Origin of the sequence: Amycolatopsis sp. NPDC051102 (genome assembly GCF_040682815.1) — a bacterium.
In the GTDB taxonomy this organism is placed as follows: domain Bacteria; phylum Actinomycetota; class Actinomycetes; order Mycobacteriales; family Pseudonocardiaceae; genus Amycolatopsis.
In genome coordinates, this window is record NZ_JBFBBT010000002.1 from 739,455 (window position 1) to 821,547 (window position 82,093).

General features: G+C 71.4%; 80 protein-coding genes and 1 pseudogene (1 of these 81 running past the window's edge). 48 read left to right on the plus strand and 33 right to left on the minus strand.

The genetic code is table 11. The annotated features are described in order from the left end of the window. Together AB0M93_RS09385 and AB0M93_RS09390 are read right to left on the minus strand one after the other, a co-directional pair. Window positions 1–137, minus strand: partial view of a hypothetical protein gene (locus AB0M93_RS09385; protein WP_364270155.1) — the 5' end (the start) only. The gene continues 1,201 nt to the left of window position 1, outside the view; 137 of the gene's 1,338 nt are visible here — the first part of the coding sequence; it begins with the start codon at window positions 135–137; its stop codon lies beyond the left edge, outside the window. After that, window positions 127–2,388 carry a tetratricopeptide repeat protein gene (locus AB0M93_RS09390; RefSeq protein ID WP_364270156.1) on the minus strand — a complete coding sequence of 754 codons (2,262 nt, stop codon included), beginning with the start codon at window positions 2,386–2,388 and terminating at the stop codon, window positions 127–129. The genes AB0M93_RS09385 and AB0M93_RS09390 overlap by 11 nt, the downstream gene beginning before the upstream one ends. A gap of 224 nt (window positions 2,389–2,612) precedes the next feature. Here AB0M93_RS09390 and AB0M93_RS09395 point away from each other — a divergent pair, with 224 nt between their 5' ends. Then, entirely contained in the window at window positions 2,613–3,383 is a 771-nt protein-coding gene (locus AB0M93_RS09395; RefSeq protein WP_364270158.1) for a hypothetical protein, read from the plus strand. 42 nt (window positions 3,384–3,425) lie between these two features. Here AB0M93_RS09395 and AB0M93_RS09400 read toward each other — a convergent pair whose 3' ends face one another. Beyond that, window positions 3,426–4,034 carry a TetR/AcrR family transcriptional regulator gene (locus tag AB0M93_RS09400; RefSeq protein WP_364270160.1) on the minus strand — a complete coding sequence of 203 codons (609 nt, stop codon included), beginning with the start codon at window positions 4,032–4,034 and terminating at the stop codon, window positions 3,426–3,428. Between the two features lie 52 nt (window positions 4,035–4,086). Between AB0M93_RS09400 and AB0M93_RS09405 the strand changes: the two genes are divergently transcribed. From AB0M93_RS09405 to hypB, 19 genes are all read left to right on the plus strand, one after another. Next, entirely contained in the window at window positions 4,087–5,313 is a 1,227-nt protein-coding gene (locus AB0M93_RS09405) for an amidohydrolase family protein (RefSeq protein WP_364270162.1), read from the plus strand. Continuing rightward, window positions 5,310–6,164, plus strand: a complete 855-nt coding sequence (locus AB0M93_RS09410) for an alpha/beta hydrolase-fold protein (RefSeq protein WP_364270164.1) — start codon at window positions 5,310–5,312, stop codon at window positions 6,162–6,164. The genes AB0M93_RS09405 and AB0M93_RS09410 overlap by 4 nt, the downstream gene beginning before the upstream one ends. Beyond that, on the plus strand, window positions 6,154–7,452 hold the full coding sequence (locus AB0M93_RS09415; protein WP_364270165.1) for an FAD-dependent oxidoreductase: 1,299 nt from the start codon (window positions 6,154–6,156) through the stop codon (window positions 7,450–7,452). The genes AB0M93_RS09410 and AB0M93_RS09415 overlap by 11 nt, the downstream gene beginning before the upstream one ends. 175 nt (window positions 7,453–7,627) lie before the next feature. Continuing rightward, on the plus strand, window positions 7,628–9,592 hold the full coding sequence (locus AB0M93_RS09420) for a hypothetical protein (RefSeq protein WP_364270167.1): 1,965 nt from the start codon (window positions 7,628–7,630) through the stop codon (window positions 9,590–9,592). Between the two features lie 223 nt (window positions 9,593–9,815). Continuing rightward, a complete protein-coding gene (locus tag AB0M93_RS09425) occupies window positions 9,816–10,436 on the plus strand; it encodes an SIS domain-containing protein (RefSeq protein WP_364270169.1) in 621 nt (206 codons plus the stop codon). Continuing rightward, complete coding sequence (locus tag AB0M93_RS09430; RefSeq protein ID WP_364270171.1) at window positions 10,433–10,681, plus strand: HypC/HybG/HupF family hydrogenase formation chaperone; 249 nt, start codon at window positions 10,433–10,435, stop codon at window positions 10,679–10,681. Before AB0M93_RS09425 ends, AB0M93_RS09430 begins: the two co-directional genes overlap by 4 nt. A gap of 6 nt (window positions 10,682–10,687) precedes the next feature. After that, entirely contained in the window at window positions 10,688–11,377 is a 690-nt protein-coding gene (locus tag AB0M93_RS09435) for an SIS domain-containing protein (RefSeq protein WP_364270173.1), read from the plus strand. Beyond that, window positions 11,374–12,423 carry a hydrogenase expression protein HypE gene (locus AB0M93_RS09440; protein ID WP_364270175.1) on the plus strand — a complete coding sequence of 350 codons (1,050 nt, stop codon included), beginning with the start codon at window positions 11,374–11,376 and terminating at the stop codon, window positions 12,421–12,423. Before AB0M93_RS09435 ends, AB0M93_RS09440 begins: the two co-directional genes overlap by 4 nt. Before the next feature lie 13 nt (window positions 12,424–12,436). After that, complete coding sequence (locus tag AB0M93_RS09445) at window positions 12,437–14,233, plus strand: nickel-dependent hydrogenase large subunit (protein ID WP_364270177.1); 1,797 nt, start codon at window positions 12,437–12,439, stop codon at window positions 14,231–14,233. Continuing rightward, entirely contained in the window at window positions 14,233–14,751 is a 519-nt protein-coding gene (locus AB0M93_RS09450) for a NifU family protein (protein ID WP_364270178.1), read from the plus strand. The genes AB0M93_RS09445 and AB0M93_RS09450 overlap by 1 nt, the downstream gene beginning before the upstream one ends. Then, the gene (locus AB0M93_RS09455; protein ID WP_364270180.1) at window positions 14,748–15,365 is read left to right on the plus strand and encodes a DUF5947 family protein; all 618 of its coding nucleotides are present in this window, start codon (window positions 14,748–14,750) and stop codon (window positions 15,363–15,365) included. The genes AB0M93_RS09450 and AB0M93_RS09455 overlap by 4 nt, the downstream gene beginning before the upstream one ends. Further along, a complete protein-coding gene (locus AB0M93_RS09460) occupies window positions 15,358–15,987 on the plus strand; it encodes a DUF6084 family protein (RefSeq protein WP_364270182.1) in 630 nt (209 codons plus the stop codon). Before AB0M93_RS09455 ends, AB0M93_RS09460 begins: the two co-directional genes overlap by 8 nt. Next, on the plus strand, window positions 15,984–17,126 hold the full coding sequence (locus AB0M93_RS09465; RefSeq protein WP_364270184.1) for a hypothetical protein: 1,143 nt from the start codon (window positions 15,984–15,986) through the stop codon (window positions 17,124–17,126). Before AB0M93_RS09460 ends, AB0M93_RS09465 begins: the two co-directional genes overlap by 4 nt. Then, window positions 17,123–17,617, plus strand: coding sequence for a hydrogenase maturation protease (locus tag AB0M93_RS09470; RefSeq protein ID WP_364270186.1), 495 nt, complete (start codon window positions 17,123–17,125; stop codon window positions 17,615–17,617). The genes AB0M93_RS09465 and AB0M93_RS09470 overlap by 4 nt, the downstream gene beginning before the upstream one ends. A gap of 3 nt (window positions 17,618–17,620) precedes the next feature. After that, window positions 17,621–17,893, plus strand: a complete 273-nt coding sequence (locus tag AB0M93_RS09475) for a HypC/HybG/HupF family hydrogenase formation chaperone (RefSeq protein ID WP_364270188.1) — start codon at window positions 17,621–17,623, stop codon at window positions 17,891–17,893. Window positions 17,894–17,901: 8 nt separating this feature from the next. Further along, window positions 17,902–19,029 (plus strand): hydrogenase formation protein HypD, encoded by a 1,128-nt coding sequence (gene hypD, locus AB0M93_RS09480; protein ID WP_364270189.1) that lies wholly within the window; start codon window positions 17,902–17,904, stop codon window positions 19,027–19,029. Then, window positions 19,026–20,102 (plus strand): hydrogenase expression/formation protein HypE, encoded by a 1,077-nt coding sequence (hypE, locus tag AB0M93_RS09485; RefSeq protein WP_364270191.1) that lies wholly within the window; start codon window positions 19,026–19,028, stop codon window positions 20,100–20,102. The genes hypD and hypE overlap by 4 nt, the downstream gene beginning before the upstream one ends. 1 nt (window position 20,103) lies before the next feature. Continuing rightward, the gene (locus AB0M93_RS09490; RefSeq protein ID WP_364270193.1) at window positions 20,104–20,439 is read left to right on the plus strand and encodes a hydrogenase maturation nickel metallochaperone HypA; all 336 of its coding nucleotides are present in this window, start codon (window positions 20,104–20,106) and stop codon (window positions 20,437–20,439) included. Next, window positions 20,432–21,127 carry a hydrogenase nickel incorporation protein HypB gene (gene hypB / locus AB0M93_RS09495; protein WP_364270195.1) on the plus strand — a complete coding sequence of 232 codons (696 nt, stop codon included), beginning with the start codon at window positions 20,432–20,434 and terminating at the stop codon, window positions 21,125–21,127. The genes AB0M93_RS09490 and hypB overlap by 8 nt, the downstream gene beginning before the upstream one ends. Here the strand turns inward: hypB and hypF are convergent. The 4 genes from hypF to AB0M93_RS09515 are packed head-to-tail and all read right to left on the minus strand — an operon-like array spanning window position 21,084 to window position 25,383. Beyond that, on the minus strand, window positions 21,084–23,240 hold the full coding sequence (hypF, locus tag AB0M93_RS09500; protein WP_364270197.1) for a carbamoyltransferase HypF: 2,157 nt from the start codon (window positions 23,238–23,240) through the stop codon (window positions 21,084–21,086). The two genes, hypB and hypF, sit on opposite strands and share 44 nt — an antisense overlap. Window positions 23,241–23,282: 42 nt before the next feature. Next, window positions 23,283–23,888: a DUF5947 family protein gene (locus tag AB0M93_RS09505; RefSeq protein ID WP_364270199.1), complete on the minus strand. Its 606-nt coding sequence runs from the start codon at window positions 23,886–23,888 to the stop codon at window positions 23,283–23,285. After that, window positions 23,885–24,367 (minus strand): NifU family protein, encoded by a 483-nt coding sequence (locus AB0M93_RS09510; protein ID WP_364270201.1) that lies wholly within the window; start codon window positions 24,365–24,367, stop codon window positions 23,885–23,887. Before AB0M93_RS09510 ends, AB0M93_RS09505 begins: the two co-directional genes overlap by 4 nt. Further along, complete coding sequence (locus tag AB0M93_RS09515; RefSeq protein WP_364270203.1) at window positions 24,364–25,383, minus strand: hydrogenase expression protein HypE; 1,020 nt, start codon at window positions 25,381–25,383, stop codon at window positions 24,364–24,366. Before AB0M93_RS09515 ends, AB0M93_RS09510 begins: the two co-directional genes overlap by 4 nt. A 192-nt stretch (window positions 25,384–25,575) precedes the next feature. Here AB0M93_RS09515 and AB0M93_RS09520 point away from each other — a divergent pair, with 192 nt between their 5' ends. Next, on the plus strand, window positions 25,576–26,097 hold the full coding sequence (locus AB0M93_RS09520) for a helix-turn-helix transcriptional regulator (RefSeq protein ID WP_364270205.1): 522 nt from the start codon (window positions 25,576–25,578) through the stop codon (window positions 26,095–26,097). A gap of 26 nt (window positions 26,098–26,123) precedes the next feature. Here the strand turns inward: AB0M93_RS09520 and AB0M93_RS09525 are convergent, their stop codons facing one another. Both AB0M93_RS09525 and AB0M93_RS09530 read right to left on the minus strand, forming a co-directional pair. Beyond that, window positions 26,124–27,047 (minus strand): MEDS domain-containing protein, encoded by a 924-nt coding sequence (locus tag AB0M93_RS09525; protein WP_364270207.1) that lies wholly within the window; start codon window positions 27,045–27,047, stop codon window positions 26,124–26,126. Window positions 27,048–27,512: 465 nt separating this feature from the next. Beyond that, on the minus strand, window positions 27,513–28,559 hold the full coding sequence (locus AB0M93_RS09530) for a ferritin-like protein (RefSeq protein WP_364270209.1): 1,047 nt from the start codon (window positions 28,557–28,559) through the stop codon (window positions 27,513–27,515). A 153-nt stretch (window positions 28,560–28,712) separates the two neighbouring features. Here AB0M93_RS09530 and AB0M93_RS09535 point away from each other — a divergent pair, with 153 nt between their 5' ends. The 3 genes from AB0M93_RS09535 to AB0M93_RS09545 all read left to right on the plus strand — a co-directional run bounded on the left by AB0M93_RS09535 (window position 28,713) and on the right by AB0M93_RS09545 (window position 30,798). Beyond that, a complete protein-coding gene (locus AB0M93_RS09535; RefSeq protein ID WP_364270211.1) occupies window positions 28,713–29,471 on the plus strand; it encodes an SDR family oxidoreductase in 759 nt (252 codons plus the stop codon). A 66-nt stretch (window positions 29,472–29,537) separates the two neighbouring features. Beyond that, window positions 29,538–30,464 carry an RNA polymerase sigma-70 factor gene (locus AB0M93_RS09540; protein ID WP_364270213.1) on the plus strand — a complete coding sequence of 309 codons (927 nt, stop codon included), beginning with the start codon at window positions 29,538–29,540 and terminating at the stop codon, window positions 30,462–30,464. After that, entirely contained in the window at window positions 30,448–30,798 is a 351-nt protein-coding gene (locus AB0M93_RS09545; RefSeq protein ID WP_364270215.1) for a hypothetical protein, read from the plus strand. The genes AB0M93_RS09540 and AB0M93_RS09545 overlap by 17 nt, the downstream gene beginning before the upstream one ends. A gap of 33 nt (window positions 30,799–30,831) precedes the next feature. On the opposite strand, the gene AB0M93_RS09550 is transcribed toward AB0M93_RS09545, so the two are convergent. Together AB0M93_RS09550 and AB0M93_RS09555 are read right to left on the minus strand one after the other, a co-directional pair. Further along, the gene (locus AB0M93_RS09550) at window positions 30,832–31,566 is read right to left on the minus strand and encodes an SDR family oxidoreductase (RefSeq protein WP_364270217.1); all 735 of its coding nucleotides are present in this window, start codon (window positions 31,564–31,566) and stop codon (window positions 30,832–30,834) included. Further along, complete coding sequence (locus AB0M93_RS09555) at window positions 31,563–31,931, minus strand: cupin domain-containing protein (protein WP_364270219.1); 369 nt, start codon at window positions 31,929–31,931, stop codon at window positions 31,563–31,565. Before AB0M93_RS09555 ends, AB0M93_RS09550 begins: the two co-directional genes overlap by 4 nt. Before the next feature lie 159 nt (window positions 31,932–32,090). Between AB0M93_RS09555 and AB0M93_RS09560 the strand changes: the two genes are divergently transcribed. Continuing rightward, window positions 32,091–33,392: a peroxidase family protein gene (locus AB0M93_RS09560; protein WP_364270221.1), complete on the plus strand. Its 1,302-nt coding sequence runs from the start codon at window positions 32,091–32,093 to the stop codon at window positions 33,390–33,392. A gap of 71 nt (window positions 33,393–33,463) precedes the next feature. Further along, window positions 33,464–34,030, plus strand: a complete 567-nt coding sequence (locus AB0M93_RS09565; protein ID WP_364270223.1) for a dihydrofolate reductase family protein — start codon at window positions 33,464–33,466, stop codon at window positions 34,028–34,030. Window positions 34,031–34,045: 15 nt separating this feature from the next. Here AB0M93_RS09565 and AB0M93_RS09570 read toward each other — a convergent pair whose 3' ends face one another. From AB0M93_RS09570 to AB0M93_RS09595, 6 genes are all read right to left on the minus strand, one after another. Continuing rightward, the gene (locus AB0M93_RS09570) at window positions 34,046–35,068 is read right to left on the minus strand and encodes an RNA polymerase subunit sigma-70 (protein ID WP_364270225.1); all 1,023 of its coding nucleotides are present in this window, start codon (window positions 35,066–35,068) and stop codon (window positions 34,046–34,048) included. 5 nt (window positions 35,069–35,073) lie between these two features. Continuing rightward, window positions 35,074–35,787 carry a DUF2306 domain-containing protein gene (locus tag AB0M93_RS09575; RefSeq protein WP_364270227.1) on the minus strand — a complete coding sequence of 238 codons (714 nt, stop codon included), beginning with the start codon at window positions 35,785–35,787 and terminating at the stop codon, window positions 35,074–35,076. Window positions 35,788–35,879: 92 nt separating this feature from the next. Beyond that, window positions 35,880–36,560 carry a response regulator transcription factor gene (locus AB0M93_RS09580; RefSeq protein WP_364270229.1) on the minus strand — a complete coding sequence of 227 codons (681 nt, stop codon included), beginning with the start codon at window positions 36,558–36,560 and terminating at the stop codon, window positions 35,880–35,882. Next, window positions 36,557–37,690, minus strand: a complete 1,134-nt coding sequence (locus tag AB0M93_RS09585; protein ID WP_364270231.1) for a histidine kinase — start codon at window positions 37,688–37,690, stop codon at window positions 36,557–36,559. Before AB0M93_RS09585 ends, AB0M93_RS09580 begins: the two co-directional genes overlap by 4 nt. Before the next feature lie 118 nt (window positions 37,691–37,808). Next, complete coding sequence (locus AB0M93_RS09590; protein WP_364270233.1) at window positions 37,809–38,792, minus strand: DUF4034 domain-containing protein; 984 nt, start codon at window positions 38,790–38,792, stop codon at window positions 37,809–37,811. A gap of 90 nt (window positions 38,793–38,882) precedes the next feature. Continuing rightward, entirely contained in the window at window positions 38,883–39,494 is a 612-nt protein-coding gene (locus AB0M93_RS09595) for a TetR/AcrR family transcriptional regulator (RefSeq protein WP_364270235.1), read from the minus strand. Window positions 39,495–39,600: 106 nt separating this feature from the next. On the opposite strand from AB0M93_RS09595, the gene AB0M93_RS09600 reads away from it, so the two are divergent. Further along, window positions 39,601–40,599, plus strand: coding sequence for a zinc-binding dehydrogenase (locus AB0M93_RS09600; RefSeq protein WP_364270237.1), 999 nt, complete (start codon window positions 39,601–39,603; stop codon window positions 40,597–40,599). Window positions 40,600–40,640: 41 nt separating this feature from the next. Next, the gene (locus tag AB0M93_RS09605) at window positions 40,641–40,976 is read left to right on the plus strand and encodes an EthD family reductase (protein ID WP_364270239.1); all 336 of its coding nucleotides are present in this window, start codon (window positions 40,641–40,643) and stop codon (window positions 40,974–40,976) included. A 46-nt stretch (window positions 40,977–41,022) separates the two neighbouring features. Here the strand turns inward: AB0M93_RS09605 and AB0M93_RS09610 are convergent, their stop codons facing one another. Then, window positions 41,023–41,391 (minus strand): hypothetical protein, encoded by a 369-nt coding sequence (locus AB0M93_RS09610; protein WP_364270241.1) that lies wholly within the window; start codon window positions 41,389–41,391, stop codon window positions 41,023–41,025. Window positions 41,392–42,026: 635 nt separating this feature from the next. On the opposite strand from AB0M93_RS09610, the gene AB0M93_RS09615 reads away from it, so the two are divergent. Then, window positions 42,027–42,326 carry a hypothetical protein gene (locus AB0M93_RS09615; RefSeq protein ID WP_364270242.1) on the plus strand — a complete coding sequence of 100 codons (300 nt, stop codon included), beginning with the start codon at window positions 42,027–42,029 and terminating at the stop codon, window positions 42,324–42,326. A 16-nt stretch (window positions 42,327–42,342) separates the two neighbouring features. On the opposite strand, the gene AB0M93_RS09620 is transcribed toward AB0M93_RS09615, so the two are convergent. The 3 genes from AB0M93_RS09620 to AB0M93_RS09630 all read right to left on the minus strand — a co-directional run bounded on the left by AB0M93_RS09620 (window position 42,343) and on the right by AB0M93_RS09630 (window position 46,911). After that, window positions 42,343–43,977 carry a tannase/feruloyl esterase family alpha/beta hydrolase gene (locus AB0M93_RS09620; protein ID WP_364270244.1) on the minus strand — a complete coding sequence of 545 codons (1,635 nt, stop codon included), beginning with the start codon at window positions 43,975–43,977 and terminating at the stop codon, window positions 42,343–42,345. A 52-nt stretch (window positions 43,978–44,029) separates the two neighbouring features. Continuing rightward, window positions 44,030–45,904, minus strand: coding sequence for a GAF domain-containing protein (locus tag AB0M93_RS09625; RefSeq protein ID WP_364270246.1), 1,875 nt, complete (start codon window positions 45,902–45,904; stop codon window positions 44,030–44,032). A 62-nt stretch (window positions 45,905–45,966) separates the two neighbouring features. After that, the gene (locus tag AB0M93_RS09630) at window positions 45,967–46,911 is read right to left on the minus strand and encodes a 3-hydroxyacyl-CoA dehydrogenase family protein (RefSeq protein ID WP_364270248.1); all 945 of its coding nucleotides are present in this window, start codon (window positions 46,909–46,911) and stop codon (window positions 45,967–45,969) included. 313 nt (window positions 46,912–47,224) lie between these two features. Between AB0M93_RS09630 and AB0M93_RS09635 the strand changes: the two genes are divergently transcribed. From AB0M93_RS09635 to AB0M93_RS09645, 3 genes are all read left to right on the plus strand, one after another. Beyond that, window positions 47,225–48,235 (plus strand): hypothetical protein, encoded by a 1,011-nt coding sequence (locus tag AB0M93_RS09635; protein ID WP_364270250.1) that lies wholly within the window; start codon window positions 47,225–47,227, stop codon window positions 48,233–48,235. A 77-nt stretch (window positions 48,236–48,312) separates the two neighbouring features. Continuing rightward, a complete protein-coding gene (locus AB0M93_RS09640; protein ID WP_364270252.1) occupies window positions 48,313–49,077 on the plus strand; it encodes a CoA transferase subunit A in 765 nt (254 codons plus the stop codon). Further along, window positions 49,077–49,721: a 3-oxoacid CoA-transferase subunit B gene (locus AB0M93_RS09645; RefSeq protein ID WP_364270255.1), complete on the plus strand. Its 645-nt coding sequence runs from the start codon at window positions 49,077–49,079 to the stop codon at window positions 49,719–49,721. The genes AB0M93_RS09640 and AB0M93_RS09645 overlap by 1 nt, the downstream gene beginning before the upstream one ends. A 53-nt stretch (window positions 49,722–49,774) precedes the next feature. Here AB0M93_RS09645 and AB0M93_RS09650 read toward each other — a convergent pair whose 3' ends face one another. From AB0M93_RS09650 to AB0M93_RS09670, 5 genes are all read right to left on the minus strand, one after another. Next, window positions 49,775–51,670, minus strand: coding sequence for a glycosyltransferase family 39 protein (locus AB0M93_RS09650; RefSeq protein WP_364270257.1), 1,896 nt, complete (start codon window positions 51,668–51,670; stop codon window positions 49,775–49,777). Window positions 51,671–51,780: 110 nt separating this feature from the next. After that, window positions 51,781–53,622 carry a cellulase family glycosylhydrolase gene (locus AB0M93_RS09655; protein ID WP_364270260.1) on the minus strand — a complete coding sequence of 614 codons (1,842 nt, stop codon included), beginning with the start codon at window positions 53,620–53,622 and terminating at the stop codon, window positions 51,781–51,783. Window positions 53,623–53,969: 347 nt separating this feature from the next. Then, window positions 53,970–54,131 (minus strand): hypothetical protein, encoded by a 162-nt coding sequence (locus AB0M93_RS09660; protein WP_364270263.1) that lies wholly within the window; start codon window positions 54,129–54,131, stop codon window positions 53,970–53,972. Between the two features lie 98 nt (window positions 54,132–54,229). Beyond that, on the minus strand, window positions 54,230–54,640 hold the full coding sequence (locus tag AB0M93_RS09665; protein ID WP_364270266.1) for a hypothetical protein: 411 nt from the start codon (window positions 54,638–54,640) through the stop codon (window positions 54,230–54,232). A gap of 316 nt (window positions 54,641–54,956) precedes the next feature. Further along, window positions 54,957–58,115: a tetratricopeptide repeat protein gene (locus AB0M93_RS09670; protein WP_364270269.1), complete on the minus strand. Its 3,159-nt coding sequence runs from the start codon at window positions 58,113–58,115 to the stop codon at window positions 54,957–54,959. Window positions 58,116–58,544: 429 nt separating this feature from the next. Here AB0M93_RS09670 and AB0M93_RS09675 point away from each other — a divergent pair, with 429 nt between their 5' ends. Then, window positions 58,545–58,727, plus strand: coding sequence for a hypothetical protein (locus AB0M93_RS09675; protein ID WP_364270272.1), 183 nt, complete (start codon window positions 58,545–58,547; stop codon window positions 58,725–58,727). Window positions 58,728–58,948: 221 nt separating this feature from the next. Further along, the gene (locus AB0M93_RS09680) at window positions 58,949–60,064 is read left to right on the plus strand and encodes a ThiF family adenylyltransferase (RefSeq protein ID WP_364270274.1); all 1,116 of its coding nucleotides are present in this window, start codon (window positions 58,949–58,951) and stop codon (window positions 60,062–60,064) included. A gap of 18 nt (window positions 60,065–60,082) precedes the next feature. Here the strand turns inward: AB0M93_RS09680 and AB0M93_RS09685 are convergent, their stop codons facing one another. Next, complete coding sequence (locus AB0M93_RS09685) at window positions 60,083–62,248, minus strand: tetratricopeptide repeat protein (RefSeq protein ID WP_364270277.1); 2,166 nt, start codon at window positions 62,246–62,248, stop codon at window positions 60,083–60,085. An 87-nt stretch (window positions 62,249–62,335) separates the two neighbouring features. Between AB0M93_RS09685 and AB0M93_RS09690 the strand changes: the two genes are divergently transcribed. Continuing rightward, window positions 62,336–63,076, plus strand: a complete 741-nt coding sequence (locus AB0M93_RS09690; protein ID WP_364270279.1) for a PP2C family serine/threonine-protein phosphatase — start codon at window positions 62,336–62,338, stop codon at window positions 63,074–63,076. A gap of 72 nt (window positions 63,077–63,148) precedes the next feature. Here AB0M93_RS09690 and AB0M93_RS09695 read toward each other — a convergent pair whose 3' ends face one another. Further along, window positions 63,149–64,201 carry a S1 family peptidase gene (locus AB0M93_RS09695; protein WP_364270282.1) on the minus strand — a complete coding sequence of 351 codons (1,053 nt, stop codon included), beginning with the start codon at window positions 64,199–64,201 and terminating at the stop codon, window positions 63,149–63,151. A gap of 457 nt (window positions 64,202–64,658) precedes the next feature. Next, window positions 64,659–66,950, minus strand: coding sequence for a LuxR C-terminal-related transcriptional regulator (locus AB0M93_RS09700; protein WP_364270284.1), 2,292 nt, complete (start codon window positions 66,948–66,950; stop codon window positions 64,659–64,661). A gap of 206 nt (window positions 66,951–67,156) precedes the next feature. On the opposite strand from AB0M93_RS09700, the gene AB0M93_RS09705 reads away from it, so the two are divergent. The 3 genes and pseudogenes from AB0M93_RS09705 to AB0M93_RS09715 all read left to right on the plus strand — a co-directional run bounded on the left by AB0M93_RS09705 (window position 67,157) and on the right by AB0M93_RS09715 (window position 68,565). Continuing rightward, window positions 67,157–68,221, plus strand: a complete 1,065-nt coding sequence (locus AB0M93_RS09705) for a helix-turn-helix domain-containing protein (protein WP_364270287.1) — start codon at window positions 67,157–67,159, stop codon at window positions 68,219–68,221. 15 nt (window positions 68,222–68,236) lie between these two features. Beyond that, window positions 68,237–68,356 (plus strand): annotated as a pseudogene (locus AB0M93_RS09710) (oxidoreductase); the annotation flags it as partial. A 5-nt stretch (window positions 68,357–68,361) separates the two neighbouring features. Further along, window positions 68,362–68,565: a hypothetical protein gene (locus AB0M93_RS09715; protein WP_364270290.1), complete on the plus strand. Its 204-nt coding sequence runs from the start codon at window positions 68,362–68,364 to the stop codon at window positions 68,563–68,565. Here the strand turns inward: AB0M93_RS09715 and AB0M93_RS09720 are convergent. Then, entirely contained in the window at window positions 68,531–69,148 is a 618-nt protein-coding gene (locus tag AB0M93_RS09720; protein ID WP_364270293.1) for a hypothetical protein, read from the minus strand. The two genes, AB0M93_RS09715 and AB0M93_RS09720, sit on opposite strands and share 35 nt — an antisense overlap. An 85-nt stretch (window positions 69,149–69,233) precedes the next feature. Between AB0M93_RS09720 and AB0M93_RS09725 the strand changes: the two genes are divergently transcribed. The 7 genes from AB0M93_RS09725 to AB0M93_RS09755 all read left to right on the plus strand — a co-directional run bounded on the left by AB0M93_RS09725 (window position 69,234) and on the right by AB0M93_RS09755 (window position 77,698). Next, window positions 69,234–71,159, plus strand: coding sequence for a thiamine pyrophosphate-binding protein (locus tag AB0M93_RS09725; protein ID WP_364270296.1), 1,926 nt, complete (start codon window positions 69,234–69,236; stop codon window positions 71,157–71,159). 17 nt (window positions 71,160–71,176) lie between these two features. Beyond that, a complete protein-coding gene (locus AB0M93_RS09730; RefSeq protein WP_364270299.1) occupies window positions 71,177–71,881 on the plus strand; it encodes a flavodoxin family protein in 705 nt (234 codons plus the stop codon). 3 nt (window positions 71,882–71,884) lie between these two features. Beyond that, on the plus strand, window positions 71,885–73,075 hold the full coding sequence (locus AB0M93_RS09735) for a cation:proton antiporter (RefSeq protein ID WP_364270302.1): 1,191 nt from the start codon (window positions 71,885–71,887) through the stop codon (window positions 73,073–73,075). Window positions 73,076–73,116: 41 nt separating this feature from the next. Continuing rightward, window positions 73,117–73,752 (plus strand): RNA polymerase sigma factor, encoded by a 636-nt coding sequence (locus AB0M93_RS09740; protein ID WP_364270305.1) that lies wholly within the window; start codon window positions 73,117–73,119, stop codon window positions 73,750–73,752. Next, complete coding sequence (locus tag AB0M93_RS09745; RefSeq protein ID WP_364270308.1) at window positions 73,749–73,979, plus strand: zf-HC2 domain-containing protein; 231 nt, start codon at window positions 73,749–73,751, stop codon at window positions 73,977–73,979. Before AB0M93_RS09740 ends, AB0M93_RS09745 begins: the two co-directional genes overlap by 4 nt. A gap of 59 nt (window positions 73,980–74,038) precedes the next feature. Next, complete coding sequence (locus AB0M93_RS09750) at window positions 74,039–74,755, plus strand: VOC family protein (RefSeq protein ID WP_364270310.1); 717 nt, start codon at window positions 74,039–74,041, stop codon at window positions 74,753–74,755. Between the two features lie 123 nt (window positions 74,756–74,878). Then, entirely contained in the window at window positions 74,879–77,698 is a 2,820-nt protein-coding gene (locus AB0M93_RS09755; RefSeq protein WP_364270313.1) for a BTAD domain-containing putative transcriptional regulator, read from the plus strand. A gap of 97 nt (window positions 77,699–77,795) precedes the next feature. Here AB0M93_RS09755 and AB0M93_RS09760 read toward each other — a convergent pair whose 3' ends face one another. Continuing rightward, a complete protein-coding gene (locus AB0M93_RS09760; RefSeq protein WP_364270316.1) occupies window positions 77,796–78,344 on the minus strand; it encodes an RICIN domain-containing protein in 549 nt (182 codons plus the stop codon). A 174-nt stretch (window positions 78,345–78,518) separates the two neighbouring features. Beyond that, entirely contained in the window at window positions 78,519–79,277 is a 759-nt protein-coding gene (locus AB0M93_RS09765; RefSeq protein ID WP_364270319.1) for an SDR family NAD(P)-dependent oxidoreductase, read from the minus strand. Between the two features lie 99 nt (window positions 79,278–79,376). Between AB0M93_RS09765 and AB0M93_RS09770 the strand changes: the two genes are divergently transcribed. Further along, window positions 79,377–80,237 (plus strand): helix-turn-helix transcriptional regulator, encoded by an 861-nt coding sequence (locus AB0M93_RS09770; protein WP_364270322.1) that lies wholly within the window; start codon window positions 79,377–79,379, stop codon window positions 80,235–80,237. Between the two features lie 18 nt (window positions 80,238–80,255). Here AB0M93_RS09770 and AB0M93_RS09775 read toward each other — a convergent pair whose 3' ends face one another. Next, on the minus strand, window positions 80,256–80,636 hold the full coding sequence (locus AB0M93_RS09775) for an STAS domain-containing protein (protein ID WP_364270325.1): 381 nt from the start codon (window positions 80,634–80,636) through the stop codon (window positions 80,256–80,258). Between the two features lie 100 nt (window positions 80,637–80,736). Here AB0M93_RS09775 and AB0M93_RS09780 point away from each other — a divergent pair, with 100 nt between their 5' ends. Both AB0M93_RS09780 and AB0M93_RS09785 read left to right on the plus strand, forming a co-directional pair. Continuing rightward, window positions 80,737–81,531, plus strand: coding sequence for a MerR family transcriptional regulator (locus AB0M93_RS09780; protein WP_364270328.1), 795 nt, complete (start codon window positions 80,737–80,739; stop codon window positions 81,529–81,531). 76 nt (window positions 81,532–81,607) lie between these two features. Then, window positions 81,608–81,967, plus strand: a complete 360-nt coding sequence (locus AB0M93_RS09785) for a hypothetical protein (RefSeq protein WP_364270330.1) — start codon at window positions 81,608–81,610, stop codon at window positions 81,965–81,967. Window positions 81,968–82,093 lie beyond the last annotated feature (126 nt).

The following is an 82,093-nucleotide window of genomic DNA, read 5'->3' on the forward strand; positions in this document are numbered from 1 at the left end:
CGCAGCTCCATCGCGGCGTCTTGACCCGAATCGCTTGCGCCCAGGTAATCCGTGCTCCACCGGATGACGCCCTCGTAGTCACCCCGGCGGAAACTGGACAACGCCGTCGCGAAATCGCCGGCCACCTCAGCTTTCATCGTCTTCTGCCCCTTGTCCCGATTTTTCTCCGGACTGCCGGTTGTCCGCGATCAGGGCCGCTTCGGCTTCCAGCCACTCCGCCGGGACCAGGTCGGCGTTGCCACGGGAACTGGTTGCGGCGGCCAGGAGGCCGCTTGCCGCTGCCGCCCGGTCACCGGCGACCATGGCTCGCGCGGCGTCGGCAAGCCGGTTCATGGCGGCCAGCTCACGTGCGCCCGCCCGGCCGAGCGCCTGCCCCGCGTCGCTCGCCGCAGCCGCAGCCGCGGCGTGGTCACGGCGCCGCCAGGCGAGCCACCCGAGGTTGTACAGGCACATCCCGGCGATGCGCGGTATCTGCTGCTCGAGCCCGCACTCATGACCGCGCAGCAGATTCTCTTCCGCCTCACCGTATTGACCCAGAGCCAGGTGGGCGATACCCATCACGTTGTATGCGTAACCGAGTGCCTCGGTGATCCCGGCTTTCTCGTAGTGGTCCAAGGCCAGTCCGGATGCGTCGATGGCCCGCTGCCAGTTCTGGGCCACGACGGCGGCAAGTGCGTCAGCGTCGTGTGCCTGTGCCCGTCCACCGTCGTCATCGGCCTTGTCGGCGTGCACTCGCATCCGCTCGGCGACTCGCTGTGCCTCGGACACGTTCCGTCGATAGCTGTGCGTCAGGCTCAGGCTCAGCAGCGTCCGGCTCAGCAGCTCGAACTCCCCGATCTCTTCGGCGAGCCGCTCGGAGCGGGTGAGTGGCGCTACGGCGAGGTCCAGCTCCCCCAGTTGCCGGTACACATCGCCCAGGGCATAGGTCGCCCGCTGCCGCAGACGGATGTCGTCGACCTGTTCGGACAACTCGACCGCGGCGCTCAGGATGTCGGAGGCTTCCTCCAGCGAGCCGCTCAGCATGAGGCTCAAGCCGTATCCGACCAGGTGGCCCAGCTTGATATCGCCGGTCAGCCGGTCCAGGAGCTGTTCATGCATGGCGACGACCGCGCCGGCCGCTCCCCGCCAGATCAGGAACTCGTCAACTTCCGCGAGCACCTGTGCAGCCACCTCGTGATCGCCTGCCCGCACCCGGTGCGCGAACTCGCGGCGCTGGGGAAGCACATCGTCGGCGGTCCGCCACCCGTCACGAGCCGATTTGGTCGACGCGTACCAGTCGGCCACGTGGCGGTCGAGCTGCCTCCTGCCGAGCAGCCCGTCGGGACTGAGTTCCGAGAAGACGAGGTCCGCGTCCAGCGGGTGCAAGCGGAAGCAGTGATTGACGCGATCCACGGTCACCATCCGCCCACGCGCCGCCAGCCTGGCCAAGGCGGCGGCCACATCCAGATCGGGGGCGATGGGCCGCAACACCGAAGCGACCGCCTCCACCGGGGTCGGCCGCCCGAAAACGGCAAGCACGTCCAGGACGAGCCGCGTCTCGTCGTCCAGCCGGCGTACGCCCTCTTGAGCGAGGTTCTTCACCATGTCACCCCGGGTGGCATAGGTGTCGAGCAGCCTTTGCAGCGTCGGCAAGGTCAGGTAGTCCTCGACCAGCGCCCCGAAGGCCAGTTCGATGGCGCGCGGCACGCCGTGCAGCCGGCTGACGGCTGTTGCCAGCTCGGCGTCGGACATTCTTTCCAGCCCGGCCTCCCCGTCGCGATCGAGTTCGCGGAGGAGGGCGACGCCGTCACCCGGCGGCAGTCCGTCATCGAGGTAGATCCGGGTCTCGTACCGGCGCACGGCCGGGGGCAGCGCGATCGGCACCTGCGTGGTGACCAGAACCTGGACCAGGTGGCGAGTCCGGAACAGGGCCTCGAAGAAATCGCGCAGGTCTCCGTCCAGCGGTTCGCCGACATCCGTCAGCCGGTCCTCGAGGTTGTCGAGCACGAGCAGGCACCGGTGCCCGGTGAACGCGTCGAGCAACTCGGCCACCTTGTCGACCACCGCACGGGAGCCGGTCCACGCGGACAGCAGGTTCTCCTCGGCTTCGCCGCCGAGCAGCCGCGCGCAGTCCAGAAAGATGCGTTCCAGCGACAGGCCGCTGGTTCGGCTGCTGATGTTCGCGATCATCCAGGGAGCGCGATCGTCTTCGATTCGCGCGACGATCCGTGCGGCCAGCGCACTCTTGCCGATACCGCGCCGCCCGACGATCGTCACCAACCTCGTCCGTCCGTCAGTGAGTGCACGCAACACTTTCTCCTGCTGGAGCGTCCTGTCCTTGAACGTCTCCAAACCGTAGGCGACCGGTGTCCCGACGACTCGCACCGGACGCTTGACATCTGCACTCAAGGGTCGCTCCTTTGCCAGTCCCCGTAACACCGGCCAGGTGGACGGCTACTAAAGAACGTCGAGTCTTCCAGTTCCGGAGCCGGGTTGCAGCCACCAACCCGGCAATTGCGCGTAGGAGCCTGCCGATGTCACGGAGAGTTGTCGCAGCTGCCCTCGCTACCGCGCTCGGGCTGGTCCTCGTGATTTGGGGGTGGTTGATTCAAGGCTGGGAGTACGTGCCGGGGTTGCTGCTGCAGGTGGGCACCACGCTGGGGCTGGCAGCCCCGCTGATCGTGCTGACTCGCATGATCGAAGAGCGGGTGCGCCGCACGGAGAAGCGCGTGGCCGACGTCAGCGCGCAAGTGCGGGAAACGCAGGACCGCCTCGACAACATCGGCGAAGTCACCCGGGAAGGCCTCCTGAACCGACAACATCGGCGTTTGGCGCTGCTGCGTGAGGCTTCGCGGACCCCCACCGCCGAACGACTGGAAGTGCTGCTCCGCGAACTCACCGCGATCAACTCGATCGATGCCGGCGGAGTTCGGGTGCGGCTCCCCGGCACGACGCGTTGGCTGCGCTTCACGACGACTGGGAGCGACGGTGGCGTGCGCGTCGTCCGGGAACAGCGCGACGGCAAGCCGGTGGTCACGGTCGATTGGCCGGACGGTGGAGCGATCGGCGTGGTGGCCAGAGGATTGGAGTGCCCTGACGCCCAGTTCGAAGCTGCCTGCCGGGTATTGGTGGACACCCTGGCTGCCGCGTTGTCCGCGGAGGTCGGCGAGACCGAGCTGAAGCTGGGACGGGTGATCGAGGTGCCCAACGAGCAGTGGGTCATCTCCAGTGACGGGCTGCGCTGCACTCAGCGGTACGTGCACATTTCGGTCGATCAACTGCTGGACTCGCACCAGGATTGGCGCAGCCATATGTTGACCAAACCGTGGGTGAATCACGAAATGTTCAAAGACGCCTACCGGACCGCCTCGGAACTCCTGGCTGCACGGCGTCGTTCGGACTAGTTCTCCGGCACTCTCGCGATCATTTTGCCTCCGCGAGGCCCATTACCGGTCGGATGAACGTCCCTGTCGTGTCCTCGAACCGGATCGGTCTCCGCCCATGCGCAGGATCAAGGCGACCGCGTCTTCAGAGTGAGCTCCCGGCGTCAGAACCTTCTGCAGGAGCAGGCCACGTATCGCGGCGACGGTGACAGTGGCCGAGTTCAGCGCTTCCTCGGTGCCGAGCCCTTCGCGTTCGGCGAGCGAGGCCAGCATCCTGGTCAGGTCGTCGAGTGAGTCGATGAACTCGCGGAAGTCCTCCGGGTTGTACGCGGCGAGTCCTACGACGTGGAAGAAGCCGCGGACGCGCGACAGCTGATCCGGGCTCGTGTAGGCGCGCCAGATCGCCACGACCAGGTCGTCGAAGGTGCCGTGGCGGGCAGCCTCCAGCAGTGCCTCGTTGTCGCGGGTTCGCTGCGCCTTGAGCATGGCCGCCAAGACGCCCGGGAGTGACCCGAAGTGGTACCGCAGAAGGGCGTGGCTGGTCTCGGCCCTGGCCGCGACCTCGCGCAGCGACACCTCCGGCGCGGGAAGGGCGCCCTCGAAGGCGTCGAGGAGCCGGGCCAGGAGTCGCTCGCGGGCGTCGCCGTTGCGTTCGCTGCTTGACAGGACCACCGCCGCAGTTTATCCATTGGAAAAGAGATGCGCCAGCCGGAGGGGACGACTCGTGGGACGGTTTCAAGTGGCCGGTGCGACGGTCGTCGACGGATCGGGTCATGACCCGGTCGAGGTCGACGTCGACATCGAAGACGGGCTGATCACCCAGGTGGGCGCCTCCGGTACCCGCGGCGAACGCCTCGACGCCGCCGGTCTGACGATGACGCCCGGCCTGATCGACGCGCACGTCCACTTGGGCTTGTCGAGCCCGATCCAGCCGCAGTTCTCGTTCCGGATCTCCGCCGCCGAGCTCGCGGCGGACATCTTCGCCACGGCCGGCGCGACCCTCGACGCCGGCTTCACCACCGTCCGGGACACCGGCGGGGTCGACGGCGGCCTCGTCACCGCGATCGCGAAGGGCAAGGTGCGGGGGCCGCGGGTGCTGTCGTGCGGACCGGTCCAGTGCCAGATCGGCGGGCACGGCTACTACGGCGCCGACTGGGAGCCCACCGAGCTGTGGAGCAGTCACCACCTGCCCGGCCTGTGCGCCCTGTCCATGATGTCCGGCAACGCCGACGAGCTGCGGCACAACGTGCGCGAGGCCTTCCGCCGTGGGGCCTCCTTCCTGAAGCTCTGCGTGACCGGCGGGGTGGTGGGCGCGCACGACCGGCTGACCGACACCCAGTTCACCGTCGAGGAGATCGCCGTCGCGGTCCAGGAAGCCGCGGCGCGGGGCACCTACGTGACGGTGCACGCCCACAACAACGAGGGCATCCGGAACGCGGTCGAAGCAGGAGCGCGCTGCGTCGAGCACGGCACCGGCCTCGACGAATCCACGGCCGCCCTGATGGCCGCGCACGGGGTGGCCCTCGTGCCGACGTTCGCCGTCGTCGAGCAGCTGCTGCACGACACCGCCGGAGCGGGCCTCGACCCATCGACCCGCGACCGGGTGCTGGGGGTTCGTGAGCGGATGACCGAGGCGCTCGCGGCCGCCAAGGAGGCCGGAGTGCGGATCGGGCTGGGTTCCGATCTCATCGGCCCGGCTCAGGGCCGCCGCGGCGAGGAGCTCCGGCTGCGCGCGAAGCTCGAAACACCCATGGAAGCCCTCGTGGCGGCCACCAAGACCAACGCCGAGATCCTCGGCCTGTCCGGCCGGGTCGGGGTCATCGCCCCCGGCGCGCAGGCCGATCTCGTGTTGTGGAACGGCAACCCGGTCGAAGACCCCGAGCTGTTCGCTGATCCCGCCAATGCCGTCCTCGTTCTCCAGGCCGGCCGAATCGTGAAGGACCTCCGATGAGCACCATGTGGCAGGGCTGCCTCGCCGACACCGACTACTTCGAGCTGCGGTCCGGCAGCGGTCACGACTACGGCGTCTGGGTCACCACACCACCGGGCTACGACCCCGCCACCGCGCAGGCGCCTGCCGTGTACGTGCTCGACGGCAACTGGGCCGTGGGCATGACGGCTCCGCTCATCGTCACCCAGAAAGACCCCATGCAGCAGATCCGGCCCTACATCCAGGTCAGCGTCGGCTACGCCGGCGAGGACGCCCAGCACTGGGCACGGCTGCGCAACCGGGACCTCGTGCCGCCCGGCGAGCCCATCGCCCCGGAGTTCGTCGACGCCGTGGAGGCCGGAATCCGGACGGGCGCGATGACCCGGGAGGAAGCCGACGCCTACCTCGCCGAATTGAAGGAAACCCACGCCGACGCGTTCCTGGGCTTCCTCACCGGGGAACTGCACCCGCGGATCGAACGCGACTACGGCACCGCCGCGAGCGGCCACGGCCTCTTCGGCTACTCCTACGGCGGGCTCTTCAGCCTCTACGCCTGGCTCACCGGCAGCACACTCTTCGAGAGCATCGGAGCGGGCAGCCCCGGTGTGGTCGGTGAAGACAGCCAGATCTTCGCCATGCTCGAAGAACGGGGCGACAGCCTGCCTGCCGCCCAGCTCCACCTGACCCTCAACGACCGAGAGCTCCTCGGGGACCTGCCCGTCTACCAGAACCTCACGAAGAACGCGGCCACCGTCCTGCACCGCCTGACCGCCCGCGGCGGAGCGGTCACCAGCGCGGTCCTGCGCGAAACACACGTGACCGGTCTGCAGGCCTCGTTCCTCAGCTACCTCAGGACCTGCCGTGCCCGGTGAGCGCCCGAACGCCGATGCCGTCGTGATCGGGGCGGGGGTGATCGGATCGTCGATCGCCCTCGAGCTCGCGCGGGCGGGGCACCGGGTGCTCGTGCTCGATCGGGCCGCCGGAGCCGGCCAGGGGTCGACCTCGGCCTCGAGTGCGGTCGTCCGGTTCAACTTCTCCACCACCGCCGGAGTGGCGACGGCGTGGGAAGCGCACTTCGGCTGGCTCGACTGGGCCGGCCACCTCGGCCACGACGTCGGCGACCTCGCGGTGTTCCGGCGCAGTGGCCTGGTCATGCTGGACGTCGAGGCGGCGCCGCGCGAGTCATGGCTTCCGTTGTTCGACGAAATCGGTGTTCCCTACGAGGAATGGGACAGCGCGACCTTGGCCGAGCGCGTGCCGGGTATCGACACCGGCCGCTATTGGCCGCCGAAGCGGCTCGACGACGAGGAATTCTGGGCGGACGCGGAACACTCGCTCGGCGGCGTGTACACCCCGGACGCCGGTTACGTCTCGGACCCGGGCCTCGCCGCCGTGAACCTCGCCGCCGCGGCCTCGGCGTGCGGCGCGGAGTTCCGCTTCCGCAGCACCGTGACCGCGGTGGAAGAGTCCGGCGGGCGCGTGACGTCGGTGCGGCTGTCGGACGGCACCCGGATTCCCTGCGCCATCGTGGTCAACGCGGCCGGACCGTGGTCGGGCGCGCTGAATCGCCTGGCCGGCGTAGGTTCCGATTTCACGGTCGGGATACGCCCGATGCGGCAGGAAGTGGCGCACGTGCCGGTCCGGGAGGGGTACGGCGGGCCGGTGGTGGCGGACATGGATCTGGGCACCTACTTCCGCGCAGAAGCAGGAGGGGGCCTGCTCGTCGGCGGAACGGAACCGGAGTGCGATCCGCTGCAGTGGACCGACGACCCGGACGCCGTCGACATCCACCCGACGGCCGCGGTCTTCGAGGCCCAGGTGACGCGGGCCGCGCGGCGGTTGCCCGATCTGCCGGTCCCCAACCGGGCGCGCGGTGTGGTGGGCGTTTACGACGTCGCCGACGATTGGACGCCGATCTACGACCGCACCGAACTCGACGGTTTTTACGTGGCGATCGGAACGAGCGGCAACCAGTTCAAGAACGCGCCGGTCGTGGGGCAGCTGATGACGGAGCTGATCAACAAGGTGGAGAACGGCGCCGACCACGACGCGGTGCCCGTCCGGTTCCGGGCCCCGCACACCGGCCTGGAAATCGACCTGGGTGCGTTCTCCCGCAAGCGCACCCGGAACACCGCGAATTCGGGCACGGTGCTGGGCTGAAGCCGGACGAGAAGTTGCCGGCTCGGAGACGCGCACCGGAGTCTTTGATCATCAACGCCGGAACATGATCACGGACAGACCTCGAGCTTTGCATTTCTGGATGAGTTGTAGCAGGTTTGGTGATCGAAGCGACTGAACAGGATGAGATCGGGAACGCGGCAGGAGGAGTGGGTCGGTGCGAGAAGCTGTCGAGCTCGTGGCGGCCTGGGCTGCCCAGCGCGACCACGCCGTTCCCGGTCTCGCCGCGCGGGTCGGCGAACTGGTCGTGGAGGTTATCGGGGACGACTCCGCGGTCCGGCAACTGCTGTCCGAAGCAGCAGCGGGAGTGGTGACCGAGCGGACGCTCGTGCGAGCGGCTCTCGCGGTGGAGGACGAGATAGAGCGCAACTTGGTGTTCGCCCGCGACCTAAGCACCGCCCTGGGTTCAGCGGACGGTGTCAACACCATGCTGGTGTCCCCGGTTCACCCGAGCTACGCGGCCGTGAAGGTTGTCGGAGCGGTCAAGGATGCCGTCATCTCAGACGATGTCGACGTCGTGGGGCGCCTGTTCTTCGGTCGCGACGACGCCGAACACGACATGGCGGACGGATTGCTCCGGAACGGCTTCGTGCCGACCGCGGTCTACGCGGAAGTCACCGCGGGCCGGAAGAACCTGATCATCGGCCGCAAGGGAACTGGCAAGAGCGCGATCTGCATGCGACTGGCCATGAGCAACGGAGAACCGAACGGAACCTATTTGATCACGCCGGACGACGCCGCAGGCGAGGCCTTCCGGCGCTTCGCATTGGAAGGACTTACCGGCCCCGCTGCCAAGGCTCTGCTCTGGCGGTACGTGGTCGCGGTCCACGCTGCTCGTTTCCTCGTCCGGCACGCAAGCAGTGCGGCGACCCGACGGCGGCGCCCCTCGTCGGTCGGAGTGCTGGAACGGTTCCTGCGGGACAACAATGAACTCGCCGACCAGAGTTTCTATCACCGGGTCACCAGCGCCGGCCGAGGGCTTGTGTCGTCGTTCTCCCTGGAAGCCTTCGGCGTCAGGGTGGCTGTCGACGCGAAGAACGCGCCGGCCGGCGCGCATGCTTCACGGCAATTGGAGGTCGTCGAATCGGGTGTACGCCAGGCATTCGACGATCTTGAGTGGACAAAGAAGCACGGCACGCTTCTGGTTTTGGTGGATCAGCTGGAACAAGTCTGGTCGGGCGAGCCGGAGAGCGCGGCGCTGGTCGTAGGGCTGTTACTGGCAGGGAAGCACGTGGCGCTCACTTACGGGAAGTCGCTGCGCTGTGTCTCTTTTGTGCGTTCGGATATCTACGACACGCTCGACTTCGGCGACGCGGACAAGTTCCACAGTGACGAAATCCGGATCAGCTGGACCACCCACCAGCTCCGCGAACTCGCGATCGCGAGGGCCGGCGCCGCTCTCGGGAGGAAGCTGGCGCCGGACGAACTGTGGGGTGAGATCTTTCCCGAAGAGGTCCTTGGCCAGCCGACCGCGGACTACCTTTTCGAGCGCACCCTTCCGCGCCCTCGCGACGCGATCCAGTTCCTCAACCAGTGTCGCGATATGGCTTTCGGCAACGGCCACAATCGAATCACCGAGGCAGACGTCGTCGACGCGACGCTCGTCTTCTCCCGATGGAAAGTGCTCGACCTGGCGAAGGAGTACGGGATCCGATTCCCGTTCCTGAGCTCCCTGTTGTCCATCTTCCGAGACTCCGGGCACGAGCTTTCTCGCACCGACATCGCACGGCTCTTCCAGCCGTTCTTGAGAGACTTGAAAAGACGCAACGGGCAGTATTTGCAACTTCTCGATTCCGACGTGATTATCGAACTGTTGTTTTCGGTCGGCTTCCTGGGAGTCCACCGGGGATCAGGCTTCGTCTACGCCGGAACGACGGAGACATCGATACAACCGCATGAGTATTTGTTCTGCATCCATCCTTGCTTTCGCCCAGCACTCAATGCGGTGCAACCATCAGTGGGGCCCCTGACCAATGTGATCACCGGCCTCACTATCGGCACGGCCATCCAGCTGGGTCACATTCACGGCGATATCACAACGGACAACGTGGTGGCCGGAGGCGACATCAACCTGCAACCACGCCGGGGAACATCCCCGCATGCCAAGCCAGCCGGTGAATGAATCTCCGATCCGCCGGTGCCTGCACGACCAGGGCACGTTCAGCCCACGGACAGCCTTCGCGCGGGTCCGGCCATGAGGCCGAACAGGCGCTCGCCCGGCCGGAGCACGGCCGGGACGACCGAGTGCAGCATTTCCGACCTATCGTTCTATTGTGTGATTCAGCTCACAGCTCTAGCCTGAGGTGGGCTCCACCACCGAGCAGCAGCCCGGAGGAAGTACCGCGATGCCGTGGTCACCGAATCACCCGGACTCCGTCGACGCCCTCTTCGAGCGCCGGAAGGCGCCGGTGCTCGCCCTGGCCGAGGACGCCGGGACGGTCGCCGCGGCGTGTCACGGCATGGCGCGCCGGTTCCAGCTCGGGGGCAAGCTCGTGGTGTTCGGGAACGGCGGGCCCAGCACCGATGCCCAGCACGTGGCGGTCGAGTTCGTCCACCCGGTGATCGTCGGCAAGCATGCGCTGCCCGCGCTTTCGCTGACCGCCGACGTCGCGACCGTCACCGGCGTCGCCAACCGCGTCGGCCTCGAAGACGTCTTCGCCCACCAGCTGCGGATCATCGGGGAACCGGCCGACATCGCTCTGGGCATTTCGGCCGACGGCGAGTGCGCCAACGTCCGCCGGGCGCTCGAGACGGCCCGCGACCTCGGGATGCTCACCGTCGCGCTCACCGGTCGTAACGGTGGCGCGATCGCCGCGACTACGGGGCTGGACCACGTCTTCGTCGCCCGCTCGGCCGACCCGCGGATCGTCAAGGAGGTGCACGTGACCACCTACCACGTGTTGTGGGAGCTGGTGCACGTCTTCTTCGAACACCCCGGTGCGCTGACTTCGGAGGTGGCGTCGTGAGCGCCGGTGACGCCGACAGAGCAGCCGGCCCCGTCTGCCACGACGGGGTGTGCATCACCTGCTCCGACACCGCGGTCGAAGTGACCGTCGTCGAACTCCTGGACCTCGGGTTCGCCGTCGTGGACACCGGCTCGGGCCGGGAAGAAGTGAGCGTCGCGCTGGTCTCGGCCGGCGTCGGCGACCGGGTCCTGGTGCACGCCGGGGAAGCCATCGCCCGCTTGGAGAACCCCCAGCCGAGGAGTTGACTCGCGATGACACGGGAACAGTCCCCCGTGGGCGCGGACGGTCTCGAAGCGCTGTACCCGTTCCTGTACTCGGGGAAAAGCGACCTCGACGCCGTCCTCCGCCAGGTCGATCAGTCCACTGTGGACAAAGTGCACGAGATCGTCGCGCTGCGGGCCGACGTGCTCGCGGCCGACCGCGACCGCCTGTTCGCGTGTGCGCAGGACCTCGCGCGCGCGTTCGCCGCCGGCGGCCGGCTGCTCGCCTTCGGCAACGGCGGCAGCTCGACCGACGCGCAGGACCTGGCCAGCCTGTTCCTGAGCCCGGCCGGCGACGCGCGGCCGTTGCCCGCCTTCGGGCTGACGAACGACATCGCCGTGGTGACCGCCCTGTCCAACGACATCGGGTTCGACGTCGTGTTCGCCCGGCAGATCGGCGCGTTCGGGCGGCCCGGCGACATCGCGGTGGGCCTGTCCACCAGCGGGAACTCCGCGAACCTGGTGCGCGCCTTCGACGAAGCCGCCCGGCGCGGCCTGGTGACCGTCGGCATCGCCGGCTACGACGGCGGGAAGATGGCCGAGCTGGACAGCATCGACCACCTCTTCGTCGTCCCGTCACCGTCCGTGCACCGCATCCAGGAAGCCCAGACGACCCTTTACCACGCGCTGTGGGAGCTGACCCTCGGCGCACTCGACGAACTCGGGGTTGATCAGCCGTGACACAGACCGAGACCGAAGTACAGCCCATCCACATCCTCTGGATCAACGCCGGTCTGTCCTGCGACGGCGATTCCGTCGCGCTGACGGCCGCCACGCAACCGAGCATCGAGGAAATCGTCCTCGGCGCTTTGCCCGGCCTGCCCAAGATCGCGGTCCACTGGCCGCTGATCGACTTCGAATGCGGCCCCGACAAGGGGGCCGACACGTTCATCGAGTGGTTCTACAAAGCCGACCGCGGTGAGCTGGAACCGTTCGTGCTGGTCATCGAAGGCTCGATCCCGAACGAGGCGATCAAGGAAGAGGGCTACTGGTGCGGGTTCGGGAACAACCCCGAGACCGGCCAGCCGATGACGACCAGCGAGTGGCTGGACCGCCTGACGCCCAAGGCGCTGGCCGTCCTGGCCGTCGGCACCTGCGCCACCTACGGCGGCATCCACGCGATGGAGGGCAACCCGACCGGCGCGATGGGCGTGCCCGACTACCTGGGCTGGGACTGGAAGTCCGGCGCCGGCATCCCGATCGTCTGCGTGCCCGGCTGCCCGACCCACCCGGACAACCTGTCCGAGACCATCACCTACCTGCTCTACCAGGCCGCCGGACAGGCGCCGATGATCCCGCTCGACGACCACCTGCGGCCGCAGTGGCTCTTCGGCGCGACCGTGCACGAAGGCTGCGACCGCGGCGGCTACTACGAGCAGGGCCAGTTCGCCGACGCCTACGACTCCCCCAAGTGCCTGGTCAAGCTGGGCTGCTGGGGCCCGGTCGTCAAGTGCAACGTGCCCAAGCGCGGCTGGATCAACGGCGTCGGCGGCTGCCCGAACGTCGGCGGCATCTGCATCGGCTGCACCATGCCGGGCTTCCCGGACAAGTTCATGCCGTTCATGGACGAGCCGCCGGGCGCGCAGGTGTCGTCGTTCGCCAGCGGAGCCTACGGGTCGGTGATCCGGCGGCTGCGGAAGATCACCGAGCGCAAGCTCGACAAGGAGCCCAAGTGGCGGCACACGGGCAAGAAGCTCAAGACCGGCTACCAGTCTTCGTGGCGCTGAAAGGGGTCGGGACATGACGGAGACGCAGACCGACAAGGGCATCAGCACCAAGGGCCGGACCGACCTCGTCGAAATGGCGTGGGACCCGATCACCCGGATCGTCGGCAGCCTCGGTATCTACACGAAGATCGACTGGGCCGCCAAGCGGGTCGTCGAGTGCCACAGCACGTCGTCGGTGTTCCGCGGCTACAGCATCTTCATGAAGGGCAAGGACCCGCGCGACGCGCACTTCATCACCAGCCGGATCTGCGGGATCTGCGGCGACAACCACGCGACCTGCTCGGTGTACGCGCAGAACATGGCCTACGGCGTCCGCCCGCCGCACCTCGGCGAGTGGATCCTCAACCTCGGCGAGGCCGCCGAGTACATGTTCGATCACAACATCTTCCAGGAGAACCTGGTCGGGGTCGACTACTGCGAGAAGATGGTCGCCGAGACCAACCCCGGTGTCCTGGAGCAGGCCAACCGCACCGAGGCACCGCACGCGCGTGACCACGGGTACAAGACCATCGGCGACATCATGCGCTCGCTGAACCCGCTGGAGGGCGAGTTCTACCGCGAGGCCCTGCAGGTCAGCCGCAGCACGCGGGAGATGTTCTGCCTCATGGAAGGCAGGCACGTCCATCCGTCCACTTTGTACCCGGGCGGCGTCGGCACGGTCGCCACCGTGCAGCTGTTCACCGACTACCTGACCCGGCTGATGCGCTACGTCGAGTTCATGAAGCGCTGCCTGCCGATGCACGACGACCTGTTCGACTTCTTCTACGAAGCCCTGCCCGGCTACGAAGAGGTCGGCCGGCGGCGGGTCCTGCTCGGTTGCTGGGGCAGCCTGAACAACCCGGAGTACTGCGACTTCAGCTACGAGAACATGGAGTCCTGGGGCCGCAAGATGTTCGTGACCCCCGGCGTGGTCGTCGACGGCAAGCTGGTCACGACCAGCCTGCTCGACATCAACCTCGGCATCCGGATCCTGCTCGGCAGCTCGTTCTACGAAGACTGGGCCGACCAGCCGATGTTCGTCACCCAGGACCCGCTGGGCAACCCGGTCGACCAGCGCCACCCGTGGAACCAGCACACCATCCCGCGCCCGGCCAAGCGCGACTTCGACGGCAAGTACTCGTGGACGATGTCGCCGCGCTGGTTCGACGGCACCGACCACCTGGCCCTCGACACCGGCGGCGGCCCGATCGCGCGCCTGTGGGTGACCGCGCTCGCCGGGCTGGTCGACACGCCCTACGTCAAGTCGACCGGGCACAGCGTCACGATCACCCTGCCGCGCACGGCGACCAAGCCCGAAGCGAACTTCGAGTGGAAGATCCCGCAGTGGAGCAACGCCCTCGAGCGCAACCGCGCCCGGACGTACTTCCAGGCGTACGCGGCCGCGATGGCGCTGCACTTCGGCGAGCAGGCCCTCGGTGAGGTCCGCCAGGGCCGCACCAAGACGTGGGAGCCGTTCAAGGTCCCGGACGAAGGCGTCAGCTGCGGCTTCACCGAGGCCGTCCGCGGTGTGCTGTCGCACCACATGGTGATCAAGGGCGGCAAGATCGCGAACTACCACCCGTACCCGCCGACGCCGTGGAACGGCAGCGTGCGCGACAGCTTCGGCACGCCGGGGCCGTACGAGGACGCCGTGCAGAACACGCCGATCTTCGAGGAGAACACGCAGGAGAACTTCAAGGGCATCGACATCATGCGCGCGGTCCGCAGCTTCGACCCGTGCCTGCCCTGCGGCGTCCACATGTACACCGGCAAGGGCAAGGTCATCGAGCGGCTGCACACCCCGCACGCGTTCGGCGGGGAGCTCGGCTGATGACCGACGTCGACCGGGTCGGCGAGCGCATCGAGCAGCTGCTGGGCGAGTTCGACGGTGCCGACGCCGAGCTCGCCGAGGACCTCGTCCACACGCTGATCGAGTTCTACGGCGCCGGCCTGGCCCGGATCGTGGAGCTCGTCGAGCGGCCCTTGCTCGACCGCCTCGCCGAGGACGAGCTCGTCCGCGGCCTGCTCGTGCTGCACGACCTGCACCCCAGGTCGACGCACGAGCGGGTCACCGAGGCGCTCGACAAGGTCCGGCCGTACCTGGGCTCGCACGCCGGCGACGTCGAGTTCGTCGGGATCGACGACGGCGTCCTGCGGCTGCGGCTGCAGGGCACCTGCGACGGCTGCCCGTCTTCGACGGTCACCGCGAAGTACGCCATCGAGCGCGTGGTCCGGGAGGCGGCGCCGGAGATCTCCGACGTCGTCGTCGAAGGGGTCGTGCCGGAGGAGATCGGTCCGGGTGGCCGGACGCTGCTGCCGCTGGTGCCCTGCCCCGTGGAGGTTCCGTGACCGGCGGCCTGCGCAGGTTCCGCACCCCCGCCCCGCGCGCCGCGCCGGGCGAGAAGTGCGAGATGTGCGCGGAACCGATCGGCGCGGAGCACGGGCACGTCATCGACCTCGAATCCCGGACGATCCTGTGCACCTGCCGGGGCTGCTACCTGCTCTTCACCCACCGCGGGGCGGGCGGGAAGCGGCACCGGGCGGTGCCGGACCGGTTCCGGCACGCTCCCCGGTTCGGGCCGGGGACGGCGCTGTGGGAGTCGGCCGGGATCCCGGTGAAGACGGCGTTCCTGTTCCGCAATTCGGCGCAGGACCGCCCGGTCGCGTTCTACCCGAGCCCGGCGGGGGCGACCGAGTCGCTGCTGCCGCTGGGCACGTGGGACGAGCTGCTGGCGGGCACGCCGGCGTTCGCCGACATCGCCGACGACGTCGAGGCCCTGCTGCTGAACCAGCTCGACCTGGGTTTCGAGTGCTTCCTGGTGCCGATCGACGTCTGCTACGAGCTGGTCGGGCTCGTCCGGACGACGTGGCGGGGCTTCGACGGCGGCACCGAGGCGCACGAGGCGATCGACGGGTTCTTCGCGCGCCTGCGGGCGCGCAGCGAGGTCGTGGCCGATGACTGAGCTGACCTTCGACTGCATCGACGTCCGGCCGCTGAAGTACGCCGCGTCGCCGACGCTGGCGTTCAAGCTGCGGATCTCCGAGCTGACCGGGCAGCCCGTGCACGCGATGGTGCTGCGCGTCCAGATCCGCATCGAGCCGCAGCGCCGCCGGTACAGCGACGACGAGTCGGAGCTGCTCACCCACCTCTTCGGCGAGCGGTCCCGGTGGGGCGAAACGCTGAAGCCGTTCCAGTTCACGTCCGTGTCGGTGACCGTGCCCGGGTTCGCCGGCGCCACCGAGGTCGACGCCGAAGTGCCGTGCACCTACGACCTGGAGGTCGCGGCCGGCAAGTACTTCCACGCGCTGGCCGACGGCGTCGTGCCGATGGTGCTGCTGTTCAGCGGGACGGTGTTCGGCAAGGGCGGGCCGGGGTTCTGGGTCGAGCAGGTGCCGTGGCACACGCAGGCCGAGTGCCGGATGCCGGTGGCCGTCTGGGACGAGCTGATGGACCGGTACTTCCCGAACGCCGGCTGGATCAAGCTGCCGCACGAAACGCTCGACGCCCTGCTCAAGTACAAGGCGGAGCACGCCATCCCGACCTGGGAAGCCGCGATCGAGCAGCTGCTGGCCGGTGGGCCGTGAACGTCATGGACCAGGCCCGCGCGGTCGGGGACGCCGTGCTCTACGAGGGCTACCTCCTCTACCCGTACCGGGCGTCGGCGGGCAAGAACCGCGTGCGCTGGCAGTGGGGCGTGCTCGTGCCGCCGTCGTACGCGTCGGCCGAGATCGGCGAGCACGCGTCGGCGCGCGTCGAGTGTGTCATCGAACCCCTCGAACGCACGATCCTGCACGTCAAGCTGCGATTCCTGCAGGCTCGGCCGCGGCTCGTCGACGACACCACGTGGGACGAAGGCGTCGAGCACGAGATCGACTTCGAGCTGCCCCTTTCCGCACTGCCGGCCGAGCGGCCGTTCGACGTGCGCGACGAACTGTCCGGCGTCCTCGTCGCCAGGGCCGACCCGCTCGACGGGCCGTTCGGCGGCACCCGGCTGCGCGTCGAGGTGCACAACACGACGTCGTGGCCCTCCGACGGCGTCCGCGAGCACGCCCTGCGGCACGCGTTGCTGGCCGCCCACCTCGTGCTCAGCGTCGACACCGGGCACTTCCTGTCGATGCTGGACCCGCCGGAGTGGGCGAAACCGGCGGTCGAAGCCTGCCGGCAGGAGCGGCTGTGGCCGGTGCTGATCGGCGACACCGCCCGCAGCACGGTGGTGCTCGCGTCGCCGATCATCCTCTACGACGATCCGGCGATCGCGCCGGAAAGCCCGGGTGACCTGTTCGACGGCACCGAGATCGACGAGATCCTCACGCTGCGCACGATGACGCTGACCGACGAGGAGAAGCGAGAGGCCCGGGCCACCGACCCGCGGGCGGCGGCCATCGTCGACCGCGTCGACACGATGCCGCCCGAGCTGCTGGAGCGGCTGCACGGCGCGGTCCGGTCCCTGCGGCCGGTCGAGCCTTCGGTGGTGGTCGCCGGCGTCCGCGTCACGGCGGGGTCGAAGGTGCGGCTGCGGCCGGACCTGCGCGGTGCGGACGCCCAGGACATGTTCCTGGCCGGCAAGACCGCCACCGTGCGGGTCGTGCTGTCCGATGTGGACGGGGTCGAGTACCTCGCGGTCACCCTCGACGACGACCCGGGCGCCGACCTGCAGCACTCGCACGGCCGCTACCGGTACTTCTCCCCCGACGAGATCGAGCCCCTGGAGGTCGCGGAATGAGGCCACGAGTCCTGGTCGCCGGCGTCGGCAACATCTTCCTGGGTGACGACGGTTTCGGCGTCGAAGTCGTCAAGGAGCTGGCGGGCACCGACCTGCCGGACTGGGTGCAGATCGCCGACTACGGCATCGCCGGCATGCACCTGGCCTACGACCTGCTGGGCGGCTACGACACGACGATCCTGCTGGATGCGACACCGCACGGACGGCCACCCGGCACGCTCTCGCTCATCGAGGCCGACACCGAGGACCTGGCAACGGCGTCGATCGACGCGCACGGCATGCAGCCCGAAGCGGTGTTCCGGCTGCTGCGGCTGCTCGGCGGGGACGCGGGCCGGGTGCTGATCGTCGGCTGTGAACCGGGGTGTGTCGACGAAGGGATCGGACTGTCCCCCGAAGTGGCCGCGGCCGTTCCGGCCGCGGTCCGCGCCGTCACCGAACTCGTGTGGGGCACCCGCCCCGAGCTGCCGGTCCAGGAGAAGACGGAGGTCTGAGCCATGTGCCTCGGCATACCGGGCGAGATCATCGAGATCAGCGAGGAGCGGCCGGACCTCGCGAAGGTCTCGGTCAGCGGGGTCAAGCGGCAGATCAACATCGGCCTGCTCGAAGACGATCCGCCGAAGCCGGGCGACTGGATCCTCATCCACGTCGGCTTCGCACTGTCCAAAATAGACGAAGCGGAGGCGGCGGCCGCGCTGGAGTTCCTCGAAAGCATCGGGAAGGCGTACGAGGACGAAATGGCCGCGCTGCTGCAATCCCAGATCGAATAGGAGTCGCCATGCGTTTCGTCGACGAGTTCCGCGACGCCGAGAAGGCGCGGGCGCTGTCCGCGAAGATCACGTCGCTGTGCGAGCCGGGCCGCCACTACAAGTTCATGGAGGTCTGCGGCGGGCACACGCACACCATCTACAAGCACGGCCTCGAGGACTACCTGCCCGAGAACATCACGCTGGTGCACGGACCGGGCTGTCCGGTGTGCGTGATCCCGATGGGCCGCATCGACGACGCCATCCACATCGCCCGGCAGCCCGGCGTGCTCATGACGTCCTTCGGCGACATGATGCGCGTGCCCGGGTCCGGCGGGAACTTCTTCGACTCCAACGCCGAGGGCACCAACATCCGGATGGTGTACTCGCCGCTGGACTCGCTGAAGATCGCGCGGCAGAACCCGGACCTGCGCGTGGTGTTCATGGCCATCGGGTTCGAGACGACCACGCCGTCGACCGCGATGACGCTGCTGCGCGCGGCCGCCGAGGGCATCGGGAACTTCTCGGTGTTCGGCAACCACGTCACGATCATCCCGGCGATCAAGGCCATCCTCGACTCCCCCGACCTGCGGCTCGACGGCTTCATCGGGCCGGGGCACGTCTCCACGGTGATCGGCTGCCGTCCGTACGAGTTCATCGCGCGCGACTACGGCAAGCCCGTGGTCGTCGCCGGGTTCGAGCCCTTGGACATCCTGCAGTCGATCTACATGTTGATGGTCCAGCTGTCGGAAAACCGGTCGGAGGTCGAGAACCAGTACTCCCGGGTGGTCCCCTGGAACGGCAACCTCAGGGCGTTGCAGGTGATCAACGAGGTGATGCAGCTGCGGCCGTACTTCGAGTGGCGCGGCCTCGGGTTCATCACGCACTCGGCGATGGCGATCCGCGAGAAGTACGCGCAGTTCGACGCCGAACGGATCTTCGAGATCCCCGGCCTGCGCGTCGCCGACCCGAAGGCGTGCCAGTGCGGTGAAGTGCTCAAGGGCGTGCTGAAGCCGTGGGAGTGCAAGGTGTTCGGCACCGCGTGCACCCCGGAGACGCCGATCGGGACGTGCATGGTCTCCCCCGAAGGCGCCTGCGCGGCGTACTACAACTTCGGCCGGTTCAGCCGCCAGCGCGTCCGGGAGGCGAGCCGCGCATGACGACCACCGAACGCGAGCAGCAGGTCCTCGACCGCATCGAGCGGGCCCGGCGCCGGCGCGCGAAGGTGCGGGAAGAGCGCATCACGCTGTCCCACGGCGCGGGCGGCAAGTCGACGCACACGCTCATCGAGGCCGTGTTCCTCGACGCGTTCCGCAACCCGCTGCTCGAGCCGCTGGAGGACGCGGCGTCGCTGACCATCGGCGACGCCCGGCTGGCCCTGACGACCGACTCCTACGTCGTCTCGCCGCTGTTCTTCCCTGGTGGGAACATCGGCGACCTGGCGGTCAACGGCACGGTCAACGACCTCGCCGTCTCCGGCGCTCGGCCGCTGTACCTGACCGCCGGGTTCATCCTCGAGGAGGGCTTTCCCGTCGAGGACCTGCTGAAGATCGTCGACTCGATGAAGACGGCCGTCGAAGCGGCCGGTGTGCAGATCGTCACCGGCGACACGAAGGTCGTCCAGCGCGGCAAGGCCGACGGCGTCTACATCAACACCGCCGGGGTCGGGGTGCTCACGCGCACCGGGCTCGGCGTCGCCACCGTGAAGCCCGGAGACGCCGTCCTCGTCTCCGGGCCGATCGGCGACCACGGCGTCACGATCATGCTGGCCCGCGGCGAGCTCGACATCGACGCCGACCTGGCGTCCGACACCGCGCCGGTGCACGAGCTGGTGGCCGGGCTGCTGGCCGCGGTGCCCGGCGTGCGCGCGATGCGGGACGCGACCCGCGGCGGCGTCGCGACGATCCTCAACGAAATCGCGAAGGCCGCGGAGGTCGCCGTGGTCGTCGACGAGAAGGCCGTCCCGGTCCGGGAGGAGGTCCGCGGCGCGTCGGAACTGCTCGGCATCGACCCGCTGTACGTCGCCTGCGAAGGCCGGATCGTGGTCGTCGTCGACGGCTCGCAAACCGAAGACGCGCTGGCCGCGTTGCGCGCGCACCCGCTCGGGGCGGACGCCGCCGTGATCGGGCGGATCGCCGGCGACCCGCCCGGGATCGTGCTGCTGAACACCGCGTTCGGCGGCACCCGGATCGTGGACCTGCTGGTCGGGGACCCCCTGCCGAGGATCTGCTGAAATGCACGAAATGGCGATCACGCAGTCGGTCGTCGACGCGATCGTCGCCAAGCTGGGCGACGCGACGGTGACGAGCGTGCGGCTGGAGATCGGGCGGCTGTCCGGCGTGGTGCCGGACAGCGTCCGGTTCTGCTTCGACGTCCTCTGCACGGGGACGTCGCTCGAAGGCGCCCGGCTGGACATCGCCGAACCGTCCGGGCGGGCGCGCTGCCGCGACTGCGGCGACGAGTTCGCCCTCGACGATTTCCTCCTGCTGTGTCCCTGCGGCAGCGCCGACGTCGCGGTGCTCGCCGGGCGCGAACTGCGCATCACCTCGGTGGAGGTCAGCCATGTGTGACACCTGCGGCTGCTCGGATTCGGCCGTCCGGATCACCGACCACGCCCACACGGTGGTCATGGAGCAGGACATCCTGGCCAAGAACGACGAACTCGCGTCGCACAACCGCGCGCACCTATGTGACTCGGGTGTCTTCGCGATCAACCTGATGAGCTCGCCCGGCGCCGGCAAGACGACACTGCTGGAGCGGACCATCCGGGACCTCGGCGTGCCCTGTGCGGTGATCGAGGGCGACCAGGAGACGCTGCTGGACGCCGAGCGGATCAAGGCCACCGGCGCGCCGGTGGTGCAGATCAACACCGGCGCCGGCTGTCACCTGGACGCGTCGATGCTGCATCGGGCGCTGCATTCGCTGTCGCCCGCGCACGGCTCGACGCTGTTCATCGAGAACGTCGGCAACCTGGTCTGCCCGGCGTTGTTCGACCTCGGCGAGGCGGCGCGGGTCGTGGTCCTGTCGGTGACCGAGGGGCCGGGGAAGCCGCTGAAGTACCCGCACATGTTCGCCGCGACGGATCTCGTTCTGCTGAACAAGGTCGACCTGCTGCCCTACGTCGACTTCGACGTCGAGGAGTTCGAGCGGGACGTCCGGCGCGTGAACTCGTCGGCGACGCTGCTCCAGGTCAGCGCGACCCGCGGTGACGGCCTCACCGAGTGGTACGGCTGGCTACGGCGACCTGACCGAAGCTGATCCCGCCGTCGTTGGTGGGCACGTTCCGGTGGGTGAGCACGCGGAAGCCGCGCTGCTCCAGGCCTTCCACGGTCCGGTCGAGCAGCAGGACGTTCTGGAAGACGCCACCGGAGAGGGCAACCGTCGTGCTGTGGTCGCGGAAGCGGTCGCAGGTCCGCACGATCGCGTCGGCGACGCCGTTGTGGAACCGCGCGGCTTTCCGCGCCCTCGTGCCGGAGTCGTCCAGGAGAGCGGCGATGAGGTCCTCGCCGTGGACGACGTCGTCGATGCGGGCCCGGTAGGCGGACTTCTCGGCGGGATCGGCCAGCTGTTCCAGCTCGATGGCCGCCTGGCCTTCGTAGGTGATGCTGTCGCGGACGCCGAGCAGCGCGGCCGCGGCGTCGAAGAGCCGTCCGGCACTGGACGTCAGGGGTGAGTTGAGGCCGCTGCGCTTGAGCCGCACGACGTCTTCCCGCGCGGGCCGGCCGAGTTCGTCCACATAGGACGCGGCCATCCGCCACGGCTGCCGGATGGCCATGACTCCCCCGGGCATGGCGACCGGCCGGAGGTGGCTCAGCCGCCGATAACTCGCGAGGTCGGCGAGGAGGAACTCACCGCCCCAGACGGTGCCGTCGGGGCCGAAGCCGGTGCCGTCGAAGGCGACGCCGAGGACCGGGCCGTCCTCGCCGTTGTCGGCCAGGCACGCGGCGATGTGGGCGTGGTGGTGCTGGACGCCGAGCAGCTCGACGTCCAGCTCCTGGGCGTATTTCGTGGACAGGTACTCGGGGTGCAGGTCGTGCGCGACGAGCACCGGGTCGACGGCGAAGAGGTGCTTGAAGTGCTCGATCCCCTCGGTGAACGCCGTCAGCGTCTCGTAGTTTTCGAGGTCGCCGATGTGGTGCGAGACGAAGGCGTGGCGGCCCTTGGCGAGGCAGAACGTGTTCTTGAGTTCGGCGCCGCAGCCCAGGAGGTGCTTCCGCGCCGGGTGTTTCAGGGTGACGGGCTCGGGCGCGTAGCCTCGCGAACGCCGTTGGAGCTGGGGTTTCTTCCCGACGATGCGCACCACGGAGTCGTCGGTGCGGACGTGGATCGGCCGGTCGTGGGTCAGGAACGCGTCGGCGATGTGTGCCAGGCGGCCGAGGTCTTCGTCGCGGTACACGATGGGCTCGTCGGAGACGTTCGCGCTGGTCAGCACGATCGGGCCGGTCCGCGCCAGCAGCAGGTGGTGCAGCGGGGTGTAGGGCAGCATGAGCCCGATCCGCCGGTTCCCGGGTGCGACGGCGGCCGCGAGGTCCGCCTTCTTCGGCAGCAGCACGATGGGCCGTCGCCGGCCGCTGAGCGCCTCTTCGGCCGCCGCGTCGACGTCGGCCAGTTCCCGGGCCTGCGCCAGGTCGGCGACCATGACGGCGAACGGCTTGTCCTCGCGGTGCTTGCGCTGCCGGAGCCGTCGCGCGGCTTCCTCGTGCCGGGCGCCGACGGCGAGGTGGTAGCCACCCAGCCCCTTCACGGCCACGATCGCGCCGTCGCGCAGGGCTTCGGCGGTCGCCGCGATCGGCTCCCCGCCACCGGGCTCGAACCGCAACGTGGGCCCGCAGGCCGGGCAGCAGACGGGCTGGGCGTGGAACCGCCGGTCGGCCGGGTCCTCGTACTCCTGCTTGCACTCGGCGCACATCGCGAAGGCGGCCATGGTGGTGAGCGGCCGGTCGTAGGGCACGCCCCGGACGATGGTGAACCGCGGGCCGCAGTTCGTGCAGTTGACGAAGGGGTACCGGAACCGCCGGTCCGCGGGATCGGCGAGTTCGCGGAGGCAGTCGTCACAGGTGGCCGAATCGGCGGAGATCAACGTGTCTGCACCGCCGGCCCGAGGGCTTTCGACGATCCGGAACCCGGCCCCGCCCACGGCGGGGATCTCCCGCACCTGCACGTCGTCGACCCGGGCCAAGGGCGGCGCTTCGGCCTCGAGCGCGCCGACGAAGCGGTCGACCCCCGACGGCGCCCCTTCGACCTCGGCGAAGACACCGTGCACGTCGTTCCCGACGAACCCCCTGAGCCCGAGCCGCACCGCGAGCTGGTGGACGAAGGGCCGGAACCCCACGCCCTGAACCACCCCGACGACCCGGACCGCGACCCGCACGCGCTCAGTCTGCGCCGGAGTCACCCCATCCGGCTAGGACGGCTACCACAGGGGCTGTGCCCGCTGTTCGATCTCCGCGAACAGCTCGCCGACGCGTTCGTGCAGCTCGGGACCGCCGTCGCCGCCGGTCCAGTACCGGCGGACCGCGCCGGCCAGCCGGTAGCAGACGTCGACGGGCACGAGGAAGCAGTCCGTGCCGCACGCACGCCCGCGGAACACGATCGCTTCGACGTCCGGCTCGGCCGTGGCCAGCAGCGGGTGCGCCGCGGCGAGTTCCGCCCAGAGGCCGGGCGGAAGGGTCGTCTCGACCATCCCGGCCGGTCCGGGCTGGAACGCGGTGACACGGGTGCCGCAGTGCACGAAGAACGCGAAACGCGCGGGGATCCCGAGCTCGCGCCAGTCGAGGCGGGCGATCGGGCGCCGGGGGTCCCACAGGTAGCGCTCCGGCACCGCGCGGTACCGCGTTTTCCCGGCCGGGCACAGCAGGAAGCACGCGCGGCACGCGCACAGCAGGCCGCGGCGGCCGGTGTCGACCAGGTGGCCGTGCCGTGCGGCCACCGGCGTCCCGCAGAGCTCGCACCGCTCCTGCCGCGCGAAACGCCGGTCCCGGGCGGCCGCGGGAGGCCTGGATCCGGTGTCGACACTCACGACGCTCTCCCTTCCGGTCCCATCCCGATCCGGTACAGCACCGGGGCGGCGACGATCTCGACGCCGGTGAGCTCCGGAGCGGCGTCCCGGACCGCGTTTTCAACCGTCGCGCGGGCCGCGGACGAGCAGCCCCGGCTCGCGCCGAGGCTCAGCCGGACCACGCCGTCTTCGGTGCCCAGATACCCGACCACGCCCACCTGCGGGCGGATCCGGTCCAGGGCCCGCCGGACTCGCGCCGGCGTGTCGAGGGGGTGCAGGTCGTGCAACGCCAGCAGGTCCCCGACGACGTCGTCGGCGGCGATCGCCCCGACCGACGCCGGGGCGTGCTCGCGCAGCGTGCCGACGATCCGGGTCAGGCCTTCGCCGTAGAGGTCCGTCAGCTGCCGGACGATCTCTTCGGCGGGCCGGCGGCCCGGACCGGCGAGCAGGGCGCCCAGAACTGTCCCGAGACGTTCGGCGGGGCCGGCGGGCACGCTCACCGGTCCGCCGCCGTGCGGATCTCCCGCAGGATGCGGATCGCGGAGCCGGACACGCTGCTCGTGGCCGTCGGGCCGCCGGCGGCGGCCGGGTCCTCCATGAACGGCATGAACTTGTCCGGGAACCCCGGCATGGTGCAGCCGATGCAGATGCCCCCGACGTTCGGGCACCCGCCGACGCCGTTGATCCAGCCCCGCTTGGGCACGTTGCACTTGACCACCTGGCCCCAGCACCCCAGCTTGACCAGGCACTGGGGCGAACCGTGCTGGTCGGCGAACTCGTCCTGCTCGTAGTACCCGGCCCGGTCGCACCCTTCGTGGACGGTGTTGGAGAACAGCCACTTCGGCCGCAGTGCCTCGTCGACGTCGATCTGCGGTGCCCGCCCGGCCACCTGGAACAGCAGGTGCAGGATGGTCTCCGAGAGGTTGTCCGGCTGGACCGGGCACCCCGGCACGCACACGATGGGCAGCCCGGCCCACGACCGCCAGTCCCGGCCGAGGTACTCGGGCACGCCCATGGCGCCGGTGGGGTTGCCGGCCATGGCGTGCACGCCGCCGTAGCTCGCGCAGGTGCCGACGGCCAGGATCGCCATCGCCTTGGGGGCCAGCCGGTCGAGCCACTCGCTCGCCGTCACGGGCTGACCGGTCGCGGGGTCGGTGCCGAACCCGCTCCAGTAGCCCTCGGCCTTGTTCGTCTCGTCCGCGATCGAACCCTCGACGATCAGGATGAACGGCTCGAGCTCGCCGCGGTCCGCGCGGTGCCACCATTCGATGAAGCTGCCGGAACCCCCGTCGGGCCCGCTGTGGAAATCGAGGAACGGCCAGTGCATGGCGACCTCGGGCAGCCCGGGGAGACCGCCGAGAATGATCTCTTCGATACTCGGCTGGGTGGCCGCGGTCAGCGCGACCGATTCACCGTCACAGCTGAGCCCGCCATTCATCCACAGAATATGGACAGTCGGTGAGTTGTTCTCGGATTCGTCCGCCGGGCCATTACCGGTCTGCGGAGCCCTGGCCATCGACGGCACCCTTCCCCGCGGCCGAGGGCCGCGCGCGACGCCCACCGTAGACCCGTCCGGCGACAGCGGCAAGACTGCCGTGCCGGCGTTCCGGACACAGCTGCTCGCGAACGGCGGACAATACCGGCCGCGTCCGGAGGGGCAGCCGGAAATCGCGTCGCCGACTACACTGGACGTTCGGCGGAAGGGACAATGATCGTGGTGGAATCGGCGGGCCGGTCGGCCGGCAAATCGATCGAGGTCGTGCCGGTCGAAATCATCACGAAGATCTTTCCCGCCCGCCCGTCCGCCGTTCCGGGAATCCGGGGATTCGTCCAGGAGTGCCTCGCGGGTGCACCGCTCGCCGAGGCCGAAGAACGCGAGGTGGGCAACACGATCCTCCGGGCGCTGCTGGCCGCGGCCGGCCCGTCCGGCGTGCTCGAGGTCTCCTGCCGCAAATATCCCCAGCGCGTCGAGTTCGACGTGCTCCCGTCCCGGAGCGAAGCGCGGCTCCCGGTGCCCGCGCGGCCGGCCGGAGCGGACGCGCCCGCCGCCAGCTTCGCCGAGTGGCTGGCCGAAGCACTGCGCAGCCGCGGGATCACGAAGGAGGCCGCCGCCGAAGAGCTGGGGGTCTCCCCGAAGACGATGAACCGCTGGCTCGGCGGGCAGACCGAGCCCCGGCTGCGCGATCTGCGCCGCGTCGAAGACCGCTTCGGCGACGTGCGGCTGCACTGACGGACAGATGTGTCCCCGGCCGGGGTTCAGCCGGCGGCCCGATCCCGCATGGCCAGTTCGATGGTGCAGCCGGCCGCGTCGGAGCTGACGTCGAGCCACTCGCAGATCCGGTCGGTCATCCACAACGTGGTGCCGGGGCGGGCGGCCGCCCGGGGCCCGTAGAACGCCGGGCCGTCGACGGGCCGTTCGCTGTGCAGCGTGCACACCACCCGGCCCGCCGCCGGGCGCACCCACACGGCCGCCCGGTCGATGCCGTGCTCGATCAGGTAGGTGACGGCCTCGCCGACGGCGATGCCCAGCAGCGTCGCGGTGTCCTCGGACCGCAGCAGGGCGCTCGCCCGCTCCAGCACGTGACGGCGCACGGCGACGAGGTCGCCCTCGAAGCGGAAGGGGTCCTCGGCGGCGCGCGACGGCGTGGCCGCGGCGGGTCCGCCCGCCTCCTCGGGCGCCCTGAACTGCGCGGACGGCCGGATTTCGCCGTTCACGACGTACTCGGGGTGCGCGCGGCGCGCCACCTCGACCACACCGGGACCGGTCGTCCTGGTGTCGTAGGGGCAGATCATCCAGATCCGGGTCCCGGTCAGCGCCACGTTGAACGCCGCCTCCGCCCGCTGCCAGGCGGCTTCGTCGCCGGACCCGCCGGCCCGGGCGGGTTCGGCGAGGACGCGGACCGTGCCGGTCGGCGCGGTGGACCGGTGGCGGTCCCAGTAGCGGTGCAGCGCGTCGGCCAGCCGGGCCGGCCGCCGGCCGAAGTAGTCCGACTCCGCGAAGGCGATCCGCCCGGCGTCCGCGCCCATCACCGTGTGCAGCAGGCCGCGGTTGGCCGCGGTGGTGGTGACCAGCACCGGCTCACTCCTGCGCAAGCCGTCTTCCGCGAACGGAACGGCCATCGCGAGGAACTCGGCGTCGCTGCCGTAGAGGCAGCCCTGGTGCCGGAAACCTGACTTCACCGCGCTTTCCTGTGCCGCGGCAACTGCCGGGGTGTTCGTGCACACCGAGCCTCCTGAGGGTTTCTTCACCGATTGTCCAGGCGATCACGTTCCCCCCGGAACGCTTGCAGACCGCTGGGAGCGTACTCGCACCAGCTCGGTTCAGCTATCACGAGACGAATCGATTACACCCGTTCAGAGTATTTGGCTCCACCAGGCTCGACGGCAGACACAACCGTCATCGCGAAGCCTTCCGGCCCGGTCGGCCAGGCCAGCGAAAGCCCTGGTGCGCAGGGGATCCAGCGCACAGATGTGTCCCGCACACGAGGGTGTCGGACAGTACTGTCCGACACCCTCCAGGAATGATCTCACGCCCATTTGTTCGAACCAATTCTCCTTCCTTTCGAACCGGCCGCCGTCCCTGTCCGAAATTCGCATGGAACAATTCCGCCGGTCTCCGCGACGAGTTCCCCGGCGGCCCGCGCTTCAGTTCCGGTGCTCGGGTGGCACGTACTCGAAGGTCGGGCCCGCGGTCGTCGTCCCGTCGCCGGTGGGCAGCTTCATCAGGGCCAGGCCCTGCTTGCGCAGGCCGAACATCGTGCCGACCGCGTCCGTCATCCCGGCCGGGTTGCCGGTGAAGGCTTCTTCCAGCTGGTAGAGGAGCAGGCTGTAGGTCTGGTTGAACTCCTCCTGCGCGACGCGGACGGGGCTGCCCTCGGGGTAATCGGCGGTCCGCGGGTTGTGCCGCATCGGCAGCACCCCGTCGAGGTCGACCGCGATTTCCTCGCCGGTCGGGCCGGACTGCGGGGTGTCGCCGGTCCGGTAGCGGCGGCCCACCTTCAGCTCGTGGAACCGGTAGTAGTGCGCGACCTCTTCCCGGTCGGGGTGGAAGACGTCGTGGTCGCCGTCCCACACGTCCGTGCGAGCGGCCCCTTCGCCCTGCTCGACGATCTCCGCCAACGCGGCCGACGCGGACTTCAGGTCGTGGACCGGCAGCACTCCGCCACCGCCGCCGCGCAGGTGGAACTCGCCGATCTGGCGGGCCGGGTCACCGGTGAAGACCCGCTCCTCCCCCAGCTTGTCGCACAGGGTGCGCAACCCCTGCTCGATGGCGGCGTAGAACTGCCCGATCGTGCGGTACTCGTCGCTCTGCGGCGGCGCGTCCGCCGACGCGGGCTGCTCGATGCGCAGGAACAGCTCCAGCGCTTCGGGGCCGAACGGCGCCAGGTGGACGTGCACGGACCGGTCGCCGTGGGGCAGCGGGTGCGGGTACGGCGGCAGCAGCTCCGGCGTGTCGAGCTTCGGCGAGCCGCCGACCGCGTTGAGCAGGTTCGCGGCCAGGGCCAGGTGGATCATCTCCTCGGCGAGGACCGTGCCCACGACCTGGGTGGCTTCGGGGTTGCGGGCCGGGTCCAGCGAGTACAGCGCGCACAGGTACGGGGGAATCGTCGCGTGCTCCAGTTCGATCGCCCACTGCAGGTGGCGGCGCAGATCGTCGATCGTGTCGATGGCGTGGGTGCCACGGGTGTCCATGCGGTGCTCCGGTTCGTCAGGTCGGTGTCACCGGCCAGGACAAGACGCGATCGCGGTTTGTGACAGCCGGGCTGTCACAAACCGGGCGCCTGTCCGGTCCTGGTTGCGGACGACGTTCCCGGAGCGGCCGGGACGCAGGACGGAAGGCACCCCATGAAGATCGTCGTGATCGGCGGCAGCGGGCTCATCGGCTCGAAGCTCGTCCGGAAGCTGGCCGCGCACGGCCACGAAGCGGTCCCCGCGTCCCCCGAGTCGGGTGTGAACACGCTGACCGGCGAAGGGCTCGCCGAGGTGCTGGCCGGCGCTCAGGTGCTGGTCGACGTTTCGAACTCCCCCTCGTTCGCCGATGACGCCGTGCTGGACTTCTTCCGCACCTCCACCGGGAACCTCCTCACGGCCGGGGAGCAGGCCGGGGTCGGGCACCACGTGGCGTTGTCGGTCGTCGGCACCGAACGGCTCGCCGAAAGCGGCTACTTCCGCGCGAAGATCGCGCAGGAGAAGCTCATCAAGGAGTCCGGACGCCCGTACTCGATCGTGCACGCCACGCAGTTCTTCGAGTTCGTGGGCAGCATCGCCCAGTCGGCGACCGAGGGGAACACCGTGCGACTGGCGGACGCCCGCATCCAGCCCATGGCGGCCGAGGACGTGGCCGCCGCGGTCGGCCGGGTCGCCGCCGGCACCCCGCTGAACGGCACCGTCGAGGTGGCCGGTCCGGAGCAGTTCGGGCTCGACGAGCTGATCCGCACCGGGCTGGCCTTCCGCGGCGATCGCCGCGAAGTCGTCACCGACTCGGAAGCGCGCTACTTCGGCGCCCTGCTGGACAAGGACATGCTCCTGCCCGGCCCCGGCGCGCACCTGGCCGGCACCCGGTTCGCCGACTGGCTCCCGCTCAACCCGCCGCCGGCGAAGTGACCAAGCTCGTCGATGAGCGCCCGGAGGCGATCTAGAGTGGCGCGCGAGACGACGACGGGACGTGCGGTGGCGGATTCCGGGGCGAGTGCCCAGCTCGGCGGGGCGGACGAGCTCGAGGCGGCCACGGCCGTGTTCACGCAGCTGCGGCCGCGCCTGTTCGGGATCGCCTACCGCATGCTCAGCAGCGTCGCCGAGGCCGAAGACCTGGTGCAGGAGGTCTGGCTGCGCTGGCAGGCCTACGACCGGTCCACCGTGGCCAACCCGGAGGCGTTCCTGGCCACGACCACCACGCGGCTCGCCATCAACGTCCTGCAGTCGGCGCGGAACCGCCGGGAGACCTACGTCGGGCCGTGGCTGCCCGAACCGGTCGACACCAGCGCGGACCCGTACCTGGGGGCCGAGCGGGGGGAAGCGCTGGAATTCGCGGCCCTGCTGCTGATGGAGAAGCTCACGCCGGGCGAACGCGCGGCCTACGTGCTGCGGGAAGCCTTCGACTACTCCTACGCCCAGATCGCCGACATCCTGTCGTCGACCGAATCCGCGGTGCGCCAGCTGGTCAGCCGGGCCCGCAAGCACATCGCCGGCGAACGGCGTGCCCCGGTGCCCGCGGCCGAGCAGCGGGAACTGCTGACCGCGTTCCTCGCCGCCGCCCGTTCGGGGGACATGGCTTCGCTCGAAAGGCTGTTCACGCCGGAGGTGACCAGCCTGTCCGACGGCAACGGCCGCAAGGGCGTCGCGCGCACGCCGGTCGTGGGCGCGGGGCGGGTGGCGAAGTTCCTGCTGGCGATCTCCCGCTGGTTCTGGGACGACATCGACGTGCGGTGGGTCCAGGTCAACGGGCAGACCTCCGCGGTGCTGCGGCAGAACGGTTCGGTGTACGGCCTGCTCACCGTCAGCGCCACCGCCGAAGGCATCGATCAGGTGCTGTGGCTGGTCAATCCCGCGAAGAACACCGCCGTGTCCGGCTGGACCGAGCATGTTCGACCGGCATGACCAGATCATCCGCAGGCTGGCCGAGGCGTGCCGCCGGACGGACGTCACCGCACTGGCCGCCGTCCTGCACGCCGATGCCGTCGCCACGTGTGACGGCGGCGGATTCGGCCCCGTGCACGGTGCGGAGGACGTCATCCGGCTGGTGATGACGTCGCTGGGTGGGCCACCAGGTGGCGAGCTGACCGTCGAGTCCGTCAACGGCCGCGCCGGGCTCGCGCTGCGCCGGGCTTCCCGCGCTGTCGCGGTCGTCGCCGCCCGGACGGCCGGATCCAGGGTCGCCGAGCTCTGGATCGTGCTCGACCCGGCCAAGCTGACCGGCTGGCACCGCGGTTGACCGGGCCCGCACCGCGGTGCGGGCCCGGTCCCCTCATCGCGCCAGCCACTCCCGGTAGGTGGTCTTCGCGATGACGGCCCCGTCTCCGGCGATGAGGGCGTCGCCGGAGACGGCCGCGAACAGGCCGGCCTGCTCGTCGGTGACGACCGGGCGCCGGTCACCCTGGGCGGCCAGGGTGATCCGGCCCAGCTCGTCGAGGGTGAACACCTCCGGCCCGGCGACGTCCCGGGTGCCCCGCAGCGGAGCGCCCATGCTGACGTCGGCGACCGCCTGGGCGACGTCATCCGCGGCGATGGGCTGGATGCGCGTCGCGGGCAGGCGGACGCTGTGCTCGTCGGAGGTCCAGGACATCGTCGCGGCCATGAACTCGAAGAACTGCGTGGCGCGCACGATCGAGTAGGGCACGGGCCCGGCCTTGAGGATGTCCTCCTGCAGCACCTTGGCGCGGTAGTAGACCAGGTCCGGCACCAGGTCGGCGCCCACGATCGAGAGGATGACGGCGTGGCCGGCCCCGGCCGCGGCGGCCGCCGCCAGCAGGTTGTCCATGGTCGTCCGGAAGAACGCGGGCGAGGCCTCGTCGAACGTCGGCGAGTTCGTCAGGTTGACGACGACCTCGGCCCCGGCCAGCGCCTCGGGCAGGCCGTGCCCGCTGAGCAGGTCCAGCCCGGTGGACGGCGAGTGCGGGACGGCTTCGTGCCCGTTCCGGTTCAGGATCTTGACCACGCGGGAGCCGATGAGCCCGGTCCCGCCGATGACGGCGATCTTCACTTCCTCGACCATCCCTTCGCGCGGAGTTCGTCCTCGGTCACGAGGTCGACCATCGGCTTGCCCGGTTCGCAGAGCATGGTCACGGTGAACCGCACCGGGACGTCGTCACGGTGGTTGCCGTCCTGGTAGTGGATGACATCGCCACCCGGCTCCCAGAACGCTTCCCCGGCGCGGACCACCCGCGGCGGCTCGCCTTCCAGCTCGAACACCATCTCGCCCTCGAGCACGTAGCCGAAGGCCGGTCCGGGATGGCGGTGCGGCGGGGTGCCGGGATCGCCCGGCGGGTACTCGATGACGATCGTCATCGCATGCGCCCCCTCCGGCACGAAGGGCGGTTTCGCCTCCTGCAGCACGGTCAATGCCATGAAAAGACCTCCTTGACGAACGGGTACACCGGCTAGGACCGGACAGCGGCGCGTTTTGTGACACCCCGGATTTCGCGCCCGGACTGTCACACGCCGCCGGGCTGTCCTGTCTGGACTGGCGCCGGGGTCGAACGAGACCCGGCGGACAGGAGGTATGCCGTGACGACCGTGGTGACAGCCCTCGCGGAGCCGGAAGCCGGGCCGAGCCGGTACGGGCGCATGTTCCCCGGCCTCGCCCCGCTGGTCACCGATCCGCGGCGACTGGCGCGCGCGGGCGGCCACGGCGGGATCTGCGACGCGGGCGCAACGCCCGGGCCGGGCGACGACGCGGCCGGGGCCGCCGGGTGGCCGTTCTTCGGCCAGCTGATCGCGCACGACATCACCGCCGACCGCTCGCCCATCACCGGTGACCGGCACCCGGGAGCGCTCCGCAACGCCCGCGCACCGCGGCTCGACCTGGAGATGCTCTACTCCGACGGCCCCATCGGTTCGCCGTTCCTGTACGACTCCGCGGACCCGGCGAAGTTCCTGCTCGGCCGTCCCGATGGTGGCGACGTGCCCCGCAACCAGCAGGGCGTGGCCCTGATCGGCGACCCCCGCAACGACTCGCACCTGTTCGCGCTGACCCTGCACACCGCGCTGCTACGGGCACACAACCACGTCGTGGACCGGCTGCGGGACGACGACGTGACCGAGGTGTTCGACCGGGCGCGGCAGACCCTCACCTGGCACTACCAGTGGATCGTGGTGCACGACTTCCTGCCCCGGCTCGTCGGCCCGCTCCTGGTCGAAGAGGTGCTCACGACGGGCGGCCGGTGGTTCGCGCCGCCACCGGGACAGGCCTGGATCCCGCTGGAGTTCTCCCACGCGGCCTTCCGGTACGGCCACAGCCAGATCCGCCACAGCTACCGGCTCACCCGCGGCGGCCCCGGCCTCCCGCTCTTCCCCGACCTCGCCGGCTTCCGGCCGGTGCCCGCCGGCCGCCGCCTCGACCTCGCGCTGCTGTTCGACCTCCCCGGCCACCCACCGGCGCAACGGGCCAAACGCATCGACGGCCGTCTTCCGGCCAGCCTCATCGCGCTGCCCGAGCAGCTCACCGGAACCGTCGACGTCGCCGCCCACCGCTCGCTCGCGGTCCGCGACCTCCTCCGCGGCGAGCTCACCGCACTGCCCAGCGGCGAATCCGTCGCCCGCCACCTCGGCGTGCCGCCGCTGCCCGCGGACGAGCACACCTGGCCACACGGAACTCCACTGTGGAGCTACATCCTCGGCGAAGCCGGGCACCGGGGCGGCGGTGACCGCCTCGGCCCGGTCGGCGGCCGCATCGTGGCGGAGGTCCTCATCGGACTGCTGCGCGCCGACCCGGCGAGCTACCTGAACCGCGAACCGGACTGGCGTCCGACCCTGCCGGCCGCGGGACCGGCCTTCGGCCTGGCCGACCTGCTCACACCGGCCCGTTGACCGCCCACCGATCAGCTTTCCGCGCCGCACCCGTCTGTATGGGGGAAATCGACGCACGGAAGGCTGGCACGATGCGGAAACTGATCTTCGGCATGAACATGACCCTGGACGGCTACATCGCCGCGGCCGGGGACGACATCGGCTGGAGCGGGCCGCCGAGCGACGAGCTGTTCCAGTGGTGGCTCGGCCACGAACGGGCGAGCGAACTGACGCTGTACGGGCGCAAGCTGTGGGAGACGATGAGCGCCTACTGGCCGACCGGCGACCAGCAGCCCGGCGCCACCCCGGCGGAGGCCGAGTTCGCGCGGAACTGGCGGGACACGCCGAAGGTGGTCTTCTCCTCGACGATCGGCGAGGCCGGCTGGAACACCCGCCTGGTCACCGGCGACGCGGTCGCCGAGATCACCCGGCTCAAGGCCGGGGACGGCGGGCCGATGACCATCGGCGGCCCCACGCTCGCCGGGGCGGCCATGCGGGCCGGGCTGATCGACGAGTACGCCGTGGCCACCCACCCCGTCCTGGTGGGTGGCGGCACGCCTTTCTTCACGGCGCTGGACGGCTGGGTGAACCTGAACCTGATCGAGTCGCGCAAGTTCCCCGGCGGCGTGGTGCTGAACCGCTACGAGACCAGGCGGTGAGGACGCCCCCGGCGCTCAGCCGGCCGGGGCGTCCAGGGCCGGCGGCAGGCCCAGCCAGGGTTTGCCGCCGGCGTCGAATCCCGTGAGCTCGGCGATCTTCCCGTCGACGACGCGCAGTACCGCGACGGCGAACAGCCGGTACTCCGGGTCGCCGGGGGCGCGGAGGTACAGCGCGGCGGCCGGCATGCGGTTGACCGTCGTGGTGACACCGCGCCAGTCGTCGTGGCCCTGCTGGAAGAGCCCGCCGGAGACCCAGCCCTCGACCGCGTCCTTGGCCGTCGTGGTCGTGGTGCCCCGCTCGGGCAGCATCGCGAAGCGCAGGTCGTCGCGCAGCAGGGAGCTCAGCCCGTCGAGGTCGTTGCGCTCGTGGGCGTCGATGTACGACTTCACGACGTCGCGCTCGCCGGCCGACAGCTCGTGGGTGGCGGGGCTGCGCCAGTCGAGGCGGCGGCCGGGAAGCTGACGGCGCACCGTCACGCGTGCCCGCTGCAGGGCGTTGGTCACCGACGCGACGGTCAGCTCGAGGGCTTCGGCGGCCTTCGACGCCGGCCAGCCGAGGACGTCCCGCAGGATGAACACCGCCCGCTGCCGCGGCGGCAGGTGCTGGACGGCGACGATGAACGCCAGCTCGACCGTCTCGCGCGCGACCACCGATTCCTGCGGGTCCTCGGGGAGCATCCGGTCGGGGTAGGGCTGCAGGTACAGCACCTCCGACACCGCGTCCGGCAGCTCGGCCGGCAGCGGTGTGCGGTCGTTGCGCTTCCCGAGGAAGTCGAGGCAGGCGTTCGTCGCGATCCGGTACAGCCAGGTCCGCAGCGCGGCGTGGCCCCTGAACGACTCCCGCTTGTCCCACGCCCGCAGGAACGTCTCCTGCGTCAGGTCCAGGGCGTCCTCGTAGTTCGCGAGCATCCGGTAGCAGTGCAGCTGCAGGTCACGCCGGTGCCGCTCGGTGAGGAGCGCGAACCGCGCCGGGTCGGCCGAGCGGACCGCCGCGAGGAACGTGGCTTCGTCGGCGCCCAGGGGTCTGGCGTCGGTCATGGTCGTCAATCCTTCCACCGGTGCACGGGAGCTACCAGAACTGACGACGGGACGCCGGATTTCTGATCGGTGCGGACCGGCGGCCGCCGGCGCAGGGCCCACTCGGCCACGACGAGGTTGATCACCCAGCCCGCCGCCATCAGCATCGCCCGGGTGACCTCGCCGGGCACGCCGACCAGCAGGGTCCACGGGAGGTGCGTCAGCACCTGGGTCCCCGCACCCAGCCCGATCGCGTACCCGCGGGTCATCCAGACGCGGTGCCGTCGGACGTCGCGCCGGCGGATCGCCAGCGTGGCCAGGACGATCGACACGGCCATCGCCGTGCCGAAGACCAGCCGGAACACCGTGAGGAGGTCGCCGTCGCCCGGCGGGCGGTCGTACCCCAGCGTCATCCACAGACCGGACAGCGCCGCCACGAGCCCGCACGGCACCAGCAGCCGCCCGGCGACCCGGTGCCAGCGCCGCCGGCGCAACCCCGGCACGAACTGGAACGCCCCCAGGACGCAGAAGATGCTCGCGCCGAAGATGTGCAGCACGACGGGCAGCGGCATGGCGAAGAACCGCGCGTTGTCCGCGGTGGCCCGCGCGCCGCTCGTCAGCTCGGCCACGCGGGCGGAACCGGCGGCCACCGGGACGGCACTGAGCAGAAGCAGTCCCGCCGGGACGAGCCACTGCGGTCTTCTGGTGGGCAGCAAGGGAAAACCCCTCTCGGAAGTCATGCACGAACGACTTCGCCCAGCATGACGGCCGGCGGCCCGCGGCTCATCGGTACAAGGGCCGGACCTCGACCGGCCCTAAGTACGGTCCGGCTCTAGTACTTTCGGCGTGGCGCTTGCGCCGCGTTGCGGACCCGGCGGGTTTCGTGGGCCCAGATGGCGATCTCGACGCGGTTGCGGGCGCCGAGCTTCGCCATCAGGCTCGCGATGTGGGTCTTGACCGTGCTCAGCGTGATGTAGAGCTCCTCGGTGATTTCGCGGTTGGTCCGCCCGCGCGCCACGCTGAGCAGGACCTGTTCTTCGCGGTCGGTGAGGGGTTCGACGGGCTGGCTCGGCGCGCCGGAGCCGGTGCCCGCGAAGGCGTCGAGCAGCCGCGCGGTGACGCTGGGCGCGATCAGGGCGTCGCCGGTCGCGGCGGCGTGGACGGCCTGGGCGAGCAGCTGCGCGCCCGCGTTCTTGAGCAGGAACCCGCGCGCGCCCGCCCGCAACGCCGCGTAGACGTACTCGTCGAGGTCGAACGTGGTGATGACGACGACGGCCAGGGGGTCCTCGACGCCGGGGCCGGCCAGGCGGCGGGTGGCCTCGATGCCGTCGGTGCCGGGCATGCGGATGTCGAACAGGCAGACGTCGGGGCGCAGGCGCAGCGCCAGCTCGACGGCGGCTTCCCCGTCGGCCGCCTCGCCGACGACCTCGATCCCCGGCTGGGCGTTGAGCAGCATCGTCAGGCCGGTGCGGACGATTTCCTGGTCGTCGGCGACGAGCACGCGGATGCTCATGCCGCCGCCCCGCGCCGGGGCAGGACGGCGGTGACGGTCCAGCCCCGCCCCGGGCCGGGGCCCGCTTCGCAGGTCCCGCCGAGCAGGCCGGCCCGCTCGATCATCCCGGCGATCCCGTAGCCCGGGGACGTCGCCGGGCGCCCGAGGCCGGGCTCCCCGTCATCGCTCACGCGCAGCCGCACCGACGTGTCGTCGGTGGTGACCCGGACCTCGATCCGGGTCACGTGCCGGGCGTGGCGCCGGGCGTTCGTGACCGATTCCTGGGCGAGACGGTAGATCGCGCTCCCGATCGACGGCGGGAGGTCGTCGAGGTCACCGGCGACCGCCACGTCGACGGACGGGCGCGCCCCGCTCGCGAGCTTCGCCAGATCGGCGATCCGCGGGGCCGGGGCGAGGTCCGCCGGCTCGTCGCGGCGCAGGACGCGGACCATGGTGCGCATCTCGTCGAGGGCGCGCGCCGCTTCGGCTTCGATCAGCTGCAGCGCGTCGGCGGCGGCTTTCGGCTGCGACGGCATCATCGCGAGGCCGGCCTGCGCGCGGATCGCCATCGCCGAGACGTGGTGGGCGACCGTGTCGTGCAGGTCACGGGCCAGCCGTTCCCGCTCGAGCAGTTTCGCCTGGTCCAGCTCCCGCAGCCGGGCCCGGGCCCGGTAGCGGAACGCCGCGGCCAGCGTGACGGCCGCGAACAGCACGACGATCCCGCCCGCCGCGTCGGCGAGGCTCTTCTGCCCGAGGGCGACCGACAGGGCGGTCTCCGGCAGCACGAGCCCCAGCCCGAGCACGATCTCGCGCCCCGACCCCCACCGCGCGAGCGCGTACGGCAGGAGCAGCAGCCCGGCCGTCGCATACGCCGACGGGGCGGCACCACCGGTCAGCAGCATGACCGCGGAGGTCGCGGCGAAGGAGCCAAGGAACACCGGGAACGGCCTGGTCCGGCGCCACAACAAGGCCGGCAGCAGGACGGCGACGACGATCACGGACAGGACCCGCCACGGCATGCCGGGGCGGACCAGGCCCTCGAGCAGCACGGCGAGCTCGAGCACACCGAGCAGCGCCCAGTCACGCCACACCCGCGACGGCGGATCGGGCGGGCGCGGTTCGTCCCACAGGGAGCGGAGCACAGCGTTCACCCGCTGATCGTACGAAAGGACCGGCCGGCCCAGATCGCCCGAAAGTACGACCGGCGGAGCGCGGTCGTGCCGAAGCCGCACAGCACCCGGCTCCGCACCTTCCGCCATCGAAGGGCCTTCACGCCTCGCGGTCGGCTTTCCGGCAGGTGAGCGCGCGCAGGGCCGCGAACTGCTTCACCGGGTCCGCGGCACGCCGGACATCGGTGGTGAAGTGCCAGACGTACCCGTCGGCGTGACCGCCGAGCTTCCGGAATTGCGCGAGAGCCTCGTCGTGGCGGCCGTTGTGGTGCAGCACGCAAACGGCGTAACTGCGGTCTTCCCTGGTCGCGGGGTGCTGGGCTCCTTCGCCGTCCAGCCAGGGCAAAGCCGCGTCGAGGGCCTCCTGGACGTAGCGGCTGCGCCAGATCGGGTTGCCCTCCATCGCCATCTCGAAGGCCGCCCGCAACGGCAGCGGCGTCAGTGACGGCGCGAGAGCCGCGGCACCGGCCGCGAAGTCGAGCAGCCGCTCTTCGGTGCCGTGCCACTTCGGGCACCAGTAGCGCAGGGCGCGGTCGTGCCCGGGCCGGTGGGCGGGCGCGCGGACGAGCAGACCCGACCAGATCCCGTCGAAGGGCTGGTACCGGATCCCGAGCCCCATGGCGACGGTGACCAGGGTCGCCCACGGCGTCGGATCCCCTTCGGCGAGTTCGGCTGCCTTCCGGGCGGTCTCCTGGGCGTGTTCCAGCAACTGGAAGAACGGCCCGAACTGCGTGCGGCTGGTGTACCGGGCGGGTGCGGCGCCCCGCCGCTGCCAAGCCAGGGCGACGAAGGTCTGCGCCTGCACGACGGTGGCGTCGGGGTCGCCGTCCCGCTCGGCGAGCCAATCGCGCAGCCACTGGCGTTCGGTGGTGGCGACGGTGGCGAGGGCGTCGACGACGGCCGTGCGCCGGTCCCCGTCACCGCGGCGGGCCGCGACCAGGCCGGCGGCCGGGCGCCAATCACCGGAGAGGGCGGCGGAGACGGCCGCGGCCAGCTCGGAGTCGGCGTAGTCCGGATCGGCCGTCAGGTCGGCGTCGGGGATCATGCCCCGGGCGGCCGGCCCGGGGCCGGGCAGCAGACGCATGACGAGCCCCTCTCGCTGGCGGACGGCTGATTCTCCCGGAACGCTTCGTGCCGCCGGTGGGCGGGATCGCCCGCGCAGCCGAGGCCGGGGTCACCCCGCGGAGGTGAGGGTGTCCCAGGCGGCCATCGCGCAGGTGATGACCGTTTCCAGTTCGGGCCGGGTGGCGCCGTCGCGGGCTTGGATGGAGAGGCCCTGCACGACGGTGGTGTAGTAGCGGGCGAGGGCGTCGAGGCCGGCCGGCGGGGTCGCGAGGTCTCCGTCGGTGACACCGCGGGCGAGCCGGTCCTTGATGGTGGCGAACTGGTCGCGTCGGCGCTCGGCGAGGAATTCGCGGACTTCGTGGTTTTCGATGGCGCCGGTGGGCGCGGCCAGGACCAGCATGCAGTAGTGCGGGGCGTCCGAGCGGGTGATCTCGTCGGCGGTGGCGCGCAGCATGGCGTGGATCGCGGCGCGCGCGGTGGGCTGTTCGCGCAGGGCACGCCGGGGCGGCTCGCCGGAGGTCGCGCCGTAGAGGGCCATGACCTTGCCGAACAGCTCCGGCTTGCTGCCGAAGCAGGCGTAGATGCTGGCCGTGGCGATGCCCATGGCCTCGGCCAGGTCGTTGAGCGAGGTGCCTTCGTAGCCGCGCTCCCAGAAGACGTCCAGTGCCTGACGCAGCGCGACGTCCGGGTCGAAGGTGCGGGGCCTGCCACGAGCAGCCATGGGTCTCCGTACTTGTTTGTCGTTCGATCAAGTTTACCTTGACCCCCGCTGCTCGACCATGACACAGTTTGTTTGTCGTTCGATAAACAAATGGGAGCCGACCACCGTGAGCCTTCCCGTCACCATGCGTGCCCTCCAGCAGCGGTCCCTCGCGGGCCCGCAGGACCTGCACCTGATCACCGACGCGCCGGTCCCGCGCCCGGGGCCCGGCGAGGTCCTGATCCGCGTCACCGCCGCCGGCGTCAACTTCGTCGACCTCTCGCAAGCCCGCGGCACCTTCGCCGGCGGCCCCCGGCCGCCCTACCTGGCGGGCATCGAGGGCGCCGGCGAGGTCGTCGCCACCGGCGAGGGGGTGACCGAGCCGGCACCGGGCGCCCACGTCGTCGGCGTCGGCATCGCCGGCGGCGCCTTCGCCGAGTACCTGGTGCTGCCGGCGGCCGCCGCGCTGCCGGTGCCGGACGGCTGGGCCGGCGAGCAGGCCCTGGGGCTGGTCGTGAACTGGGCGACCGCACTCGCGGCACTCAAACCGCTGGGCGAGCTCAGCGCCGGGCAGACCGTGCTGATCCACGCCGCGGCCGGCGCGACCGGCCAGGCCGCGGTCAGGATGGCCCAGCACTACGGCGCGACGGTGATCGCCACGGCCTCACCGGGCAAGCACGACGTGGTGCGGGCCCTGGGCGCCGACCACGTCCTGGACTCCCGCGCCACCGGTCTCACCGACGACGTCCGCCGCCTGACCGGCGGCGCGGGTGCCGACCTGGTGCTGGAATCGGCCGGCGGCGCGTCCCTCGAAGCGAGCCTGGCGGCGGCCAAGCGGGTCACCGGCCGGGTCGTCGTCTACGGCCTGGCCGGCGGCGACGCGCAGGTCACCAGCTGGGATCTCGTCTACCGGCACCAGGTCCACGTCATCGGCCTGAACATCGGCGTCCTGATCCAGTCCGCCCCGCAGGTCTTCGGCGAAGTCATGGGCGAGCTGTCCGGGCTCCTCGCCGCCGGCGTGCTCACCCCGGGCCGGCCCACCACCTACGAGCTGGCCGAAGGGCCGAAAGCGCTCGCGGAGCTGGAAGCACGCGCCACCGTGGGCAAGCTCGCCCTGCTTCCCTGACCGGACAACGGATTCCCCCGGCAGAACAGGAACCGCAGCCGATGACCGCAACCACCGACCCGGCCACCACACCGGTGCGATTCGTGGTCCTGTACGCAACCCCGTCCGACATCGAGGCGTTCGAACGGCACTACAACGACGTGCACATCCCGCTGGCCAAACAGCTTCCGGGCCTGCGCCGCTACACCCGCAGCCACGAACCGGCACCGCTGCGGGGCGAGCCCTGCTACCTGGTCGTGATGCTGGACTGGGACAACATGGCCGCGCTGGAAGCGGCGTTCAGCTCCGAAATCGGCCGGCGCACCGAAGAGGACGCCACGAAGCTGGCACGCTACGCGCCGATGCGGGCCATGATCCTCCAGCTCGGCGAGGTCTGATCTGACCACGGACGCCCGCCTGCTGCGATCCCCGGCCGCGACGGCGTCACCCGCCGGCCCGTTGCCGGCAGACTTCGACGGTCCACGAGGCATCGGCCGGGGCGACGCAGACCGAGGTGTCGCTCGACAGCAGGAGCGTGCACGGCTGAGTCGCGGGTGACCGGTTGCCGCAACCGACCCAGACCAGCGGACGGCTTTCCTGCAGTGCCGGGGAGATGACCGCGGTCAAGGCGACCCGGGTGCCCGAGCCGAACGAGGCCCGGCAGCCTCCGCTGCCCGTCGCGCAGGTCAGCCCGGCGGGCTGCGAGCGCACCTGGACCCGGCCGGTGGGTCCGCCGAGGTCGGGCGGCGACCACACGTGCAGCGCCACCGTTCCGGGAGCCGCGCCGCCGAGATCGGGGAAGAGCTTGTGCAAGGAGCTTGGATCCCTGGGTGTAGACGAGGAGTGTCACCAGGACTGTGCCGAGGGAGCTGAAGAGCCGGTCCGTCCAGTGTTTCCTCGGCTCCGGCGCCGCTGCGGCAGCGGCCGGCACGGCCCGTTTCCCGGAGCGACGTTCGTCGTCCTCGTCTTCCCCGGACTTCCGGTGGATCATCTCCCCCAGGTACTCGTTCAGCTCCGGCGCGAGCAGAATGGGGAACAGCGCGGGTGAACCGTTCCCCCTCCCCCGCGGAATCGGGAATGCGCGCCAGATCCGGGCAGTGGGGACGGCCGTGCATGGCGAGGACCAGCGCGCCGAACCCTTCGGTGAGCCGGGCTTTGTCCAGCATCCGGTCGAGGTCATCGAGGTTGAACGCGCAGACCGTGGTCACCGCGTCCCGGTACCGCCGGAAGATCTCCCCCAGCGCGGCCTCCCGCTCAGCCCGGTCCACAGGGTGCCCGGCCCGCTCGACCAGGCCGGCGTCGAGAAGGTGGCTCCAGCCCTGCTCAGCAGCCATCGGCGGTCTCTCCGGAGGCAGGTTCCTGAAATTTCCTGAGAAGCCGGCAACTTTCGGGGGAGATTCGGGGCGGTCCGATCCCCAGCAGCCATGACTACGAGAACCCTCGGCGGCATGGTGTTCGCCACCGCTGCCGCCGGCACCCAACAGACGCCGGGCCTGGTGGCCCACACTGCCTCAATCGACGACGCGGAACGCCTGACGCGGCTGCTCGTTTCAGCACAAAGCGATCTCTGGCGCGCCAGGGCCGATGCGGGCAGCCGCTCGACCGAAGGTCGCCCAGCGCGGGCCCACCGTTACGCCGACCACTCGAAGAGCCGTGCCGCAGGAGGCTCGACCGGCAATTCGGAGGATTGTCGCGACCTCGCTGCGCAACCGGCAGATCACCTTTCGGCGGTTGCCGGCGCCGAATGAAGGAAAGCGGCGTGCGTCATCGCCGGCAGGTGAAGCTGCTCGCGATGTCCGGGTCTCCGCCGAGGTATTGCGGCCAGCCCGGGTACTCGCAGAGCGGACGCGTGCGGTGGCCGTGGCCGGGGCCCACGTCGGTGACCACCGGGCCGGCCGGTGGCGTGCCGTGCGCGGTCCAGTTCTCCAGGGCGCTCAGCGAATCCCAGCCCGCCGCGAAGGCGGCGCCGACGTTGACGTGGTTGGCGCCGGGCACGACGTAGAAGCGGGCGAACCGGTCCGTGGCCTGCCGTCCGGCAGTCCGCCGGACGCGGTCGAAGTACTCGGCGGTCGAGCGGGGACTGACCAGCTCGTCGGCCGCTCCGTGCAGGATCAGCAGTTTCCCGCCCGCCCGGGCGAACGGCCGCAGGTCGGCGTCGTTGACGTCCTGCAGCGCCGACAGCGCGCTGATCCGCGGCGTCCACTTCCCCGGGTGCCGGGGATCGAGGGTCAGGGAGTCGTACGCGGGGTCGCGGGTGACGAAGTAGCGCACCCACTGGTCCCAGAACTGCGGCCCGTAGCCGGCGGTGGTCGGCATCGGCGCGGCCGGGGCCTGGGTTCCCATGCCCAGGAGCGCGGTCGCCATGGTGGCACCCGAGAGGAACGGGAAGCCCGGATATCCGCGTTCCCCGCTGCGCAACGGATAATTCCAGGACAGCGGCGCGGAGATCTTCTCGACCGCTCGGATCTGGACGTCGGACAAGCAGTCGTCGCCGGTGTCGGCGCCGGTGGCGCAGCGCAGTGTCCTCGGGTCGAAGTGGCAGCCGTCCGGGTGGGACACGACGCCGTCGGCGAGCCCGTCGCCGCGGTCGCAGGCGGCGATGACGCTGCGGTACAACAGCTTCTGCTTGGCGGGGTCCGGGAACGCGCCGGGCCGGGAGAGGACTTGGACCTCGTAGCCGAAGAACAAATCGAGGGCGGCGGAGTTCCACGCCGGGTAGGCGGAGATGACGCCGTCGAAGTCGGCGGGCCAGCGCTGGGCGACGGCGAGGGCTTCCCGGCCACCGCTGGAGCCGCCGGCGAAGAACCGGTGGACCGGCTTCGCGCCGGAGTAGCGTTTGCCGATCAGGTAAAGGGCCGCGTCGCGAGTCTTCTTCAGCGCGTCGCCGGCGAAGTTGCGGACGGCTTCGTCGTTGCGGCCGAACGATCCGTCGAGGGTCGTGGTGGGCGGGAAGCCCGGGGTGGCCTGGTGTCCGGAGTCGCCGGCGAAGGTGGCGTAGCCGCGGGCGAGCGGGGCGGGCTGGTCGGCGGGTCCGAACGGGACGTTCGCGGCGATGTCGGGGATGGTGCCGTCGTAGCCGCCGCCGCCGAACATCAGGGCATTGTGGTTCCACTCGGCCGGCAACGCGACCCGCAGCCCGATCGACGGCGCGTCCGGGTCGACGGGCTTGATCGCGGCGTCGACGAGACAGTACTGCCCCGTCGCCGGGGTGGCCTCGGCCAGCCGGGTCGCGGTGACCTCGCCACCGGAGGTCCGCAGGCCGATCGCGGAGGCGGGAATCCGGACGCCGTCGAGCTCGGCGCACCGCATGGCCGCGGTCCGGGCCTGCGCCGGCGGCGCGGCAGCGATCGCGGCGAGCAGCGGAACCGCCAGAACGGTTGCCCGCAAAGCCTTTCTCATGGGACCTCCATCGGTTGCGCGCCGGCGTCCGGGAACGCGGCGATCGGCAGGGTCAGCGGCCGCAGACGCGGTGCAGCCGCAACGCGACCTGGATCTCCAGGAGCCGGTCCGCGGCGCGCCAGTCGTCACCGAGCAGGCGGCCGACCCTGGCGAGGCGCTGGGACACGGTGTTGTGGTGCAGGTGCAGGATCTGCGCGGTGTTGCGGGCGTTCTGCCCGGTCTCGCAGAAGACTTCGAGGGTGCGCAGCAGGTCGGCGCGGTGTTCGCTGTCGTAGTGCAGGACCGGCCCGAGCGTGGCCGTGACGAAGCCGGCGACGTCGGGGTGGCCGTTGAACAAGGCGCCGACGAAGCCGAGGTCGCCTGCCGCGGCGGTCTCACCGTGCCGGCCGAGGGCGATCAGCGCGCGCATGCACTTCGCGGCTTCTTCGTGCGCGCCGGCGACGGCCGTGGGGTGGGGCACGCACGCGACCCCGGCGGTCACCCGGTTGCGCGTGGCACGCGACAGCTCCCGTGTCGCGGCTTGGGCCACCGTGCGCGCGTCCTCGCCGGGGGCGAGCAGGACGACCGTGTCGTGGTGGTGGGTGGCCAAGCCGCGGAACCGGCGGGCCAGCGCGGCCAGCGCCGGGTAGATCCGCTCGCGCGCGGCCCCGTCGAGGTGGGCCACCACCAGCACCCGGCAGGCGTCGAGGTCGACGCCCAGGATCGAGGCGCGGTGCCGCAGCACGTCGTAGTCCTGGGCCGGGTGGCTGAGCAGCTCCCCGAGCAGTTCGCCGCGGACCCGCGCCTCGGCCTCGGCCATCCGCCGCCGCGTCACGAGCACCAGGGCCGCGACCAGAGCGGCGCGTTCCAGGATGCGCCGGTCGGTGTCGCCGATCGGCGACGTGCCGACGTGGACGAGGGTGCCCAGCGGCTCGGACTCGGTGATCATCGGGACCACGCACAGGCGGTCCCGGACCAGGGTGTGGCCCGACCGCCGCGCGTCGGCCCCGGCCTCGGCGATCTCGGCGGGCAGTGCCTCGCCCTCCTCGCCGGAGGTGGCGACGGTGGTCCCGTGCTCGTCGACGACCAGGACGTGCCCCCGGACCACGGCGGCGGTGGCGTGCACCACCTCCTCGACCCCCTTGCCCTGGATGACCAGCTTCGTCAGCCGCTCGTGCACTTCGGCGGTGCGTTCGAGGTCGTCGACGTGGGAGCCGATGGTGGCGTTGGCGACGCGCAGGTCCTCGACGGCGGTCTGCGCCGCGGTCAGCAGCCGGGAGTTCTCGATCGCCACGGCGGCGTGGTTGGCCAGCATGCTCAGCGCGGTGATGTCGCGGCTGCTGAACGACCGCACCGCGCGGTGGGCGGCGAGCAGGACGCCGATGACCTCCTGCTTCAGCTTCACCGGCACGCCCAGCAGCGACTCGATCCCCTCGGCGGCGACGGTCCGGTCGATCGGGCCGGTGTGCGTGATCGTGGTGTCCCCGACGTAGGACTCCAAGCTGTAGGGCTCCCCCGTCCGGGCGACCATCCCGCCGAGCCCGGCACCGGTCGGCAGGCGCAGGCCGACCAGCAGCCCCGAGATGTTGCCGGCCGCGGCCCGGATGTAGCAGTCGCCCCGGCCGTGGTCGCTCAGGCTGATGTAGGCCAGGTCGCACTCGATCAGCCGGCGAGCGCGGTCGGCGATGGCCTGCAGGATCGAGTCGAGGTCGCGCAGCGACGCCAGGTCGTTCGCGGTGTCGTTGAGCAGCTGCAGCTCGGCCTCGTTGCGCCGGTGCCGGAGCAGGGTGTCCCGCAGCTGCAGCGCGATCGCGCGCTCCCGTTCGGCCGCGGCCAGCTCCTCCGGGGACGCGCCCCGGGCGCGCGCGGCGGCCACGGCGGCGTCGAACGCACCGACGTCCGCGTCGTCGATCAGCAGCCGCAGCATCGACGGCCCCTCTGCCGGCATCGTCGTTCTCCTCGCAGGCGCCGTGCGGTCGGCGGATCCGCCGTCGACCGGCGCACCGGTGATCAGTGTGACCCGCCGTGCCCGGCCCGGCCACCCCGGCGAGCGGGCAGGTTGTGGCGGATGCCGGCCTCCAGGCGGGCGGCCACCTCCTCCGCGCGACCGGGCCGCCAGTCGAGCAGCCCCCGCCCGCTGGCGCGCCCGGCGTGCTCCTGCGCCAGGAGCCGGTCGAGCACGGGGAACTCGTGGGTTTCGGTGGACAGCGAGGGGGCGAGGCTGCCGAGGATCGCCCGGGTCAGGTCGAGGCCGATGTAGTCGGCGTTCTCCATCGGCCCGACCGCGGCCCACCGCAGGCCGACGCCGGCGCGGACGACGGTGTCGATTGTCTCCGGCTCGCACACGCCGTCGGCCAGCAGCTGCAGGGCTTCGCGGACGAGCGCGAACTGCAGGCGGTTGCCGATGAACCCGGGGACGTCGCGGTGCAGCCGGACGGTCGTCTTGCCCAGCTCGGCGATGAGCGTGTGCGCGTGGTCGACGAAACCGGGATCGGTGTCGGTGCCGGGCGCGATCTCGACCAGCGGGATCAGGTACGGCGGGTTCCACCAGTGCACCCCGACCAGCCGCTGCGGGTGCAGCATCGCCCGGGCGACCGCGCTGATCGACAGCACCGAGGTGTTCGTCCACACCGGAACATCGGGCGGCAGGTGCGGCTCCAGCGCCGCGAGCACGTCGTGCTTGACGGCCAGCCGCTCCGACACCGCCTCGATGACGACGTCGGCCTGTTTCGCCAGCTCGGCCAGCGAGTCCACCGCGACGATCCGGTCACCGACCGCAGCCACCCGAGCCCGTGGCGTGCCACTGCGGGCCAACGCGCTGCCGACGCGGTCGCCGAGGCCGGCCAGCACCGCCGGATCATTGTCGAAGACGCCGGCGCCGTGTCCCGCCTGCGCGAGAGCGACCGCGATGCCGTGGCCCATCAATCCGCCGCCGATGATGCCGAACCGGGTCACTGGTGTTCTCCTCCGCCGACCGGAATGTCCTTGAGCAGCCGACGGTACGAATGGCGGCAGCGCCGGACAATGTGGACTCGGCACACCGTTGACGCCCGCCTCGTGTTCCGGTGTCACTGCGCTGATCGCCGGGCGGCCGGGACCGCAACGGCACACAAGCGGCGCCGGAATCGTGTGACGTCGGCACATGGTCTCCGACGGGGGTGCGCTATTTAGAGTGATCGCACCTCGGAACACGGATCTTGCCGTACCGGGGTGACGGAAAAGCGCAATTCCCGGTTCCCACTCACGCTGTTGTTTTCAGGAGGCAATGATGCCTGCGACTCCTCGCTCGTCGTCCGCGGCACGAACCGGCCCGGGCCGGCGGGCCCGGCTGCTGGCCACCGGATCCGCCACGCTGGCCGCCGTGGTCGCCACCGCCGTGGCCGTCACCACCGGGGCGGCCGGGGCCGCTTCCGCCGCGGCCACCCACGACCCGGTGATCATGATCCCGGGCATGACCGGCACCCCGTCCAACATGGACCCGATGAAGTCCAGCCTGCAGGCCAACGGCTGGGCCGCGGACCGGCTGTTCACCTGGACCGACAGCAGCAGCATGGAACAGGACCTGGCCAAAGCCGCCCAGGAGCTCAGCGCCGAGGTCGATCAGGTCCGCTCCCGGACCGGCGCGGCCAAGGTCGTGCTCGCGACCTGGTCGGCGTCCACCCTGGCGGCCCGGTACTACATCAAGAACCTCGGCGGCGCGGACAAGGTCTCCCAGTACATCGGCTACGCCGGCCCCCAGCACGGCACCACCAACAACGGCTGCCAGTTCTACGTCTCCTGCCGGCAGTTCGGCGACGCCAACTCGCCCTTCCTGACGGCCCTCAACTCCGGCACCGAAGTGCCCGGCCACCCGCCGATCGCCTACCTGACGATCCGGTCGGTCAACGACACCAACGCCGCCCCCTACGACACCGCGAAACTCACGGGCGCCGACGAGAACTTCCTGCTGTCCGGCCCGACGGCGCCGACGCACTTCACCATCATCTCCGACAACACCGCGCTGGCCGAAATGCGCGCGTTCATCACCGCGCACGAGAACCCGGACCCCGGTACCCCCACCACCGGGACGACCCCGCCCACCGGCACCACGCCGCCGGCCGGGGCCTGCTTCACCGGCTCCAACTACGCCCACGTCCTCGCCGGACGGGCGCACGACGTCTACGGCTACGCGCAGGCCAACGGCTCCAACCAGAACCTCGGCCTCGACACCTACTACGGCAGCACCAAGCTGCGCCAGACCGGCAGCAACTACTACGTCCTCGACAACACCTGCCCGTAACCACCACCCGAGACCGCGGCCCGGGGCGCTCGTCCGCGAGCGGGCGCCCCGGGCCGCCACCAGGAGCAGCGCCCTTCATGGACAAAGTGATCCCCACCGCCGCCCACGCCGTGGCCGACATCCCCGACGGCGCATCACTGGCCGTCGGCGGGTTCGGGCTGTGCGGCATCCCCCAGACCCTCATCCGGGCCCTGCACGGCACCGGCGCCACCGGCCTGCGCCTGGTGTCCAACAACTGCGGCACCGACGGCCGCGGCCTCGGCATCCTCCTCGAGGCCCGCCGCGCCGCCCGGGTCACCGCCTCCTACGTCGGCGAGAACAAGGAGTTCGCCCGCCAGTACCTCGCGAGCGAACTCGAGGTGGAGCTGATCCCCCAGGGCACCCTGGCCGAACGCCTCCGCGCCGGCGGCGCCGGCCTCCCCGCCTTCTACACCCCCGCCGGCGTCGGCACCCAGGTCGCCGAGGGCGGCCTGCCCTGGCGCCACAACGCCGACGGCACCGTCGCCCTCGCGTCCCCGCCGCGCGAAACCCGCGTCTTCGGCGACCGCGAGTACGTCCTGGAACACGCCATCACCTGCGACTTCGCCCTGGTGCACGCCGCCCGCGGCGACCGACACGGCAACCTCGTCTTCCGCCGCTCGGCCGCCAACTTCAACCCCTTGGCCGCCGCGGCCGGACGCATCACCATCGCCGAGGTCGAAGAACTCGTCGAACCCGGTGTCCTCGATCCCGATCACGTCCACCTGCCGGGCATCTACGTCCAGCGCGTCGTCGAGCTCACCCCCGAACAGGCGGCAGACAAGCCGATCGAACGCATCACCCTCGAAAGGACGATCGGCTGATGCCGTGGACACGTGACCAGATGGCCGCCCGCGCCGCCGCCGAACTCGCCGACGGCAGCTACGTCAACCTCGGCATCGGCCTGCCGACCCTCGTCCCCGGCCACGTCCCGCCCGGGATCCGGGTCGTGCTGCACTCCGAGAACGGGATCCTCGGCACCGGTCCCCACCCGCGCGTCGACCAGCTCGACCCCGACCTCGTCAACGCCGGCAAGGAAACCGTCACCACCCTGCCCGGAGCTGCTTTCTTCGACTCCGCCACCTCGTTCGGCATGATCCGCGGCGGCCACATCGACACCGCCGTTCTCGGCGCCATGCAGGTTTCGGCCCGCGGCGACCTCGCCAACTGGACGATCCCGGGCAAGCTGATCAAGGGCATGGGCGGCGCGATGGACCTCGTCCACGGCGCCCGCCACGTCATCGTCCTCACCGAACACACCACCCGCGACGGCCGGCCCAAGATCGTCGCCGCGTGCACGCTGCCGCTCACCGGCCGCCGCTGCGTCAGCCGCATCATCACCGACCTCGGCGTCCTCGACGTCACGCCCCACGGTCTGCAGCTGGCCGAAACGGCTCCCGGCGTCAGCCTCGCCACGATCAGGGACGCGACCGGCGCACCCGTCACCGTGCCCGGGAGAGTCCGGTGACCATCCGGCTGACGTGGCTCACCGCGCCACCGCCGGGCGCGGCGCCGGCGAGGTCATCGCTGGACGCCGCAGTCGAACAGCACACCGGCCGTGGCCGCGTCCGGGCCGATCCGCGCGGGCGGGACCGGCCGGCAGTGCTTCGCCTCCCAGCCGACCCGCCGGGTCAGTTCCCCCGCGTCGGCCGCCGCCGCGGTGGTCCGCCCCGCCCCGGCGCGGGCGATGTCGACGAACACCTGCGGCAGCAGCACGAACCGCAGCTTCCCGGCCGCGACCCACAGCGGGAGCTCCGCGGCCGACGGTGCCGGGTCGAAGCCGAGGTAACCGCCGAGCGGTGCGACGCGCGCCTCGGTGTTCAGCAGGAACGGGTCCGCGCCGTACGTGCCGCCCTCGACGGCGAGGGTGATTTCGGCGGACGACGCCTGCGCGAACGCGAGCACCTGGCGCTGACCGGGACTGAGCCGGTACGCGCTGTCGATGAACCGGACGTACCCGGCCGCGACGCCCGGACCGGTGCCGACGCTGAAGACGGTGTGCAGCGCGGCCGTTGACGGCGGCCCGGCGGCCGGGTCGGCGCTCTCCAGGACGCTCCCCGGCCGCACCGCGGTGCCGGCGACGAAGGCCGCGGGCCCGGCCACGACGGCGGCCAGCCCGATCACGGCCGCGACGCGGGGCGCCCGCAGCAGCGCCGCGACGACGGCGAGCACCGCCAGGGCCAGCACGGTGTACCGCAGCCACGGCAGCCAGTCCGGCGTCCGGCCGAGCAGGACGAAGGCGAGCACCGCCGTCCCCGCGACCGCGGCCGGCAGGACCAGCCGGGCCCGGCCACGGGACCAGCTCGAGGCCGTGACCAGCCCGGCGGCGGCGAGTGCCGCGATGGCCGGGGCCAGCTCGGCGGTGTAGTACGCGTGGAAGATGCCGCCGGTCAAGGAGAAGACCACGGCTCCGGCGATCAGCCAGCCGCCCCACAGCGCCCAGCCCGCCTTCGTCCGCGGCGCGGCCCCGCGAGCGCGGCACCCGGCGACGACCAAGGACACCGAGGCGAGCGGCAGCAGCCAGGCGATCTGTCCGCCGACCTCCGCGTCGAACAGCCGCAGCGGACCCGCGTCGCCGCCGAGCGCCGTGCCGACCGTGGCGCTGTAGCCGCCGCCGACGCCGGTCGTGCCGCCGAGCAGGCGCGTCACGCCGTTGTAGCCGAAGGCCAGCTGCCACACCGAGCCGTCCGTGGTGCTGCCGACGAACGGCTTGGCACCGGGCCAGACGGTGACGAAGACCGGCCACGCCAGCGACACGAGAAGCGTCACCGCACCGGCCACGCCGAGCCACGCGAGCCGCCGGCCGCGCGAACCGGGCGCCCCGGTGAAGTACGCCGACGCCAGACCCGGCAGCACGATCCACGCGGCCAGCATCTTCGTGAGGAAGCCCAGCCCGACGAAGACCCCCGCCCACACCAGCCACCGGGCGTTGTCGATCGCCCGGGTGACGCAGTAGGCGGCGAGCAGCAGCAGGAGCACCAAGAGCGTGTCCGGCAGGTTGTCGCGGTTGATCGCGGCGGTGATCGGCGTCAGCGCGAAGAGCGCCGCGGCGAGCAGCGCGGTCCGCGGGCCGGCCCAGCGGCGCACCACCCGGTGCAGCACGAGCACCGCGGCCACGCCCTCGACGACCTGCACCAGGGCGATCGCCCACGGGTGGAACCCGAAGACGGCCACGCCGAGCGTCTGCGTCCAGAAGGCGAGCGGCGGTTTGTCGACCGTGACGACTCCCGCCGGGTCGAAGCCCGCGAAGAAGAACGCCGTGCCGTCACGGGACATCGAGTGCACGGCCGCGGCGTAGTACGGCTGCAGCGGCCGGCTCCCCAAGGCCCAGCCCCAGGCCACCGCGGCGACGGCCGAGATCACCCCCACCGCGATCCGCTCGCCCCGCCCGGTCCGCACCTCGGCCGTCACCGCCATGTCTCCCCCTCCGGTTGCCGCCAGGAACGCTAGGGCGGCAGGCCGGGGAAATCCTCAAGCCGCGGATTGAAGTGGGCCTCCACCCGGGGGTTGAGCGGGACGGCGGGCGGCTAGGACCGGCAGAGCAGCGCGTCCGGCGTCCGGCTCGAGCCGATCCGGCCGGTGTAGGCGACGCCGGCGACGTACTCCCCCGGCGCGCACTGGCCCTTGTAGTTCCCCGTCGCGAAGTCGCCACCGGGGTCGCCGGCGGGCCGGTTGTCGCCGCGGTCGAACCACACCGTGCGGCCCGTGCGGCCCAGCGGTGTCGCCGACCGGCCGCACAACACGGCCGAGAAGGCCGCGCCCTGGACGCTGTACCCGACGACCGCGTGATCGGGCGGGCACTGCGTCTTGGTGTAGCCGGACGCCCAGTCGGTGTCGACGTAGGTCTCGTCGCGCACGACCACGTACCCGGCCGGGGCGGCGAACGTCCCGGTGCACAGGCCACGGTTCCCGGTGTGGGCCAGGCCCGCCAGCCGCCGGCCGTCCGGGCAGGAACCCTTGCGGGCGCCGGGGTTCCAGTCCGGCAGCGCGCGGACCTGGCGCGACTCCGGGAAGTCGGCGTAGTCGAGATTCAGCATCGACCAGTGCGCCCCGTCGTCCAGGATCGGCCCGGTCCGCGACGGGGCGTTCACCAGCCGCTGCCACGCGGGACCGCGCCAGTCCGTGCCGTCGAGCACGTCGATGCGGCGGCCGGCCGAGTCGTATTCGAGCAGCGCCCAGCCGTCGCCGAAGCCGCCGGTCTGGAAGCCCACCGCGGGCCAGTAGGCGAAGTCGGTGTCCGTCTCGGCCAGGTAGTTCACGAAGTTCTCGAAGAACGCGCGCGAGGCCGGGTCGGTGGTGTTGCGGCCTTCGCCGAATTCACTGATCCACAGCGGCGCGGTGTAGTGCTTGCCGGTGTCGGCCGAGACGAAGAACGCCTGCCGGTACAGGACGTCCCGCAGGTCCTGGGGCGAAAGGTCGCGGTAGCGCGGGTCGTGCGTTTCGCCGATCCCGGTCGCGCCCGAGTGGTTCGGCCCGGTGTAGCCGTAGAAGTGCGCCGAATAGACGAGCTTGCCCGAGTCCACGAGCGTGTGCGACAGCGTCCGGGCGGGCTCCAGCGTCGGCCGGCCGTGCGGGAAGCCGTCGATCGGCAGCCCGGTCCAGTTGATGCCCTCGACGAAGATCAGCAGGTCGCGGTTCGCCTCGGTGAGGATGCGGTCGGCGACCTGCTGGCTCGCGCGTTGCCAGTCGGTGCTGTTGCCCCAGCCCCAGTTGGGATCGTCGAGGGCGTTGCGGCGGACCTCGTTGTACAGATCGGCGCCGACGACGCGCTTGTTCGCGGCGTAGCGGCGCGCCATGAACAGCCAGTCGTCCTGCCATTGCTGCTCGGTCTGCGCGGTGTTCCAGCGTTCGTTGCCGTCGAGCCCGCAGCACCAGCGCGAAGTCGTGGTGTGGTTGTTGAGGATGACGGCGAACCCGCGCGCGGTCAGCCGGTCGACGACGCGGTCGTAGACCTGCAGCGGCGTCAGGCCGTGCAGGTCCGGGTTGGCGGCCAGGTCCGGGACGGGCCGGGAGTCGTGGAGCATCGCGTTGGAGAACTGCAGCCGGACGCTGTTGAGCCCGAGCTGCGCGAGCCCGTCGATGACCGCGTCGATCGACGCGCGGTCGAGGCCGAGCGGGGTCTGGTAGGCGATCTCGCCGGCGTGGTGGTTCGCCGGGTCGTTCACGTCGCCGGAGCCGGTCCACGTGCCGCTCGCGCCGTGCCAGTTGGCGGCCTTCAGCTTGAAGCGGTCACCGTGCGCATCGACGATGTACCGGCCGCGGGTGCTGAGCGGCCCGGCCCAGGACGGCGGATCCGCCTCGGCCCTGGCAACGGGCACGACGACGCCCGCGGCGAGCACGACGGTGAGCAGCGCACCCAAGATCCTCACGCGGGGCAGTCAACCAGCCCGCGGGCCGGCGGGTAAGGGCCGGAAGGAGGTCGGGACCCGTGCGAACGGAGGGTTCGATCTTCGGCCCGAAGTTCACTCCTCCGCCGGGTGACCCCTTCGTTCTCTCGGCAACCCACGCCGAGCCGTCCGTTTCTTGATCAAATTCCGTAGCGTGAGAACGATGGTTCCCGCTGATGAGATCCGATTACCGCAGAGTAATTTGGATGACCTTCGAAATTAGCGCCCAGCGCTGCCGAGCGTGCCGAAATCAGTCGGGTGACCCACGTGTGGGTGACACTTCATCAGCCTGTAGTGTCGCCCCACCAAGTTAAATCGCGGCTACTGATTCAGCAGTAGCTCCGGACCCTAGGTGGCGACGAGTTGAAGTTCTTGCCTTCGGTCGTGGTTGCGTCCGGCGCCGTATGGGTGCTGCTCACCATGACGCCTGCGTCCGCCGAGGCGTCGACGTACGACCCTGCCGGCAACGCTGCGGTGCCGACGGACGTCACGACGGACTCCTCTACCGTGGCTGCGCCGTGTGGCGTAGTGGTGAAGGAGCCGCGGGCGTCCACGGACCACTGGCGCTACTACTGACGCGCGGAGGCGCTCAGCTGCGGCTGGGCGCCTCGTCGGTTTGCGACCAAGCCGAGGATACCCTCCTCGGCCGGCCACGGCCACGAAGTTCGACACCGGCTTCAAGCAGCATCCGTTTGGTGATGTCCCGCCCCAGCCCGAAAGATCGCCCCGTCTCCACGATCGACTTGCCACTTCGATAGGTGTCGACCAGGCCCGGAGGCGCCGGTGGCATCCTCGGGCGAGGTGGCCGGAACTTCACGCCTTGTTCTTCCAACACGGTCCGCAAAGTTCGAAGACTGCCTTCGAAGCCCTGCATGAGGACGCTCAGCGTGTCGCCGTTCTGATATCGGTGCAGCAATTCTTCGGCTTCGCCGGGAGGCACGTCCGCGGCGAGCCGCTGTGGCCGCCCGAAGGGTCTTCGCGCGTTTCCTGCCTCGCTCATGAGATCACCGCCGTCCCGGAACAGCTGACACGGAATCGCCGGCGGCCGCGCGTCCTCGCCACCGCCTCGGGCGATTTGAGGTGCCTATTCAGGAAAAGGCACGCAGGTCGTTCTGTGCACCACCAGACAGGTTCTCCGTGTTCGCCCGAGTGAGCGACATATGCCATTCTCGCGGTCAACGGGCAGGAGCGAGCTCGGGTCGGGTTCGCGAGGGCAATGGTCGTCACAGCTGTATCACCGGGGGTCGGGCCTGAGGCGGACATGTCGTGGCATCTCGATGGACGCCTTTTCATAAACGTCCAGCCGGCCCCGGTTGTTACACATCGGCGGATCGAGCCGGACGACCGACCCGGCCCCGGCCACGCCCGGAGAGCACCAGCCGCGGCGAGGGCATCGCGACCGTGTCGCCGTCACGGGCCTGGGGGACCACCGCGAAATCCAGCTCCTCCAGCAGCGCTTCGATCCGCCGCGCCTGGCCGGCCCGTTCGCGGTCCCTGAACAGCTCCGCTGCCCGCAACCACAGCGCTCGCGCGTCATCCAGGTTGCCTCGGTCGAACAGGACCCGGGCCAGGGTGTCCAATGCCCGGCCCCGGCCGGTTGCGTGCCGGGACCGGTCTGCGAGCTCCACCGCACGATGCGCGTGCTGCAACGCAGCCCGGTCATCGCCCTCGGCGTGCCGCAGCCGCGCCAGCACGGTGTTCAGCTTCATCGCCGCCGGCAAGTGCTGGCTGGCGGCGACCAGCTGCGCCGCCCGGGCGCACTGCTCGCCGGCTTCCCCGTAGCGCCCCATCCTCGTCAGGAGGTCACCCAGCGCGATGTGCGTCAAGATCCGGCCCGGACCGTCGTCGATGCGTTCCCGCACCGCCAACGCTTCCCGATACAGCTCGAGCGCCTCGGCTTGCTGGCCGCCCTGTTCGAGCAACGCGTCCGCCAGCCGGTGCAGCGCCGCACCGCACCGCTCCGGCTCCCCCAGTTCGCGCGCCGCGGCCAGCGTCTCCCGCGACATCGTCACCGCCTCGGCGACCCGTCCGGCGTGCAGGTGCCGCCGCGCCATGTTCAGCATCACCGTGACCCGGCCGATTCCGATGCCGTGCGCATCCACCAGACGCAACGCGGCTTCCAGATAGGGCTCGGCCCGCGAATCCTGCCCCATCAGCAATAGGACGTGCCCGAGGTCGTTCAGGCTCGAAGCTTCGGCATAGGCGTTCCCGACTTTCGCCGCCGACGAAGCCGCCACCGTGAATCCGGTGATGATGTCGCCGAAGTAGCCGTGCCGGTCGAAAACGTCCGCCGTGAGCGACGGCAAGGTGAACGCGATCTCGTGCAGCCCGGCTTCCGCCGCGAGTTCGACCGACGCGGTCAACGTCGCGCGTTCACGCAAGAACCACTGTCGCGCCGCCGCCGGAGTGGCGAACTCGGCTGCGGTCACTCCGGCACTGATCGGCGGCATCACCGGACGATCCCGTCCCGGATAGACGATCTGATGTGCCTCGAACGCGGTCAGCAGGTAGAACTCCAGCAGCCGGCCGCGCGCCGCCACGACGTCGGGCAGCTTCCGCGCCAGCGATCCCGCGAACAGCTGCAACAGGTTGTGGATGCGGTAGCGGTCGAGATCGCCGGGCTGTTCGATCAGGTGCGCGGCCACCAGGACGTCCAGTGACCGGCGTACGCTCGAAACCGGCCGCCCGTCCGCCGCCGCGACGGCCTCCGAGGCCACCTCGACCCCGGGGTGCAGCCCCAACATCGCGAAGGTCCGCTGTTCGGCAGGCGCCAAACCCTGGTACGACAGCGTGAACGCCGATCGCAGGCTCCGCTCCGCCCCGTCGCCGTCGTTGCCGAGGTCCAGCAGCATGTCCGCATCCCGCAGGGACTCGGCCAGCGTGGTCAACCGCATGCCCGCTCGCGCAGCCGCGCGCACCGCGACCAGCGTCAACGCCAGCGCGTTGCCTTCACACAGCCGGATCAGCCCGCTCACCCCGGTCGAGTCCTGCCGGACCCGCTCTCCGACTCGCCGCTCCAGCAGCTCCCGCGACGCCGCTGCCGACAACGGCGCCACCGTCACCACCGGATAGGCCCGTACCGCCAGCAACGCCGACAGCCTCTGGCGGGTTACCACCACGACCGTGCATCCCGCCAAGACGCCCAAGAGCGGCTCGACCTGGTCCGTCCGGGCCACGTTGTCCAGGATCACCAGCAGCCGGCGCTGCTGGAGCAGCCGGGTCAGCCGCGCCGCGCGCGCGGTCGAGGACACGATTTGATCGACCTGGACATCCAGCAGCTCCAGCAGCAGCTCGACGACGTCCGCGGCCGTCGCCCCGGTCGTCTGGCCGTCGCCGCGCAGGTCGAGCATGACCACCCCGCTCGGGTAGCGGCTCGCCGCCCGGTGCGCCCACTTCATCGCCACCGTCGTCTTGCCCACGCCCGGCCCGCCGGTCAGCATGACCACCTCTGCACGCGGAACGCCGGCCGAGTCGGTGGTGAACGCGTCGAGCTCCGCGAGCACGCCCGCACGACCCACGACCCCATCGACATCGGGCGCGAGGTGCCAGACGGGCGAAAGTACCTGGTCGTCGGCAGCCTGATCGTCCACCGAGGTCGAGGGCGGAGGAGATTTCGCCGGCGCCGGGAAAGGGACCGCGCCGCGCTTGATCACCTCGTTGTAGACGGCGAGCAGCTCATCGGCCGCCTGCGCGTCCCCGCGCTCCTGGAACTCGCGGTGGACCTGCCGGAAGTACTCCGACGCCTCCAGCCCGCGGCCGGCGGCCACGAGCGCGCGCACGCGCAGCTTCGTCAGGCTCAGCTCCATCGGGTGGGCGGCATCCAGCTCCTCCAGCCGGGCCACGACCAGCTCCGTCTGCCCGAGGAGCAACTGCTGCGCGGCCACGAACGCATTGGCCGGAATCCATTCGTTGCGCTGCCAGCGGCGGCGCCACTCTTCGGCGGCGTCGGTCCGCAGGTCCCCCAGCGGCTCGTCCCGGCGCAGCCGCAACGCCGCGAGCGCCTCGACGTGCGCACGATCGTGCTGTCCCCGCTCGTGGAACTCGCGCGCCCGGGCCATCATCGCCCGGAACTGCCGGTAGTCGATCCGCTGTTCGTCGAGATCGAGCCGGCAACCGCCCTTGGCGATGCTGATGCTGCGTGGATCAACACCCTCGGCTTGGAAGATCTGCCTCAACCGGGCGCCGACCTGGTGCAGTGTCCCGAGGCCGTCCTGCGGCAGGTTCTCCCGCTCGTCCCACGCCCAGGCGACGACGGTGTCCACCGGCACCCGCTGGTTCGGCTGCGTCAGCAACGCCGCCAGCACCTTGCCCGGACGACCGCGCACGGGCTTCACGCCCGGATTACCGTGCAGAACCGTTTGCCCCAGAATTCCGAACCCGATCTCCACGCGAACCCCTCCCATGGCGAAACCCCGTCGCCAGCCCTCTCCGCCCACCGTATTTTCACACCCCGGCCCGGCGAACAGCCAGGTCACGGCCGGAATGTCCTGAAATGATGATCACGGCTGATCGCCAGCCCCCACATGAATCGGCAGGCCACCGCGGCTTTTCCGCCGGCGGGGAGCGACTGATGACAGATTTCGGACACTGGTCGCGACGGGCCGTTATGGCAAGAAAGCCGCCACTACTGGCGGCGCGCCGGCATGCGCGGGTCACAGACAAGCAACGCAATCCGATTATTCCGTTCGGATGTCGCCGAACCCAGCCGAATCTCCACCGCCGGATCATGCACCGCGCCGCGAGAACGTCGCCCGCGCCCAGACATCGTTGCGCCACAGCCGAAAGCCACCATGACGATCAACGTTGATCAACAGTCAACGAGCGGACCGGTGACCTGAAAGCTGTTTCTCAAGCACCTCCCGCACTCTGGTGTCACGCCCACGATGCCAGGGAGGAGAGGCACGATGACCGACACCCGGATACGCAACTCCATCGGCCGGCCGGATCAGCATTTCACCGCCCGCCCAGGCGCGAAATCCGTACTCGTGTCCATACCGCGCGAAAACCACCGAGCCATCCGTGAAGCAGCGGCAGCCAATCACGCCCGGCTTGATGGGACCGGAACCGGGGCGGAGACGGAGACATGAACGCCCCCCACTTCTGCCCGCCGAACCCCGGCGGCACGGATCAGCGCCACTGTTTGCAGCCGACAGCCGGGCGGCGCGCCGGCGTGGTCTCCCCGAGCCGCGAAGGGAGGTGGTGGCGGTGATCGAGTTCCTCGAGTTCGAGCAGCGGATGACGTTCTGCGACAAGAAGTCCAACAAGACCTAGAACGATCGGCCGGCAAGGATGAGCGGAGGAGGGTGTCGTGTACCGACCACGAATCAAGGCGAAGCACCGGCCGGTGCGGCTCGGTGACCGCCAGGTCCGGATCGGCGGGACGGTCCCGGGAATCGAATCCCGGATCCCGGACCCGGACGGCTGGGTGTGGGCGCTGCTGGACACCCTCGACGGCACACGGACGGTGGACCAGGTCGTCGCCGAGCTGGTCCGCCGTTTCCCCGGCAGACTCGCGGGCGACGTCGCCACCGAGGTTTTCCGCGACCTGGGGGTGCTGATCCGGGCCGGGTACGTCGAAAACGCGGCCGAGGCCATGCCGGCGGCGTTGTCGGCTCGAGAGCGGGAACGCTACGGCCGCAGCCGGGAGCTGTTCCGGTGGATGGCGCGGTCCGGCCACCGGACCAGCTGGGACGCCCAGCTGCGGTTGCGCCAAGCACGGGTCGTCGTCATCGGAGTCGGCGGCACGGGCAGCACCGCCGCACTGAACCTGGCGCTGTCGGGAGTGGGCGAGTTGCACTGCGTGGAACCGGACGTGGTGGAACTGTCGAACCTCGCCCGTCAGATCCTGTACACCGAGCGAGATCTGGGCCGGCTGAAGCTGGATGCCGCGGTGCGGCGGCTGCGGGCGCGCAACTCCGACATCAGGATCACCGGGGAGGCGTTGACCGTGACCGGCCCGGCGGAGCTGCTGGCGCTGGCGGTCCGGTTCGACCTCGTCGTCCTGGCCGCCGACCAGCCGGCCGAGATCCGGACCTGGACCAACCGCGCGTGCCTGCAGACGGGCACCGCCTGGGTCCACGCCGGCTACCACGGTCCGCAGATCAACTACGGCCTATACCGACCAGGCACCGGGCCGTGCTACGAATGCATCGAAACGGCGGAAGGGCAACACCACGCCGTTGCAACACCATTGGCTCCGGCCGCCGGATGGGAGGAAATCCAGGCCGGCAACGCGGTGTCGGCCGGGGTGTCCGGGAATCTGGCTGCGCACACCGCGATGAGCCTGATCACCGGCGTCCCCGGGCTGCCGGCGAACCGCGAACACGCGTTCAACCTCGTCACCCTCGACGGCCACGCGGTGTCCACACTGGACGCGCCGCGACCGGACTGCCCGGCCTGCGGGCAGCAGGCCGCAACCGGCTGAGCCGCGGGCACCGGCCCGTCAGGGACAGGAGCCGGCGGCGATGCAGGTCTCCAGGTCGGTCAGCCGCCGGCGTGCCTGTGCAGCGCGTGGATCCGCCAACGCGGTCAGCACGGTGATCGCTTCCCGGAGTGCCTGCACCGCCGCGGGCAGGTCACCGAGGCACTCCAGCGAAGTGGCCAAGGGCAGGAACGTGTCGGCCAGGTCGACGCCGGTGTAGCCCAGCGTCCGGTAGCCGTCGATCGCCTGCCGGCACAGGCCGGCCGCGGTGTCGTGCCGGCCAAGGCCCTGCCAGGCCAGCGCCATGTCGACGAGCGCACCGGCCCCGCCGATCGGATCCCGGGCCTGACGCCGCAGCTCCCGACCCCGCTCGGCGTACTCGAGCGCGCGGTCGAACTCGCCCAGCTGGACGCTTATCCAGCTGAGGTTGCACAGCGCCACCGCCTCGGACCGGGTCAACCCCGACTCGGCGGCCACCGCCGACGACCGCTGGTAGCACTCCCGCGCCTCGCGGAACCGGCCCTGCTCACACCGGATCCGGCCCAGCCCGGACGAGGCGGAGACCCGGCAGTCGGGATCGTCGGCTTCGTCGGCCAGGCGCAGAATGCGGGTGATGGCGGCTTCCGCCTCCGTCAGGCGCCCGGTCCGGCACAGGACGTCGGCCTGCACGTCCAGCAGCAAGACCTCCACCCCCCGGTTCCCCAGGGCGGCCGCGGAGGCCACGCCCAGTTCGGTGGCTTCCAGGTGCAGCGCGGCCCACGCGTCGCCTCCGGCCGTCAGGAACCGGCACGACACCGCCAGGGCCATCGTCAGGACATCCAGCCCGGCCGCGGCCGCACAGCGGACCGCGGCGACCAGGTTGGCGCGCTCGCGGTGCAGCCAAGCCATGGCTGCGGCCCGATCGGTGAACACGACCGCGGGTGCGCCCGCGTCGACCTCGTCGGGAACGGCACCCGACAACGCCGGCAGCGCGGTCCGGTCGGCTTGCTGGGCGGTGCGGGCGTACCAGGCCAGCACCCGCCACACCGTCTCCTGGCACTCGTCGGAGGTGTCGTCGAGGCCGGCGCGGTAGGTGGCGTAAGCGTGCATCAGGTCGTGCATCAGGTACCGCTTGCGTCCGGCCGGTTCGACCAGGTGCAGCTCGGCCAGCACCTCCAGGCACCGATAGACCTCCACCGGATCGAGGCCGGTGAGCGCGGCGGCCGCGTCCACCCCGAATTCCGGGCCCGGGTGCAGCCCCAGCCCCCGCAGCACCCGGGCCTGCGCCGGCGGCAGCTGGGCATAGGACCAGTCGAACACCGAACGCACCGCACCACCGACCACTCCAGCACCACCGAATCCGTTCCCGGAAGCGGAAGCCTGGTTGTCCCTGATGTCGGCGACGACATCGGCGAGCGCGTACTGCGGGCGCGCGGCGGCGCGCGTCGCCGCGACTCGCACGGCCAGCGGCAGCCCGCAACACAACCCGGCCAGCTCAGCGGCAGCGGCGGGTTCGGCGTCGACCCGGCGGTTCCCGGCGATCTTCCGCAGCAGGACGTGCGACTCGGTCTCGGTGAACAGGCCGAGGCCGACCCGGTGCGCGGCCACCGAGACGACCAACTCGGTGAGCCCGGCCCGGCTGGTGACCACCGCCATGCACCCGGGCGTACCCGGCAGCAGCGGCTCCACCTGCTCGGCGTCGCTCGCGTTGTCCAGCACCACCAGCACCCGCCGCCCGGCGACCATCGACCGGAACAACCCCGCCTGCGCATTCAGCCCCGCCGGGATCTGCTCCTCCGGCACGCCGAGCGCCGACAGAAACGACGCGAGAACGACCTCGGGTGCCAACGGCGCGCTCGGCCCGTAACCGCGCAGGTTGACGAACAACGTCCCGTCCGGGAACCGCTCCTGGACCCGATGTGCCCACTGCACCACCAGGGTCGTCTTCCCGCCGCCGCCGATCCCGGCCACGACGGCGACCACCGCCGCGCCCGCCGAGTGCCCCGCATCCGGCAGGAGTGCGTCCAGCGCGGCGAGCTGGTCATCCCGGCCGGTGAAGTCCCGCAGGCCCGCGGGCAGCTGCCGCGGCGCCGGCAGCGGCTCGCGCCTCGGCGAGGGCAGCACCACGTGCTGGATACTGCCGGCCTGAACCACCGAGCCGGCCACGCTGCCGCTGATCGCGTTCCCCACGCCCTGGCTGCCGGTCACACCACGCAGTGTCCCGCGAACGCACCGCAAGCACGACCCGATCCGGGGACCTCACCCCGATGGAGCACCCCTGGCATCCTTCTCCGGATGAACGACTTCACGCTTCCTGCAGCGGCCGGCAGTGTCGTCGGCCGGCGGTATCCGGACAACTTCGACGTCGTCCACCTGACGCAGGAACCCTTGCTCGCGGTCGTGGCCGACGGCATGGGCGACGGAGAAGGCAGCCGCACGGCCGGCCGCACCGCCGTCGACGTCTTCACCGAGCAGGTCCGGACGGCCGGCGACGCCCTCGACGCCGCGGCTCTCCGCGCCGCCGTCGCCGAAGCCCAGGTGCAGGTCTCCGCCGCCGGCGAGCGGATCGGCCGGCTGACCGGCTGCACCCTGACCGCGCTGGCGGCGTCCCCGGCCGGGCTGTGGCTGGTGCAGATCGGCGACTCCCGCGGTTACCGCCTCCGGGACGGTTTGCTGGAGCAGCTGACCGTCGATCACACCATGGCGTGGCTCGGTGCCGTCAACGGCTGGTACGCGTTCGATTCACCCGAAGCGCACTCCGCCCGCTACCAGCTGACCCGGTACGTCGGGCACAGCGCGCACCCCGAACCGGACGTGCTCAACGTCGGCACGCGCCCCGGTGACGTCCTCCTGCTGTGCAGCGACGGCGTCACCGACCAGGTGCCCTACGCCCGGATCCGCGAAGTCCTGCAGTGGGCGGCCACCCCGGACCGGCAGGTGCGCCAGCTGCTCGCCGACACCGAAAAGGCAGGCGGGGACGACAATGCCACCGCGGTGATCGTCCACGTGCCCCCGCGCCAGGCCGGTGCATCGTGACGATCCGACGCCATCACGCCGCGGGCGAGCCGGGCTTTCCCGCCGGGCGGGCCGGCGGGAAAGCCCGGTCGGTCACGGAAGGCTGAGACCGTACGCCTGCAGCACGGCCGGCACCGGCTGGAAGAACGTCTCGCCGCCGGATGTGCAGTCGCCGCTGCCACCTGAGGTCAGGCCGATGGCCGAGGCGCCGTCGAACAACGCGCCGCCGCTGTCGCCCGGCTCGGCGCACACGTCGGTGTCGATCAGGCCGTAGACGGTGCCTTCTTCGTAATTGACCGTCGCGTCGAGCCCGGTGACCGTGCCGGAGTAGACGCCGCTGGTGGAGCCGCTGCGCGTCACCTGCTCGCCGACGTAGGCGTCGCCGGCGCCGGTGATCTCCTGGCCGGTGTTGACCGCGCTGGGCCCCTCGGCTCCGGGGTCGTAGGCGGCGTAGGAGTAGTCCGTGCCCGGGAAGTCGGCCTGCTGGGTGCTCGCGATGTGCTCGTTGTTCCCGAAATCGGCCCACCAGTCGTTCGTCGCGACTCCGCAGTGCCCGGCGGTGATGAAGCCGGGGTTGCCGCTCGAGTCGTGCACGTTGAAGCCCAGGGAACAACGCAGCCCTTCACCCCAGATCGCGTCTCCGCCGCTGAGCAGCGGCCGCAACCGGGCGGTGCGTTCGAGGCGGGCCTTCGCGCCGAAGCCGCGCACCTGAGCCGTCAGCTTCGCCAGCCCGGCACCGGTGACGGTGGGGTCGGCGGTCACCCGGACCTGGCCGGTCCGGGGGTCGATCCGCCAGGCCGTGCCGGGAATGCGATCGAACCGGTTCAGCCGATCGGTCACCGCGGTCAGCTCGGACCGGTGGAACGGCACCAGCCGCGGCTCGGCACCGGCCGCCCGCACCTGCGCGGCCGCGGCGGCGTCGGTGACCGTGACGACCAAGTGTGCGTTGTCGTAGTAGGCGCCCACGGTGCGGTCACCGAGACCGCTCGTGAGCCGTTCGCCGAGCGCGGTCGCCGCCCTGGCGTTCGTGGGCTGGGCAGCGACGGCCGCGGAGGTCGGCACGAGGGCGATCCCGGCGGCGAGAACCGCGGCGGCACAAAGGGTGCCGCCACGCCGGATCCGGGACGCCGAATGGGCAGTGGACATGGTCATCTCCATGCTCGTGGGATGGGGCGATGACACACCGGTGCGGAAAGCGCGCCTCGACAGCGTAGGACGGCACGTCATTTTCTTTCCACCGACCAAAGTCGTGTTCCGCCGACGCGAAGAATTGCCGGTTTTCGGCGCAGCAGGAGATGGCCGGTCCGCGACGAACAGGCCGAGCCGCGATTATTCCCCCACACCTCTGTGAGGACCCTGAGAAGCGGCGATCTTCTCTCCGCCCCTTGGATACGTGATTTCCCCGACGCGGGGACGCGGACGTGATCGCTATATCTGGGCCTCACGCGCCCGGCGGGAGGATTCCCCGAAAGGACGTTCGCCATGCTGCGGAAACCACGACGGGCGCCCTGACCGCTGTTCTCCTCGCTATTCTACCGGAGTCTGCCGTCCACTTTGGACAAAAGTCCACCTGTTGCTCGGGGCACCTGCCCGCTGCACTGAATCACCGCGAGCCGGATCCGGGTCCCGTCCGGGTGACGAGCTGCTCGGTGACCCAGATGGCGATCTGGGTCCGGTTCGCGAAGTCCAGCTTGTTCAAGATGTGCTGGAGGTGGGTTTCCGCCGTCCGCTGGGCGATGACCAGGCGGACGGCGATCTCGCGGTTGCTCAGCCCGGTCGCGACCAGCCTGGCGATCTCCGACTCGCGCCGGGTCAGGGGCGGCAACACCGCGTCTCCCGCAGGCTCCTCGGGCCCGGCCGGCACCGCGGGTGCCAGGATGTCGTGCGGATTCCGCCTGCGCCCCGCGGCGAACGCCGCCTCGAACCGCACGGCGCCCAGTGCGTCGCGAGTGGCCGCGAGCAGTTCCCGGTGGGCCAGCGACACGGCGATGTCCGGCTCGGCGCCGCACCGATCCCACAACGTCGCCGCCGTGCCGAACAAGCTCGCCGCGCCGGGCCAGTCTCCGCGCTTGGCCGCCGCCCACGCCAGCCCGTCCACCCGGTACGCCGCCGACAGCACGTCCGGCCCCCGCAGGTCGATCCGCAGCGCGTCCCGCATCGCCTCTTCCCCGACGTCGAGGTCACCGCCGAAGCAGATCTCGACCGTGCCCAGCCCGAACAGCGCCATCGACCGGTACCACTCGTCTCCCGCCGACTCGCACAGCCGCAGCATCTCCGTCAGCAGGCGCCGGGCGCCGGCGAGGTCGCCGCGGAACGCCGTCGCCACCGCCTGGATGAACATCGGGTGCAGCTGCCGGCGGACGGCTTTCCGCTCGCCGAAGATCCGCACGGCTTCGGCGGCGTTCTCCAGCGCGTGCGGCTCGACCGCGAGCAACGCCACGAAGGCCCGCGCGTGGCAGATGGCGGGCATCGCCTCGTCGTCGCTGCTGGCTTCGGCGAGCTTCAGCCGTTGCCCGGCGCCGTCCAGATCCGCGTGCAGGGCCGCGCAGAGGGCCGCCCGGGCCTGTGCCGTGGCCCGGCCGGGGGCGTCGTCGGCGGCGACGGCGAGCGCCCGGTCGAGCCACTCCCGGATCTCCGACGCGGCACCCCGGGCGATCCAGTACTCGATCACCCCGCTCGCCATCCGCAGCGCGACGACGGCCTCGCCGGGGTCGCGCAGAGACCACGACAGCGCCGCGCGGACGTCGGCGTGCTGTTCGGACAAGCGGGCGAACCAGTCCTCCCGCCGGGGACCGAACCACTCGGCGTCGGCTTCCTCGAGCAGCCGTGCGTGGTGGTCGCGGTGCCGCCGGGCCACCGCCTCGGCGGTCCCGGTGACGGCCAGCCGTTCCTGACCGAACTCCCGCAGCGCCTCCAGCATCCGGTACCGGACGCCGGTCGCCCCTTCGACCCGCAGCAGCACCGACTTGTCCACCAGGCCGTCCACGGCGTCCAGCACCGCGAAGCCGTCGAGGCCCGGGACCGCGCAGACCTCCTCGGCGGCGGCCAGGTCGAACGCGCCCGCGAACACCGAGCAGCACTCCCAGGCCGCGCGCTCGACGTCCGTGCACAGCGCATGGCTCCACTCGATGGTGGCCCGCAAGCTGCGGTGCCGCTCGGGCCGCGACCGCGAACCGGTGGTCAGCAGCGCGAGGCTGTTCCCCATCCGGTCGGCGATCTGGCCGGGCGAGAGCGCGCGGATGCGTGCCGCGGCCAGCTCGACCGCCAGCGGCAGGCCCTCCAGCTGCCGGCACAACCGCACCACGGCCGCCACGTCGTCCTCGGTGAGCCGGAACGAGGCCAGCACCTCGGCCGCCCGGTCGGCGAACAGCCGCACGGCGTCGTAGGCGATCGCGTCGTCGACGGTCCGGGTGTGCTCCGGGGGGACGGCCAGGGGCGCGATCGGCACGATCCGCTCGCCCGCGACCCCCAGCGAACACCGGCTGGTCGCCAGGATCCCCAGGTCCGGGCACGCGCCCAGCAGGTCGTCCGCCAGCTCGGCGCAGTCGGCGACGAGGTGCTCGCAGTTGTCCAGCAGCACGAGCACCCGCTGGTCGCGCAGGTGGGCCAGCAGGGTGTCCCGGGCGGTCCGGCCGGCGGTGTCGTGCAGGCCGAGGCAGTCGGCGAGCGTGCGGGTGACCATGGTGCCGTCGCGCAGCCCGGCGAGGCCGGCCACGACCACACCGCCGGGGAACGCCCGGGTCACCGAGCTGGCGACGCGGCCGGCGAGCCGGGTCTTGCCCACCCCGCCGGGGCCGGTCAGCGTGACCAGGCGCGCCTCGCCGAGCAGGCGCCGCACCCGGGCCTCGTCCTCGGCGCGGCCCACGTAACTCGTCAGGTCCCGCCGCGTGCTCACGCCACCGTCATCCCTCACCCGCCCGGCCTCCGGCCCCCATCTTGATCGGTCGCGGCGCCGGTGTCCATGTGGCCCAACGGCCGTTGCGCCGATCAGCCGACGGCCGTACGTAGGAGGCGAATACGTCTTTTCACCGACGCGGCCGGCGGCTCGGCCGGATCAGACTCGGCGCTCCCGACGACGCACGTCCGCACCGGAGGTCGACGATGACCGTCCCCCAGCCCCTGCCCGACGGCACCGAGGCGGCGATCGCGCGCACGGTCGTCGCCGGGATCCGGCACGCCGTCCCCGAGCACGCCGCGCTGTTCGACGCGAGCGCCACGGAGTTCGTGGCCGCGCTGCTCGCCGGCGCCCGGCCGGCCGGGGCGGGGATCGACGCGGACGCCTTCCGCCGCGCCGGCGCCGCGGCGGGCAGCGACCTCGACCGCCTCACCCGCGCCTACCAGGCCGGCGGCCGGTGCGCGCTCCCGATCGTGGCCGAGCTGGGCCGCCGGGCGCACGCGGGCGTCGTCGCCACCGGGGTGGACGCCCTGTTCCGCTGCGTCGACGTCCTCATCCGCCTGTCCACCGAGGCCTTCCGGGCCGCGCGGACGCCGTCCGCCGCCGATCTGCGCCGGACGCTGCTGCGCGAGCTGCTGGCCGGCCGCCCGTGGGCCGACCTGGCCGCACGCGCGAAGTGGAGCCCGCCCGAGCGCGTGGTGGCCGTCGTCGTGGCGGCCGGCGCCCGCAGCACGCCGTTCGACCCCGGACTGCTCGCCGACCTCACCGCCGAACAGCCCTGCCTGCTCGTCCCGGCGCACGCCGACCTGCCCCGGCTGCTGGGGCACGGCCCGGCGGCGACCGGACCAGCCGTCCCGCCGGCCGAAGCGGCCACGTCGCTGCACTGGGCACGGCGGACGTGGGAGCTGCGAAGCCGCGGCATCCTCCCCCGCGACGGCCTCCTCCGCTGGCCCGACCACCTGATCACCCACTGGCTGGCCGCCGACGAACTGCTGACGGGCGCACTCGCCGCCCGCAGCCTGCAGCCGCTGTCCGAGCTGCCCGAGAGCCGCCGCGGCAAGCTGGCCGAGACCCTCGACGCGGTCCTCGACGCCCGCGGCGGCGCCCCCGAGGTCGCGGCCCGGCTCGGCATCCACCCGCAAACGGCACGCAACCGCCTCCACCGGCTGCGCAGTCTCTTCGGGACGCGCCTGGACAACCCGCAGGAGCGGCTCGACCTGCGCATCGCGTTGCGCGCAGAGCGGGTCCTGGCCGAGGCGCGAACGGCCTGATGCCGACGGCCCGGGATCGGCGCGGCTGCCGACCACGTGCTGGCGGGCGTCGACCTGACCGGCGTCCGGGCGATCGTCACCGGGGCGTCTTCCGGGATCGGCGCGGAAACCGCACGCGCGCTGGCCGCCGCCGGGCCGAGGTGACCCTGGCCGTCCGGAACACTGCCGCCGTCACCGCGGGCCTGGGGTCGCGCGTCGCCCGGCTCGACCTCGCCGACCTCGACGACGCGCAGGATGCCTACACCGTGCCGGATGACGCCGAGCTCGCCGAGCACCCGTGGGACGTGTCAGCCGCCGCGATCGGCCGGGTCACCCTCCCTGGCTCAGACGCCGGCCGGTGGTGAAGAACTGCACCACGTCGGCCACGCCGGTCAGCTCGCGCATCGGACGGGCGGCGCCGAACGGCGCGTTCCAGAACTCGCCGGTTCGCGGCTCGAACGGGCCGACATAGGCGTACGGCTCGGCGAAATAGCCGTCGCCCGGTGAGACGCCGTAGTTGACCTCGTCGACGGTGATCGCCACGTCGAAGTGCTCGGGCCACAGCACCGGGGTGGCGTCCGGGGCGAAGTCGCGCAGCGCGCGGTCGCCGTCGGCGAAGGCCTGCAGCAGCAGCTTCAGCACCTCGGGAGCCAAGACGATCTTCTCGCTCGGCCGGATGCCGGGACCGCCGGAGTAGACGCCCGCGGGTTCGCCTGCCTCGATGCCTGCCTCCGCCGCCACGTCGGTGTACGTGCGCCCGCTGAGGCGGACCTGGGCGGACCCCGTAAGGAGTTCGTCACCTTCGACGCGCAGCGCGGGTCCGACGGCCGTCGCGAAACCGCCGCCGGTCACGACCAGGTCGATGCGCCCGGTCGCGCGGTGCTGCGGGCCGGCGAGCAGCAGCTCGGCCACGCCGTGCAGGGACCGCCTGGTGGGTTGCCAGTCCATCCGGAACTCCTCGTGTAACGCCCGGGAGGGTTCCGGGCACTGAGCCTGCCGTCACCGCAGTGTCCCGGAACCCTGGAGGCGTTACATGGCGGACTGGCATCGGGTGGACCCCGCCGACGTGCCCGCGGACGGCCGTGTCCGCAGCGTCACCGTGGACGGCCGCAGCGTCGCGCTGTCGAGGTGTGGCACGCGGCTCGGCGCGTTGGAAAACCGCTGCCCCCACCAGGGCGGGCCGCTCGGCGAAGGCTCGATCGAGAAGGGCTGGCTGCGCTGTCCGTGGCACGGCTACGACTACGACCCGCTGACCGGGCAGCCGCCCGAAGGCTTCGGCGACGCCGTCCCCACCTACCCGGTCGAGGAACGGGCGGACGGCGTCTTCGTCGAGCTGCCGGAACCGGCGGTCCCCGCCAGGACGGTCGCCGACGTGCTGGTCGAGACGCTCGTCGCCTGGGGTGTCCGGCACGTGTTCGGCATGGTGGGGCACTCGAACCTCGGGTTCGCCGAGGCGCTGCGGCGGGCCGAGTCCCGCGGCGAACTGACCTACGTCGGGATCCGGCACGAGGGTGCCGCGGCGTTCGCCGCGAGCGCGTACGGCAAGCTCACCGGACGGCCCGCGGCGTGCTTCGCGATCGCCGGGCCGGGCTCGACCAACCTGCTCACCGGCCTCTACGACGCCAAGCTCGACGGGGCGCCGGTGCTCGCGATCTCCGGGCAGGTGCCCTCGAAGGTGCTCGGCCGCGGCGCCTTCCAGGACGTCGACCTCTCGGCGGTCTTCCGCGACGTCGCGGTGTCCACGACGACCGTGCACAGTGGAAGCGACCACGCCGAACTCGCCGCGCTGGCGGTCAAGCACGCCGTCGACCGGCGCGGCGTGGCGCACCTGGTCCTGCCCGACGAGGTCCAGGTGCAGCCGAGCGGCGCCGCACCGTCCACACCGGACGGGCGCCGGGCCGGCCGGAGCGGAACGCCCGGCGCCGCCGCCGTCACCGCGGCCGCCGCGCTGGTGCGCGACGCCCGGCGGCCGGTGTTCGTCGTGGGCCACGGTGCCCGGGACGCCGCCGCGGAGGTCACCGCGCTGGCCGACCGCCTCGGCGCCCCGGTCCTGACGACGTTCAAGGCCAAGGGCCTGGTGCCCGACACCCACCCGCTCGGCGCGGGCGTGCTCGGCCGCAGCGGGACGCCGGTGGCCAGCTGGCTGATGAACGAAGCCGACCTGCTGATCGCCGTCGGTGCGTCGTTCAGCGACCACACCGGGATCGCCGCCTACAAGCCGATCCTGCAGATCGACGACGACCCGGGCGCGATCGGCCGGTTCGACGCGGTCACGACCTCGCTGCTGGGCGACGCCCGGCTCGCCCTCGGCGCCCTGGCCGCGGAGCTGACCGAGACGAAGGCCGAGGACCAGCGGCCCGACGTCGCCGCCCGCTGGGCGATCTGGCGCGCCGAGAAGGCCCGCCGCGTCGCCGACGACCGCGGGCGCGGCGTCTCGGCGGCGGCGGTGTTCGACGCCTTGTCCCGGCACCTGCCCGAGGACGCCGTGGTGACCGTGGACGTCGGCAACCACGCCTATTCTCTGGGCCGCTACCTGGAGTCGAAGGGCCAGCCGGTGCTGATGTCGGGCTACCTCGGCTCGATCGGGTTCGGCTACCCGGCCGCACTCGGCGCGTGGGCGGCCGCCCCGGACCGCCCGATCGTCGCCGTCACCGGCGACGGTGGGTTCGGGCAGTACGCCACCGAGCTGACCACCGCCGTCAAGTACGGCATCCCGGTGAAACACCTGCTGCTGAACAACAACGCGCTCGGCAAGATCAGCAAGGAACAGCTCGCCGGCGACTACCCCGTGTGGCAGACGTCCCTGGTCAACCCGGACTGGGCCGCCTACGCCGAACTGTGTGGCGCCCAAGGCTTCCACGTCACCGCGCGCGAGCAGCTGGACGACGCCATGACCGCCCTCTTCGCCACCGAAGGCCCCACCCTGCTGTGCGTCGAACAGGACGCCGAGCTCCTCTGAGAAAAGGAAACCACGCCATGCCGGACTACGACGACCTGCGCGCCCTGTTCATCAACGGCACCCTCAAGCGCTCCCCCGATCCCAGCAACACCGACGGCCTGATCGACGTCAGCCGCGGCATCATGGAGAAGAACGGCGTCCGGGTCGAGGTGTTGCGCGCCATCGACCACGACATCGCCACCGGCATCTGGCCCGACATGACCGAGCACGGCTGGGCCACCGACGCCTGGCCGGCCATCTACGAGAAGGTGATGGCGGCCGACATCCTGGTCATTGCCGGGCCGATCTGGCTGGGCGACAACAGTTCCGTCACGAAGCAGGTCATCGAGCGGCTCTACGCCTGCTCGCACCTGCTCAACAACGCCGGGCAGTACGCCTACTACGGCCGCGTCGGCGGCTGCCTCATCACCGGCAACGAAGACGGCGTCAAACACTGCGCCATGAACGTCCTCTACAGCCTCCAGCACCTCGGCTACACCATCCCGCCGCAGGCCGACGCCGGCTGGATCGGCGAAGCCGGACCCGGACCGTCCTATCTGGACCCGGGCTCCGGCGGTCCGGAGAACGACTTCACCAACCGCAACACGACGTTCATGACGTGGAACCTGATGCACCTGGCCCGCATGCTGAAGGACGCGGGCGGCATCCCGGTGCACGGCAACCAGCGCAGCGAATGGGACGCCGGCTGCCGGTTCGACTTCGCCAACCCCGAATACCGCTGAGCCGTGTCCGCCGTCGGCTTCGTCAACCTGTTCGCGGTCGCGGCCATCGCCCTCGCCGCGCCGCTGCTGCTCGGGCTCGCGCCGAACCTGCGCGTGCCCGCCGTGGTGCTGGAGATCGTGGCCGGGATCGCGCTCGGGCCATCCGGGCTCGGCTGGATCACGCCGGACCTGCCGGTGCAGATCGTCGCCCTGCTCGGGCTCGCGTTCCTGCTGTTCCTGGCCGGGCTCGAAATCGACGTGCACCGGCTGCGCGGGCGGGCGCTGCGGGTGGCGGTGCTCGGCTACGGCCTGACCCTGCTGCTCGGCCTCGCCGCCGGGGCCGGGTTCGCGGCCGCCGGATGGGTGCACAGCCCGCTCCTGGTGGCCGTGGCGCTCTCGGCGACGTCGCTCGGGCTGGTCGTGCCGGTGCTCAAGGACGCCGGACAGGCCGAGAGCGGGCTCGGGCAGGCGGTCATCGCCGCCTGCTCGGTGGCCGACTTCGCCGCGGTCGTGCTGGTGTCGCTGCTGTTCTCGGCTTCCGGCGGCAGCACGGGCGCGCGGCTGGTGCTGCTGGCAGCGTTCGCGGGCCTGGTCGTGGTCACCGCGGCGGTGATCGCGGTGACCGGCCGGTCGCGGCGGCTCGGCGCCACCTTGACCCGGCTGCAGGACACCACGGCCGAGATCCGCGTCCGCGCGGCCGTGGTGCTGCTGGTCGCGTTCGTCGCACTCGCCGAGGCGTTCGGGCTCGAGAGCATCCTCGGCGCGTTCCTCGCGGGCGCGGTCGTCGGCCTCCTCGACCGCGACTCGGCGTCGCACCCGCGGTTCCGCGTCAAGCTGGACGCGATCGGGTACGGCTTCCTGGTCCCGGTCTTCTTCGTCACCAGCGGGCTGCGGCTCGACCTGTCGGGGCTGCTCGCCGACGTGGGCGCACTCGCCCGCGTCCCGCTGTTCCTGGCCGCGCTGCTGCTCGCACGCGGCCTTCCGGCACTGCTGTTCGTGCGGGAGTTCGGTGGCAGGCCGGCGATCGCGGCCGGCCTGCTGCAGGCGACGTCGCTGCCGTTCCTGGTCACCGCCACCCAGATCGGCGTCCTCACCGGACTGATGACGCCGGTCACCGCGGCCGCGCTCGTTTGCGCGGGCCTGCTGTCGGTGCTGCTGTTCCCGGCCGGGGCACTGTCGCTGCTGCGTCCGCGGGACCGGGTGGCCGTAAGGTGACCGTCACCCTTTCCCGCCCGGTGCGCGGCTACGCTCGTCCGGTGACGAAGCTGCCGCCGGACGATGAGCTGGTCGCCGCCCTGCGGGCCGGCGACGCCGCGGCGTTCGCCGAGGTGCTCGACGCCTGGTCGTCGTCGATGCTGCGGCTGGCCCGCTCCTTCGTCTCCACCCACGCCACCGCCGAGGAAGTCGTGCAGGACACCTGGCTCGCGGTCCTGAAAGGACTCGCGGCCTTCGAAGGCCGGGCGGCGCTGAAAACCTGGGTGTACCGCATCCTGGTCAACACCGCGAAGAAGCGTGGCGCGCAGGAGAAGCGCAGCGTCCCGTGGACCAGCCTGTTGCCCGGCGACGAGGACCACGGCCCGACCGTGGACCCCAGCCGGTTCCAGGGCCCCGGCGGCGCCTACCCTGGACACTGGCGGGAAGCACCCGAACCGTGGGCCTCGCCGGAGAACACCGCACTGGCATTGGAAGTCCGCGAGGTGATCACCGGCCTGCTCGACGAGCTGCCCGCTCGCCAGCGGGCGGTGATCAGCCTGCGCGACGTCGCCGACCACACGGCCGAGGAGGTCTGCGAGATGCTGCAGATCTCCGCGGCCAACCAGCGGGTCCTGCTGCACCGCGCCCGCGCGGCCGTCCGCGAACGCCTGGCCGGCTACCTGGGGGCGGCGGGATGAACTGCGACGAGTTCGTCGAGCTGGTCACCGCGTTCCTCGACGGCGCACTCGACCCCGCGACCGAGGAGCGGTTCGTCGAGCACCTGGCCCTCTGCGAAGGCTGCGAACGTTACCTCGACCAGTTCCGCACCACCATCACCCAGCTCGGCGAGCTGCCCGCCGAGACACTGTCACCGCAGACCCGCACCGAGCTGCTCGACGCCTTCCGCCACTGGCACCACGACTGAGCCGCGATCTCTCGGATATCGGCTTGCCGCCTCACGGGGCCGGTGCCTACGTTCCGATGATGGGTTCGCGACTGCTGGCGGTGACCTTCGAGGCGGACGACCCCGCGGAACCGGCACGCTTCTGGGCCGGCCTGCTCGGCCGGGAGATCGTCGAGGACACCGGCGGCCTGCTGCTGCCGGGCGGGGACACCCAGCTCGGCCTGCGGTTCGTGCCGGGCCGCGCCGGCCGGCTCGGCGCGAACCGGATGCACCTGCACCTGACCAGCGCCGACCTCGACGACCAGCGGCGCACGGTGGCCGCGGCGATCAGCCTCGGTGCCCGCCATCTCGATGTCGGGCAGCGACCCGAGGAGGCGCACGTCGTCCTGGCCGACCCGGCGGGTTACGAGTTCTGCGTGATCGAGCCCGGCAACGGCTACCTCGCCGGGTGCGGCCCGCTGGGCGAGCTCACCTGTGCCGGCACCCGGCAGGCCGGCCTGTTCTGGAGCGAGGCACTGGGCCGGCCCCTGGTGTGGGACCGGGGCGAGCAGACCGCGATCCAGTCACCGCGCGGCGGCACGAAAATCGCCTGGGACACCTGGGACGGCACGCCCGCGGAGCCGAACCGGCAGCGCTTCGAGCTGTTCCCGGCCGACGGCGACCAGCAGGCGGCGGTCGACGCGCTGATTTCCCTCGGCGCCGCCCGGCTCGACACCCGCGACAACGGCACCGTCGTGCTCGCCGATCCGGACGGCACCGAGTTCCGCGTGCGCCCGTCGCCTCCCCCGCCGGGCTGACCGCCGCCGGCCGGCCCGACGCGCGCCCGGTTCGCCCGGTCGTTGGTTGTGCCGGGTGGCCGGAACGATCAGCATGGCTGCGGCAGATCGATTTTCGGGGGCATCGGCTGGGTGGAGGCTCGTGTGACGGTGGAATTCCGCTTGCTCGGTGAGGTCGAGGCCGCCGTCGACGGCACGCCGATCACGATCGGCTTCGCCCAGCTTCGCTGCTTGCTGGCGGTGCTGCTGGTCGAGGCCAACCACATCGTGTCGGCCGACCAGCTGCTCGACCGGGCTTGGCGCCCGCACCGCCTGCCCCGGCACCCGCGCGCCGCGGTCCACCAGCGCATCGCCCTGGTGCGCAAGGCACTCGCCACCGCGCCGGGCGTCACCATCACGACGCACCCGGGCGGCTACCGGCTCGTCGCCGATCCGCAGCTGGTCGACCTGCACCGGTTCCGGGCGCTGGCCGGGCAGGCCAGCGCCGGCGGGCACGGCGACCACGCCGTCACGTCGCTCACCCGGGCGCTCGGGCTGTGGCGCGGGGAACCGCTCGCGGGGGTGACCGACACGGCCTGGGTCGGTTCGGTGCGCACCACGCTCCTGCAGCAGCGCCACGCGGCCGAGCTCGACCTCACCGACCTCCGGCTGCGCTCGGGGCAGCACGCCACCTTGCTCGCCGAGCTGGCCGACCGGGTGGAGCGGCATCCGCTGGACGAACGCCTGGCCGGCCAGTACCTGCTCGCGCTGTACCGCAGCGGCCGCCAAGCCGACGCGCTGGCGCGGTACGAGCGGCTCCGCCGCGATCTGGCCGACGAACTCGGCGTGCACCCGAGCCCGCCGCTGCGGCAGCTGCACCAGCGCATCCTCCACGCCGCCCCCGATCTGGCCGCGCCCGCGGCCGCGGCCGGCACCGGGCCGGCGCCCCTGCCGGTGCCGCGGCAGCTGCCCGCCCCGCCGCGGATGTTCACCGGCCGCGCCACCGAACTGGCCCGCCTGGACGCCATCTTCGACGCACAGCCGGCTGCGGGCGGGGCGGTGACGATCTACGCGATCGGCGGTGCCGGGGGGATCGGCAAGACCTGGCTGGCCCTGCACTGGGCGCACGCCCACCTCGACCGGTTCCCGGACGGGCAACTGCACGTCGACCTGCGCGGCTTCGACCCCGCCGGGCAACCGGTCCCGCTCGTCACGGCGGTACGCGGCTTCCTGGACAGTCTCGGGGTGGACCCGGCCACGATCCCGATCGACCCGGACGCCCAGGTCGGGCTGTACCGCAGCCTGGTGGCCGGCAAGCGCATGGTGATCGTGCTGGACAACGCCCGCGACACCGAACAGGTCCGTCCCCTGTTGCCGGGCAGCCCCACCTGCACGGTGCTGGTCACCAGCCGGCACCACCTCGGCGGGCTGGTCACCGCCCACGGCGCGCACCGCGTCGACCTGGACGTCGTCCCCGAGCCCGAGGCCCGGCTCCTGCTCACCCGCCACCTCGGCCACGACCGGGTCGCCGCCGAACCCGAGGCGGTCGACGCGCTGGTGGCCTGCTGCGCCGGTCTGCCGCTGGCGCTGGGCATCGTGGCCGCGCGCGCCACCCGCCACCCCGGCTTTCCCCTGGCCGTCTTCGCCGACGAGCTCCGCGATCAGTCCGGCCGCTTGGACGCCCTGGACCCCGGCGATCCGCGGGCCACCCTGCGCACCGTCCTTTCCTGGTCCCACCACGCGTTGTCCGAGGCGGCCGAGGTCGCCTTCGGCCTGCTGAGCCTGGCCCCGGGTCCCGACATCGGCCTGCCCGCCGCCGCGAGCCTGCTGGCGCGGTCCTCCGGCACGGCCCGGGCGCTGCTCAACGAGCTGGAGAACGCGTGCCTGGTCCAGCAGCACACGCCGGGCCGGTACCGGATGCACGACCTGATCCGCCTGTACGCCACGGAATACGCGACCCGGCAGCACAGCCCGGCCGAACGGGATGCGGCGCTGCAGCGCGCGCTCGATTTCTACCTCCACACCGCCCACGCCGCCGACCGGCTCGTGGATTCCGGTCGCCCGGCTGTCCGGCTCGAGGCACCTGCCCCCGCGACGCAGCCCCACGAGCTGCCGGACATGGCGGCCGCGATGGCCTGGTTCGAGACCGAGCACGCCAACCTCGTGGCCGCCCGGCAAGCCGCCGTCGACCACGCCTGGCTGCCCTCGGCCTGGCAGCTGGCCTGGGTCCTGACCACCTTCCACGCCCGGCGGGGACACCGCCAGGACGACCTTTCCGCGTGGCGGGCCGCGGTGGCCGCCGCCGCCCACCTGCCCGATCACGCCGCCGGCGTCCGCGCGCACCGCTACCTCGGTCGCGCCTACGCCGAACTGGACCGCCACGAAGACGCGAGCAGGCACCTGGACCAGGCTCTCGCGCTGGCGGAACGCCACCACGACGTCGCCGAACAGGCGCTCGCGCATCACCAGCTCGCCCGCGCCTGGGAGCGGCGGGAAGACAACAGGCGAGCCCTGGAGCACGCCACCCGCGCACTGGAACTGTGCCGCGCCCTCGGCCGGCCGGCCTGGGAAGCCAACGCGCTCAACGGGGTCGGCTGGCTCACCTCCCGGCTCGGGGACTACGCCACCGCCCGCGACCACTGCCTGGCCGCGCTGACCCTGCACCGCCGGCACGACAACACCGGCGGCGAGGCGGACACGCTGGACAGCCTCGGGCACATCGACCACCACACCGGCCGTCACGACCGGGCCATCGACCACTACCGGCAGGCGCTCACCCTCTTCCGGCGCCTGGGCAACACCTACGAATCCGCCGCCACCCTCGACCGGCTCGGCCACCCCTACGTCGCCCTCGGCCACCACGAGCAGGCCCGGGCGGTGTGGCGGGAAGCGGCGGAACTGTACGGCGCGCACGGACGAGACGCCGACGCCACCGAAGTCCGGCAGCGGCTGGCCACCCTCGACGACCACGCCGGGCAGCCGTGAAGGTTTCCGGTGACGCCGGAACGAGGATCCCGCACCGCCCGGGGTGGAGATCCTCGTCCGCGGCCTCACCCGGTGATCGAATCCCGGGCGCGGGAGGCTAGCTGTACGGGCGCCACATGAATTCGCCGCTCTGGGCGCACGTCCACTGGATCACCCAGGCGCCCTTGTTGGTCCGGCCGCCGCCGACCGCCACGCACTTGCCGCTGTTGACGTTCACGAACTGGTAGGAACCCGCGAACGCCGGCGAGGTCGCCGGCACGAGGGTGAAGATCTCGGCGGCGGTGTCGACGCAGGCGTAGATGCCGACCTGCGCGTTGTCACCGGTGTCGCCGCGCCAGATGGACAGGCACTGACCGTTGTGCTCGTTGACGAGCCGGTAGTTGTTGCCGCCGACGTTCACGGCGTCCCAGAAGATCGTGTAGTCGCCGTCGTCGCAGCCTTCCTGGCGGTTCGCGCCCCGAGCGTCCGGGGCGTAGGCCAGGCACAGCCCGCTGTTGGCGTTGGCCCACCGGTAGGTGCCGTCGGCGACGACACCGGCCGGCGACACTCTCCCGGAGGTCGCCGCCGTCGCCGGAACCGCGACACCGACTGCGGCGGCAACAGCCATGGCGACAGCGGCGACCGCACGGATCAGACCACGTTTCATGCTCTCCCCTTTTCCTGGTGCCGACCGGATCACCCCGGCAGCCGGTGCCGAAGCCGACCCGGTCGGCTCGTCGGTGCTGCCCAGCGGCAGCCCGCCGATCAAGGTGCCCGGCCGAGGCGTAGGAAGTCCTTACTGGCGCTTTAGTGGCCTGGTCACGGCCGCCGACGGCGGCCCTCAGTGCGGGTCGGTGCCGTTGAGCGTCGCGACCACTCGGCCGTAGTCGCCGCGGACTTCGCCGTAGCGGAGGAACTTGACCCGCTCCACCTGGATCTCCGTCGCTTCCGGCTGCGTCTCGATCAGGCCCATCACTTCGGTGACGAACTCGCCGAGCGGCATCGCGTGCTCGTTTTCGGCCTGGCCCGGCAGCAAGTCGGTCTGCACCGACGGCGGCACCAGCTCCACGACCTTCACCGGGGTGTCGGCCAGCTGGAGCCGCAGCGACTCGCTGAGCAGGTGGATAGCCGCCTTCGAGGCGTTGTAGCTGGGAGTGACCTTCAGCGGGGCGAACGCCAGTCCCGAGGAGACGGTCATGATCGTGGCGTCGGGCTGCGTCTGCAGATGTTCGACGAACGCGGCGATCAGCCGGATCGGGCCGAGCACGTTGGTGGTCACGACGTCCTCGGCCGACTCGAGGAAGGTGCCCGGCTGGTGCCAGTCCTCGACGCGCATGACGCCGGCCATGGTCACGAGCACGTTCAGCCCCGGGTGGCGGGCGAGCACCTCCTTCGCGGCGGCCTGGATGCTCGCCGGGTCCTTGGTGTCGATCCGCACGGTGTCGATGCCGGGGTGCTCGGCGGCGATCCGTTCGAGCAGCTCGGTGCGGCGGCCGCCGATGATCACGGTGTTGCCGCGGTCGGCCCACGCGAGGGCGAGGGCAAGGCCGATGCCGCTGGTGGCGCCGGGGATGAAGACGGTGTTTCCGGTGTTGTCCATGCTTCGACTCTCGCCCGGCCGGGCGCGGGGCGGCAGAGACCGCGCATCGGGGGACCGGCGATCCCTGGTTGCGGCCGCGGCCGGCGCGATACTGGGGGTATGGACCGAGCGGAACTGGCGGCTTTCCTGCGACGACGCCGGGAACAGCTGTGCCCCGAGGACGTCGGCCTCCTGCCGGGCACGCGCCGTCGTACCGCGGGGTTGCGCCGGGAGGAGGTCGCGTCGCTGGCGGCGATGTCGACCGACTACTACACCCGCCTCGAGCAGCGGCGCGGCCCGCAGCCCAGCGAGCAGATGCTGACCGCGCTGGCCCGCGCGCTGCGGCTGAGCAACGACGAGCGCGACTACCTGTTCGAGGTGGCCGGCCGCACGGCCCCCTCCCCCACGGCGACGGCCGCGCACGTGGCCCCCGCTCTGCTGCGGGTGCTGGACCGGCTCTCGGACACCCCCGCGCTGATCCTGTCCAACCTCGGCGAAGTCCTCGTGCGCAACCGCCTCGCCGAAGCGCTCTACGGCGGTCCGGCCGAGCACACCGGGCTCGCGCGCAGCGAGATCTACCGCTGGTTCACCGATCCCCGCGAACGTCTCATCTACCCGGAGCACGACCGCGACCGCCAGAGCCGCGCCCTGGTGGCGAACCTCCGCGCCGCGCACGGCTCGATGGGCCCGCAGTCACGGGCCGGCGAACTGGTCCGGGCGCTGACCCGCGAAAGCGAGGAGTTCACGCGGCTGTGGGAACGCCACGAGGTCGCGAAGCGGTTCGAGGACCACAAGGTGCTCGTCCACCCGCAGCTCGGCGAGATCGAGGTGGACTGCCAGGTGCTCTTCACCGAGGACCAGTCCCAGGCGCTGCTGGTGCTCACCGCACCTCCGCGCACGGAAGCGTTCGAGAAGCTGCAGCTGCTGGGTGTGCTGGGCAACGAGCGGTTCGACGCCCCGGCCGGCCGGGTGCCCGAATGACGCCTCAGGAGCCGGCAGTCACCTGTCCGGGTTCTCCTTGATCCAGGTGCGGGCTTGCTCGACGGACTGATGAAGGCTGAGTGTCGCGTCGAGCCGGGTGATCCGGAGCGCGCGCAGGACCGGGTACTGGGTGGCGACGACCGCGAAGGCCGTTCCCCCGTCGACGGTGGACGTCACCAGCTCGGACAGCACCTGCAAGCCGGCCGAGCCGCAGAACGTCACCTCGCCGAGGTCCACGATGAGCCCCGGCGGCGAGTCCGCCACCGCGGCCAAGGCTTCGCGGCGCAGTACCGGAGCCGTGGCCAGGTCCAGGTCACCGGCCGCCGCGACGACCACCGCCTCCGGCAGCGTCACGCACTGAACGGAAAACGCAGCCTTCGCTTCTTCGCCATCGGTCACCGGCGCCTCCCTCCGTCGAACAGACCCTAGAGCCGTTGCATCGATTTGTCATCGAATTAATGATGCGGCGAAGTCGGCGGATCCGCAGCACAATGAGCAGATGAGCACCTCCTCCGCCCCCGCCGCCAGCTGGCCCGCGGGGACGGTCGCCCGGATGCTCGGCCTTCCCCCGTCGACCCTCCGGGCGTGGCACCGCCGCTACCACATGCCGCTGTCGGCGCCCCAGACCGGCAGCCACCGCCGGTACTCCGGCGCCGATGTCGCGGCGCTGCGGCGGATGAAGTACCTGATCGAGCAGGGTTTCAGCACGGAGAGCGCGGCACGGCGAGCCTTCCACGCCGACGGCACCACCGACGTGGCCACGTTGCTGACCGCGGTCCGGCAGCTGAGGATCGACGCCGCGACCGCGCTCCTCGAGGCACACCTGGGCGCCCACGACGTCGTCACGACATGGGAGCAGCTCTGCCGGCCCGCGCTCGCCGCCCTGTGCGGCCCCGACGCCGACCGCTGCGTCGACCTCGTGCAGGGACTCTCCTGGGCCATCGCCGCCGCCCTGCACCACGTCACCGCACCCGCCGGCGCACCCCCGCCCGTCGTGCTCGCCTGCGCCGAGGGCGACCGGCACACCCTCCCGATGGAAGCCCTCCGCGCGGCCTTGGCCGAACAGCGCCGCACGGCGTTGTTCCTCGGAGCTTCGCTGCCGGACACAGCCCTGCAGAGCGCCGTCGACCGCACGAACCCCGCGGCCGCGGTCGTCTGGGCCGGCCGCGCCGCCGGTCGCCTCCCCCGGATCAGCGGCACCCGGCTGATCCTGGCCGGGCCGGGCTGGCCCGCGACGGCGAGCGGAGGGGAACGCCCCGCGACACTCCACGACGCCGTGGCGCTGCTGATCTAGTCTGCATCGGTTTGTCATCGTTTTAGCCGGGTAGTCCAAGATCCCGCTGCCCAGTCCGAAGCGAAGGAAGTGCCCGATGCCCGCGTTGACCCGTGTCCTCGGAGCGGCGACCGCCGCCTACAGCGCGACCATCATCGTCGCGCCGAAGGTCCTGGCCAAGCCGTGCGGCCTGACCACGCCCGGCGGTGAGGTCAGCCGGGACGTGCGGACCCTGATCGGCGGCATCGGGGCCCGCGACGCCGCCATCGGCCTCGCCATGGTGTTCGCGGCGCCCGGCCGGCCCCTGCAGCTGGCCCTCGCCGCCCGGGTGGCCTCCGACACCGCGGACGCACTGGTCTTCGGCACGGGCCTGCCCGAGCGCTCGGCCCGCAAGAAGGTCGCGGTGTTCGCCGCGGCCTGGGCCGCGCTGTGCGCCGCCTCCGCCCTCTTCCCGTGACCGGACTCGCCGCACGCCCGAGCCACGAACGGCGTGCCGGCCGCCAGGTCGTGCGGGCGCGGCGCCGCTGGCGGAGTCCGGCATCATCGGCACCGCGGTCGGCCTGGCCGTGCGCGGCTTCCGGCC

Excerpts from the sequence above, each read along its gene's own strand:
- AB0M93_RS09750 (WP_364270310.1), top strand. The coding sequence starts at position 74,039 with ATGGGTTCGCGACTGCTGGCGGTGACCTTCGAGGCGGACGACCCCGCG.
- AB0M93_RS09535 (WP_364270211.1), top strand. The coding sequence starts at position 28,713 with ATGAAGATCGTCGTGATCGGCGGCAGCGGGCTCATCGGCTCGAAGCTC.
- AB0M93_RS09725 (WP_364270296.1), top strand. The coding sequence starts at position 69,234 with ATGGCGGACTGGCATCGGGTGGACCCCGCCGACGTGCCCGCGGACGGC.
- AB0M93_RS09625 (WP_364270246.1), bottom strand. The coding sequence starts at position 45,904 with ATGCCGGCAGAGGGGCCGTCGATGCTGCGGCTGCTGATCGACGACGCG.
- AB0M93_RS09770 (WP_364270322.1), top strand. The coding sequence starts at position 79,377 with ATGGACCGAGCGGAACTGGCGGCTTTCCTGCGACGACGCCGGGAACAG.
- AB0M93_RS09515 (WP_364270203.1), bottom strand. The coding sequence starts at position 25,383 with ATGGCCAGGGCTCCGCAGACCGGTAATGGCCCGGCGGACGAATCCGAG.
- hypE (WP_364270191.1), top strand. The coding sequence starts at position 19,026 with ATGACGACCACCGAACGCGAGCAGCAGGTCCTCGACCGCATCGAGCGG.
- AB0M93_RS09730 (WP_364270299.1), top strand. The coding sequence starts at position 71,177 with ATGCCGGACTACGACGACCTGCGCGCCCTGTTCATCAACGGCACCCTC.
- hypD (WP_364270189.1), top strand. The coding sequence starts at position 17,902 with ATGCGTTTCGTCGACGAGTTCCGCGACGCCGAGAAGGCGCGGGCGCTG.
- AB0M93_RS09695 (WP_364270282.1), bottom strand. The coding sequence starts at position 64,201 with ATGTCCACTGCCCATTCGGCGTCCCGGATCCGGCGTGGCGGCACCCTT.
- AB0M93_RS09445 (WP_364270177.1), top strand. The coding sequence starts at position 12,437 with ATGACGGAGACGCAGACCGACAAGGGCATCAGCACCAAGGGCCGGACC.
- AB0M93_RS09640 (WP_364270252.1), top strand. The coding sequence starts at position 48,313 with ATGGACAAAGTGATCCCCACCGCCGCCCACGCCGTGGCCGACATCCCC.
- hypB (WP_364270195.1), top strand. The coding sequence starts at position 20,432 with ATGTGTGACACCTGCGGCTGCTCGGATTCGGCCGTCCGGATCACCGAC.
- AB0M93_RS09745 (WP_364270308.1), top strand. The coding sequence starts at position 73,749 with ATGAACTGCGACGAGTTCGTCGAGCTGGTCACCGCGTTCCTCGACGGC.
- AB0M93_RS09635 (WP_364270250.1), top strand. The coding sequence starts at position 47,225 with ATGCCTGCGACTCCTCGCTCGTCGTCCGCGGCACGAACCGGCCCGGGC.
- AB0M93_RS09705 (WP_364270287.1), top strand. The coding sequence starts at position 67,157 with ATGACCGTCCCCCAGCCCCTGCCCGACGGCACCGAGGCGGCGATCGCG.
- AB0M93_RS09520 (WP_364270205.1), top strand. The coding sequence starts at position 25,576 with ATGATCGTGGTGGAATCGGCGGGCCGGTCGGCCGGCAAATCGATCGAG.
- AB0M93_RS09530 (WP_364270209.1), bottom strand. The coding sequence starts at position 28,559 with ATGGACACCCGTGGCACCCACGCCATCGACACGATCGACGATCTGCGC.
- AB0M93_RS09665 (WP_364270266.1), bottom strand. The coding sequence starts at position 54,640 with ATGAGCGAGGCAGGAAACGCGCGAAGACCCTTCGGGCGGCCACAGCGG.
- AB0M93_RS09765 (WP_364270319.1), bottom strand. The coding sequence starts at position 79,277 with ATGGACAACACCGGAAACACCGTCTTCATCCCCGGCGCCACCAGCGGC.
- AB0M93_RS09475 (WP_364270188.1), top strand. The coding sequence starts at position 17,621 with ATGTGCCTCGGCATACCGGGCGAGATCATCGAGATCAGCGAGGAGCGG.
- AB0M93_RS09460 (WP_364270182.1), top strand. The coding sequence starts at position 15,358 with ATGACTGAGCTGACCTTCGACTGCATCGACGTCCGGCCGCTGAAGTAC.
- AB0M93_RS09435 (WP_364270173.1), top strand. The coding sequence starts at position 10,688 with ATGACACGGGAACAGTCCCCCGTGGGCGCGGACGGTCTCGAAGCGCTG.
- AB0M93_RS09650 (WP_364270257.1), bottom strand. The coding sequence starts at position 51,670 with ATGGCGGTGACGGCCGAGGTGCGGACCGGGCGGGGCGAGCGGATCGCG.
- AB0M93_RS09690 (WP_364270279.1), top strand. The coding sequence starts at position 62,336 with ATGAACGACTTCACGCTTCCTGCAGCGGCCGGCAGTGTCGTCGGCCGG.
- AB0M93_RS09605 (WP_364270239.1), top strand. The coding sequence starts at position 40,641 with ATGACCGCAACCACCGACCCGGCCACCACACCGGTGCGATTCGTGGTC.
- AB0M93_RS09645 (WP_364270255.1), top strand. The coding sequence starts at position 49,077 with ATGCCGTGGACACGTGACCAGATGGCCGCCCGCGCCGCCGCCGAACTC.
- AB0M93_RS09425 (WP_364270169.1), top strand. The coding sequence starts at position 9,816 with ATGCCGTGGTCACCGAATCACCCGGACTCCGTCGACGCCCTCTTCGAG.
- AB0M93_RS09555 (WP_364270219.1), bottom strand. The coding sequence starts at position 31,931 with ATGGCATTGACCGTGCTGCAGGAGGCGAAACCGCCCTTCGTGCCGGAG.
- AB0M93_RS09720 (WP_364270293.1), bottom strand. The coding sequence starts at position 69,148 with ATGGACTGGCAACCCACCAGGCGGTCCCTGCACGGCGTGGCCGAGCTG.
- AB0M93_RS09470 (WP_364270186.1), top strand. The coding sequence starts at position 17,123 with ATGAGGCCACGAGTCCTGGTCGCCGGCGTCGGCAACATCTTCCTGGGT.
- AB0M93_RS09780 (WP_364270328.1), top strand. The coding sequence starts at position 80,737 with ATGAGCACCTCCTCCGCCCCCGCCGCCAGCTGGCCCGCGGGGACGGTC.
- AB0M93_RS09675 (WP_364270272.1), top strand. The coding sequence starts at position 58,545 with ATGACCGACACCCGGATACGCAACTCCATCGGCCGGCCGGATCAGCAT.
- AB0M93_RS09545 (WP_364270215.1), top strand. The coding sequence starts at position 30,448 with ATGTTCGACCGGCATGACCAGATCATCCGCAGGCTGGCCGAGGCGTGC.
- AB0M93_RS09620 (WP_364270244.1), bottom strand. The coding sequence starts at position 43,977 with ATGAGAAAGGCTTTGCGGGCAACCGTTCTGGCGGTTCCGCTGCTCGCC.
- AB0M93_RS09590 (WP_364270233.1), bottom strand. The coding sequence starts at position 38,792 with ATGCGTCTGCTGCCCGGCCCCGGGCCGGCCGCCCGGGGCATGATCCCC.
- AB0M93_RS09490 (WP_364270193.1), top strand. The coding sequence starts at position 20,104 with ATGCACGAAATGGCGATCACGCAGTCGGTCGTCGACGCGATCGTCGCC.
- AB0M93_RS09565 (WP_364270223.1), top strand. The coding sequence starts at position 33,464 with ATGCGGAAACTGATCTTCGGCATGAACATGACCCTGGACGGCTACATC.
- AB0M93_RS09760 (WP_364270316.1), bottom strand. The coding sequence starts at position 78,344 with ATGAAACGTGGTCTGATCCGTGCGGTCGCCGCTGTCGCCATGGCTGTT.
- AB0M93_RS09570 (WP_364270225.1), bottom strand. The coding sequence starts at position 35,068 with ATGACCGACGCCAGACCCCTGGGCGCCGACGAAGCCACGTTCCTCGCG.
- AB0M93_RS09580 (WP_364270229.1), bottom strand. The coding sequence starts at position 36,560 with ATGAGCATCCGCGTGCTCGTCGCCGACGACCAGGAAATCGTCCGCACC.
- AB0M93_RS09575 (WP_364270227.1), bottom strand. The coding sequence starts at position 35,787 with ATGACTTCCGAGAGGGGTTTTCCCTTGCTGCCCACCAGAAGACCGCAG.
- AB0M93_RS09785 (WP_364270330.1), top strand. The coding sequence starts at position 81,608 with ATGCCCGCGTTGACCCGTGTCCTCGGAGCGGCGACCGCCGCCTACAGC.
- AB0M93_RS09410 (WP_364270164.1), top strand. The coding sequence starts at position 5,310 with ATGAGCACCATGTGGCAGGGCTGCCTCGCCGACACCGACTACTTCGAG.
- AB0M93_RS09595 (WP_364270235.1), bottom strand. The coding sequence starts at position 39,494 with ATGGCTGCTCGTGGCAGGCCCCGCACCTTCGACCCGGACGTCGCGCTG.
- AB0M93_RS09615 (WP_364270242.1), top strand. The coding sequence starts at position 42,027 with ATGGTGTTCGCCACCGCTGCCGCCGGCACCCAACAGACGCCGGGCCTG.
- AB0M93_RS09450 (WP_364270178.1), top strand. The coding sequence starts at position 14,233 with ATGACCGACGTCGACCGGGTCGGCGAGCGCATCGAGCAGCTGCTGGGC.